111 protein-coding genes, 2 pseudogenes and 1 riboswitch (1 of these 114 only partly in view) are annotated in these 110,496 nt (G+C 72.6%); of the genes and pseudogenes, 53 read left to right on the top strand and 60 right to left on the bottom strand.

Annotation, left to right across the window (positions count from 1 at the left end):
• Positions 1–151 precede the first annotated feature (151 nt).
• The gene (locus ACFYUS_RS25625) at positions 152–1,081 is read right to left on the bottom strand and encodes a DUF3027 domain-containing protein (protein ID WP_388856490.1); all 930 of its coding nucleotides are present in this window, start codon (positions 1,079–1,081) and stop codon (positions 152–154) included.
• A 471-nt stretch (positions 1,082–1,552) separates the two neighbouring features.
• On the opposite strand from ACFYUS_RS25625, the gene ACFYUS_RS25630 reads away from it, so the two are divergent.
• From ACFYUS_RS25630 to ACFYUS_RS25645, 4 genes are all read left to right on the top strand, one after another.
• Positions 1,553–2,935 (top strand): MFS transporter, encoded by a 1,383-nt coding sequence (locus ACFYUS_RS25630; RefSeq protein ID WP_388856492.1) that lies wholly within the window; start codon positions 1,553–1,555, stop codon positions 2,933–2,935.
• A 150-nt stretch (positions 2,936–3,085) separates the two neighbouring features.
• A complete protein-coding gene (locus ACFYUS_RS25635) occupies positions 3,086–3,565 on the top strand; it encodes a DUF2771 domain-containing protein (protein ID WP_388856495.1) in 480 nt (159 codons plus the stop codon).
• Between the two features lie 7 nt (positions 3,566–3,572).
• Complete coding sequence (locus tag ACFYUS_RS25640) at positions 3,573–4,298, top strand: futalosine hydrolase (protein ID WP_388856498.1); 726 nt, start codon at positions 3,573–3,575, stop codon at positions 4,296–4,298.
• Entirely contained in the window at positions 4,295–5,146 is an 852-nt protein-coding gene (locus ACFYUS_RS25645; RefSeq protein ID WP_388856501.1) for a 1,4-dihydroxy-6-naphthoate synthase, read from the top strand. The genes ACFYUS_RS25640 and ACFYUS_RS25645 overlap by 4 nt, the downstream gene beginning before the upstream one ends.
• Before the next feature lie 67 nt (positions 5,147–5,213).
• On the opposite strand, the gene ACFYUS_RS25650 is transcribed toward ACFYUS_RS25645, so the two are convergent.
• Positions 5,214–5,597 (bottom strand): cold-shock protein, encoded by a 384-nt coding sequence (locus ACFYUS_RS25650; protein ID WP_041130566.1) that lies wholly within the window; start codon positions 5,595–5,597, stop codon positions 5,214–5,216.
• A gap of 339 nt (positions 5,598–5,936) precedes the next feature.
• Between ACFYUS_RS25650 and ACFYUS_RS25655 the strand changes: the two genes are divergently transcribed.
• On the top strand, positions 5,937–6,200 hold the full coding sequence (locus tag ACFYUS_RS25655) for a hypothetical protein (RefSeq protein ID WP_388856504.1): 264 nt from the start codon (positions 5,937–5,939) through the stop codon (positions 6,198–6,200).
• A gap of 33 nt (positions 6,201–6,233) precedes the next feature.
• Here the strand turns inward: ACFYUS_RS25655 and ACFYUS_RS25660 are convergent, their stop codons facing one another.
• Both ACFYUS_RS25660 and ACFYUS_RS25665 read right to left on the bottom strand, forming a co-directional pair.
• Positions 6,234–6,857 (bottom strand): HAD family hydrolase, encoded by a 624-nt coding sequence (locus tag ACFYUS_RS25660; protein ID WP_388856507.1) that lies wholly within the window; start codon positions 6,855–6,857, stop codon positions 6,234–6,236.
• A 68-nt stretch (positions 6,858–6,925) separates the two neighbouring features.
• Positions 6,926–7,897: a hypothetical protein gene (locus tag ACFYUS_RS25665; RefSeq protein WP_388856510.1), complete on the bottom strand. Its 972-nt coding sequence runs from the start codon at positions 7,895–7,897 to the stop codon at positions 6,926–6,928.
• 72 nt (positions 7,898–7,969) lie between these two features.
• Between ACFYUS_RS25665 and ACFYUS_RS25670 the strand changes: the two genes are divergently transcribed.
• From ACFYUS_RS25670 to ACFYUS_RS25680, 3 genes are all read left to right on the top strand, one after another.
• The gene (locus tag ACFYUS_RS25670; RefSeq protein ID WP_388856513.1) at positions 7,970–10,687 is read left to right on the top strand and encodes a helicase C-terminal domain-containing protein; all 2,718 of its coding nucleotides are present in this window, start codon (positions 7,970–7,972) and stop codon (positions 10,685–10,687) included.
• 84 nt (positions 10,688–10,771) lie between these two features.
• Entirely contained in the window at positions 10,772–10,939 is a 168-nt protein-coding gene (locus ACFYUS_RS25675; RefSeq protein WP_388856516.1) for a hypothetical protein, read from the top strand.
• A gap of 352 nt (positions 10,940–11,291) precedes the next feature.
• Positions 11,292–12,929, top strand: coding sequence for a DNA repair helicase XPB (locus ACFYUS_RS25680; RefSeq protein WP_388856519.1), 1,638 nt, complete (start codon positions 11,292–11,294; stop codon positions 12,927–12,929).
• 14 nt (positions 12,930–12,943) lie between these two features.
• On the opposite strand, the gene ACFYUS_RS25685 is transcribed toward ACFYUS_RS25680, so the two are convergent.
• Together ACFYUS_RS25685 and ACFYUS_RS25690 are read right to left on the bottom strand one after the other, a co-directional pair.
• Entirely contained in the window at positions 12,944–13,270 is a 327-nt protein-coding gene (locus ACFYUS_RS25685) for a hypothetical protein (protein WP_388856521.1), read from the bottom strand.
• A 48-nt stretch (positions 13,271–13,318) separates the two neighbouring features.
• The gene (locus ACFYUS_RS25690) at positions 13,319–13,501 is read right to left on the bottom strand and encodes a hypothetical protein (protein ID WP_388856524.1); all 183 of its coding nucleotides are present in this window, start codon (positions 13,499–13,501) and stop codon (positions 13,319–13,321) included.
• 270 nt (positions 13,502–13,771) lie between these two features.
• Here ACFYUS_RS25690 and ACFYUS_RS25695 point away from each other — a divergent pair, with 270 nt between their 5' ends.
• The 5 genes from ACFYUS_RS25695 (at position 13,772) to ACFYUS_RS25715 (ending at position 18,501) form a co-directional block, all read left to right on the top strand.
• On the top strand, positions 13,772–15,799 hold the full coding sequence (locus tag ACFYUS_RS25695) for a HelD family protein (protein WP_388857153.1): 2,028 nt from the start codon (positions 13,772–13,774) through the stop codon (positions 15,797–15,799).
• Between the two features lie 5 nt (positions 15,800–15,804).
• A complete protein-coding gene (locus ACFYUS_RS25700) occupies positions 15,805–16,206 on the top strand; it encodes a VOC family protein (RefSeq protein WP_388857156.1) in 402 nt (133 codons plus the stop codon).
• A 155-nt stretch (positions 16,207–16,361) separates the two neighbouring features.
• Positions 16,362–16,835: a hypothetical protein gene (locus ACFYUS_RS25705; RefSeq protein WP_388856527.1), complete on the top strand. Its 474-nt coding sequence runs from the start codon at positions 16,362–16,364 to the stop codon at positions 16,833–16,835.
• Positions 16,836–16,837: 2 nt separating this feature from the next.
• Positions 16,838–17,536 carry a hypothetical protein gene (locus ACFYUS_RS25710; protein WP_388856530.1) on the top strand — a complete coding sequence of 233 codons (699 nt, stop codon included), beginning with the start codon at positions 16,838–16,840 and terminating at the stop codon, positions 17,534–17,536.
• A gap of 98 nt (positions 17,537–17,634) precedes the next feature.
• Positions 17,635–18,501 carry a transporter substrate-binding domain-containing protein gene (locus ACFYUS_RS25715; RefSeq protein ID WP_388856533.1) on the top strand — a complete coding sequence of 289 codons (867 nt, stop codon included), beginning with the start codon at positions 17,635–17,637 and terminating at the stop codon, positions 18,499–18,501.
• A gap of 2 nt (positions 18,502–18,503) precedes the next feature.
• Here ACFYUS_RS25715 and ACFYUS_RS25720 read toward each other — a convergent pair whose 3' ends face one another.
• Together ACFYUS_RS25720 and ACFYUS_RS25725 are read right to left on the bottom strand one after the other, a co-directional pair.
• Entirely contained in the window at positions 18,504–19,379 is an 876-nt protein-coding gene (locus tag ACFYUS_RS25720; RefSeq protein WP_388856536.1) for an aminoglycoside phosphotransferase family protein, read from the bottom strand.
• A 17-nt stretch (positions 19,380–19,396) separates the two neighbouring features.
• On the bottom strand, positions 19,397–19,978 hold the full coding sequence (locus ACFYUS_RS25725) for a TetR/AcrR family transcriptional regulator (protein ID WP_388856539.1): 582 nt from the start codon (positions 19,976–19,978) through the stop codon (positions 19,397–19,399).
• 114 nt (positions 19,979–20,092) lie between these two features.
• Between ACFYUS_RS25725 and ACFYUS_RS25730 the strand changes: the two genes are divergently transcribed.
• Positions 20,093–20,686, top strand: a complete 594-nt coding sequence (locus tag ACFYUS_RS25730; RefSeq protein WP_388856542.1) for a DUF2867 domain-containing protein — start codon at positions 20,093–20,095, stop codon at positions 20,684–20,686.
• 52 nt (positions 20,687–20,738) lie between these two features.
• Positions 20,739–21,044 (top strand): hypothetical protein, encoded by a 306-nt coding sequence (locus ACFYUS_RS25735; RefSeq protein WP_388856545.1) that lies wholly within the window; start codon positions 20,739–20,741, stop codon positions 21,042–21,044.
• A gap of 67 nt (positions 21,045–21,111) precedes the next feature.
• On the opposite strand, the gene ACFYUS_RS25740 is transcribed toward ACFYUS_RS25735, so the two are convergent.
• On the bottom strand, positions 21,112–21,801 hold the full coding sequence (locus tag ACFYUS_RS25740) for a copper homeostasis protein CutC (RefSeq protein WP_388856547.1): 690 nt from the start codon (positions 21,799–21,801) through the stop codon (positions 21,112–21,114).
• Between the two features lie 51 nt (positions 21,802–21,852).
• Complete coding sequence (locus tag ACFYUS_RS25745) at positions 21,853–22,833, bottom strand: hypothetical protein (RefSeq protein ID WP_388856550.1); 981 nt, start codon at positions 22,831–22,833, stop codon at positions 21,853–21,855.
• A gap of 184 nt (positions 22,834–23,017) precedes the next feature.
• On the opposite strand from ACFYUS_RS25745, the gene ACFYUS_RS25750 reads away from it, so the two are divergent.
• From ACFYUS_RS25750 to ACFYUS_RS25795, 10 genes and pseudogenes are all read left to right on the top strand, one after another.
• The gene (locus ACFYUS_RS25750; protein ID WP_388856553.1) at positions 23,018–23,299 is read left to right on the top strand and encodes a heavy-metal-associated domain-containing protein; all 282 of its coding nucleotides are present in this window, start codon (positions 23,018–23,020) and stop codon (positions 23,297–23,299) included.
• Positions 23,300–23,494: 195 nt separating this feature from the next.
• Complete coding sequence (locus ACFYUS_RS25755) at positions 23,495–25,762, top strand: heavy metal translocating P-type ATPase (protein ID WP_388856556.1); 2,268 nt, start codon at positions 23,495–23,497, stop codon at positions 25,760–25,762.
• Between the two features lie 40 nt (positions 25,763–25,802).
• Complete coding sequence (locus tag ACFYUS_RS25760; RefSeq protein WP_189834861.1) at positions 25,803–26,084, top strand: metal-sensitive transcriptional regulator; 282 nt, start codon at positions 25,803–25,805, stop codon at positions 26,082–26,084.
• Positions 26,085–26,340: 256 nt separating this feature from the next.
• Positions 26,341–26,688 (top strand): annotated as a pseudogene (locus ACFYUS_RS25765) (BlaI/MecI/CopY family transcriptional regulator); the annotation flags it as partial.
• A gap of 293 nt (positions 26,689–26,981) precedes the next feature.
• Positions 26,982–27,893: a M56 family metallopeptidase gene (locus ACFYUS_RS25770; RefSeq protein ID WP_388856559.1), complete on the top strand. Its 912-nt coding sequence runs from the start codon at positions 26,982–26,984 to the stop codon at positions 27,891–27,893.
• 122 nt (positions 27,894–28,015) lie between these two features.
• A complete protein-coding gene (locus tag ACFYUS_RS25775) occupies positions 28,016–28,498 on the top strand; it encodes a GNAT family N-acetyltransferase (RefSeq protein WP_388856562.1) in 483 nt (160 codons plus the stop codon).
• 157 nt (positions 28,499–28,655) lie between these two features.
• A complete protein-coding gene (locus ACFYUS_RS25780) occupies positions 28,656–29,549 on the top strand; it encodes an SAM-dependent methyltransferase (RefSeq protein ID WP_388856565.1) in 894 nt (297 codons plus the stop codon).
• A gap of 91 nt (positions 29,550–29,640) precedes the next feature.
• On the top strand, positions 29,641–30,072 hold the full coding sequence (locus ACFYUS_RS25785) for a Fur family transcriptional regulator (RefSeq protein ID WP_388856568.1): 432 nt from the start codon (positions 29,641–29,643) through the stop codon (positions 30,070–30,072).
• A gap of 133 nt (positions 30,073–30,205) precedes the next feature.
• Positions 30,206–31,234, top strand: coding sequence for a LuxR C-terminal-related transcriptional regulator (locus ACFYUS_RS25790; RefSeq protein ID WP_388856571.1), 1,029 nt, complete (start codon positions 30,206–30,208; stop codon positions 31,232–31,234).
• A gap of 140 nt (positions 31,235–31,374) precedes the next feature.
• The gene (locus ACFYUS_RS25795; RefSeq protein ID WP_388856574.1) at positions 31,375–32,427 is read left to right on the top strand and encodes a LuxR C-terminal-related transcriptional regulator; all 1,053 of its coding nucleotides are present in this window, start codon (positions 31,375–31,377) and stop codon (positions 32,425–32,427) included.
• A gap of 103 nt (positions 32,428–32,530) precedes the next feature.
• Here the strand turns inward: ACFYUS_RS25795 and ACFYUS_RS25800 are convergent, their stop codons facing one another.
• The 6 genes from ACFYUS_RS25800 to asnB form a co-directional block, all read right to left on the bottom strand.
• Complete coding sequence (locus ACFYUS_RS25800) at positions 32,531–32,734, bottom strand: hypothetical protein (RefSeq protein WP_388856577.1); 204 nt, start codon at positions 32,732–32,734, stop codon at positions 32,531–32,533.
• Positions 32,735–32,951: 217 nt separating this feature from the next.
• Complete coding sequence (mshA, locus tag ACFYUS_RS25805; RefSeq protein ID WP_388856580.1) at positions 32,952–34,340, bottom strand: D-inositol-3-phosphate glycosyltransferase; 1,389 nt, start codon at positions 34,338–34,340, stop codon at positions 32,952–32,954.
• Positions 34,341–34,408: 68 nt separating this feature from the next.
• Complete coding sequence (locus tag ACFYUS_RS25810) at positions 34,409–35,974, bottom strand: class I tRNA ligase family protein (protein WP_388856583.1); 1,566 nt, start codon at positions 35,972–35,974, stop codon at positions 34,409–34,411.
• 39 nt (positions 35,975–36,013) lie between these two features.
• Positions 36,014–36,760 (bottom strand): SDR family oxidoreductase, encoded by a 747-nt coding sequence (locus ACFYUS_RS25815; RefSeq protein ID WP_388856586.1) that lies wholly within the window; start codon positions 36,758–36,760, stop codon positions 36,014–36,016.
• A 99-nt stretch (positions 36,761–36,859) separates the two neighbouring features.
• Positions 36,860–37,732 carry a hypothetical protein gene (locus tag ACFYUS_RS25820; protein WP_388856589.1) on the bottom strand — a complete coding sequence of 291 codons (873 nt, stop codon included), beginning with the start codon at positions 37,730–37,732 and terminating at the stop codon, positions 36,860–36,862.
• A complete protein-coding gene (asnB, locus tag ACFYUS_RS25825) occupies positions 37,722–39,527 on the bottom strand; it encodes an asparagine synthase (glutamine-hydrolyzing) (RefSeq protein WP_388856592.1) in 1,806 nt (601 codons plus the stop codon). The genes ACFYUS_RS25820 and asnB overlap by 11 nt, the downstream gene beginning before the upstream one ends.
• 141 nt (positions 39,528–39,668) lie before the next feature.
• On the opposite strand from asnB, the gene ACFYUS_RS25830 reads away from it, so the two are divergent.
• Positions 39,669–40,394, top strand: a complete 726-nt coding sequence (locus tag ACFYUS_RS25830; protein WP_388856594.1) for a PIG-L deacetylase family protein — start codon at positions 39,669–39,671, stop codon at positions 40,392–40,394.
• Positions 40,395–40,506: 112 nt separating this feature from the next.
• Positions 40,507–41,562, top strand: a complete 1,056-nt coding sequence (locus ACFYUS_RS25835) for a hypothetical protein (RefSeq protein WP_388856597.1) — start codon at positions 40,507–40,509, stop codon at positions 41,560–41,562.
• 55 nt (positions 41,563–41,617) lie between these two features.
• On the opposite strand, the gene ACFYUS_RS25840 is transcribed toward ACFYUS_RS25835, so the two are convergent.
• A complete protein-coding gene (locus ACFYUS_RS25840; protein ID WP_388856600.1) occupies positions 41,618–43,141 on the bottom strand; it encodes a chitinase in 1,524 nt (507 codons plus the stop codon).
• Between the two features lie 309 nt (positions 43,142–43,450).
• Here ACFYUS_RS25840 and ACFYUS_RS25845 point away from each other — a divergent pair, with 309 nt between their 5' ends.
• Together ACFYUS_RS25845 and ACFYUS_RS25850 are read left to right on the top strand one after the other, a co-directional pair.
• Positions 43,451–43,615, top strand: a complete 165-nt coding sequence (locus ACFYUS_RS25845; protein WP_388856603.1) for a hypothetical protein — start codon at positions 43,451–43,453, stop codon at positions 43,613–43,615.
• 26 nt (positions 43,616–43,641) lie between these two features.
• Positions 43,642–43,959: a hypothetical protein gene (locus ACFYUS_RS25850; RefSeq protein WP_388856606.1), complete on the top strand. Its 318-nt coding sequence runs from the start codon at positions 43,642–43,644 to the stop codon at positions 43,957–43,959.
• Between the two features lie 61 nt (positions 43,960–44,020).
• On the opposite strand, the gene ACFYUS_RS25855 is transcribed toward ACFYUS_RS25850, so the two are convergent.
• The 4 genes from ACFYUS_RS25855 to ACFYUS_RS25870 all read right to left on the bottom strand — a co-directional run bounded on the left by ACFYUS_RS25855 (position 44,021) and on the right by ACFYUS_RS25870 (position 45,888).
• Positions 44,021–44,155, bottom strand: coding sequence for a hypothetical protein (locus tag ACFYUS_RS25855; protein WP_388856609.1), 135 nt, complete (start codon positions 44,153–44,155; stop codon positions 44,021–44,023).
• A gap of 14 nt (positions 44,156–44,169) precedes the next feature.
• A complete protein-coding gene (locus ACFYUS_RS25860; protein WP_388856612.1) occupies positions 44,170–44,313 on the bottom strand; it encodes a hypothetical protein in 144 nt (47 codons plus the stop codon).
• A 76-nt stretch (positions 44,314–44,389) separates the two neighbouring features.
• Positions 44,390–45,313 (bottom strand): MBL fold metallo-hydrolase, encoded by a 924-nt coding sequence (locus ACFYUS_RS25865; RefSeq protein WP_388856614.1) that lies wholly within the window; start codon positions 45,311–45,313, stop codon positions 44,390–44,392.
• Positions 45,310–45,888: an NADPH-dependent FMN reductase gene (locus ACFYUS_RS25870; RefSeq protein WP_388856617.1), complete on the bottom strand. Its 579-nt coding sequence runs from the start codon at positions 45,886–45,888 to the stop codon at positions 45,310–45,312. The genes ACFYUS_RS25865 and ACFYUS_RS25870 overlap by 4 nt, the downstream gene beginning before the upstream one ends.
• 143 nt (positions 45,889–46,031) lie before the next feature.
• Here ACFYUS_RS25870 and ACFYUS_RS25875 point away from each other — a divergent pair, with 143 nt between their 5' ends.
• Genes ACFYUS_RS25875 through ACFYUS_RS25885 form a run of 3 tightly spaced genes read left to right on the top strand, consistent with a single transcriptional unit; the run spans position 46,032 to position 48,908 of the window.
• Positions 46,032–46,946, top strand: a complete 915-nt coding sequence (locus ACFYUS_RS25875; RefSeq protein ID WP_388856620.1) for a pirin family protein — start codon at positions 46,032–46,034, stop codon at positions 46,944–46,946.
• Entirely contained in the window at positions 46,943–48,187 is a 1,245-nt protein-coding gene (locus tag ACFYUS_RS25880) for an MFS transporter (RefSeq protein WP_388856623.1), read from the top strand. Before ACFYUS_RS25875 ends, ACFYUS_RS25880 begins: the two co-directional genes overlap by 4 nt.
• Positions 48,188–48,230: 43 nt before the next feature.
• Positions 48,231–48,908 carry a TetR/AcrR family transcriptional regulator gene (locus ACFYUS_RS25885; protein ID WP_388856626.1) on the top strand — a complete coding sequence of 226 codons (678 nt, stop codon included), beginning with the start codon at positions 48,231–48,233 and terminating at the stop codon, positions 48,906–48,908.
• Here ACFYUS_RS25885 and ACFYUS_RS25890 read toward each other — a convergent pair.
• Positions 48,862–50,148 carry an amino acid permease gene (locus ACFYUS_RS25890; RefSeq protein ID WP_388856629.1) on the bottom strand — a complete coding sequence of 429 codons (1,287 nt, stop codon included), beginning with the start codon at positions 50,146–50,148 and terminating at the stop codon, positions 48,862–48,864. The genes ACFYUS_RS25885 and ACFYUS_RS25890 overlap by 47 nt on opposite strands.
• A 248-nt stretch (positions 50,149–50,396) precedes the next feature.
• Here ACFYUS_RS25890 and ACFYUS_RS25895 point away from each other — a divergent pair, with 248 nt between their 5' ends.
• Both ACFYUS_RS25895 and ACFYUS_RS25900 read left to right on the top strand, forming a co-directional pair.
• Positions 50,397–50,615, top strand: a complete 219-nt coding sequence (locus tag ACFYUS_RS25895) for a type II toxin-antitoxin system VapB family antitoxin (protein ID WP_267259036.1) — start codon at positions 50,397–50,399, stop codon at positions 50,613–50,615.
• Positions 50,612–51,019: a PIN domain nuclease gene (locus ACFYUS_RS25900; protein WP_388856632.1), complete on the top strand. Its 408-nt coding sequence runs from the start codon at positions 50,612–50,614 to the stop codon at positions 51,017–51,019. Before ACFYUS_RS25895 ends, ACFYUS_RS25900 begins: the two co-directional genes overlap by 4 nt.
• Before the next feature lie 31 nt (positions 51,020–51,050).
• Here ACFYUS_RS25900 and ACFYUS_RS25905 read toward each other — a convergent pair whose 3' ends face one another.
• The 5 genes from ACFYUS_RS25905 to ACFYUS_RS25925 form a co-directional block, all read right to left on the bottom strand.
• Entirely contained in the window at positions 51,051–51,680 is a 630-nt protein-coding gene (locus ACFYUS_RS25905) for a LysE/ArgO family amino acid transporter (RefSeq protein WP_388856635.1), read from the bottom strand.
• On the bottom strand, positions 51,680–51,991 hold the full coding sequence (locus ACFYUS_RS25910) for a DUF2087 domain-containing protein (protein WP_388856637.1): 312 nt from the start codon (positions 51,989–51,991) through the stop codon (positions 51,680–51,682). Before ACFYUS_RS25910 ends, ACFYUS_RS25905 begins: the two co-directional genes overlap by 1 nt.
• Before the next feature lie 44 nt (positions 51,992–52,035).
• Positions 52,036–52,320, bottom strand: a complete 285-nt coding sequence (locus ACFYUS_RS25915; RefSeq protein ID WP_388856639.1) for a hypothetical protein — start codon at positions 52,318–52,320, stop codon at positions 52,036–52,038.
• A gap of 149 nt (positions 52,321–52,469) precedes the next feature.
• The gene (locus tag ACFYUS_RS25920; RefSeq protein ID WP_388856641.1) at positions 52,470–53,492 is read right to left on the bottom strand and encodes an LD-carboxypeptidase; all 1,023 of its coding nucleotides are present in this window, start codon (positions 53,490–53,492) and stop codon (positions 52,470–52,472) included.
• A gap of 105 nt (positions 53,493–53,597) precedes the next feature.
• Positions 53,598–55,400, bottom strand: coding sequence for an FG-GAP repeat domain-containing protein (locus ACFYUS_RS25925; protein ID WP_388856644.1), 1,803 nt, complete (start codon positions 55,398–55,400; stop codon positions 53,598–53,600).
• A 295-nt stretch (positions 55,401–55,695) separates the two neighbouring features.
• On the opposite strand from ACFYUS_RS25925, the gene ACFYUS_RS25930 reads away from it, so the two are divergent.
• The 3 genes from ACFYUS_RS25930 (at position 55,696) to ACFYUS_RS25940 (ending at position 57,273) form a co-directional block, all read left to right on the top strand.
• On the top strand, positions 55,696–56,136 hold the full coding sequence (locus ACFYUS_RS25930; RefSeq protein ID WP_388856647.1) for a hypothetical protein: 441 nt from the start codon (positions 55,696–55,698) through the stop codon (positions 56,134–56,136).
• Between the two features lie 147 nt (positions 56,137–56,283).
• Entirely contained in the window at positions 56,284–56,823 is a 540-nt protein-coding gene (locus ACFYUS_RS25935) for a hypothetical protein (protein WP_388856650.1), read from the top strand.
• 162 nt (positions 56,824–56,985) lie between these two features.
• Entirely contained in the window at positions 56,986–57,273 is a 288-nt protein-coding gene (locus tag ACFYUS_RS25940; RefSeq protein ID WP_388857159.1) for a pyridoxamine 5'-phosphate oxidase family protein, read from the top strand.
• On the opposite strand, the pseudogene ACFYUS_RS25945 reads toward ACFYUS_RS25940, so the two are convergent.
• A pseudogene (locus ACFYUS_RS25945) lies at positions 57,236–57,484 on the bottom strand (IS5/IS1182 family transposase); the annotation flags it as partial. The gene ACFYUS_RS25940 and the pseudogene ACFYUS_RS25945 overlap by 38 nt on opposite strands.
• A 1,626-nt stretch (positions 57,485–59,110) precedes the next feature.
• On the opposite strand from ACFYUS_RS25945, the gene ACFYUS_RS25950 reads away from it, so the two are divergent.
• Positions 59,111–59,524 (top strand): hypothetical protein, encoded by a 414-nt coding sequence (locus ACFYUS_RS25950; RefSeq protein ID WP_388856652.1) that lies wholly within the window; start codon positions 59,111–59,113, stop codon positions 59,522–59,524.
• A gap of 301 nt (positions 59,525–59,825) precedes the next feature.
• Here the strand turns inward: ACFYUS_RS25950 and ACFYUS_RS25955 are convergent, their stop codons facing one another.
• Positions 59,826–60,491, bottom strand: a complete 666-nt coding sequence (locus ACFYUS_RS25955) for a DUF4097 family beta strand repeat-containing protein (RefSeq protein WP_388856655.1) — start codon at positions 60,489–60,491, stop codon at positions 59,826–59,828.
• A gap of 253 nt (positions 60,492–60,744) precedes the next feature.
• On the opposite strand from ACFYUS_RS25955, the gene ACFYUS_RS25960 reads away from it, so the two are divergent.
• Positions 60,745–61,476 (top strand): helix-turn-helix domain-containing protein, encoded by a 732-nt coding sequence (locus ACFYUS_RS25960; RefSeq protein WP_388856658.1) that lies wholly within the window; start codon positions 60,745–60,747, stop codon positions 61,474–61,476.
• A 228-nt stretch (positions 61,477–61,704) separates the two neighbouring features.
• On the opposite strand, the gene ACFYUS_RS25965 is transcribed toward ACFYUS_RS25960, so the two are convergent.
• The 15 genes from ACFYUS_RS25965 to ACFYUS_RS26035 all read right to left on the bottom strand — a co-directional run bounded on the left by ACFYUS_RS25965 (position 61,705) and on the right by ACFYUS_RS26035 (position 78,093).
• Entirely contained in the window at positions 61,705–62,367 is a 663-nt protein-coding gene (locus tag ACFYUS_RS25965; RefSeq protein WP_388857162.1) for a maleylpyruvate isomerase family mycothiol-dependent enzyme, read from the bottom strand.
• Positions 62,368–62,369: 2 nt separating this feature from the next.
• Positions 62,370–63,764: an adenosylhomocysteinase gene (gene ahcY / locus ACFYUS_RS25970; RefSeq protein WP_388856661.1), complete on the bottom strand. Its 1,395-nt coding sequence runs from the start codon at positions 63,762–63,764 to the stop codon at positions 62,370–62,372.
• Entirely contained in the window at positions 63,757–64,620 is an 864-nt protein-coding gene (gene metF, locus ACFYUS_RS25975; RefSeq protein WP_388856664.1) for a methylenetetrahydrofolate reductase [NAD(P)H], read from the bottom strand. Before metF ends, ahcY begins: the two co-directional genes overlap by 8 nt.
• Positions 64,617–68,072 carry a methionine synthase gene (gene metH, locus ACFYUS_RS25980; RefSeq protein WP_388856667.1) on the bottom strand — a complete coding sequence of 1,152 codons (3,456 nt, stop codon included), beginning with the start codon at positions 68,070–68,072 and terminating at the stop codon, positions 64,617–64,619. Before metH ends, metF begins: the two co-directional genes overlap by 4 nt.
• Positions 68,069–69,052 carry a carbohydrate kinase family protein gene (locus ACFYUS_RS25985; protein WP_388856670.1) on the bottom strand — a complete coding sequence of 328 codons (984 nt, stop codon included), beginning with the start codon at positions 69,050–69,052 and terminating at the stop codon, positions 68,069–68,071. Before ACFYUS_RS25985 ends, metH begins: the two co-directional genes overlap by 4 nt.
• Positions 69,053–69,057: 5 nt before the next feature.
• Positions 69,058–70,266 carry a methionine adenosyltransferase gene (gene metK / locus ACFYUS_RS25990; protein WP_388856673.1) on the bottom strand — a complete coding sequence of 403 codons (1,209 nt, stop codon included), beginning with the start codon at positions 70,264–70,266 and terminating at the stop codon, positions 69,058–69,060.
• On the bottom strand, positions 70,263–70,514 hold the full coding sequence (locus tag ACFYUS_RS25995; RefSeq protein ID WP_388856676.1) for a phosphopantetheine-binding protein: 252 nt from the start codon (positions 70,512–70,514) through the stop codon (positions 70,263–70,265). The genes metK and ACFYUS_RS25995 overlap by 4 nt, the downstream gene beginning before the upstream one ends.
• Positions 70,515–70,528: 14 nt before the next feature.
• Entirely contained in the window at positions 70,529–70,972 is a 444-nt protein-coding gene (gene acpS, locus ACFYUS_RS26000; RefSeq protein WP_388856679.1) for a holo-ACP synthase, read from the bottom strand.
• Between the two features lies 1 nt (position 70,973).
• Positions 70,974–71,831 (bottom strand): hypothetical protein, encoded by an 858-nt coding sequence (locus ACFYUS_RS26005; RefSeq protein WP_388856682.1) that lies wholly within the window; start codon positions 71,829–71,831, stop codon positions 70,974–70,976.
• Between the two features lie 55 nt (positions 71,832–71,886).
• Positions 71,887–72,777: a diiron oxygenase gene (locus ACFYUS_RS26010; RefSeq protein ID WP_388856685.1), complete on the bottom strand. Its 891-nt coding sequence runs from the start codon at positions 72,775–72,777 to the stop codon at positions 71,887–71,889.
• Between the two features lie 22 nt (positions 72,778–72,799).
• Positions 72,800–73,843: a class I SAM-dependent methyltransferase gene (locus ACFYUS_RS26015; RefSeq protein WP_388856688.1), complete on the bottom strand. Its 1,044-nt coding sequence runs from the start codon at positions 73,841–73,843 to the stop codon at positions 72,800–72,802.
• Positions 73,840–74,682 carry a class I SAM-dependent methyltransferase gene (locus tag ACFYUS_RS26020; RefSeq protein WP_388856691.1) on the bottom strand — a complete coding sequence of 281 codons (843 nt, stop codon included), beginning with the start codon at positions 74,680–74,682 and terminating at the stop codon, positions 73,840–73,842. Before ACFYUS_RS26020 ends, ACFYUS_RS26015 begins: the two co-directional genes overlap by 4 nt.
• 74 nt (positions 74,683–74,756) lie before the next feature.
• Positions 74,757–75,296 (bottom strand): MaoC family dehydratase, encoded by a 540-nt coding sequence (locus tag ACFYUS_RS26025; protein ID WP_388856694.1) that lies wholly within the window; start codon positions 75,294–75,296, stop codon positions 74,757–74,759.
• Positions 75,297–75,385: 89 nt separating this feature from the next.
• Positions 75,386–76,555, bottom strand: coding sequence for a trans-sulfuration enzyme family protein (locus tag ACFYUS_RS26030; protein ID WP_388856697.1), 1,170 nt, complete (start codon positions 76,553–76,555; stop codon positions 75,386–75,388).
• A gap of 101 nt (positions 76,556–76,656) precedes the next feature.
• Positions 76,657–78,093 carry an MFS transporter gene (locus ACFYUS_RS26035; protein WP_388856700.1) on the bottom strand — a complete coding sequence of 479 codons (1,437 nt, stop codon included), beginning with the start codon at positions 78,091–78,093 and terminating at the stop codon, positions 76,657–76,659.
• A gap of 157 nt (positions 78,094–78,250) precedes the next feature.
• Here ACFYUS_RS26035 and ACFYUS_RS26040 point away from each other — a divergent pair, with 157 nt between their 5' ends.
• Positions 78,251–78,937 (top strand): hypothetical protein, encoded by a 687-nt coding sequence (locus ACFYUS_RS26040; protein WP_388856703.1) that lies wholly within the window; start codon positions 78,251–78,253, stop codon positions 78,935–78,937.
• A 25-nt stretch (positions 78,938–78,962) separates the two neighbouring features.
• Here the strand turns inward: ACFYUS_RS26040 and ACFYUS_RS26045 are convergent, their stop codons facing one another.
• The 6 genes from ACFYUS_RS26045 to ACFYUS_RS26070 all read right to left on the bottom strand — a co-directional run bounded on the left by ACFYUS_RS26045 (position 78,963) and on the right by ACFYUS_RS26070 (position 84,198).
• Entirely contained in the window at positions 78,963–79,148 is a 186-nt protein-coding gene (locus ACFYUS_RS26045) for a hypothetical protein (protein ID WP_388856705.1), read from the bottom strand.
• A gap of 49 nt (positions 79,149–79,197) precedes the next feature.
• Positions 79,198–80,427, bottom strand: a complete 1,230-nt coding sequence (locus ACFYUS_RS26050) for an ABC transporter permease (protein WP_388856708.1) — start codon at positions 80,425–80,427, stop codon at positions 79,198–79,200.
• Positions 80,417–81,097, bottom strand: coding sequence for an ABC transporter ATP-binding protein (locus tag ACFYUS_RS26055; RefSeq protein WP_388857165.1), 681 nt, complete (start codon positions 81,095–81,097; stop codon positions 80,417–80,419). The genes ACFYUS_RS26050 and ACFYUS_RS26055 overlap by 11 nt, the downstream gene beginning before the upstream one ends.
• A gap of 135 nt (positions 81,098–81,232) precedes the next feature.
• Positions 81,233–82,726: a peptidoglycan-binding protein gene (locus ACFYUS_RS26060; RefSeq protein WP_388856711.1), complete on the bottom strand. Its 1,494-nt coding sequence runs from the start codon at positions 82,724–82,726 to the stop codon at positions 81,233–81,235.
• A gap of 3 nt (positions 82,727–82,729) precedes the next feature.
• A complete protein-coding gene (locus ACFYUS_RS26065) occupies positions 82,730–83,659 on the bottom strand; it encodes a hypothetical protein (RefSeq protein WP_388856714.1) in 930 nt (309 codons plus the stop codon).
• Between the two features lie 155 nt (positions 83,660–83,814).
• On the bottom strand, positions 83,815–84,198 hold the full coding sequence (locus ACFYUS_RS26070) for a hypothetical protein (RefSeq protein ID WP_388856717.1): 384 nt from the start codon (positions 84,196–84,198) through the stop codon (positions 83,815–83,817).
• 475 nt (positions 84,199–84,673) lie between these two features.
• On the opposite strand from ACFYUS_RS26070, the gene ACFYUS_RS26075 reads away from it, so the two are divergent.
• The 3 genes from ACFYUS_RS26075 (at position 84,674) to cpt (ending at position 87,110) form a co-directional block, all read left to right on the top strand.
• Complete coding sequence (locus tag ACFYUS_RS26075) at positions 84,674–85,882, top strand: Cmx/CmrA family chloramphenicol efflux MFS transporter (RefSeq protein ID WP_388857168.1); 1,209 nt, start codon at positions 84,674–84,676, stop codon at positions 85,880–85,882.
• Between the two features lie 102 nt (positions 85,883–85,984).
• Positions 85,985–86,557: a dihydrofolate reductase family protein gene (locus ACFYUS_RS26080; protein WP_388856720.1), complete on the top strand. Its 573-nt coding sequence runs from the start codon at positions 85,985–85,987 to the stop codon at positions 86,555–86,557.
• Positions 86,558–86,576: 19 nt separating this feature from the next.
• Entirely contained in the window at positions 86,577–87,110 is a 534-nt protein-coding gene (gene cpt, locus ACFYUS_RS26085; protein ID WP_388856723.1) for a chloramphenicol phosphotransferase CPT, read from the top strand.
• 6 nt (positions 87,111–87,116) lie between these two features.
• On the opposite strand, the gene ACFYUS_RS26090 is transcribed toward cpt, so the two are convergent.
• Positions 87,117–87,386, bottom strand: coding sequence for a DUF4031 domain-containing protein (locus tag ACFYUS_RS26090; RefSeq protein WP_116159655.1), 270 nt, complete (start codon positions 87,384–87,386; stop codon positions 87,117–87,119).
• A 13-nt stretch (positions 87,387–87,399) separates the two neighbouring features.
• Complete coding sequence (locus tag ACFYUS_RS26095; RefSeq protein WP_388856726.1) at positions 87,400–87,756, bottom strand: hypothetical protein; 357 nt, start codon at positions 87,754–87,756, stop codon at positions 87,400–87,402.
• Between the two features lie 137 nt (positions 87,757–87,893).
• On the opposite strand from ACFYUS_RS26095, the gene ACFYUS_RS26100 reads away from it, so the two are divergent.
• Genes ACFYUS_RS26100 through ACFYUS_RS26110 form a run of 3 tightly spaced genes read left to right on the top strand, consistent with a single transcriptional unit; the run spans position 87,894 to position 91,337 of the window.
• Positions 87,894–88,811 carry a MurR/RpiR family transcriptional regulator gene (locus ACFYUS_RS26100; protein WP_388856729.1) on the top strand — a complete coding sequence of 306 codons (918 nt, stop codon included), beginning with the start codon at positions 87,894–87,896 and terminating at the stop codon, positions 88,809–88,811.
• Positions 88,812–88,864: 53 nt separating this feature from the next.
• Positions 88,865–89,800 carry an N-acetylmuramic acid 6-phosphate etherase gene (gene murQ, locus ACFYUS_RS26105; RefSeq protein WP_388856732.1) on the top strand — a complete coding sequence of 312 codons (936 nt, stop codon included), beginning with the start codon at positions 88,865–88,867 and terminating at the stop codon, positions 89,798–89,800.
• A 58-nt stretch (positions 89,801–89,858) separates the two neighbouring features.
• Positions 89,859–91,337, top strand: a complete 1,479-nt coding sequence (locus tag ACFYUS_RS26110) for a PTS transporter subunit EIIC (protein ID WP_388856735.1) — start codon at positions 89,859–89,861, stop codon at positions 91,335–91,337.
• An 85-nt stretch (positions 91,338–91,422) separates the two neighbouring features.
• On the opposite strand, the gene ACFYUS_RS26115 is transcribed toward ACFYUS_RS26110, so the two are convergent.
• Positions 91,423–92,904: an alpha/beta hydrolase gene (locus tag ACFYUS_RS26115; RefSeq protein ID WP_388856738.1), complete on the bottom strand. Its 1,482-nt coding sequence runs from the start codon at positions 92,902–92,904 to the stop codon at positions 91,423–91,425.
• Positions 92,905–93,005: 101 nt separating this feature from the next.
• On the opposite strand from ACFYUS_RS26115, the gene ACFYUS_RS26120 reads away from it, so the two are divergent.
• Together ACFYUS_RS26120 and ACFYUS_RS26125 are read left to right on the top strand one after the other, a co-directional pair.
• Entirely contained in the window at positions 93,006–93,476 is a 471-nt protein-coding gene (locus ACFYUS_RS26120) for a hypothetical protein (protein ID WP_388856741.1), read from the top strand.
• A complete protein-coding gene (locus ACFYUS_RS26125; protein WP_388856744.1) occupies positions 93,473–94,198 on the top strand; it encodes a transporter substrate-binding domain-containing protein in 726 nt (241 codons plus the stop codon). The genes ACFYUS_RS26120 and ACFYUS_RS26125 overlap by 4 nt, the downstream gene beginning before the upstream one ends.
• Here ACFYUS_RS26125 and ACFYUS_RS26130 read toward each other — a convergent pair whose 3' ends face one another.
• On the bottom strand, positions 94,199–95,605 hold the full coding sequence (locus tag ACFYUS_RS26130) for a serine/threonine-protein kinase (protein ID WP_388856746.1): 1,407 nt from the start codon (positions 95,603–95,605) through the stop codon (positions 94,199–94,201).
• 172 nt (positions 95,606–95,777) lie between these two features.
• On the bottom strand, positions 95,778–99,002 hold the full coding sequence (locus ACFYUS_RS26135; RefSeq protein WP_388856749.1) for an FG-GAP-like repeat-containing protein: 3,225 nt from the start codon (positions 99,000–99,002) through the stop codon (positions 95,778–95,780).
• A gap of 352 nt (positions 99,003–99,354) precedes the next feature.
• On the opposite strand from ACFYUS_RS26135, the gene ACFYUS_RS26140 reads away from it, so the two are divergent.
• Positions 99,355–100,092: a class I SAM-dependent methyltransferase gene (locus tag ACFYUS_RS26140; protein WP_388856753.1), complete on the top strand. Its 738-nt coding sequence runs from the start codon at positions 99,355–99,357 to the stop codon at positions 100,090–100,092.
• A gap of 30 nt (positions 100,093–100,122) precedes the next feature.
• Here the strand turns inward: ACFYUS_RS26140 and ACFYUS_RS26145 are convergent, their stop codons facing one another.
• On the bottom strand, positions 100,123–100,611 hold the full coding sequence (locus ACFYUS_RS26145; protein ID WP_388856756.1) for an SRPBCC domain-containing protein: 489 nt from the start codon (positions 100,609–100,611) through the stop codon (positions 100,123–100,125).
• A 167-nt stretch (positions 100,612–100,778) separates the two neighbouring features.
• On the opposite strand from ACFYUS_RS26145, the gene ACFYUS_RS26150 reads away from it, so the two are divergent.
• Both ACFYUS_RS26150 and ACFYUS_RS26155 read left to right on the top strand, forming a co-directional pair.
• Positions 100,779–102,449, top strand: a complete 1,671-nt coding sequence (locus ACFYUS_RS26150; RefSeq protein ID WP_388856759.1) for a hypothetical protein — start codon at positions 100,779–100,781, stop codon at positions 102,447–102,449.
• Positions 102,439–104,103, top strand: a complete 1,665-nt coding sequence (locus tag ACFYUS_RS26155) for a hypothetical protein (protein WP_388856761.1) — start codon at positions 102,439–102,441, stop codon at positions 104,101–104,103. Before ACFYUS_RS26150 ends, ACFYUS_RS26155 begins: the two co-directional genes overlap by 11 nt.
• A gap of 96 nt (positions 104,104–104,199) precedes the next feature.
• Here ACFYUS_RS26155 and groL read toward each other — a convergent pair whose 3' ends face one another.
• From groL to thrC, 4 genes are all read right to left on the bottom strand, one after another.
• Complete coding sequence (gene groL / locus ACFYUS_RS26160; RefSeq protein WP_388856762.1) at positions 104,200–105,828, bottom strand: chaperonin GroEL; 1,629 nt, start codon at positions 105,826–105,828, stop codon at positions 104,200–104,202.
• Positions 105,829–106,137: 309 nt separating this feature from the next.
• Entirely contained in the window at positions 106,138–106,341 is a 204-nt protein-coding gene (locus ACFYUS_RS26165) for a cold-shock protein (RefSeq protein ID WP_015035246.1), read from the bottom strand.
• Positions 106,342–106,770: 429 nt separating this feature from the next.
• Positions 106,771–107,046, bottom strand: coding sequence for a MoaD/ThiS family protein (locus tag ACFYUS_RS26170; protein WP_055642141.1), 276 nt, complete (start codon positions 107,044–107,046; stop codon positions 106,771–106,773).
• A 40-nt stretch (positions 107,047–107,086) separates the two neighbouring features.
• Positions 107,087–108,397 (bottom strand): threonine synthase, encoded by a 1,311-nt coding sequence (gene thrC / locus ACFYUS_RS26175; protein ID WP_388857171.1) that lies wholly within the window; start codon positions 108,395–108,397, stop codon positions 107,087–107,089.
• Positions 108,391–108,534: riboswitch (SAM riboswitch) on the bottom strand. Its footprint overlaps the gene before it by 7 nt.
• A 121-nt stretch (positions 108,535–108,655) precedes the next feature.
• On the opposite strand from thrC, the gene ACFYUS_RS26180 reads away from it, so the two are divergent.
• Both ACFYUS_RS26180 and ACFYUS_RS26185 read left to right on the top strand, forming a co-directional pair.
• A complete protein-coding gene (locus ACFYUS_RS26180) occupies positions 108,656–109,597 on the top strand; it encodes a glucosyl-3-phosphoglycerate synthase (RefSeq protein ID WP_388857174.1) in 942 nt (313 codons plus the stop codon).
• Between the two features lie 82 nt (positions 109,598–109,679).
• A protein-coding gene (locus ACFYUS_RS26185) for a trehalose-6-phosphate synthase (protein WP_388856765.1) crosses the window boundary here: on the top strand, positions 109,680–110,496 show its 5' portion. Its footprint extends 539 nt past the window's final position; the window shows 817 of its 1,356 coding nt (coding positions 1–817); its start codon is at positions 109,680–109,682; its stop codon lies beyond the right edge, outside the window.

Here is a 110,496-nt window from a genome sequence, read left to right on the forward strand (position 1 = left end):
GGGGGGCGGGCGGCGGGGGGGGGGGCGCCCCCCCCGGGGGGGGGGGGGGCGCCCGGCGCGCCCCCCCCCCCCCCCCCCCGGGGGGAGGAGGTGAGCGAAGCGCACCGCGGTGCGCGGGGGGGGCGCCGCCCCGGCGCGGGCGCCCCGGGGACTACGAGTGGCCCAGGTCCTCCGACGACGCGTCCGGTTCCGTCGTGGAGCCGGAGTCCTTGGCGGGGCGGAGGGGGAAGGCGTCGGTGGCCATGGAGTCGAGGACCGGAGGGGCCGGGCGCGGGGGCTTGGGCATGACGGCGGCTTCGGAGTGGCCGCCGCAGCCGTAGGCGAGGGAGACGACGCGGCCGTCCGCGGGGGAGAACTCGTTGGCGCAGATGCCGAAGGCCTGCTTGAGGGAGCCGGCCAGGGGGACCAGGAAGGCGCAGGACTCGCACGAGGCGGGGGCGGCCTGGGCCATGGGGGTCTTGGCGCCGAAGGCCTCGTCCCAGCGGTCGGCCGCCACGTGGAGGCCGTAGCGGGAGAGGACCCGCGCCCGGCGCATGCCGAGCTCCTCGGCGACCGCGGCGATCGCGCCGCGGGACGGGGTGCGCGAGGTGAGCTCGGCGTCCTCCTCGTCGAGGTGCTCCGACATCTCCTCCGAGACGGCGGAGTTCGGCGGGGGCGTGTCCTCGCCCGAGTAGCCGGGCTCCAGGCGCAGGTCGTCCTGCTCGGTGGGGAGGAGGTCGCCGGGGCCCATGTCGCCCGGCCGCAGCCGCTCGCTCCACGGCACCCACTCCGGGGCCATGAGGGCGTCCGCCCCGGGCAGCAGGACGGTTTCGTCAAGCGTGACGTTCTTGGCGCGGGAGGCGCGGGTGACGGTCACCGCCCAGCGCCAGCCCCGGTAGCCGGGCTCCTTGGACTCGAAGTAGTGCGTGACGACGCGGTCGCCCTCCGCGACCACCTCGACGTGCGCGCCGACGATGCCGGGCGCGGCCGCCTCCTCGGCGGCCTCTCGCGCGAGGTCTACGGCCTCCGCGCACAGGCGGTCGGGGGTACGCGTGGCTCGCGGGGTACGCGGGGTACCGCTTCGCGTCGTCGCAGCACTCACAGGTCTCGCTTCTCTCCTACGCCGTCTCACGGGTGCGCCGGCCGAGGGGCGGGAGCGAAGCCACGGGCGGCGGGCGGAGCGGACCAGAGGGCCGCATCGACGTCCGCACCCGACTTGTCTCGCGCGTCTCGGGCACACCTAACGCCATCCATTCTGCGGGATGCCGAAGAGGCGCGCGGCCGAGAGATTCCGCCGGTGACGCGCTACGCACGCTACCCCGTTCGCGGGCCTCAGCCCACCTGCCCGTCCCAAGTGACCCGGATCGCGGACACCCCGCACCCCGCGAAGTGCCTCGCGAAGGGCCCCGGACACGGCCCCGAGGCGCCCCGGACACGCCCCGGACGCACCCCGGACGCACCCCCGTGAAGCGGCCCCGCCGAGCCGCCCCTCCCGGACCTCCCCCCTCAGCTCCCCCGCCCTCCCCCGTCGTGCCACGGTTCGTCCGGCGCACGAGTGGGGCACTATGACGGAGTGGCAGCCGCACGGTCCCCCGTACGATCACACGATCCAGCCGGGCCGCTCCGCCGAGCGGGCCGAAAGGTCGGGCGTGCCCTGCACCTGCCGTTCACCGGGACCGCGAAGGGCATCCGGAAGGCCACGCACGCGCACGGGGCCGGTGAGTCGGGGCTCGGGAAGCTGATCGAGCTGCACGCCGTGAACGGCGCCGGGGACGTCATGATCACCGTCGCCCTCGCCTCCACCGTCTTCTTCTCCGTGCCGACCGACGAGGCCCGCGGCCGCGTCGCGCTCTACCTCGCCGTCACGATGGCCCCCTTCACCCTCCTCGCCCCCGTGATCGGTCCGCTCCTGGACCGGATCCCGCACGGGCGGCGGGCGGCGATGGCGGGCGCGATGCTGACCCGCGCGGTCCTCGCGATCATGATGTCGGGGGCGGTGGCGACCGGTGGTCTGGAGCTGTATCCGGCCGCGCTCGGGGTGCTGGTGGCCTCGAAGGCGTACGGGGTCGTCCGCAGCGCCGTCGTGCCCCGCCTCCTCCCGCCGAACTTCTCCCTCGTGAAGGCGAACTCCCGCGTCACCCTGGCCGGGCTCCTCGCCACCGGCATCGCCGCGCCCATCGGGGCGGGGCTCCAGCTGATCGGGCCGGGCTGGCCGCTGTACGGGGCGTGCGCGCTGTTCCTGCTCGGCACGTTCTGGGCGCTGCGGATGCCGCACAAGGTGGACTCCGCGAAGGGCGAGCGGCGGGCGCACCTGCTGACGCACGGTGAGAAGAAGCCGAGCCTGCGGACGGTGGGCCCGGCGGTGCTGCACGGCCTGGAGGCGAACGCGGCGCAGCGCATGCTGTCGGGTTTCCTGATCTTCTTCCTGGCGTTCCTGCTGCGCGAGCACCCGCTGTCCGGGCAGAGCGCCGCCGTCTCCCTCGGCATCGTGGGCGTGGCGGCGGGTACGGGCAACGCCTGCGGTACGGCGGCCGGCTCCCTGCTCCGGGACCGGGGCCACGGGCCCGAGGTGATCATCGCCACGATGATCAGCGTGGTCTGCGGTACGGCGGTCCTCGCCGCGATCTTCTTCGGCGGCCTCATGGTCGCCGTCCTCGTCGCGGTCGCCGGGCTCACCCAGGCCCTGTCGAAGCTGTCCCTGGACGCGCTGATCCAGCGCGACGTGCCGGAGCTGGTGCGGACCTCGGCCTTCGCCCGCTCCGAGACGGCGCTGCAGATGGCGTGGGTGGTGGGCGGCGGGATCGGCATCGCCCTGCCCCTGAACGGCACCCTCGGCCTGTCCGTGGCCGCCGGCATCCTGGCCCTCGGCGCGCTCCTCTCGGTCCGCGGCCTCCTGTCCGCGGCCCGCAGCCGGTCGGGCCCCCGGGGCGGCCGCTCCAAGGAGAAAGTGGCCTAGGCCGGGCCGATCCCGGGCCGGACCCGGGCCGATCCCAGGTCAGGACACTCCGCACGAACAGGTCAGGACACTCCGTACGAAGCGGTACGCCGTGGCGGCACGCCGTACCCCCGCGTGGCGCGGACGCGGGGGCCCGATAGCCTTCGGCTCATGACCGTTGCGTTCTTCTCCGGCTCGCGCCGCCGGGCCGCCGTCGCCCTCGGGGCCGTCTCCGCCGGGCTCCTCGTACTCTCCGCCTGCGACAAGCCGACTCCGCTCGCGACCCTGACGGTCGGGACCGACTCGGTGCACTCCGAGGCCGCCTGCTACAACAACGGCGACGCCATCAAGGAGTCGCAGATCCAGCAGTGCCTGAACAAGAAGGCCGAGAAGACCATCACGGTCTCCGCGGACGACAAGATCCGTTTCGGCGTGGACCCGGAGGTCGCGGACCACGGCTGGACGATCTTCCTCGGCGGCCAGCAGGCCGAGCCCGAGCCGTACAAGAAGACGTACCGGACCATCCCGGCCAGCGCCTTCTTCTCCAGCCAGATGGGCGAGGCCACCGACAAGACCCAGGTGACCATCGTCGAGAACACCGGCAAGAAGCTGACCGGCATCTGGCACTTCGAGCTGAAGAAGGACTCCTGATCCGCCGGTGGTCCACCGGATCCTGATCGTGACGGCCGTGGCGGCGGAGGCGGACTCCGTCTCCGCCGGTCTCGGCCCCGGCCTCGGCAGCCCCGAGCTCCTCCCGCTGCCGGGGGGCCTCACCCTGCGCCGTCACGCGGATCGCGTCGACGTCCTCGTCGGCGGGGTCGGCCCCGCGGCCGTCGCCGCCGCGACCGGGACGGCGCTCGCGCACGCCTCGCTGAAGGACGGCGGGTACGGGCTCGTCGTCTCCGCCGGCATCGCCGGCGGGTTCCAGCCCGCCGCGCCGGTCGGGTCCGTCGTCGTGTCCTCGGCGATCGTCGCCGCCGACCTCGGGGCCGAGACCCCGGACGGGTACCTCACCGTCGAGGAGCTCGGCTTCGGCCGCTCCGTCCACCCCGTGCCCGAGGCCCTCACGGGCCCGATCACCGCCGCGCTCGCGGCGGGATGCGCCCTCGCGCCCGTCCTCACCGTCTCCACCGTCACCGGCACCGCCCGCCGCGCCGCCGAGCTCGCGGAGCGGCATCCGACGGCCGCCGCCGAGGCGATGGAGGGCTTCGGCGTCGCCGAGGCCGCCGCCGCGCACGGCGTGCCCGTCGTCGAGATCCGGGCCGTGTCGAACGCCGTCGGGCCCCGCGACCGCGCCGCCTGGCGCATCGGCGAGGCCCTGGGCGCCCTCCGGCACACCTTCGAGCTGCTCAGCAGGACCGTCTTCGTGGAGCCGCACCCGTGAAACTCAAGATCGCCTACTCGCCCTGCCCGAACGACACCTTCGTCTTCGACGCCTGGGCGCACGGCCGGGTCCCGGGCGCGCCCCGGCTCGACGTGACGTTCGCGGACATCGACGTCACCAACGGCTGGGCGGAGAGCGGCACCGACACGCACGACGTCCTGAAGGTGTCGTACGCCGTGCTGCCGTGGATCCTCGACGAGTACGCCCTGCTGCCCTGCGGAGGCGCCCTGGGCCGGGGCTGCGGCCCGCTCGTGCTCACCCGGGACGCCGGGACCGGGGAGGACCTCTCCGGGAAGACCGTCGCCGTGCCGAGCGAGCGCTCGACCGCGTACCTGCTGTTCCGGCTGTGGGCCGCCGAGAAGGTGCCCGGCGGGGTCGGGGACGTCGTCGTGATGCCGTTCCACGAGATCATGCCCGCCGTGCGGGACGGGAAGGTCGACGCGGGGCTCGTCATCCACGAGGCCCGCTTCACGTACCGGAACTACGGGCTGCACTGCCTCGCCGACATGGGCGAGCACTGGGAGTCCACGACCGGCCTCCCGATCCCGCTCGGCGCGATCGTCGCCCGCCGCTCGCTGGGCGCGGAGACGCTGGAGCTGCTCGCCGAGGCGGCCCGCGCCTCGGTGCGGACGGCCTGGGACGATCCCGAGGCCTCCCGGCCGTACGTCCTGGAGCACGCCCAGGAGATGGACCCGAAGGTGGCCGACCAGCACATCGGCCTCTACGTCAACGAGTTCACGGCCGACCTCGGCGAGCACGGCTACGCGGCGGTCCGCGGCCTGCTCACGCGCGCCGCGGCCGAGGGACTCGTACCGCCCCTCGGCCCGGACGCGCTGCGATTCCCCTGAGGGGACGCCGGACGGGGTCCGGCAGCCGCCCGAAGCCTGCGGAGCAGTGCGAGGGCGGCCGGAGGACTCAGACGTCGAGCTGGTCGGCGACCGCGCGCAGCAGGCCCGCGATCTTCTTGCCCGCGGCCTTCTCCGGGTAGCGGCCGCGCTCCAGCATCGGCGTGATGTTCTCCAGGAGCGTCGTCAGGTCCTGCACGATGGACGCCAGTTCGTCGGGCTTACGGCGCTGCGCCGCGGCGACGGACGGGGTCGGTTCGAGGATCGTGACGGACAGCGCCTGGTCGCCGCGCTGACCGGCGACGACCCCGAACTCCACCCGCTGGCCGGGCTTCAGGGCGTCGACCCCGGCGGGGAGCACCGACGAGTGGACGAAGACGTCGCCGCCGTCGTCGCGGGAGAGGAAGCCGAAGCCCTTCTCGCTGTTGAACCACTTGACCTTGCCGGTAGGCAAAGCACGCACCCCATTCCACCAGTCAGCCGAACCACTGTCGTCGCAGGTCAGGCTATCTAGCGCTCGCTCGTGCCTGCCGTGTCGTCTGGAAGCCTCCCCAGCTCTGTACCCCCGGTCAAGCCGCTCCATCCATACCGGCCGGCACTCATGGCCGACATCGGTCGCGGCTCGCCCGGGACGGCGAGAAGGCACGCACATCACAGCACATGTCGGTGACGCCGGGGCGGCGAATACGCGCGGGACATCCGACAAACCCCCCACTTGTGCCGCATACGGGAGGGGGGTTTGTCAGGTCAGGGCCGGGGGTACCGGGGAGCCGCGGGGAACTACCCTGGCGGGATGCGCAACGAAAACCCCGCCGTGCCGGTGGACGACAGTGCCCCGGGTGACGGACTCGTCAAGGCCGGTGTGATCGTGTTCGCGGTCGGCGCGGTCGCGACGCTGGTCACCGTGGCCCCGCTGCTCCTCGGGACGGACCCGTTCCCCACCGTCGCGTACCTCGTGTCGATGCTGATGGGGGTCGGCTTCCTCATCGCCGCCGCCGGGCTGCTGCGGTCGATCGCGGCCCAGCGACGGCAGGCCCGTGCCGGCCGGACGGCCTGAGGCCCGGGCTTCTGGGCCCCTGAGCCCCTGGACTCAGACCAGGTACCCCTCCCACCAGGGGCGGAAGCCCGTCAGGTCCGGCAGGACCACGTCCGCGCCGGCCGCGCGCAGCTCCTCGGGGGCGCAGGGGCCGGTCGCGACGGCCACCGAGAGGGCGCCGGCCGTGGCCGCGCCCCGGACGTCGCCGACGTGGTCCCCGACGTACACCCCGGCGCCGTGCGCGCGCAGCGCCTCCGCCTTGCCCTCGGCCCACAGGCCGCCGGCGACCGCGTCGGGCTCCATGCCGAGGTGGGCGAGGTGCAGCTCGGCGTGCGGGCCGTTCTTCGCGGTGACGACGATCGTGCGGCCGCCCGCCTCGCGCACGGCCTCGATCGCGTCCCGGGCGCCCGGCATCGGCACGGTCGGCTCGATCGCGTACGAGGGGTAGAGGGCCCGGTAGCGGGCGGTCATCTCCGTGACGTGCTCCGCCGGGAACCAGTGCGCCATCTCCTGCTCCAGCGGCGGCCCGAGACGGCTCACGACGAGGTCGGCGTCGATGGGGACGCCCGTCTCGGCGGAGAAGGCGACGAAGGCCGCCTTGATCCCCGGGCGGGTGTCGAGCAGGGTCAGGTCGAGGTCGAAGCCGACGGTGGGCGGGTTCACGGGCGCGGTTGTCATGGGGCCATTGTCGGGGCCGCCGTCCGGGCCGTACCGGGGGCCTCCGGCCCGCCCCCCGCGTCCTGCGTTCAGTGCCTGCGCGAGCGCCACAGCAGGAACAGCGCCGAGGCGATCGCCGCGCCCCGGAGCACCCAGGGCCAGGTCTCGGAGATCGCCGCGCCCATCGCCTCGCCGCCCGGGGCCACCGCCTCGCCCCAGCGCCCCTGGACACGACCCCACAGCCAGGCGATCCCGGCCGCGGCGCTGAGCCCGGGGATCACCAGGACCGCGCCCTTGACCTCGCCCGGGGTCAGCCTGCGGGAGGCGTACGCGAGGAGCCAGCCCGCCGCGAGGGCGACCAGCGAACCGAAGACGGCGCCGCCGAGCAGGAGCAGCGCGGCGAGCAGCACGAAGGGGTTCGCGAGGCGGGCGCGGGACGGGGCCGCCCCCGCTTCCTCCGCGGCCTCCGGCTCGGGCTGCGCCGCCGGGGCCTCGCGGCGCCGGAGGACACGGGCCAGGCGGCGGCCCTTCCCCGGTGCGGGCTCCTCGGCCGCGTCCTTCCCGCCCTCCTCTTCCTCCTCCGGGGCGGGCGGCGTGAACAGGTCGGGGCGCTCGATGCCGCCGACGAAGCCGAAGAACCCGTCGTCGGCGTCCGTCTCGGCGTCGGTGCGCCACCAGTCCGCCGCGCGGTCGGGGCCCCGGTCGGCCTGGGCGGGGATCGCGGGGCCCGACGCGCCGGAGGCCGCACGCGGGTTTCCGGGGGCGTCGCGCCGGCCGGGGCGGGCGTCCCCGTCCTCCTCCCCCGTGCGCGGCTTCGGCAGCGGCTGCCCGTCCTGCGGGCCCGCGCGGTCCACGACCTCGTCCGGGGTGCCGAGGGAGCCGAGGATGCCGCGTACCGCCGCCGGGCTCTCCTCGCCGTGCGTGGCGCGGCGGCGGTCGATCTCGTCGCGGAGGCCGGACACCAGCTTCATGCGGTCGCTCGCCGGCAGCTGCCGCTGCTGTGCCAGATCGCCGACGCGGCTCAGATAGTCGTAGACCAGACGGTCGCTCTCGATCCCCACGCTGCCCCTCCACGGCCGGTTCGCCCGGTACGGCCCGACGTTAGCGCCTGGACAGCGGCTAACGTGGTCCGGATGGGGATCGGTGAGCTCGACCGGGAGGCGCACGTGCCCGAGGGAACTGGCGCCGCGGCGCCCCGCACGCTCGCGGAGGCGCTCCGCGCGCGGGGCGACGAGGGGCTCGCCGCACTGCTGCGCGCCCGCCCGGACCTGCTGAGCCCCGTACCGAACGACCTGACGCAGCTGGCGACCCGCGCCGGCACGCGGGGTTCGGTGGTGCGGGCCCTGGAGCGGCTCGACCGGTTCGCCCTGCAGACGGCCGAGGCGCTGGCCGTGGCCCCGGACCCCGCCCCGTACCCCGTCCTGCTCGCGCTGCTCACCGGCGACGAGGGCGATCCGGAGATCGAGGCGGCGCTGCCGGGCGCGGTGGCGCTGCTGCGCGAGCAGGCACTGGTGTGGGGCGAGGACGACCGGCTGCGGCTCGTACGGACCGCGCGGGAGCTCCTCGCGCCCTCGCCGCAGCACCCGTCGCCGACGGGGCTCGGGCCGACGGTCGCGGAGGCGACGGCGGGGATGTCGCCGGGCCGGGTGCAGGAGATCATCGCGACGGCCGGTCTGCCCGCGACGCACGACCCGGTGTCGGCGGTGGCGGCCCTCACGGAGCTGTTCACCGACCGGGCGCGGATGGGCGCGCTCCTCGACGAGGCGTCCCCGGAGGCCCTCTCCGTCCTGGACCGGCTGGTGTGGGGTCCGCCGTACGGCGAGGTGACGGCGAACCCGGCGCCGCCGGTGCGATGGCTGCGCGACCGGGGGCTGCTGCTTCCGGTGTCGGCGCGGACGATGGTGCTGCCGCGCGAGGTGGCGCTGCACCTGCGCGGCGGGCGGGCGCACCGGGCGCCGGAGCCGGTGGCGCCGGTGGTGGGGCCGGCGCGCGAGTACCGCCCCCAGGTGGTGGACGGCGCCGCCGCCGGGCAGGCGTACGCCTCGCTCGCGACGGTCGAGGAGCTCCTGAAGTCCTGGGACCAGGGCGGGCCGCAGGTCCTGCGGGCGGGCGGGATGTCCGTACGGGACCTCAAGCGGACCGCCTCGGCCCTGGACGTGTCGGAACCGCTCGCCGCGTTCTGGCTGGAGCTGTGCTTCGGGGCGGGGCTGCTCGCCTCCGACGGCGAGGCCGACGAGCGGTACGCCCCGACGCCCGCCTACGACGACTGGCTCGACCTCCCGCCCGCCGAGCGCTGGGCCCGGCTCGTCGCCCCCTGGCTCACCGCCACCCGCACGGCCGGCCTGGTCGGCGGCGCGGACGCCAAGGGCCGCACGCTGTCCGCCCTCGGCCCCGACCTGGACCGCGCCCCCGCGCCGGAGGTCCGCCACCGGGTCCTCGAACTCCTCGCGACCCTCCCGCCGGGCGCGGCGGCGGACCCGGAGACGGTGTACGCCCGGCTGCGGTGGGAGCGGCCGCTGCGGGGCGCGGGGCAGCCGGGGCAGTCGCGGGCGACACAGCCGACGGCGGGTGCGGGCGCGGCGGGCTACGGCCCGTCGGGCGGCGCGGGTACGGCGGCCGACGGCGCCGGTGCGACGGCCGACAGCGGCCACGGCCCGGCAGCCGGCACGGGGACGGGTACGGGTGCCCCCGGCTACGGCGCGGGCGCGACGGCCGGCACCGGCCTCGCCCCCGACCTCCACACCGACCTCCGCTCCCGCCTCGCCCGCTGGACGCTCGCCGAGGCCGAGCTGCTCGGGCTCACCGGCCGGGGCGCGCTGTCCGCCCCCGCCCGGGCCCTGCTCAATCTGCCGCTGGCCGAGGCGGCGACCCTCTCCGACCACGGCGGGCGGGTCGAGCTGTCGGTGGCGGCCGGGCGGGCGGCGACGCTGCTTGCGCCGCTGCTGCCCGAGGCCGTCGACCACGTCCTGCTGCAGGCCGACCTGACGGCCGTGGCGCCGGGGCCGCTGAGGCGACCGCTCGCCGACGCGCTCGCGGTCCTGGCGGACGTGGAATCGAAGGGTGGTGCGACGGTCTACCGGTTCACGCCCGGGTCCGTACGGCGCGCCCTGGACTCGGGGCGGTCGGCGTCCGACCTGCACGACTTCCTGACCGCGCACTCCCGCACGCCGGTGCCGCAGCCGCTCGCGTACCTGATCGACGACGTGGCCAGGAAGCACGGCCATCTGCGGATCGGGGCGGCCTCCGCGTACGTGCGCTGCGACGACGACACGGTCCTCGGCGAGATCCTGGCCGACCGCCGCTCCGCCGCCCTGGGCCTGCGGCGCCTCGCGCCGACGGTGCTGGCCGCGCAGGCGGACCCGGCGGCGCTGCTCGACGGGCTGCGGGCGATGGGGTACGCCCCGGCGGCCGAGTCCGCGGAGGGCGACGTCCTGATCACCCGCGCCGACGCGTACCGCACCCCGGCCCGTACGGCCCCCGTGCCCGTCCCCGACGGCCCCCCGGCCCCCGACACCACGCTCCTCGGCGCGGCGGTGAAGGCGATCCGGGCGGGCGACCGGGCGGCGACGGCGGTGCGGAAGGAGCCGGCGGCCCCCGTGGTGGCGGCGGGCGGTCTCCCCCGCACCTCGGCCGCCGAGACCCTGGCGACCGTCCAGGCCGCCGCGCTGACCGGCTCGGCCGTCTGGATCGGCTACGTCAACGCGGAGGGCGCGGCGAGCCAGCGCGTCATCGCCCCGGTCCGCGTGGAGGGCGGCTTCGTCACGGGCTACGACCACACGGCCGACGAGGTCCGCACGTATCCCCTGCACCGCATCACGGGCGTGGCGGAACTGGCGGACGACCAGGTCTAGCGCCCTCCGGCCTCACCGGAGAAAGACCGTTTCGGCCCAATGCCACCGCAGTTACCGGCCGCAGGGAATGATCGTTGATCAGGCATGAAGACCACCAAGCGAGTACTCGCCACCCTGATCGTCACCAGCGGACTCGTCCTGTCGGGCACGGCGGCCCACGCCGAGGGGTTCGCCCCGCCGCTGAAGGACGGCGGCCCGGACCTGTTCAGCCTGATCGGACACCTGACCTCCAGGCTGAGCTACATCCTCTAGGGGAGAGCAGCTTCCAGACCCCGGAGAGCCGTCCACACCCCGTGGGCGGCTCTCGTCATGCGGGACCCCGGCCGGACGCGGCACGCCCGGGTCGACGCGCGATGCCGCGACTGCGCTTCCTGATCGCCCGCGGGGACCCGGGCGCAGCGCACAGCGCCTCACAGGCCGCGCGCAGACGCTCCGCCGAGGTAGAGTTTTCTGTTTTCCGCGAAAGGCGGACATGGACGGCCGCGCGCCTTCCCGACGCGTCGGCCCGGACGCCCTTCGGGCGACGGGCACGGGGCATGGCCCTGGCCGCGACAGGCACGGAGGCGGCGTCTGCCGCAACGTGATCCTATCCCTGGAGGTATGTGTGTCCTGCCTGATCGTCCAGAGCGACAAGACGCTGCTCCTGGAGGTCGACCACGAGCTCGCCGAGGCCTGCCGGCGGGCCATCGCGCCGTTCGCGGAGCTGGAGCGGGCGCCGGAGCACATCCACACGTACCGGGTGACGCCGCTGGGGCTGTGGAACGCGCGGGCCGCCGGGCACGACGCCGAGCAGGTCGTCGACGCGCTCGTGGAGTACTCGCGGTACCCCGTGCCGCACGCGCTGCTCGTCGACATCGCCGAGACCATGGCCCGGTACGGCCGGCTCACGCTCTCCAAGCACCCCACGCACGGGCTCGTGCTGACCACGACCGACCGGCCGGTCCTGGAGGAGATCCTGCGGTCGAAGAAGGTGCAGCCGCTGGTCGGGGCGCGGATCGACCCGGACACCGTCGCCGTGCACCCCTCCGAGCGCGGGCAGATCAAGCAGACGCTGCTGAAGCTGGGCTGGCCGGCCGAGGACCTCGCCGGGTACGTGGACGGGGAGGCGCACCGGATCGACCTCGCCGAGGACGGCTGGTCGCTGCGCCCGTACCAGAAGCAGGCCGTCGACGGCTTCTGGCACGGCGGCTCCGGTGTCGTCGTCCTGCCCTGCGGCGCCGGCAAGACGCTGGTCGGCGCGGGGGCGATGGCCCAGGCGAAGGCGACGACGCTGATCCTCGTCACCAACACGGTGTCCGCGCGGCAGTGGAAGCACGAGCTGGTGAAGCGGACCTCGCTGACCGAGGACGAGATCGGCGAGTACTCCGGTACGCGCAAGGAGATCCGGCCGGTCACCATCGCCACCTACCAGGTGCTGACGACGAAGCGGAAGGGCGTCTACCCGCACCTGGAGCTCTTCGACTCCCGCGACTGGGGCCTCATCGTCTACGACGAGGTGCACCTGCTGCCCGCGCCGGTCTTCAAGTTCACCGCCGACCTCCAGGCGCGCCGGCGGCTCGGCCTGACGGCGACCCTCGTGCGCGAGGACGGGCGGGAGTCCGACGTCTTCTCGCTGATCGGGCCGAAGCGGTTCGACGCGCCGTGGAAGGAGATCGAGGCGCAGGGGTACATCGCGCCCGCCGACTGCGTCGAGGTCCGGGTGAACCTGACCGACTCCGAGCGGCTCGCGTACGCGACGGCCGAGGCGGAGGAGAAGTACCGCTTCTGCGCGACGACGGCGACGAAGCGGAAGGTGACCGAGGCCCTGGTGAAGAAGTTCGAGGGTCAGCAGATCCTCGTCATCGGGCAGTACATCGACCAGCTGGACGAGCTCGGCGCGCACCTCGACGCACCGGTCATCAAGGGCGAGACGTCGAACGCGCAGCGGGAGAAGCTCTTCGACGCCTTCCGCAACGGCGAGATCAACGTGCTCGTGGTGTCGAAGGTCGCGAACTTCTCGATCGACCTTCCGGAGGCCACGGTCGCCATCCAGGTCTCCGGCACCTTCGGCTCCCGCCAGGAGGAGGCCCAGCGTCTGGGCCGGGTCCTGCGCCCGAAGGCGGACGGCCACCAGGCGCACTTCTACTCGGTGGTCGCCCGGGACACCATCGACCAGGACTTCGCGGCGCACCGCCAGCGCTTCCTGGCGGAGCAGGGCTACGCGTACCGGATCATGGACGCGGACGAGCTGCTCGCGCCGTAGGGCCCGTCCGCGGGTCAGTCCATGAGCTGGAGGACGACCCCGGCGACCCCGAGGGCGTACTGGGCGGTCACGAGGGCCCGGCGGGGCGTGGCCGCCATCAGGTCCCGCGGGGTGGCGAGGGCGATCAGACCGGCCGCCGCGGCGGCGCGGAACATCCAGACGGCGGCGTCGGTGAAGGCTCCGGCACTGCCGTCGCCGTCGACGGCGTCGCCGAGCACCAGCACCATGGTGAGGACGAAGAGCACGAGGAGGACGGCGAAGCCGCCGAGGGCGGTGAAGCGCAGGATGCGGGTGGTGCGGGCGTGGTCGACGGTCGCGGGGGCGGTGGCTGTCGGCGTCATGGCTCGATCACATCAGGGCGCGCCGGGCCCGCCCAGGCGTCCTCGTACTCAGTCGGGGCCGGGGGCGTACTCAGGGCGGGGGTTCTTGATCCCCGCCTCGGCCGGGCCGTAGTCGCCCAGAAGGGCTACCGAGGCCGCCGCGCCGCCGAAGGCGCGGATCGCGCGGAGGGCGGTGGTGAGGCGGTGGGGTCGGGGGAGGGTGGTCACGAGGGTGAAGGTCGTCGCTGCCATGCCTCCATCATGGAATCCGGACATTGCGGATACATCGGCCTGGGGGTGGAACCAGGGTCCGTCTCGCGTCGGATCCTGCCCCCTAGGGGCTCCGGCCGGGCATATTCCGTTCGCCCCGCCGCCCGACCGGAGTTAGACTTTCCGGCTTCCCCGCCTCCCGTTCGTGGAGCGCCGCCGTCCGGTCGGAAACCGGCGGCCGCCTTGTCGTGTCCGCGTATCCACCTGCCCGGAGGCTTCACCGTGTCCGTGTCCGTGCCCGATTCCGTGCCCGTGCCCGTGTCCGACGATCCGCTCGCGCGCGAGCGCGCCCATCTGACCTCGTCCCGCGCGGCGCTGCGCGCGATGCGCGAGGACGTCGAGGCGCTCGACATCAAGGACGTCACGGCGAACTGGGTCAACTCGCTGGTGCTCGGGCGGCAGATCGAGGACCGGATCAAGGCGCTCGCGGACCTGGCGGACACGCCGCTGTTCTTCGGTCGGCTGGACTACCTGCACACCACGCAGGAGGGGCAGCGCTTCTACATCGGGCGGCGGCACGTGCACGACGCCGACGGCGATCCGATGGTGATCGACTGGCGTGCGCCGGTCTCGCAGCCGTACTACCAGGCGTCGAAGAAGGACCCGCAGGACGTCGGACTGCGGCGCCGCTTCGGGTACACGGGCGGCGACCTCACCGCGTACGAGGACGAGCACCTCTCCGACCCCCAGGAGCTGGAACACACCAGCCGGCTGCTCCAGGCGGAGATCGAGCGGCCGCGTGTCGGTCCGATGCGGGACATCGTGGCCACGATCCAGCCGGAGCAGGACGGGATCGTCCGCTCCGACCTGTCGGGGACGGTGTGCGTGCAGGGAGGCCCGGGGACCGGCAAGACGGCCGTGGGTCTGCACCGTGTCGCGTACCTGCTGTACGCGCACCGCGAGCGCCTCGCCCGTACCGGCACCCTGGTCATCGGGCCGAACCGTTCCTTCCTCCACTACATCGAGCAGGTCCTGCCCGCGCTCGGCGAGCTGGAGGTGCAGCAGGCGACGGTCGACGACCTCGTCGCGCACATCGAGGTGCGGGGCACGGACGAGGCGGCGACGGCGGTCGTGAAGGGCGACGCGCGGATGGCGGAGGTGCTGCGGCGGGCGGTCCGCTCGCACGTGTCGCTGCCGACGGAGTCCCTGATGGTGGTGCGCGGGTCCCGGCGCTGGCGGGTCCCGGCGTACGAACTGGAGCAGATGGTAAGGGAGTTGCTGGACCGCGACATCCGGTACGGCGCCGCCCGCGAGGCCCTCCCGCAGCGCATCGCGCACGCGGTGCTCGTCCGCATGGAGGAGGCCGGCGAGGCGCCCGACGACCGGGTGCAGAACGCGGTCGCGCGGAACACGGCGGTGAAGGCCGTCGTGAAGGAGTGCTGGCCGCTCGTCGAGCCCGCGAAGCTGGTCCTGCGGCTGCTGAGCGACGCCGAGTTCCTCGCCGAGCACGCCGAGGGGCTGCTCACCGAGGACGAGCAGAAGCTGCTGCTGTGGGCGAAGCCGGCCAGGAGCGTGCGGACGGCGAAGTGGTCGGCGGCGGACGCCGTCCTCATCGACGAGACGAAGGACCTGGTCGAGCGGACGCACTCGCTCGGGCACGTGGTCCTCGACGAGGCGCAGGACCTGTCCCCCATGCAGTACCGGGCGGTGGGCCGCCGCTGCACGACCGGCTCGGCGACGGTCCTGGGCGACCTGGCGCAGGGCACGACCCCCTGGGCGACGGAGAGCTGGGCCCAGGCGCTCGGGCACCTGGGGAAGCCGGAGGCGGTCGTGGAGGAGCTGACCGCCGGTTTCCGCGTGCCGCGCGAGGTCATCGCGTACGCCTCGCGGCTCCTTCCGCACATGTCGCCGGGGCTCGCGGCGGTGGAGTCCGTACGGGAGAACCCGGGGTCGCTTTCCGTGGTCCGGAGCGACGCGCTCGACGAGGACGTCGTCGCCGCCTGCGTCGAGGCCCTGACCCACGAGGGCTCCATCGGCCTGATCGCCGCCGACGCGCGGATCGCGCCGCTCGCGGAGGCGCTGACGGCGGCCGGTCTCGCACACCTCTCCCCCGGCGAGGAGACGACGGCCGAGTCGCGCCTCACGCTCGTCCCGGCCTCGCTCGCGAAGGGTCTGGAGTACGACTACGTGGTCCTGGACGAGCCGGCGGCCGTCGTCGACGGCGAACCGGACGAGCGGACGGGCCTGCGGCGGCTGTACGTGGCGCTGACGCGTGCCGTGTCGGGCCTGACGGTCGTCCATTCGGCGCCGGTTCCCGAGCAGTTGGGATCCCTGTCGTGAAGGGGATGCTGCACCACGTCGAGCTGTGGGTCGGCGACCTGGAGCGGGCCGAGCGCAGCCTCGGCTGGCTGCTCGGCGCGCTCGGCTACGCGCCCTTCCAGTCCTGGGAGGGCGGCCGGAGCTGGTCGCTCGGCTCCTGCTACCTCGTCGTCGAGCAGTCCCCCGCCCGCACGTCCGACGAGCACGACCGCCTCCGCCCGGGCCTCAACCACCTGGCCTTCCACGCCGGCGACCGCCGGGACGTCGACGCCCTCGCCGCCGAGGCGCCGGCGCACGGCTGGCGGCTGATGTTCGCCGACCGGCATCCGTACGCGGGCGGCGAGGGCCACTACGCGGCGTACCTGGAGGACGAGGACGGGTTCGAGGTGGAGCTGGTCGCCGCCCGGGAGGAGCCGGCAGGCCTCTGACCTGCGCCGACACCCGGCGGCGGCCCCACCCCCTCGGGCATGCCCAACTCGCTTGAAATCGTCAGCATTTGGGACTGCACGAGTGACGGTCCATCACTTACCATCGCGGTGTTCACCATGCTTTCAGTGCGCCACCTGAACCACTGGAGGACCCCGTGTCAGAACTGCTCACCGCCGCCGCCGGCGTCGCTCCCGTCTTCGCCGCCGCCGCCACGACCCTGGGGTCGGCGGTGGCGGGTGCCGCCGTCCAGCGGGTCGCGGACGGCACCGTGGCCACGGGCGAGGGATTCCTCCGCCGGCTCTTCCGACGGGACGACGGCACCGATCCCGTGCCCGGCCTGGCGGAGGGCGGCCCGGACGAGCAGCGGGCGGACGAGCTGCTGTCCCGTCTCGACCTGGCCGAACGACGGCTCCTGTCCCAGGCGCTGGCCACCTGGCTGGGCGAGGCCGGTGCCGGAGCGGGTGCCCTCGACCCCGAGCGGCTGAAGGAGCTCGTACGGGCGGCCGACGCGCGGTCCACGACCCACGTCGCCACCTACGGCCCCGACTCGATGGCCGTCGGCCGGATCGGCGACCACGCCACCTTCAACCTGGGTGGCGGCGGCGACCAGTCGAGACGCCGGCCCTGAGCATGAGCGAGGAGAAGCGGAACGGCAACGCCAAGACATACGGGAAGAACTCGGTCGCGGCGGGCAGCATCGGCGACTGGGCCACGTTCATCATCAAGTCCCTACGGCTGCTGGAGACCCTGCCGCTCCTCGTCGCCGTGGCCGTCGGCGTCTACTCGGTCCTGACCTGGCCCGGCGGCCCGCAGAGCCAGTACGTCCTGTTCTACGTGCTTCTCGGCGCGGGCTTCGTCCTCTCCGTCGTGTACGCCGCCCAGGGGAAGAACTACTGGACGCTGCTCGCCCTGGCGCTGGGCTGCAGCCTCCTCGGCCTCGGCTCGCTCGGGTACACGGCCCACAACGGCGAGGTGCCCGTCGAGATCGCCGTCCAGGGCGCGCAGCCGCTGAACGGCTCCCAGGCCGACGCCCTGACGCTCGTGATGTCCGCGCCGGCGGCCGAGGACGTGCGCGACCGGCTGCGGATCGCGCTGAAGATCTCCGACGACGACCCGAACACGGCCACCTGCCTCCACAAGACGACCGCGACGCTGAAGGCGATCACGCCGGGGATCGCCCCGAGCGAGTTCCGGATCGCCGCCGACTCCGTCGTCGACTTCGACCTCGGTGGACAGCGCGGCGCGGTCTCCGTCGCCTTCGTCCTGCACACCGAGCCGAACTGCGTGATGCGCCTCTCGCAGGTGAGGGGAACGCTCCACAACAGCTGACGGGCAACAAGGACCACAAGACCGGGGGAACGTACGTGTCACGAGGGATCCGACGCCGCGCCGGAAGACCGGCCGGAGCGTGGTTCGGGGTGTTCGGCGTGGTCGCCGCGCTGGCGGTGCTCGCCGCGGGCTGCGCCGGTCCCGAGCCGACGATGTTCGACGCGGGGAAGAAGGTCCGGGTCGGCGCGAAGGGCGACCAGCCCGGGACCAGCAACGAACCGCACGACGGGGAGTTCAACGGCTTCGACATCACGGTGGCGCGGGAGGTCCTCGCCCGGGTCGGCGTCGAGAACCCGCTGTTCAGCGGCGTCCTCTCCAAGAACCGGGCCGCCGCCCTGCGGAAGGGGGACATCGACCTGGTGGCCGCGACGTTCTCGATCACCGAGCAGCGGATGCGGCCGGTCGAGAAGGGGGGCGAGGGGCTCGACTTCGTGGGCCCGTACGCCTCCACGCCCCAGGGCATCCTGGTCCGGGCGGCGGACAAGGGACGCTATCGCGACCTCTCCGACCTCAACGGCAGACTCGTCTGCGTCTGGAAGGGCACGACCTCCGAGAAGGAGCTGAACAAACCCGCGTACAAGCAGATCAGGCTGCACGAGGAGGAGGACGCGGCGTACTGCGTGAAGGCCCTGGAGGCCGGAGAGGTGGACGCCGTCTCGACCGACCAGCTGATCCTCTACGGGTTCATGGAGGCGGAGCCCACGCTCGCCGTCGCACCGGGGATCGCGTTCGGGGCGAGCAACGACTACGGCATCGCCATGGCCCGGACCCCGGAGCACCGGAAGGACTGCGAGAAGCTGCGGGACGCGCTGAAGAAGTACGTGGCCGGGAACGAATGGGACCGCGACTTCCAGAACAACCTGCCCCGGGTGCCGCTGGCCGCGCGCAACGAGGCGAGGCCCACCGTGGCCGAGATCGACGCCGTGTCCTGCCGGGACCATCCCGCCAACGCGAGCGTGGACTGAGCTCAGCGGTCCGCGAGGGCCTCGGACCACGTGCGGTGGGCGACGGCCGCCAGGACCGGGTTCTTCTCCCGGTAGTAGTGCTCGGTCACGACGCCCCAGCACAGGGCCCAGCCCCGGCCGCGCGCCCAGGCGGCGTCGTCGACCCGGGCGGCCTCGCGGAAGGCGGGACGGGTGGCGGGGGTGAGGAGGGACCAGGCGGCCATCATGTCGCAGGCCGGGTCCCCCGTACCGAGACCGCCGAAGTCGATGACGGCGTGGAGGCGGCCGTCGCGGGTGAGGAGGTTGCCGGGGAGCAGGTCCCCGTGGATCCAGACGGGTTCGCCCTGCCAGGCCGGCAGGCGCAGCACCGCCTCCCAGGCCTCGGTGACGGCGCCGGCGTCGAGGGTGCCGTCCGCCCCGAGGGCGCGGACGGCGGGCATCATGGCGCCCTCCTCCCAGTCGGTGACCGAGCCGCCCCGGAAGGAGACGGGGCCGCCGCTCGCGTCGACTCCGCGCAGGGCCGCGGTGAAGCGGCCCAACTCGACGGCGGCGTGGGCGAGATCGGCGATCGGCGCGTGGTACGCGTCGTCGCCGTCGAGCCACGCGAAGACCGACCAGGCGTGCCCGTACCCCTCCCCCGGCACACCCCGTCCGACGGGTGCGGGGACGGGCAGCGGCAGGTGCGGAGCGATGTGCGGCAGCCAGCGCTGCTCCTTCTCCGCCTGCCCGACGGCCCAGTCGGCCTTCGGCAGCCGTACGGCGAACTCGTCGCCGAGCCGGAACATGGCGTTGTCGGTGCCGGCGGAGTCCACCTCCCGTACGGGAAGCCCGGCCCAGTCGGGGAACTGGGCGGCGATCAGCCGCTCGACGAGGGCGGTGTCGACGCGGGGAGAGGTCATGCGCGCGAGGCTAGCGATCAACCGTCCGACGGGCGAAGGGTTTTCGGCCCGTCCAGGATGAGGTCGCCGGCGCGGGCGAGGACCTCGGCGCGGGTGCGGCCGTCGTGGTCGGCGGCGAGGAAGTGGTGTCCGATGGCGACGCAGAAGGCGAGGAGGGAGCGGGCCTCGACCTCGTCGGGGTCGGTGCAGAAGGTGCCGATCATCTCGCGGAGCAGCTCCATGCGCCGGTTGTCGACCCGGCGCAGGCGGGCGGCGACGGTCTCGTCGCGGCGGGCCCAGTCGCGGACGGCGAGGTCGATGGGGCGGAGCCGGTCGCCGGAGAAGGTGAGCATGCCGGCGAGGGTGATGAGGGCCCTCGGGTCGCCGTCCGGGTCCTGCCGGACGCGGTCGACGACCTGGTCGGTGGCCTCGCGCTCCCAGGTGTCGAGCATGGCGGTGAGGAGGGCGTCGCGGTCGGCGAAGTGCCCGTAGAAGCCGCCCTTGGTGACGCCGAGCCGCTTCGCGAGGGCTTCGACGCGGACGGCGTCGGGCCCGCCGTCGGCGAGGACGGTCAGCCCTTCCTCGACCCATCGTTCGCGGGGTGTGCGTGCGGTGCCCACGGTGTGTCCCTCCTCACTCGACGCCCGAATATACGCATCCGTATATCCGATCTGGCATCGTTGGCCTCGTCGTTATACGCAAGCGTATGGAGAACTGGGAAGGCGGCAACGCCCATGAAGCTCCCCGTCACCGAACACACCGGCCGGCCCTGGCGGATCCACGCCCACACCCCCGACTTCACGGTCGAGGACGTCTGGTCCTTCCGCATGCCGGGCGCCGGTCCCGACGACTTCCCCCGCGCGCTCGCCGCGATCACGGCCGGCGCCGGCCTCGACCACCAGTCCGGCCCGACCCGCCTCCTCTTCGCGATCCGCTGGAAGCTCGGCGCCCTCCTCGGCTGGGACGAGCCCAAGGCCGGCCTCGGCCCCCGGGTCCACTCGCTCCGCGACCGCATGCCGGCGGACCTCACGGCGACGGCGCCCCGCACCCCGGGCCCCGGCCCGTTCGCCCCCCTGTACGAACTCCCCGACGAATGCGCCCGCGAACTGGCGAACAAGACCGTCCACGCCGTCATGCACCTGGGCTGGGTCCCCACCCCGACAGGCGACCACGAACTCCGCATGGCCGTCCTGGTCAAACCCAACGGCCGCTTCGGCCGCCTCTACATGGCCCTGATCGCGCCCTTCCGGTACCTGGTCGTCTACCCGGCGCTGACCCGCCAGTGGGAAGCCGCCTGGCGGGACCGGGAGCGCCTGCCGAAGCAGTGACCGGCCGCGCCCCGGGGACACCGTCCGGATCACCACGTGGTCTCCTGTCCGCATGAGCCACTTCATGTACGACGTCATGGGCGGGACGGTCGACGAACCGGACCCGGAGACGAGGGGACGCGTACTCGACGGGCTCGCGGACGCCGACGACGAGCACCCCGACGTGTCGCTCACCCACGAGAGCGGCTGGTCCGTGAGCGCCTTCCAGGACGGCCTGCTGATCTGGGAGAACCCCGACGACGACGCGACGCCCCCCGGGGAGATGCGCGAGGTCACCCGCGAGGACACCCTCCGGATCTTCGGGCTTCTCGCCTCGGGCGACGTCGCGGCGGTGGAGGCACTTCCCTGGCAGCGGTGACCCCCGGCCGTGACGCGACCGCTCCACGTGGCGGAGGGGCCGCAGCCGTCGGCGGCCCCCGTCGCACCTACGCGTCGACCGCCTCGCGCCACGTGCGGACCGCTTCCGCCGAGACCGGACGCGCCCAGCCCTGGGGGCGGGCGGCGCCGCCGATGTGGAAGGCGGTGAGGCCGGCGGCGCGGAGGGGCGGGAGGTGGTCGAGGCGGAGGCCGCCGCCGACGAGGATCTGGGGCTCGTAGCCCGGTTCGCCCGAGCGGGCGGCTTCGGCGCGGAGGGTCGGCAGGCCGTCGTCGACGCCGGTGGCGGCGCCGGCCGTCAGATAGGTGTCGAGGCCGGGAAGGTCGGCGAGGAGCTTGCGGAGGCCGTCGCGGTCGGCTGCGCGGTCGATCGCCCGGTGGAAGGTCCAGCGGCAGCCGTCCAGGACGGCGATCAGGCGCTCCACGGCGACGAGGTCGGGCTCGCCGTCCGGGGTGAGGAACCCGAGGACGAACTCGTTCGCGCCCGCCGAGCGGAGCTCCTCGGCCCGCCCGGCCAGGACGTCGACGTCGCCGGCCGCGAAGCCGTCCGCCAGGCGGAGCATCACCCGGAGCGGGATGTCGACCGCGCGGCGGATGGCGGTGAAGGTGGCCGTCGACGGCGTGAGCCCGTCCGCCGCCATGTCGGTGACGAGTTCGAGCCGGTCGGCACCACCGGTCTGGGCAGCGACCGCGTCTTCCTCGTCGAGGGCGATCACCTCAAGGACAGCACGGTTGCTCATCTCGCCCATTCCTCCATGAATGACGACTACAGGTCTAGTCCAATGTCCAGACTAGCCGTGTGCGTGACCTCCCGCATCGTGCCCCGCCTCACCCGTCCCGCTCGTCCCACCGGCCGCCGGGGCGGGGGACGTCCCCTTCGCTCCCGCCGTGACCGTGAAGGAGGCCGTGCGGACCTTCCCCTCGTGCTGGAAGTCGAGGAACAGGCGGTACGTGCCCGCGCTGGGGGCCTCCGCCGTGAAGGAGACGTCGGGGCCGGGGCCGCCCTCGTTGGGGTGGACGTGGAGGTAGGCGAGGTCGCCGTCGCGGAGGGCGACGAGGTGGCCGTACGCGCCGAGGTAGGGCTCCAGGTCGGTGACCGGCTTTCCGGCCTTGGTGACGGTGAGCTTGAGCTCGCCGGGCTTGCCGGGGTCGAGGACCCCGCCCAGGCGGACCTGGTAGCCGTCGACCGTCGCGGTCGGGGCGACGGCGGGCAGCGGCTTCGGGGCGTACGCGCCGGGGACCGAGAGGTCCGCGCCGAGCGTGATGCCCTTGGCTCCGGGGGCGGCGGGCTTGAAGTCGGCGAAGGCCTTGTAGCCGCCGGCCGCCGGGAGGTCCGCGTCCACCGACCAGGTGCCGTCGGCGGCGCGCACCGGGTGGAGGTGGCGGAAGGTGTCGAGGTCGCGCGAGGCGACGATGAAGTGCAGCTGCTTGCCGTGCTCGGTGGTGAAGGCGGTGACCTTCTTGCCGGCCGCGTCCTTGATGGAGAACTTCAGGGTGGTCCTGCCCCGGGCGGGGGTCGGGGTGTCCAGGGCCAGGGTGTAGCCGTCCTGGGAGACCTGGAGGCCGCCGGGGAGTGACGCGGCCGCCGGTGCCGCCTCCTCGCCGTGACCCTCGCGGCCCGGCTTCCCCTGCGGGTCCTGCGCCGCGTGGCCCGCGTGCTCCGCCTTCTTCGGCTCCTCGACGGGGCCGATCCCCTTGCCGACCCCGTACGCGGTCCCGAAGGTCGCGGCGAGCGCGGCGGCATAGGCAGTGATCTTCACTCCGGTGTTCATGACTGCTCTCCCGTACGTGTGGGTGGCGTGGGTAGCCGTTCCATGCACCTCACCATACCCCTGGGGGGTATCAAGTCAAGCCGGATCCACACTTGCGCCGGATACCACCGGGGGGTATACATGGACTCACAACCAGATACCCCCCGAGGGTATCGATCGAGAGTTCCGACCGAGGAGAGAAGCCATGGGCTCCTGCTGCACCCCCGACAACAGCTGCTCGACCACGGAGACCACCGCCGTCGCGGTCGCCGACAGCACCGCCACCGTCTACGCCGTCTCCGGCATGACCTGCGGCCACTGCCGCACCGCGATCACCCAGTCCGTCGGCGCCCTCGACGGCGTCATCTCCGTGGACGTCGACCTCGCCGGCGGCCTGGTGACCGTGACCACCGGCGGAGAGCCCGACGACGCCGCGATCACCGCGGCCGTCGACGACGCGGGCTACGAGCTGACCGGCCGGGCCTGATCCGCCGCCGGGCAGACCGACACCCACCGGCGTCCCCCGTCCCGGTGCCCGACGGTCCGCCCGGCAGGCGGACACCGCCCGCACCACCCGGCCGCCGGGGCCCGACCTCCCCCAAGCTCTCGGCTTCGCTCGAGCAGGGGGGACCCCCCTGCCCGGGCCCCGGCCCCCGAACCCCGCCACACCGAGGAGCAGGAAATGACCACGACCACTCCGGGCACCGCCCAGGTCGAGCTCGCCATCGGCGGCATGACCTGCGCCTCGTGCGCGGCCCGCATCGAGAAGAAGCTGAACCGGATGGACGGGGTCGAGGCCACCGTCAACTACGCCACCGAGAAGGCGAAGGTCACCTTCGACGCCGACATCGACGTCGCCGCCCTGATCGCCACCGTCGAGGCCACCGGTTACACCGCCAAGGAGCCGGAGCCCGAGCGCCCGGCCGCCGCCGGCACCCCCGAGGGCCCCTCCGACGAGGAGATCGCCGACGCCGAGCTCCGGCCGCTCAAGCAGCGTCTGATCACCGCCGTCGCGCTCGCCGTGCCGACCATCCTGATGGCGATGGTCCCGGCCTTCCAGTTCGAGTACTGGCAGTGGCTGAGCCTCACGCTCGCGGCGCCGGTCGTCGTCTACGCCGCCTGGCCCTTCCACAGGGCCGCCTGGACCAACGCCAGGCACGGCGCGGCCACGATGGACACGCTGATCTCGGTCGGCACGATCGCCGCGTTCCTGTGGTCGCTGTGGGCGCTGTTCTTCGGGACCGCCGGCACGCCGGGGATGACGCACCCCTTCGAGTTCACGATCGCCCGCACCGACGGCGCCGGGAACATCTACCTGGAGGCCGCGGCCGGCGTCACCGCCTTCATCCTGGCCGGCCGGTACTTCGAGGCCCGCTCGAAGCGCAAGGCGGGCGCCGCGCTCAAGGCGCTGATGCAGCTGGGCGCCAAGGAGGTGACCGTACTCAAGGACGGCCGCGAGGTCACCGTCCCCACCGCCGAACTCCAGGTCGGCGACCGCTTCCTGGTCCGGCCCGGCGAGAAGATCGCCACCGACGGCACCGTCGTCGAGGGTTCCTCCGCCGTCGACGCCTCCATGCTGACCGGTGAGTCCGTGCCCGTCGAGGTCTCCGTCGGCGACGCCGTCACCGGCGCCACCCTGAACGCCGGCGGCCGCCTAGTCGTCGAGGCCACCCGCGTCGGCTCCGACACCCAGCTCGCCCGGATGGCGAAGCTCGTCGAGGACGCGCAGAACGGCAAGGCCGCCGCCCAGCGCCTCGCCGACAAGATCTCCGCCGTCTTCGTGCCCGTCGTCATCGCCCTCGCGCTCGGCACCCTCGGCTTCTGGCTCGGCACGGGGCAGGGGCTGACCGCCGCCTTCACCGCCGCCGTCGCCGTCCTGATCATCGCCTGCCCCTGCGCCCTCGGCCTGGCCACCCCGACCGCCCTCATGGTCGGCACCGGCCGCGGCGCCCAGCTCGGCATCCTCATCAAGGGCCCCGAGGTCCTGGAGACCACCCGCAAGGTCGACACCATCGTCCTCGACAAGACCGGCACCGTCACCACCGGCCGCATGACCCTCATCAAGGTCCACACCGCCGCCGGCGTGGACGAGGCCGAGGTCCTGCGTCTGGCCGGCGCCCTGGAGCACTCCTCCGAGCACCCCATCGCGCAGGCCGTCGCCACCGGCGCCGCCGCCAAGGTCGGCACCCTGCCCACTCCCGAGGACTTCGCCAACGTCCCCGGACTCGGCGTCCAGGGCGTCGTCGACGGCCACGCCGTCCTCGTCGGCCGCGAGAAGCTGCTCCAGGAGTGGGCGATGGAGCTCACCCCGTCCCTCAAGGCCGCGAAGGACGCGGCCGAGACCGCCGGCAAGACCGCCATCGCGGTCGCCTGGGACGGCGAGGCCCGCGCGGTCCTGGAGGTCGCCGACGCCGTCAAGGAGACCAGCGCCGAGGCCATCAGGCGGCTCCGCGCCCTCGGTCTCACCCCGATCCTGCTCACCGGTGACAACAAGGCGGTCGCCGAGGCCGTCGCCGCCGAGGTCGGCATCGACGAGGTCATCGCCGAGGTCATGCCGCAGGACAAGGTCGACGTCGTCAAGCGCCTCCAGGGCGAGGGCCGTTCGGTCGCCATGGTCGGCGACGGCGTCAACGACGCCGCCGCGCTCGCCCAGGCCGACCTCGGTCTGGCGATGGGCACCGGCACGGACGCGGCCATCGAGGCCGGCGACCTGACCCTCGTACGGGGAGACCTGCGGGCGGCGGCCGACGCCATCCGGCTCTCCCGCAAGACCCTCGGCACCATCCGCTCGAACCTCTTCTGGGCCTTCGCCTACAACGTGGCCGCCCTGCCGCTCGCCGCGGCCGGACTGCTCAACCCGATGATCGCGGGCGCCGCCATGGCCTTCTCCTCGGTCTTCGTGGTCGGCAACAGCCTCCGCCTGCGCGGTTTCCAGGCCGCCGACCGCTGACCACACCCCCTGTGAACCACCGAACTCCGAGGAGCCCGTCGTGGCCGGTTACGGACAGCACAAGGAAGACATCATCAGACGCCTGAGGCGGATCGAGGGCCAGGTCCGGGGCGTGCAGCGGATGGTCGACGAGGACGTCTACTGCATCGACGTCCTCACCCAGGTCTCCGCCATCAACGCGGCCCTCCAGTCCTGCGCGGTGGCCCTCCTGGACGAGCACCTGAGCTGCTGCGTCACGGAGGCCATCGCCCAGGGCGGGGACCAGGCGAAGGAGAAGGTGGGCGAGGCGTCCAAGGCCATCGCCCGGCTGATCCGGACGTGACGGAGTGCCGAGCGGGATCAACCGCCCTTGCGTGAAGGGCAGTCGGCGGACAGCGTGAGACCCGGCCGGAGACGGAGGCCGAGCAGCCGGCGGAGGAGCACCGGCTCCCCCGATCCGGGCGGACCGGAGTCGCAGACCTTCGCGCGAGGGCGGTTCCTCATGAGGGTCGACATCCCGCCAGCCTTACCCCTCGGGGGTATACCTGAGGCGGGGAAGCGGCCCGTACGATGACAGGCCCTACGGGGAGGGGATGCACGTGCGCCGGCTGGGAGAGCTGGAGGCCGAGATCATGGACCGGCTGTGGGCCTGGCAGCGGCCCGCCACGGTCCGCGAGGTCGTCGACGACATCAATCGGGGACGACGGGTCGCCTACACGACGGTGATGACGGTCGCGGACATCCTGTACCGCAAGGGCTGGCTCCGCCGCGAGAAGTCCGGACGGGCCTGGCTGTACGAGCCGGTCCGCAGCCGCGAGGAGTACACCGCCGGCCTCATGCGGGACGCCCTCGGCGACAGCCAGGACCGCCCCGCCGCCCTCCTCCGCTTCGTCGAGGTCATCTCCGACGAGGACATGGCCGCCCTCGACGCGGCCCTCCGCGCCGCACGGGCGGACCAGGACCCGCGGCCGGGGGACGGGGCGCCTCCCGCGGGCGGGGCGCGCCCCGAGGACGGGGCCCACCTCGGGAACGGGGCCCACCTCGGGGACGAGGCCCACCTCGGGAGCGAGGCCCACCGCAAGAGCGGGACCCACCTCGGGAGCGGGGCCCACCTCGGGGACGAGGCCCACCTCGGGAGCGAGGCCCACCGCAAGAGCGGGACCCACCTCGGGAGCGGGGCCCACCTCGGAAACGGAGCCCGTCCCGCGGGCGGGGCGCGCCCCGAGGGCGGGGCCGGCGCGTGAACCATCACCTCCTTCTCCCGCTCGGGCTCGCGCTCCTCACCGGTTTCCTCGTGCCGTGGTTGGTGGCGCGGGCCCGTTGGGCGCAGCAGGTGCCTCGGCTGGCGCTCGGTGTGTGGGCCGCCTGTGGGGCCGGTTTCGCGGCCGCGGCCGCGTTGGTGCCGGCCCAGTTGGTGCTGTCGGGGGACAGCAGTCACCGGCTCGCGGACATGGTGTTCGCGCTCGAACCGCCCACGTTCGAAAGGCTTCTGCACCTCGACGGGCGTGAGTGGTTCGCGTTCTCCCTCTCGTCGCTCGTCCTCTCCGTGCCCGTCGTGGCGTTCGTGCGCCGGCTCGTCCGGGCCCGGCGGATGCGGGCCCGGCACGCGGGCGTGCTGCGGCTGGTCGGGCGGTACGACCCCGCGTTGCGGGCGACCGTCCTCGACGACGACCGGCCCGCCGTCTACTGCCTGCCGGGCCGCTCCCGCAGGGTCGTCGTCTCCTCGGGGGCGGTGCACGCCCTGACGCCCGCCCAGCTCGCGGCGGCCCTCGCGCACGAGCGGGCGCACATCGCGGGGCGGCACCACCTCCTGGTCGCCGCGGCGGAGGCCTTCGCGGCGGTCTTCCCGCGCCTCCCGCTCGCGCGCCACGGCGGGAGGGCCGTACCGCTGCTGCTCGAAATGGCGGCGGACGACCGGGCGTTGCGGCGGTGCACGCGGGACGCGCTCGCGACCGCGCTGTACGCGCTGGCCTCGGGGCGGGCGCCGCGGTCGGCGTTCGCGGCGGGCGGGCCCTCGGCCGCGCTGCGGATGCGGCGCATCCTCACCCCGCACAGCGCGGGACACCCCGCGCTGCGCGGGATGCTGACGATCGGGGCCGCGGCCCTCGCGCTCGCCCCCTTGGTCGTCGCCTGCTGCTCGTTCCCCCGGTAATCACGAACACCGTTATTTACTAAGCGAATTCGTAGATTTCGCATCGGTCACGGACCACGGAATGCGCCGCTATCGTGGGTACGTTGGGGCTCGGACTCGGCACGTCGAAGGGTGCACAACCAATGCAGCTCGCTGACGTTCGTACGGCAGCGGCCGGCGACGCGACGACGATATCCAGACTGCTTGCCGACATCATCCGGACCAGTTACGCCGGAATACTGGACGAAATCCCGATGCGCCGGCTGATCTCGGCCCAATGCGCACTCCCCCGCATACGAGCGGAAATTGAAATTCCGGGGGGCGCGCCGGGATGGCTCGGCTGGCTGGTCGCCACGGACGCGGAGGGCGCGGTCGTCGGCGTCGCCGCCGGCGGCGTCCCGGTGCCGGGCGAGGGCGAGGTGTACGCGCTCGCGGTGGAGCCCGGCTCGCGCCGCGCCGGGGTCGGTACGGCCCTGCTGGCCGCCGCGACCGAGCGGATGCGGGGGTACGGCGCCCGGGAGCAGCGGGTGGAGCTCCCGGCGGAGGCCGATCCGGCGCTTCCCTTCTACTCCCGGCTGGGCTTCGCCGCGCTCTCCCCGAGACGCTGGAGCAGACCGCTCTCCTGAGACGCACCGTGGCAGATCCACGCCATCGCGTGTTCACGCAGCCCGATCCGGTGGATCGGGGTTCGTTCCCCAGGTCAGGATGGGTTCAGCGGCGCGGGCCCGGCGGCACGGGTACCTCGTCCGGACGGCATGGACCGAGCGAGCCCCTGGAGGAGCGATGCACACACCGAGCGGCGTCTCCCTGCCCGTCGTGCCCGCAGCGCTCGCTCCGGTCCTGCCGTCCCGATACGGGCCCGGCCCGGAGCCCGCCCCCGGCTCCGGGGTCCGGGTCGCCTCCGACACCCTCCCGGGGCTCGAATCGGTCTCCCCCGCCGACGAGAACTCCGTCTGGCTGCACGACGCCCTGCTCGGCCCGCACAGCGCGGACATCGTCCGTTATCTCAGCCTCGCCCGCTCCACCGGCGGACCCGTCCTCGACCTCGGCTCCGGCGCCGGGCGGCTCGCCGTCCCGTTCGCCCGGCACGGCTTCGCCGTGGAAGCCGTGGACCGGGACGCCTCGGCCCTGGAGCGCCTCGAAGGCTGGGCCCGCCGGATCGGTCCGCAGGTGGCCGGGCTCGTCGTCACGCACCGCGCGGAGCTCACCGAGCTGCGTCTCGAAGGCCGTTACCGGCTCGCGCTGCTCGCGGGCGCCATGGTCGCCGCCGTCCCGCCGGCCCGCCGGCCGGAGCTCCTCCGGGAGGTCGCCGCCCATCTGGGGGCGGGCGGGGCGCTCGCCCTCGACTACACCGCGCACCTGCTGCCGGGGCTGATCGCGGAGCCGCAGCGGACCTGGGCGTTCCAGGTGCCCCGCTTCGACGGCATCGACGAGTGGGTGGTGGCCCGGCAGGTCTTCGACCTGCCGTCGATGAGCGAGCGGATCACGTACTACGCGGCCAGGACCGGCAAGCTGTCCTCGGAGCGGGTCGTGCTGAGCACCGACAAGTGGATCGTCGACCCCGAGCGGCTCGCGGCGGAGCTGCACGCGGCGGGGCTGCACATCGAGGGCCGGCGGCGGCACCGCATCGACGAGCGGACCGAGTCCGTCCTCCTCGTGTGCCGGACGGACGACTGACCGAGACGAACCTGCCGAGGTTGACGAGCAAGAGGTACGATGCCCACAAACGTTTGGGCCGACCAGATGGCGGGCGGAGAAGAGGGCAGTCGTGGAAGAGCTGACGGGCCGCGAGGCGGTGATCCAGCGCCTGCGCGATGTCGGCCTGCGGGTCACGGGCCCGCGCCTGGAGGTGCTCACGGTGCTCGCCGCCGGCGGTCATCTCGACGTCGAGGCGATCACCGCGACGGCCCGCGAGCGGCTCGGCACGCTGACCAGCCAGGCCGTGTACGAGATGCTGCGGCACTTCCAGGAGACGGGCCTGGTCGGCAAGTTCGACCGGCCCGGCCTGCCCGCGGTCTTCGAGATCTCCGGGCCGCCCCACCAGCACGCCCTGTGCACCTCGTGCGGCCGGGTGGAGAACGTCTCCGCGACCGCGCCCGCGCCGCCCCGGGGCGGTCTCCCGGAGTGGCGGGTGGACGACGCGGAGGTCGTCTTCAAGGGGCTGTGCCCCGACTGCCGGGCGGGCGTCCCGACCGCCTGAACCACGCCGTCCCGCCGCGTTCCCGCTGTTCCGGGCGCCGGGCAACTCCGTGCGTGTCGTTCGATTTTGTGGCAGGGTCTAGCGGGGCGATTTCAACGGGGTCCGGGTGGATCCGAGGGGAGTCAGCTGCGCCGTGTCCAGAAACGCCGCCGTGACCCGCGCGGGTAGCGATCAGGCTCTCGCCGTCTACCGGGAACTGCGCGCCCGCCCCGGGGCCGCCTTCGACGAGGTCGCGGACCGCTTCGGGCTCTCCGCCGACGAGCGGGAGCGATGTCGGGACGAACTCGTCTCCTTAGGCCTCGCCTCCCCGGAAGACCCCTCGGAACCGGGCGTCCACGCCGTCGTCGACCCCGACGTCGCCCTGCTGCGGCTGCTGCGCCGGGAGCGCGACCGGCTCCAGGACCGCCTCGCCGCGACCAGCCGCGCGCACACCGCCCTCGAAGCCCTCGCCGGCCCGTTCCTGCACGCCGGGGCCGTGCCCCGCTCCGAGGTCGAGGTGGAGATCGTCACCGACCCGCAGCGGGTGCTGCGCGAACTGGCGGACCTGACCGACTCCGTGCGCACCGCCGTCCACGTCATGCACACCGGCTCCGTACGGCGCGAGGACATGGCCGCGGAGCTGGAGCGGGACCGGTCCCGGGCCGCCCGCGGGGTGCGGGTGCGCGCCATGTACAGCCGCCGGGTCGGGACCGTGCCCGAGATGACCCAGCACCTGGAGGACCGGGCGGCGCTCGGCGTGGAGCTGCGCCTCTCCCCCGTCGTCCCGATGAACATGGTCCTCGCCGACGAGAACTTCGCCCTGCTGCCGACGGACCCGCACGACCCGGACTCGCCGACGATCCTCGCCCGCGGGCCCGGCCTGGTCCGCTCGTACCTCTCGCTGTACGAGTACTGCTGGCAGGCGGCCTCCCGCTACGGCGAGGAGCCCGGGGAGTCCGGCGGCGACGGCCTCTCGGACCAGCAGCGGGCCGCGCTGCGCATGCTCGCGTCGGGGATCAAGGACGAGCAGATCGCGCGCAGTCTCGGGGTCTCGCTGCGGACGGTCAGCCGGCTGCTGTCCGAGGTCATGCAGGAGCTGGGGGCGGCCAGTCGCTTCGAGGCCGGCGTGAAGGCGGCCCGGCTCGGGCTGCTCGACGGCGAGGGGCCGGAACCCGTGGCCTAGGACGAGGAGTTCGGATGTCATGGAGGAGGCGCACGGGCCGCGGGGTCCGTGCGGGGCGCAGGAAACGCACGTCGGACTCCCGCCGAGCCGGATGACAGGTGAGGGCGGGGCGACTCGGAGAATGAGGGGGTCACTTCGTCATGGTCACCGCGGGCGACGGCATCGGGGGCGGCAAGGCCGGCGTCCTGCACGCCGTGTACCAGGAGCTGCGCCGCCGGGGCATCTCGGACTTCGAGGAGGTCCGCAGGGAACTCGGGCTCGCGCCCGAGGAGTACGAGCGATGTCGCCGCGAGCTGCTCGACCTGGGCCTCATCGTGCCCACGGACCACGTGCACGCCACCATCAACGCGCTGCGGGACGGCAGTTGGCGGTCCGAGACGGACACGGTGGCGGCGATCGACCCGGACATCGCGCTGCTGCGGCTCCTGGAGCGGGAGCGGGAGCGGCTGCGGGAGCACCTGGCCGAGGCGGACGAGGCGTACAGCACGCTGGAGATCCTGGCGGGCTCCTATCTGCGGGCGGAGGCGCTGACCCGGGCGGAGACACACGTCGAGGCGCTGACGGACTACCGCAGGATCCAGCAGGTCATCGAGGACATCACCGATGTGATCCAGGAGAGTTCGGCGGCGCTGCACCCGGGGACCCCGGGGCGGCAGAACCCGGACCGGATGCTCGACCGGGACCGGCGGCAGATCGCCAACGGGGTGCGGGTGCGGGCCATCTACGGCCGGCAGGAGGCGACCGATCCGTACATGGAGGGGTTCCTCGGGCAGCGGGCGGAGCTGGGGGTGGAGATCCGGCTCGCCCCGGTCGTGCCGATGAACATGATCATCGCCGACCAGCAGTTCGCGCTGGTGCCGATCCGGCCCGAGGAGCCGGGCGAGGGCGCGATCCTGGCGCGGGGCAGTGCGCTGGTGCGGCCCTATCTGAGCCTGTACGAGCACTGCTGGCACACGGCGACGCCGTACGGGAACGAGGCGGCGGCGGAGGCGGGCGGCGACGGGCTCTCGGAGCAGCAGCGGGCCGCGCTGCACATGCTGGCCTCGGGGATGAAGGACGAGCGGATCGCGCGGACGCTCGGGGTGTCGCTGCGGACGGTCAGCCGGATGATCTCGGAGCTGATGCAGGAGCTGGGGGCGACGAGCCGTTTCGAGGCGGGCGCGCGGGCGGTGCGGCTCGGCTGGCTGGACTGAGCCTTTTCGGGAAATGCCTGTGCCCCGCGATCGTGGCAGCGAGCGCGGGGCACAAGGGGAAATGAATTCCGGAATTCCTGGGGGAATTACCCGGTGTACAGGGTCAGTTGGTGGGGGTCGGGTTCGGCGGAACGATCGGCCAGCCGTTGTCGTCCGCGACGCCGGCGACGGTGTGGGGGGTGACCGGGGCGGCGCTGTCGGGGGAGACGGCGAAGGCGGCACCGGCCGCGACCGCCGTACACGCCACCATGGCGACCACGAACTGACGGACGGCCTTGCGAATGCCGGAGCTCTGCTGAACGGACATGATTCCTCCAGGACTTGGCTTCTGAGTTCCGCCTTCCGGGGGCCCGTGCCGCCGGGCGCTCCCTGAAGACATCTCCATTCTGTCCGGGCCTCCGGGGCGAATCCAGGGATTGTCTCTGCGTGGACCCGCCATGGCGTGGATGCGTCAACATGCCATCACGGCAACGGAATTGAACGATCCGGGACTCGCCACACCTTTGGTCGAACCAAAAGAAATGCTAGACTTGTGCTACGGCCTTCTCGTTCCTCCAGGAGAGAGGGGCCGCCGGGGCAGGGGCGTGCCGCCGCCCCTGCCCCACCCCCCACCGCACCCCGTGCTCCAGGGCCCCCCGGTACACCTCGACGGTCCGCCCGGCCGACGCCCGCCAGCTCATCCCGCGCGCATGGCCCACCGCCGCCGCCCCCATCGCCTCCACCACCTCCGGGTGCTCCGCGAGCCACCGCAGCCGGCGCGCGTACTCCACCGGGTCGTGCCCCCGCACGAGCAGCCCCGTCACCCCGTCCCACACCGCCGTCGGCAGCCCGCCCACCGCCGCCGCGAGCACCGGCGTCCCGCACGCCTGCGCCTCCAGCGCCACCAGCCCGAAGGACTCGCTGCGCGAGGGCACCACCAGGACGTCGGTCGCCCGGTACCAGTCCGCGAGCCGCTCCTGCGGCACGGGCGGAAAGGACCGCAGCACATCGGTGACGCCCAGCTCCTCCGCCAGCCGCCACGCCGTCCCCTCCCGGGTCGCCCCCGAGTGTCCGCCCACCACCGGCACCAGCAGCCGCCGGCGCAGCCCCGGCGCCTCCCGCAGCAGCTCCGCCACCGCCCGTACGAGCACGTCCGGGCCCTTCAGGGGCTGGATGCGGCCCGCGTACAGCGGCACGAACGCGCCGGCCGGCAGCCCGAGCCGGGCCCGCGCCGCCGCCCGCCCTCCCCCCGGGTGGAAGGTGCGCAGGTCGACCCCGGGCCGTACGACCTCGGTCCGCGCCCCCTCCGCCCCGTACAGCGAGCGCAGGGCCTCCGCCTCGTCGGCCGTGTTGGCGATCAGCCGGTCCGCGCTGACCGCCACCTGGCGCTCGCCCCGGACGCGGAGCTCGGGCTCGGGGGCGTCGCCCTGGGCGAGCGCGGCGTTCTTCACCCGGGCCAGGGTGTGCGCGGTGTGCACGAGCGGGATCCGCCAGCCCACCGAGGCGATCCGGCCCGCCTGCCCGGAGAGCCAGTAGTGCGAGTGGACCAGGTCGTAGCGCCGCTCCTCCTTGAGCAGGGCCAGCGAGAACGGCACCACCAGATCGGGCATCGCCTCCTTGGGCAGCGCCCGGCGCGGCCCGGCGTGCAGGTGCCGGACCCGTACGCCCGGGGCGAGCTCGACGAGCGGGGGCGCGCCCTCGCCCCGGCAGCGGGTGAACAGGTCGACCTCCGCGCCCTGTTCGGCGAGGGCGCGGGACAGCTCGACCATGTAGACGTTCATGCCGCCGGCGTCCCCCGTCCCGGGCTGGTGGAGCGGGGAGGTGTGGACGCTGAGCATGGCGACGCGCAGGGACACGTGGGGCTCCTGAGGAGTGGGGGGCCACGTGCCCCTGCGCGTCGCTCGCGCGCGCAGGGGCACGCGGCAGGGGGACATTCCTATAGAGGTACTTAGTCGCTTAGTAGTACGGGTCGCGGTGGGGGCCACGGATCCACGGCGAGGACTCAGAACCCGAAGACCGGGCCCGACGGCGGCGCCAGCCTGGTCCCCGGCAGCGGGCCCGTCAGGGCCTGCCAGTCGACCGGGCGCCCCGGCTCCACCCGGAGCGCCGCCGCGAGCCGGTCGGCGCCCTCCGGCATCACCGGCCGCGCCCAGGCCGACAGCGCCGACGCCACCGCCAACTGGGCGGCGAGGGCCGGGAGATGACGGCAGTAGGCGCTGGGCCGGCACCGCTCGTGGGCGTTGACGTGGCCGAAGTCGGCCACCAGGCGGACCATCTCGTCCAGGACGGCGACCGCCCGGCGCGGGTCGAAGGCGTCGGGGCCGTACGCCTCGCGCAGGTCGTCCACGCCCCGGTGCAGCCGCCGCTCCAGGATCTGCAGGCCCGTGCCGCCGGGCAGCGCCTGCGGGGCGAGGCCGCCGCACTCCTCCCGTACGGCCGAGAAGAGCCGGGACAGCCAGCTGTTCCAGTTCTCGTCCAGCTCGCGCCGGGCGGCGGCGAGCCGCTCCCGCTGGAAGACCGTGCGGCGGCCCAGCGGGCGGGCCTGGAGGACATGGCGGCGCAGGGTGTCGGAGCCGTACTCGGTCAGCAGGTCGAGCGCCCAGACGTTGCCCTCCTGGACGCCCTCCTCGACGACGTACGACTCGTTGACGTTGAAGTCCTGCGGCAGCTTGATGTCCTGCGCGAGCAGCAGCACCGGCAGCAGCACGGCGTGGCAGAACGCGTGCCCGAAGCCGCAGAAGTGGATCGCGCGGCGCGGCAGCGGGCCGTTCACGTCATGGCCGAACAGGTGCATCGCGGCGGCCTCGAAGCAGCCGTCGATCCGCTGCCCGGCGAAGGCCTCGATCGGCACCTCCAGGCCCCACTCGCCGGGGTGGCCGACCGCGATGTCCGGCAGCCCGTCCTCGACGAGCGACTCGCACAGCGCGGCGAGGCGGGGCGGGAGCCCGGCCTGCGCCCAGTAGTCGGCGAGGGTGTCCCGGAAGGGCTCCAGGGGCACGTACGGGCGGCGGCAGCGGCGGGCGACCGCCGGGGTGCCGCAGAGCGCGCAGCGCGCCGAGATCAGGTCCCCGCCGTCGTTCGGGCGGGCGCACTCGTGGCACATCCCGCCGTCGCTGGCCGCGCCGCAGTGCGGGCAGGTGCCGGTGGCGTGCGCCCCGTACAGCCAGCGGTCGCACGGCTCGCAGTACGGGAGCAGACGGGTCCGGGGGGCGATCACGCCCTGCGCGTACAGCTTGGCGAAGAGGTCCTGCACCCAGCGGCCGTACCCCTTGTCGCGGCGCGGGCGCACGATGTGGTCGAACTCCACGCCCGAGCGCAGCCAGTCGGCGGTGATCGCGGCCCGGTACCCCTCCGCGACCTCCTCGGGCTTGCGGTGGTGGCGCAGCGCCCGGACCTCGACGGAACTGGCGTGGTCGGCGGTGCCGGTGGTGAACCGGACGTCCTCGCCGTCGGCGCGCAGATAGCGGGTGAGGACGTCGGCGGCGACGTACGGCCCGGCGAGGTGGCCGATGTGGAGTTCGCCGTGGGTGGCGGGAGGGGTCGCGGTGATCCATACGGGGGTGCTCATGGGACCTCCTTGACGTTTTTGCGACGGTCGGCGGGACGGTCAGCGGGGCTCGAAGTGGAAGGACCGGATGAAGCAGTCGCGGGGCTGCTCGACGGCGTACACGATGCATTCGAAAAGGGCCTGGGTGGTGAGTTTCTCGTCGGGTGCCATTCCGTCCGGATTCGATCCGTCCCATTCCGCGAAACGCGGGTCCGAGGTCGAGAAATCCGGCGGGAAGAGGGAGAACACCCGCACTCCGGAGGGCCGCAGCCGGCGCGACAGGATGTCGGCGAAACCGGCCTGCGCGCTCTTCGCCGCCCAGAAGGCCTCGTGGGCGGCGCCGGCGGTCGCGGCGGACGCGCCCTCGGCGTCCCGGACGGCCACCATGTTCACGATGTCGGGCCGCAGCGAGCCGCGCAGCAGCGGCAGGAAGTGCTTCACCATGAGGACCGTGCCGCCCGCCGTCGACTCGATCGTCTCCACGATCTCGGCGTCGCTGGCCGACTCCAGGTCCATCCCGTCGAGCCAGCGCGCGCCGTTGTTGACCAGCAGGTCCACCCGGTCCGTCCGCTCCCCGACCCGCGCCGCGAACTCCCGGATCTCGGCGGGCCTGCTCAGATCGCAGCCGAACGCGTGGATGCGGTCACGGGCCGAGCCCATGACCTCCGTACGGGTCCGCTCGGCGGCCTCGACCGTCCGCGCCGACACGTAGACCTCGGCGCCGAGATGCGCGAAACCGACGGCGAGCGCGCGACCGAAATAGCGGGACGCTCCGGTCACGACGACCCGCAGATTCTCGAATTTCATGTGCGCCTGCTCTCCCCATGTCCCCACGGATGCCGGTGGCCGGTCCATTTCAGCGTGGCAGACTCGAAGGGCCCCGAGCGCTCCGAAAGGCCTGCGCATTCACGCCGTTGCGTGGATGCGCCACGGCAGCTCCAGGGTTTCGAGGAGCTCGGCGCGCTTGTGGTGGACGCGGACGCGGTCGGCCGCGGTGGAGACCGTGACGGTGCCGGAAGGGGTGCGCACGGGCCCGCGCACGGCGGGCACGACGGTCCCGTCGATCGCCCCGGCGGCGGCGAGCGCGGCGGCACCGGTGAGCGCGAGCCGGGGATGCCAGCCGCCGACGGTGAGGGCCCGGACGAAGAGCCCCCCGGGGCCGTCGGCGAGGACGGCGATCTTGGGCAGCGCGGAGTGGGGCGGATACCCGAGGACGCGGGCGGCGGCGGCGCGAAGCGCGAGGAGCCGGTCCTGGAGGCCCCGTCCGGGCAGGTCCCGTTCGTCGACGAAGACGTACGGATTCCCGTACCGCACGAGCGAGGCGGGCACGCCGTCGAGGACGTCGACGGGGCGGCCGGTGGGGAGGGTGCCGGGTGCGGTGGGCGCGCGGAGGAAGCTGAGCGTGTACGTGTCGCCGTACGGCTCGCAGAGCACGGTGTCGCCGGTGGTCACGGCCCGCACGGTGACGGGCCCTTGCCGCCCGTCGGCGACGACACAGGCGAGGAGGGAGTGCCCGCAGCCGGCCCGGAAGTCGAACCGGCCGTCGGGGAGGGCCTGGACGAAGCGGTAGCGGAGGGAGGCGGGGTCGTAGAGGGCCATCTTGCGGAGACCGGCGTGGGGGGTCCCGGCGAGAGCGTGGCGCAGACGCGCCAGCTCACCGGCCGACGCGAGGGCGCCGGCCGGGAGCCGGTCGGCCCGCACGACGAGCGTGGGCCCGGGGGCGTCCTCGGCGCGGACGACGGCGACGGGAACCGTGGGGACCGGAGGTTCAGGCCGCACAGCCCACCGGGATCCGCATGCCCTGGACGACCTCCGTCCACAGTTCGTGGACGGCGAGGGACCAGAGGGTCAGGGCGGCCTGGGGCGTGGGGTGGTCCAGGTGCCGGGCCAGGAGCTTCGCCGCGCGGTCCGCGCGGATCTTCCCGCCGAGGACCAGCCGGGCCGGGGAGAGGAGTTCGCGGACCAGGTCGAGCAGCGGGCCCCCCGGCGCCAGCATCGCCGCGACCGGGAGGGTGAAGGGCTGCTTGGGCCTGTTCAGGACCGACGGGGGCAGGAGTTCGGCCCCGGCCTCGTACAGCGCCCGCTTGCCCGTCCGCGCCGCGGCGGGGAGGGAACGGGCGTGGGCGACGACCGACGGCTGGAGGAACGGCAGCCGTGCCTCCACCGCCCATGCCATGGAGAGGTGGTCGAGCCGCCGCAGGTGGTACGCGGGCAGCCGCCACCGCGTCTCGAAGGCGGTCATCGCGGTGATCCGGTCCGCGCCGACGGCCTCGGCCGAGCGCAGCTCCTGCTCGACGCGGTCGGCGGCGGAGCCCGTATCGGCGATGTACGCGCGGTAGCCGGCGGTGTAGAGGTGCTCGCGGAGCAGGCGGGGGGCGGCGGACAGGGCGTCCGTGTAGGCGGCGGCCCATGCGGGGCCCGCCGCGAGGGCGGCCCTCATCCGGTCGTACCCGCCGAAGAGTTCGTCGGCGCCGTCGCCGGTGAGGGCGACGGTGAAGCCGTTCTGGCGGACGGCGCGGAAGAGGGCGTAGGTGGAGAGGGTGATGGGGTCGGCGTTGGGCTGGCCGAGGTGGCGGACGGTCCGGGTGAGCAGGGAGCCGAGTTCGTCGGGGTCGACGGCGACCTCGTGGTGGACGGTCCGGGCGCGGCGGGCGACGGCGCGGGCGTAGGAGGCCTCGGAGTCGGGCCACCGGCCCCGGTAGGTGAGGTGGAAGGTGTGCAGCGGCGGCGCGTCGGTCTCGCGGGCGTGCTCGGCGGCGAGTGCGGTGACGAGCCCCGAGTCGAGTCCGCCGCTGGTGACGGCGCAGACGGGCACTTCGGCCCGGGCGAGCCGGCGGACCTCGTGGCGCAGGACGTCCTGGGTGTCGGCTTCGCCGAGGGGGGCGGTGCGGTGCGGGCCCCTCCGCCGCACCACGGGCGCGGCCCCCGGCCGTACGAGCGCGGTGGCTCCGGGCGGCAGGACGTCGATGCCGTCGAGGGCGGTGCGGGCGGAGAAGGAGGTGCGGGTGGCGAGGAGGGTGTCGAGGGCGTCCTCGCGCGGGGAGATCCGTACGCCTTCGAAGGCGAGGAGGGCGGGGATCTCGGAGGCGAAGCGGGTGGAGCCGTCGTGCGGGTCGTGGTGCAGGTGGAGCGGTTTCATGCCCATGTCGTCGACGGCCAGGACGAGTTGGCGGTACCCGGGCCGCAGGTCGAGGACCGCGACGGCGAACATCCCGTCGAGGTGCTCGGCGAAGGCGGGCCCGTACTCGGCGTAGAGCGCGGGGAGCACCGTGCCGTCGCAGCGGTCGGGGAAGCGGTGGCCGCGGGCGGCGAGGGTGCGGCGGAGCTCGGCGTGGTTGTAGATCTCGCCGTTGAGCACGGCGAGGATCCCGGGCAGATGGGGCAGCCGGTAGGGCTGCCGTCCGCCGCAGGGGTCGGTCACGGCGAGCCGGTCGCAGCCGAGCGACCAGCCGGGGCCGCCGAGCACCTGGTGCTCGTCGGGTCCGCCGTGGCGCTGGCGGGCGGAGACCGCCGCGAGCTGGGCCGGCTCGGGGCGGTCCGCCCCCGCGGCGAAGGAGCCGAGGATCCTGCACATACCGGTCACCCTCCAAGCACGTCACCCGTACAACCCAATGATTTGAATCTACCAAGTTTTTGAATGGCGCGTAAGTGCCATGTCCTGTTCACGCCACGGCTTGACCTTGCGACGCCCCCCGCACCCCAACAGGCTGGCCCCATGGAGGACTTCAACCGGACCACCCCCGAGTCCCTGCTCGTCGTCGCCGCGCACCCGGACGACATCGAGTTCTGCGTCAGCGGCACGGTGATGCAATGGGTCGAGCGCGGCACCCGCGTCACGTACTGCATCGTCACGGACGGCGGCGCCGGCGGTTACGACGAAGCGCTCCCCCGCCAGGCCATGGCGGACCTGCGCCGCGCCGAGCAGGTCCACTCCGCGAAGCTCAGCGGCGTCGCCGACGTCCGCTTCCTCGGCTACCCCGACAGCTTCGTCGAACCCTCCGTCGACCTCCGCCGCGACCTGTGCCGGATCATCCGCCAAGTCCGCCCCCAGCGGGCCGTCATCCCCTCCCCCGAGATCAACTGGGCCCGCGTCGCCGACCTCCACCCCGACCACCGCGCCGTCGGCGACGCCTCCCTCCGCGCCGTCTACCCCGAGGCCCGCAACCCCTTCGCCCACGCCTCCTTGCTGAAGGAAGAAGGCCTGGAGCCCTGGACCGTCCACGAGCTCTGGCTCATGACCGGCCCCACCCCCAACCAGTACGTCGACGTCACCTCCGTCTTCGACCGCAAGGTGGAGGCCCTCCGCCTCCACACCTCCCAGACCGCCCACTTCGACGACCTCGCCGGCCTCCTGCGCGACTGGCTCGGCGAACACGCGAGGGCGGGCGGGCTGCCGGCGGGGCGGATGGCGGAGGCGTTCCAGATCGTGCACATCGACTGAGCGCCGCCCGAAGGGCTTCGCCCTTGTGACCGCGCGGGGCGAGTGGGACCGTGAGCGGCACAGGTGAGCGCGCGTACCATCACCACGCGTGCGACGAGGGGGAGTTCAGGACATGACGACGTACGTTTCAGACCTCGAGGAAGCGGTCATCCAGCACTACCAGCTGCCCTGGCCGAAGGTCGACGAGAACGCCTACCCGGCGGTGGTGACCACGCTCAACACCTACGCCGACTTCGTCCTGGAGGACGGTTGGAACGCCAACGGACACATGCAGCGGCTGCTCAGCACCGGCCAGGGCGAGGCGCTGACCGCGCTCCGGGAGCACTGGGACCGTGTCCTGGGCAAGGACATCGCGCCCGTCGCCCAGTCGGCCAAAACCCTGGCAAACACCGTGTACGAGATCCCGCAGACGATCGCGACCCTCAAACAGGCGATCGCGATGGCGGCGCTCAACCTGGCCTCCAGTAACGGCATCACGAAGACCGCCGAGGGGCTCAGCTTCGTCGCGGACGCGGGCGCGGGGGCGGCGGTGATGGAGGAAGCGGCCGCGCGCAACGCCAATGTCGTCCGCCAAAAACTCACCGAGATGGTCCTGTCGGCCGAGTCGGACATCCGGCGGAGCCTCACGGCGCTGCTCGAAACCGAGGAGCTGATCGCCCTGGAGTCGGTCCCGTCCGACCTGTCGAACGGCGTCGGCGGCGCGGTCGCCCCCGGGGACGGGATCACGGGAGCGGTCGGAGGCGTCGCGGGCTGGACCACGGGCGGCGGCATGGCCGGAGGCGTCGCGGGCTGGACAACGGGAGACGCCCAGCACGCCGGAGGGAACGGCGGTGCGGGCGGCGACCTCGCCGGCGATACCGGTGTCCGCGTGGACCACGACGAACACAAGATCGCCGCGAGCCGGATCGCCTCGGTCTCCGACGACGTCCTCGGCCGGACGAGCGCCGAACTGGCCAACGCCGCCTCCCAGCACGCGACCGCCCGGGACAGCGGGGACTTCGCCAAGGCATTCGCCCCGGACATCGATCTGATCCTGGACCGTCTCGCGGCGGCGACGGCGGCCATCGGCGACCATCTGGCCGGCGCCCTGCCGGACGCGATCCTGCTGATCTCCAACGACCAGCAGGCCACCGACAACCGCAACCGGAAGAACTTCGGGGAGCTGTGACGAGCAGGGGGCCGGAGCCGTGAACGACTCCGGGCCCCTCTCCGTACGAAGAGGATCAGCAGGCCCCGAGGTCCTGCCACACCCCCCACTCACCGGTCGTCCCGGGCTCCTCGCCCAGCGTCCACCACTTGGCCTTCCAGGTGTGGCCCTTGTGGGAGGCCTGCTGGCCGCCGGTGTAGACGGTGGAGGAGGACCAGGGGGCCGCCGTGCACTGGGTGGCGCCGCCGGTGACGGTCAGGGAGAGGACCGCCGCGTGGCCGGCCGAGGGGCTCGCTCCGTTGACGGCGATCTGGTAGGTGCCGGAGACCGTGGCCGCCGTGGTGCTCAGGGTGAGGGTCGCGGAGCCGCCGGCCGTCACCGAGGAGGGGCTGAGGGTGGCGGTGACGCCGGCGGGCAGGCCGCTGACGGTGAGGTCGACCGTCTGGGCCGTACCGGCGGTGACGGCGGTCTGCACCGTCGCGGAGGTGGAGGCGCCGGCGGTGACGGTGGCGGCGGCCGGGGTGGTGGTCACCGAGAAGTCGTCGGTCGGGGCGGTCGTCCCGCTGGTGAAGGGGGCGAAGATGTGCGAGAAGTCCCAGGTGTTCTGCTGGATGCCGGAGCAGCCGTCGGCGGCCGCGCCGCCCGCGCAGCTGCCGTTGTCGCGCTGGAGCGCCCAGAAGGAGAGGGTGCTGATGCCCTTGGAGACCGCCCAGTCGTAGACCGTACGGGCGTTGGCGAGGCCGAACGTCTCGGCCGGGCCGAAGTCGTCGACGCCGATCATCTCGATGATGCCGACCATGCCCCAGAGCTGGGCGGGCGTCTTCGTCGGGTAGAGCTTGGCGAGCTGGTCGTACAGGCCCTGCGCGGCGGTCTTGGTGTCCGCGGCCATGTCGTGGGCGGCGTTGTCGTAGTAGTCGAAGGTCATGATGTTGACGACGTCGACCTTCGCGCCGTTCGTCACGGCGTTCTTGAGCACGGCGAGACCGCTGGCGGCGAGGCCGTGGGTGGTCGTCGGGAGGGTGTACGAGATCTGGAGCCGGCGGCCGTTGGCGGCGGCCCAGTCCTGGACGAGCTTGATGGCCTTGTTGCGGCGGTCGATCCCGGCGCTGTTGTCGAGGGAGTCGACCTCGATGTCCATGTCGAGCCGGGTGACGTCGTAGGTCGTGATGACCTTCTCGTACACCGCGGCGATCTGGTTGACGTCGGTGCAGCTGTCGGCGATCTCGGTGCCGGTGGTGTCGGCCGTGTAGCCGCCGAAGGAGGGGATGACGTCGCCGCCGCGGGACCGCATGGTCGCGATGTCGGCACCGAAGGAGGACTGGGCGATCGGCAGCCCCGTGTCGCCGTTCCAGTACGCCGTGCAGGAACCCTTGGCCGCGGTCTGGAGGAACGCCATCGTCAGGTGCTTGGCCCCCGACTGCGCGCTGAGGGCGGCCGGGCTCTCCCCGGTCCACGACTCGAAGTAGGGGGCGAAGACCCGGGCGGGGAGCGGGGTCGCGGCCTGGGCGGGAGTGGTGGCGACGGAGGCGAGGCCGAGGGCGGCCACGGCGGTCACGGCGGCGGTGAGGGCCGAGCGGAGCGAACGTACGCGTCGTCTCATGGCAATCCAATGACTGTGGGGGAGATGCGGGGATACCGGAGCGTGCTTCAACGTCCTTGTCGCGCACGACGGTTGAGATGTCGAAGTACGGAGTAACCCCGCGGCCATGGGCACGTCAATGGCCTGGACCAAACTTGGACTAGACCAATTGCGCGATTCGGTGCGTGGTGCATCCAGCCGGTGCGGGCGGGTCCTGGAGCGATGCGCGCGGGCGGCCCGATTGGTCCAGCGAGCCAGGGCCGGCGCCCCTCTCGCACCCCTCTCCCCCGGAAGCGGTTCCTCCGCCGGCCGACCGGGTAGCCGACGTACATGTCGAAGGGTTGGCGCTGGTTACTCCTGGCCGGGTTCGTCGTCTGGACCGTTCTCGCGCTCCAGTGGACGGACTTCGGCTGCAGCTACCCCGAGGCCTACCTCGCGGTGCTCCGCTTCGGCACACCGGAGGGCCTGGAGTTCCTGCCCGCCTGCGCGGGTTAGCGCGCCCCGCTGCCTAGGATCGCGCCATGACCCGTATGCCCCGCCACTCGCGCTCGTCCCTGTCGCTCTGGTCGCGGGACTCGTTCCTGTCCGTCGGCTCGGTCGGATCCACGCTGTCGATCGGCTCCGTCGGCTCGTTCCTGTCCGTCGGCTCGGTCGGATCCGCCCTCTCCGTCGCCTCGGTCGGCTCCTGGGCGAGCCTCGGCTCACTCCTCTCCGCCCGCTCCACCTGGTCGGTCCTCTCCTGGCGCTCCCACCGGGGAGTCCTCGCGGCGGGCGCGGTCGTGGCGGTGGCGGGGACGGTCGCGCTGACGGCCGCGGCCGGGGCACGGCGAGGCCGCTGACACGCGTCCGGCCTCCCCCGTACGGGACGGGGGAGGCCGGACGACGGTGCGGGCCCCGGTGTCAGGGGCAGTTGCTGACGTTGCCGGCCAGGACCAGGGTGTCACCGGACGACTGGAACACGACGGCCCCGGCAGCGAAGCCGAAGGCGGCGACGGCGGCCGCGCAGGCCACCGCGATGCGGGCCTTGACGCTCATGAATCTCCCTGACTTCACGGGCAGCTGAGGACGTTGCCGGCCAGGACGACGGAATCCGCGCCCTGGGCCTGGCCGGTGAGCGTGGCGGCGGTGAAAGCCAGGCCCGCCGTCGCGAAGGCGATCGCGACGAGGGCGGCGATCCGCTTCGGGATGCGCATGGTGGTACTCCCCCTTCAAATGTCGGCCTCCTGCCGACAGTTGAGGGAGATCATCGCATGTTTTCGGCCACCCCGATCAGAGGGTTTCGGGCACCCCCGGACGGAGCCGTCGCAGCCGCCCCGCCAGGTCCGGGGCCCCGAAGTCCTCGGCGATGCGGGCCGGGTCCTCGGCCAGGTGGTCCCAGGAGTCGAAGTGGAGCGGAACCACCGTGCGGGCGCCGAGGGTGCGGGCCAGGGCCGCGCCTTCCCGGGCGCTCATCGAGAAGGCGCGGTCGCCGGTGGACGGGAAGTGCGCGTCGCCGAGGTGGAGGAAGGCGGTGTCGATACGGAAGCGGGCGCCGATCTCGGCCAGCGCGTCGTGCCGGACGGTGTCGCCGGAGACGTACAGCGTGCCGCCCTCGTACGCGACGACGAAGCCGGTGACGGGCCCCGTGACGTGCTCGGTGCCCTCCGGGCCGTGCCGGGCGGGGGTGGCCGTGACCGTGACGGTCGTGGCCCCGGCGGTGACCGTCCGGCTCTCCCAGGAGGCGAGCCCCTCCGCCCGGCCGCCGAGGCGCTCGGCGGCCTCGGGGGTGGTGAGGACCGCCCCTGCCCGGGCGAGCACCTCCCGGCCGGTCACGTCCAGGTTGTCGGCGTGCTGGTCGTGCGAGAGCAGGACCAGGTCGACGGGCGGGAGTTCGGCGGCGGTCAGCGCCGGACCCGCCGTGCGGTGCAGCGGACGGGCGCCCGGATAGTCGGCGGGCGCCGGATCCAGCGCGGGATCCGTGAGGAGGGTGAGGTCCCCGATGCGGAGGAGGACGGTCGCGGTGCCGAGGTAGGTGGCGGTGACGGACGCCGTACCGAGACGGTCGGCAGTCACGGCCTCCGTACCGGGGCCGTCGGCGGTCACGGACTCCGTACCGAGGCCGTCGGCGGTGGCGGTCACCGCACCGGGGCCGTCGGCGGTCACGGGCGCCGCACCGAGATCGCCGCCGGTCACGGCTCTCGACAGGGAGGTCACACCGTGGCCTTCGACGCGTCGATCTTGGCCTGGAGGGCGGTCAGGAGGCCCTGGAGGAGCTCGATGGTGACCTCGTCCGTGAGGTTGCCCTCCTCGTCGAAGCGCTCGTACGAGCGGAAGACGTGGACCTCGGGCTTGACGACGACGTCGCTGTCGGTCCAGACGAAGACCTGGCGGAGGGCGAGCTGCGCGCGGACGGTGCCGAAGTTGGTGGGCGCGGCGCCGAGGATCGCGATGGGCTTGCGGTGCAGCGGGAGGCCCTCGGCCTTGGTCCAGTCGGTGGACAGCCAGTCGAGCGCGTTCTTGAGGACGCCGGGGATGGAGTAGTTGAACTCCGGGGTGGCGATGAGCAGTCCGTCCGCCTCCGCGACCCGGCGGCGCAGCTCCTCGACGATCGCCGGCCGCAGCTCGGGGGTGTCGAGGTCGAGGTCGTACGGCGGGATCTCGCGGAGGTCCTCGTAGATCTCGATCTCCTGGCCGCCGGGGTTGAACTTCTGGGCGGCGCGCAGCAGTTGCGTGTTGTGCGAGGCGGCGCGGAGCGAGCCGGAGATGGCGAGGACCGTGGAAGCGGACATGGGAATCCCCCGTTTCGTCGTGTCGTCGGGCGGCCCGGCGGGCGCCGGTCTCGACAACCACGAAGCTAAACCAGTCAGTTCAGTCCGTCAACCAAACAGTTCAGTCTTGACAGTGAACTGAATGGTGTAGTTCATTCGAAGGCATGACCACTCCCGCACTCGCCACGGCCACCGCGCCCACCACGCTCGCCACGCTCGCCGCGGAGCGGACCGTCGCCCGCGTCGCCCAGCCCTTCCACACCTACGAGGGCGCCGGATTCCCCGTGCGCCGCCCCTTCCCCACCGAGGAACTCCCGTTCTTCGACCCCTTCCTGATGGTCGATCAGGTCGGTCCGATCGAGCTCGCGCCCGGCGAGGCGAAGGGCGCGCCCCCGCACCCGCACCGGGGCTTCGAGACGATCCAGTACGTCCTCGACGGCGACATCGCGAACGCCGACTCGCGCGGCCACCACGCCGTCGTCCGCGCGGGCGGCGTCCAGTGGCTCACCGCCGGCTCCGGCATCGTCCACGAGGCCCTGCCCACACCGGAGTTCCTCGCCTCGGGCGGCCGGCAGCACATGCTCCAGATCTGGCTGAACCTCCCCGCCCGCCTCAAGAACGTCCCGCCGCGGAGCCAGAACGCCGAGTCCTCCGACCTGCCCGTGGCCCTCACCCCCGAGGGCGCCGAACTGACCGTCCTCGCCGGCACCAGCCACGGCGTGACCGGCCCCTTCGCCACCCGTACGCCGGTCCTCGTCGCCCACGGACGCCTCGCGCCCGGCACCCGCGCCGAGTTCACCGTCCCTGCCGGGCACAACGCGATGGTGTACGTCATGCAGGGCGAGGCCACCGTCTCCGGCACGCACCTCCCCGACGGCCACCTCGCGGTCCTCGCCCAGGACGGAGACCGCTTCTCCGTCGAGGCCCCCGACACCGCCGCCGAGGTCCTCGTCCTCACCGGCGAACCGATCGGCGAACCGGTCGCCCGCAGCGGCCCCTTCGTCATGAACACCCCCGCCGAACTCCGCCAGGCGGAAAGGGACTACAGGCAGGGCCTGATGGGCCGGATGCCGGTATGACGGCCGTACAGGCGGGTCCTGACGGGTCCGAAGCGAGCACGCCCCAGGCCCCGGACGCCCCCGGCGCGGGAAAGCTCCAGACCCCGGCCGCCCCCCGCGCGAGAAAGCTCCAGACCCCCGCCGCCCCCGGCGCGGGACATCAGCGGGCCGCCGCCCGAACCGGCCTCCTCCTCGCCGCCCTCGCCGCGCCCGCCGCCATGGGCGTCTCCGGACCGAGTCTCGCGCTCCCGGAAGCCGCTCGCGCCCTCGCCGTCGACGCGCCGGCCGCGGCATGGCTGATGACGGCGTTCGGGCTCGGCATGGCGGTCGGCACCCCGCTCCTCTCGGCCACCGCCGGACGCCGGCACGGGCCCGCCGGAGTCATCAGGGCCGCCGCCGTCCTCGTCTCCCTCGGCGCGCTCCTCGTCCTCCTCGCGCCGAACCTGCCCCTGGCGGTCGCCGGGCGCGCCCTGGAGGCGGTCGGCGCGGCGGGGCTGAACGTCGCCGCCTTCCAGCTCGCCGGCCGGGACCGCTCGGGCCGGATCCCGGGCCTGGTCGCGATCGGCAGCGCGGCGGGCGGCACCATCGGCCTGTTCGCGGGGGCGGCGGTGGCCGGGGCGCTCGGCTGGCGCGGCGCCCTGGTCCTCCCGCTCCTCAGCCTGTTGTCCCTGCGCCCGGCGCTCCGCATGGCGGGCGCGGAGGGAACGGAGACCGCCGGCACCTCCCGTACCCCCGCATCCACCCCCGCTCCTGCCCCTGCCCCCGCCCTTCCCCTCGACATCCTCCGCAACCGCCGCTTCCTCGCCGCCGCCGGACTGATGCTGGCGCTCTCGACCGTCAACTTCGGCCTGCTGTACGCCGCTCCGCGCCGCGTCGCCGCGCTCACCGGCTGGGGTGCGGTGGAGACCGGGGCCGTCGCGTCCGTCGCCGCGCTCGCCGGGGCGCTGCTGTCCTGGCTGCTGGTCCGCGCGGCCCCGGCGCTGGGCCCCGTACGGCTCAAGGCCGCCCTCGCGCTCGGTTCGGCCGTGGGGCTGGTGCTCGCCGTGGCCGCGCCGTGGCCGGTGGCCGTCCTGATCGGCTCGGGGGCCAGCGCGCTGGTCACGGCCGGCGGTCAGGGGCTGCTGACGGGTGCCGCGACCGGGGGTCTGCCGGCGGCCCGGCACGGTCTGGCGATCGGCCTGTTCAACCTGGCGTTCCTGATCGGCGTCGCGGCGGGTCCCGCCCTGGCGGCCTTTGCAGACCAAACCGTTCAGTTCATATAGTGAGACCTCTCGCCGCCACAGAACCGAAGGACCGTCCATGGGCATGGGAGCCGACGCACAGCACGCCGAAGCGATCGACGAGTACGGCATCCCGATCATCCCGGATCCCGCCGACGCCGCCTCGCGCAAGCGCCAGGCGATCATCGACGCGGCGCTCGCGGAGTTCCTCGCGGAGGGGTACTCGGCGGCCTCCATGGACGCGATCACGCGCGGTTCCGGGGTCTCGAAGGCGACGATCTACAAGCACTTCGGCAGCAAGGAGCGCCTGTTCCTCGCCGTCATCGGCGGCGTCCTGCCGAAGACGTACGCCGATCTGGAGCCGTCCAACTCGACGATCGCCGACGCCCCCGACCTGCGGGCCGCGCTCGTCCGGCTCACCACCGACTGGGCCCGGATCCTGCTGCGCCCCGACATCATGTCGCTGCGCCGCCTGGTCATCGGCGAGATCGACCGCTTCCCGCAGCTGGGCCAGCTCTGGTACCGGGTCAGCTACGACATGAACAACGGCCCGCTGATCGAGGCCTTCACCGAGCTGAACGCGCGCGGCGTCCTCGACGCGCCCGACCCGGCGCTCGCCGTGCAGCAGCTGGTGGCGGCCACGCTGGGCGTGCCGCAGCTCGTCCGCACCTTCTCCCCGGACGCGGAGATCGACGACGCGGAGCTGACGCGGGTGATCAGCTCGGGAGTGGATCTGTTCCTGGCCCGGTACGCGCGTTCCTGACGCTGCGGACCCACGCGAGGACCAGCAGGACCACGGCCCACCCCCCGGTGGTGAACAGCTGCGTACGGCTCCCGGCGTCGCCGAGCATGAACACCAGCACCCCGCCGATCCCGGCGAGGGCGACGACGGCCCGCGCCGACGGGCCGTGCAGCCGCAGGTGGGAGGCGGCGATCAGGGCCCAGACGAGCAGGATCGCGGCGCCGATCGAGTTGAGCAGGAACGGGAAGACCGTACGGGGCCAGAGCAGGCTGAGCACGACCGAGGCGAACCCGAACGCGGCGGAGGCGAGGACGGCGGCGTACGGGACGCCCGACCGTCCCAGCCTGCCGAGGGCGCGGGGCGCGTCGCCGCGCCCGACGAGGGCGTACAGCATGCGGGAGGACCCGTAGATGTTGGCGTTCATGGCGGACAGCAGCGCCACGAGGACGACGGCCTTCATCAGCTCACCGGCACCGGGGACGCCGATCCGGCCCATCACGGCGGCGTACGGCCCGTCGGCGACGCCCGGGGCGTCCCACGGCACGAGCGTCACGATGACGGCCATCGAGCCGAGGTAGCAGACCCCGACCCGCCACATCACGGCCCGGACGCCCGCCCGCACGGCGCGGACCGGGTCCTCGCACTCGGCGGCGGCGATCGTCACGGTCTCCAGCCCGCCGAAGGCGAAGACGGCGGCGACGACACCGACGGCGACGCCGTGCCAGCCGTGCGGCAGGAAACCCCCGTCGTGGAGGAGGTGCCCGTCCCCGGGCGAGGCCACCCCGGGCATGAGCCCGACGAGCACGACGGCCCCGAGCAGCAGGAACACCCCGATCGCGGCGATCTTCAGCCCGGCGAACCAGAACTCCAGCTCACCGAAGTTCCGCACGCCGGCGAGGTTGCTCACGGTGAACACGCTCATGAACACCGCCACCCACGCCCAGCCGGGCACCGCGGGCAGCCAGCCCCCGACGATGTGCGCCGCCGCGACGGCCTCGGCGGCGACGCTCACGACGAGCAGCGCCCAGTACATCCACCCGGCCAGCAGCCCGGCCCACGGCCCGAACGCCCTCCGCGCGTGCTCCGCGAACGAGCCCGTCACCGGCCGGGCCGCCGACATCTCCCCGAGCATCCGCATCACCAGCACGGTCAGCACCCCGGCCAGCGCGTACGCCACCAGAATCCCCGGCCCCGCGGCCGCGATCCCGACCCCGGACCCCACGAACAGCCCGGCCCCGATGGCCCCACCCAACGCGATCATGGCCAGGTGCCGCTGCCGCAGCCCTGCCCCCAGTCCCCGCCCCGCCACGCTTCCCCCCGAATTTCAGCCATCCAGCGCGCAGGATCCTGACGCCCGGCTCCACGGGACGGCAAGCCGGTCCCGGCCGCTGAGACGTCCCGAGACGCGGGAGGAGGGAGACGGGACGGGGAGCAGGACACAGGTCTCGCAGCGCAGGCGTGATATATACTTCACGCATCGAGATATACGACCTGCTGCCGGAGGCTCTCGTGTCCAAGACCCTGGTCGACATCGACGACGACATGCTCGCCTTCGCACAGCAGCAGCTCGGCACCAAGACCAAACGGGACACCATCAACCGCGCGCTGACCATAGCGGCATCGATCAGCGCGGACGACCGCGCCCGGGCACTGCGGTGGCTCCAGGAGAACGCCGAGGACTTCCTCGACTTCGACTACCTGGAAGAGCAGGAGCGGTCCGGCCGGTGAGCTACCTCGCCGACACGTCGGCCGTATGGCGGCTCCTGCGCCGACAGGTAGGCGAGCCCTGGCCCACCCGGGTCGCACACGGCCAGGTCTCCATCTGCCCGCCCGTCGAAGCGGAGCTGATGCGGGCACTGCGCTCCGACCGCGACAACGAGCCGTTCACCACCATGCTGAGCCAGACCTTCACCTGGGTACCGGCACCGGAAGACCCCTGGCCCAAGGTCATCGCCGTACAGCGGGATCTGCTCGGCATCGGCCATCACCGCGGGCCGTCCCCGATGGACATCCTGATCGCCCTCACGGCCGAACAACACCGCCTGACCCTGCTGCACGTGGACGACGACTTCGCGGCCATCGCCAAGGTACGCCCCGGCATCGAGATGATCCGGCTCCTGCCCGACGCCTGAACGCCCCCTGCGGGACGGCCCCGCCCCACCCCTACCCCTCCACGACCAGCCTCACCGCGAGGACGACGATCAACGTGCTCGACACGAGCGCCGTACCGAGCCTCCCCCGCGCACTCGTCAGGGTCCGCCCGAGAAGCGTTCCGCCCAGCGCGAGGAACAACTGCCAGCTGGCCGAGGCGACGAGCGCACCGACGACGAAGGCGGTGCGGTCGACGGGAGTGGCCGGAGCGGAGGGCCCCGTGGCCAGGACGAGGGCGGCGAAGTAGATCACCGTCATGGGGTTGAGGATCGTGATCCCCAGGAACGTGAGGTACGCGCGCCCAGGAGCGAGATCGCCCCCGTCGTCCCGCGAGACGAGCCCGCCCTTCCGGTACGCGGCGAACGCCCCCCATCCGGCCCGCACGCCGAGCACCACGAGCACGACCGCCGAGACCCACCGCAGCGGGGTCATCACCGGGGCCAGTACGGGAACGAGCGCGGAACCCCCCGCCACGGCGAGCAGGGCGTACACCCCGTCGGCCGTGGCCACGCCGAGGGCCGCACCGGCGCCCGTGCGCCAGCCGGCACGAGCCGTGACGGCCACCAGATAGGCCCCGACCGCGCCGACCGGAATCGCGATGCCGTACCCGGCCAACAGGCCGGCCACCGCCGCGCCGCCCATCACGCGACGGCGGGGATCGCGCCTCCGGGACCGCCGGGCTGCTGCTGTCGGCGGTAGTCCGCCCCGTCCTTCGTACGCGTCAGGAACCCGCCGATCACCAGATACCGGCGCAACGCCGAGAAGTCCTCGTGCACGCCGAGCAGCGCCTCGTTCACCTCGCGCTCCCGATACGTCCGATCGGCCTCGAACAGCGTCTCGGCGAGGTGCGCGAGGAGCGCCTCCCGGCGGGCGGGCTTGCGCGGGATCGCCTTGAGGCGCCCGTCGGCGGAGAACAGGTCCGCGACGGGGCGGACGGCGGGATGACTGGTCATGCCCGAGAGCGTGGCCCGCCGCTCCCCCACCCCGCAAAGGATTTTCAGCGCGTCATCATGCTCACGACCGGCTGGAATCTCGGCATGACCGGCGGCGTCCCGGTCTGCTCGAAGAACGGCCGCGCCTTCTCCACGAACGCGAGGAAGTTCTCCTCCGAGTCGAAGAAGTCCGTGATCCGCCACCCCCCGCTCCCGTCCGGCCCGGCCGCGTGCGCGATGAACCCCTCCGGCGGAAACCACTCCGCGGCCTGGATCAGCCGCGTCGTCTCCTCGTACTGCTCCTGCGTCCCACCGGGAATCTCGACGGTGACGACGACGCCCTTCTCCATGGCCTTGCTCCTGTACCTCGGGGGGAGAGTCCCGACCAGCAGACCAGCCACCCCCCACCCCCGCACCGCGACGGACCCCGAACGAGCGACATCGAAACGCAGCGGAGGAGCCGCGCCACCGGAGGCTTCGGTACCGACCCGACAGCCGCTCAGCCGGCCGGCCCGGTCGCCACGAGCGGCCGTACCGCCGGTTCGAGCAGCGACAGACTCCGCCGCCGCGCATCGAGGGCGACACGGATGCCGACCGGCATCGGCAGATTCGGGCCGGCGTGCCCGAACTCGACATTGCCCAGGACCGGGATGTCACGGTCACCGAGGACGTCGAGCACGATCTCGGCCAAGCTCGGGGACCCGTCCGACGAGTCGAGCCCACCGATCTCCCGCGGAATGCCCACGACCATGCCAGAGATCCGATCGAGAACGCCGCCGTGCCTCAGCACCTGCAGATAGCTCCACACATGCGACACGTGTCCCCCCATCTCCTCCCAGAACAGCACCGCACCGTCGAACCATTCGAGCGGCAGCGCAAAACGCGTCGCCTGCGCCAACACGATCCGATTGATCACCCCACCGATCAGCCGGCCTTCCGCACGACCGGGACGCCAGCACTCCCAGGACGAGGCGGCCGGGAGCACACCGATCGCCTCGGTACCGGTCAGCAACTTCGCGTAGAGCGCCGCGAGTTCCGCCTGGCGCGGCGTGGGAGCGGCCTGCCAGTGCCCCCCGAGTCCAGGCGTGGCCATGTCGGCATGGAACCCGACCAGCCCCGTACGCGCATAGAGCACCAGATGCAGCAGCGAGATGTCGCTGTACCCGAGGATCGGCTTGGGATCGGCCACGATCGCCTCGACGTCGATCAGGTCGAGGTACCCGAGTACCGTCTGACCACCGTCATGCGCGATGATCGCGCGCACTTCCGGATCACGCAGCAGCGCGTTGAACTCCCCGGCGATCTCCGCCGGCGCGGCCGCGCTCCACCAACGGTGCCGCCCCGCTTCGAGCAACGGCGCCCGGCGCACACGGAATCCCATCCGCTCCAGCACCACCACCGCCTGTTCGAGGTCCCGCTCGTAGACGGCATGGAGCGGACCGGACAGCGACGCGATGACGACGAGATCCCCGGGCCTCAGAGCACGAGGCCGAAGCAGTTGCGGCAGTACGGAACCGGTCACCACCGCAGTATCCCGACACCCGCTTCACCGCACGACACGTTTACCGACCGGAAGCCCGACACGATCCACGCGAGCCGAACGCCGGAACGTCCCCGTCCGGGGCGATCAGGCGATGTGGTTGTACGTGGACCCCGAGTGGAGGTCCGTGAGGGTCCTCTTGGCGAAGGGCCTGCGCCAGTCGCCGGTGCCGGTGTAGAGGTAGACGCGCTTGGCGACCGGGTCGTGGGCGAGGAGGTCGGCCTTGCCGTCGTGGTTCACGTCCCCGGCCCCGGTGATCTGGTCGTAGACCTGCCAGCCGCCCCCGATGAGCTTGCGGGCGGCGTAGGTGCCGTCGCCCTTGCCGAGGTAGAGCCAGAGACGGCCGTCCTTGTCGCGGGCGACGAGGTCGCCGCCCGTGGCGCCGCCGACGTCGCCGACGGCCGTGAGCTGGTGGTAGACGCCCCAGCCGGTGCCGATCTTCTTGCGGGGCTCGTAGAGGCCGGAGTACGGATGGGCCTTGGTCTCGTAGAGGTAGAGCCCGCCGGCTTTGTCGATGGCGACGAGGTCGGCGCGGCCGTCGCCGGTGAGGTCGCTGCCGCCGGCGATCTTGTTGTAGGCCTGCCAGCCGCCGCCGATCCGCGTGCGGGGGTAGAAGCCGCCCTTGCCGTTGCCCTGGTGCAGCCACAGGACACCGGCCGCGTCCCGCGCGACGACGTCCGCCGCGTAGTTGTCTTCGCCGCCCTTGACGACGGCGTCGCCGACGACCTCGATCTTGTCGTAGCCCTTCCAGCCAGTGCCGGCCGAGGCCCGGGAGCGCCCGTCCGCGGCGCTGTCCCGCCACAGCGTCCCCGTGGCGTCCCGGCCCAGAAGGTCGGGGTAGCCGTCCGCGTCGATGTCGTGGGCGAGGCCGCCCGGGGTGGTGCTCCGGGCCACGAACGTCACCACGGGCCTGCCGTCACCGCCGAGCGTGACACGGTGGATGCCGGTGTTTCCGCCCCGGGTGCCCAGGACGACGGCGGCCGTGCCGTCGGTGGCGGTGGACAGCGCGTCGACCCGGTCGAAGAGGGTGACCGTCGTCCCGTCCCCCAGGTGCCGGGCCTGGCCCCCGAACAGGAGCCAGTCGCCGAGCAGTCCGACGCCGAGGGCGCCCGTGCCCGCCGCCGGGACGGCGACGTCCTTGCCGGTGGCCCGCTCACGGACCACCACATGGCGCCCGGCGGTCGCGGTCGCCGGCTCGGTCCACGCGACCCGCGTCGCCGACACCGCCTCCACCCTCGGGTACGTCTCCGAGACGGTGGCGGTGGCCAGGTCGACGAGGCCCACCCGCTGCTCGCCCCCGGCGGTGCGGAAATCGAGCAGGCCGACCGTGGCACTGGCCGGACGCACCTTCAGGTAGGTGACCCCCTCGGGCAGCCCCCGGATCTCACGGGGCGCGGCGTCCTTCGTGTCCAGCCAGATGGGGCCCTGCTGGGACCCCCCCAGGGCGATGGCCGAACCGGCAACACCCATGTAGAGGGCGTCCACCACGCCGGGCAACTGCTCGGTGCGGAAGCTCTCGCCGGTCACCATGTCGAGGCCCGTGCCGTCGTAGCCTTCCCCCGACTCTGCCAGCATCTCCCCGGAGACCTCGCGTCTTGCACCCCAGGTGAAGGGGCCGGTGTTGACATCGCGGGACGGGCCGCCCGCGTAGGGGACCCATCGGTACGTGTGGAAGTCCGCGCTCCCGGTGGGGACGAACAGAACGTAGCCCTGCGCCCCCGCGCTGAGCAGCCTGGTCCCGGGCAGGAGCGAAGGGAAGGGAACAGCGGACGCGTCGGCGGTGGAAGCCGCCGACGCAGGCGCACCGAGCGCGCCCGCGCCGATGGTCAGCGCCAGGACGGCCGCGACACAGGCGGCGAGACGGGTGGAGCCGGCGGTGCGGAACTGCAAGGGATCCCCCACGAAAGATCAGGCACGGACGGTACCGCGCCCGGTCAGACTCACGAGCAGTGCGCCAGGTTGTACGGACACCCCCAAGCCGACCGCGGACCGAGGGCGCGGACAAGACGGCCGGGTGCGGTGCGTCGAGCCACCCGCGCCCAGACCGGTGACCCGAGCGCGAGGCAGTCACGCGCCCCACCGGACACCACCTAGATCATTTACGGGTCACCCCCTAGCATGGCCAGCCGCCTGGCGGTGATCATCACCGCCGGTCTCTTCAGTGCTCCATCCACAGGGAGGGCAAATGTCCAAGCGGACCACGGCCGCACGCATCGCAGGCGTTCTCGCCTCCGGCATCGCGGTGTCTTTTCTCGCCGTCGCCCCGGCCCACGCGGGAACGGCCTCAGTGAGCCGGACCGTATGGCTCGGAAAGTTCCCCAGCGTGTACAACGACCCGGCCAGCGTCTCCCGCGACATCTACCTGGCAGCGAACACCTACACCTGGCAGGTGTCGGCCACGCGCGACTCCACCGGCTCGATCCACGGCTACGCCTCGCGGAGCATCTACCTCGCGGCGGGCACGTACCACTGGGTCTGCACCATATCCGTGCCCGTCGAGTACGACTACAAGAACTCGTGCTCCCTCAGTTCGGGCAACGGGGCGACGGCGTACCTGAACTCCGTGAACTACGAGGTCCCCGCGTCCGAGAACTACACGATCAACGGCTACCTGATCGGCCAGTGACAACCCGGCGGGTGGTCCCGGCCGAAGGCCCCCTGCGGGGGCGGGCCGGGACGACTCGCCCAGGGCCCGCCCCTCCGCTGCGGCGACAAGCGACACAGTCCGGAAACTTTAGTTTACAAAGACGGCTCCGTAAACTACGGTTGTCGCATGACGGCCTCTGAGATCACCCCCGAAGAGCAGACGGAGCTCGACAAGGCCCTGTACGACGCCTTGAACCCCCTGGCCTCGGCCATCCGCTCCCGGGAGACCGGGTTGTCCGCCGACCGCATGTGGAACGCGAGTCCCGTCGAAGTGGCGCTGTCCGTCCTGGCCGCGTGGAAGGTGATGGACGGCGAGGTCAAGCGGCTCACGGAGCAGGCGGCAGCGACCGCCGGTTCCTACGGCGCGAGTTATGAGCAGTTGGGAGCCGTCTGGGGCATCACCCGGCAGGGCGCCCGCAAGAAATGGCCCGATGCCGTCAGCCGTCCAGCATCCGGGACAGCGGGCAAAAGCACGCTTGCGCTGTTCGGGGGGACCGCCGAGCTGGCGCAGTCGCCTTCCGGCGGTTGGGGCTGGACCGGCCGAGGCGCTGATGGAGCATCCGGCACGGCCGACGACGGGGCGCCGTACGCGACCGCCGAAGAAGCAGCGGCCCACGCGGGCGCGTTCCTCAAAGAACACGCCCTCGACATCGGCGATCAGCCCTAGGCAGTGCCCGGCGGACCACGTGACCGCCTCGCGCGCGGGTCACCGATCCGGGCGCGGGCGGGGTGGCCCGACGGCCGTACCTGAGCGATCCGGCACGACGGGAATGCATTCCGGTGCGCCGCACCAGAGAGCCCGATCACCCTCCCCGGCATGCCCATTGAGATGAACGACACCGCACGCAGCCTGCTTGACGCACCGCACCCGGCCGTCCTGTCCACCCTCAACCCTGAGGGCAGCCCGCAGAGTTCGGTGGTCTGGGTGAGCCGTGACGGCGGCGAGCTGCTGATCTCCACCGAACAGGGCCGGCGCAAGGAACGGAACATACTCCGCGACCCACGCGTCGGCCGTCCGCATCACCCCGACCAAGATCCTCGGCAACGCCACCAAGACCGCCTAGATACCGTCCGGCGAGTCATGGGCCGAGCCATGAGCGGATCGCCGCGACCGTGACGGCACCGCGGAAGACGTAGACCCTCTTGCCGTAGCGGGTGGCGACGGCCCGGGCGTTCTTGAGCCGGTCGATCGTGCACTCGACCTCGTTGCGGCGCTTACAGATCCCACTGTCGAAGCCGGTGGTCCGGCCGCCCTTGCTGCCGCACCGTTTGCGGTTGACCCACTGGCCCTTCGGCCCGGCCTGGCGCCCCCTTTCCTGGCACCGGCGGCATGCTGACGGGCTCGCCGGAGGTGCCGTCACCTTGCCCCTCGGGGTGGGCCTGCTTCGCGGGTCTCGGGTGGGACCGCCCTCTCTCCGAGAGTCGCACCTTCCACCACCGCCTCAAGGGCGCTCCTCCGTCGCGTCGGCTGCGCCGATTCCGCTTCGCTCCACCCTTGACCCGGCGGCTCCAGGCACGAAAGACCTCTCGGAGGGCGGTCCGGGGGCCGGGGTCCCCGCCCAGCCCCGGGCAGCATCCGGGGCCGATACGCGCCTGACGGGCCGGTGGGTGGGGGCTGGGTTCGCGGCGGGGGCGGGTGGGGCCGTTTCCGTCGGCTCGGGGTGCGCGGTCGTTGTATGGGGCGGCCCGGCAGCGCTCAGCGGCTGACCACTGTCGGTCGGCTGGGGCTCAGGCCCCGCTGGTCATTCCCGGCGGGTGGTTTCCTGCAGTAACTCAGGCCGGTTGGGCGATATGCCCCTTCTGGGGCCCCGATCCGGGGGTGTTACTGACGGTAGCGCGGAGTTATTCGCACCCACCACCCACCGGGAGCGACCAGCGGGGCCTGAGTCCCAGCCATCCGACGGCCGCCATCCGCTAAGCCCGGCCGGGCCGCCCCATGCAACGACCGCGCGACCCCACCCAGCGAACCGAACCCACCCACCCCCGCCACTGACCCAGCCCCCACCCACCGACCCGCACAGCCGACACCCGCACAGCCGATGCCCGGCCTCGCCACCACCCCCGGGCCCGTCACCCGCCCACGGCGGGACGCGCCCCCGGCGCCCCCGCGTGGACCCGTCCCCCGGGCCGCCCTCCGAGTGTGAAAAGGCGGCCTCCGCCGCCGGGTCAAGGGTGGAGCGAAGCGGAATCGGCGCAGCCGACGCGACGAAGGAGCGCCCTTGAGGCGGTGGTGGAGGACGCCACACTCGGAAAGAGGGCGGCCGCACCAGAAGCCCACGGAGCCGGGGCACCCCGACCAACCCATGCTTGTGCTCGCGGTGTTGGCGCCTCGCCAGACCAGAAGGTCACCCACACGAGCGATCTTCGTTCACCGCGCCCGTTTGGGTGCGTTCGGTGCGTTACGTTCACGCAAAACGGCCCTCGTCGATGGTTCGCAGCCATCGGCGAGGGCCTCAACCACTAGTGGATCGGACCTCCACGCCGTGATCTATCGGCACTTTAACGCGCCCTCGCGCGGCTTCACCCAGTTCTCGCACGAGATCATCCGGCACCCCCGCCTCTCCTCCGACGCCGTACGGCTCCTGACCTGGCAGCTCTCCCTCCCCCACGGCGCCCGCGAATCACTCTCCCGCACAGCTGAACGTGCCCGGATCGGAGCATGCGCCTTCACACGCGCCAAGCGACAGCTCAAGGAAGAAGGCTTCGTACACGAGCGACGGGTCCAGGGCCCCGGCGGCCGCTGGTGCACCCAACAGCTCCTCTCCAGCACCCCGTTGACCGCTGCCCAAGCCGCCAAACTCCTCGCACGAGAACCCGCACCCGTACCCGCAGCATCCCCGCAGGTCGTACCGAGTCCCCGGAAACCGGCCGCCGGTCAACCGACACCCCCGCCCACCGACCGTCATCCAAAGAAAGACCCTGGCGAAGACACCTCCCACCTTCCCCCGGCGCCTGTGGAAAAGGAGCCACCCCGGCTCGAAGAAGGCCGCGCCCTCATCGGCACCCTCCCGGTCCTCTCCCCCGCCCTCCGCCACATCCCACCCGGCATGCGCGACGAACTCGCCCGCCTCGCCACCCGCTGGCTCGACGCCGGCCACACCCCCACCACCGTCCACGAACACATCCTGCGCAGCCTCCCCGGCACCAGCACCCCCGTACACCGACCCGGCGGACTCATCCGCTACCTCCTGCGCCACGTACCAGCCCGACCCTTGCCGCCCCAGCCCGCACCCGCACACACGCACCAGCTCTCACCACGCCTCCAAGGCACCCGCGAATGCGCCGGAGACCACACCCAGCCCATGCTGTTCCGGCCCGTCGGCGACGAGACGCACTGCGCCGAGTGCGTACCGCAAGCCGCCCCGTAGGCGCGTTCACCCAGGCGTCTGCCCCCCCTTGTCCTCAAGTAGGGCGGAGTCCAGTACGACGTGCAGGTTCCTGCCAATCCCCGGTCCGCGTCAGTCGCGGTCGTCGCCGCGCTGGAGGCACGGGCACGGGGGACGGACCGTGGGACGGCCCGCCGAGTCGGCCGTACGGCCCTCTCGACACCGTCACCGCCACCGCCACCGCCACCGCCCTCGTCGCCGCCCTCGTCGCCCACCGCACGAAGGCCCGTCGCCGACCGCCCGGTTGGGCGGCGGCGACGGGCCTTCGGAAGAGGCGCGGGCCTCAGATGCTGCGGGCGGCGATGTCGCCGTACGCCGTGGTGGCACGGATGTTCAGTGCAGAACTGCCGTCGTTCTTGAGGGAGTTGTTGATGCGGCCGTAGGCCGTACCGGCCTCCAGGGAGGCCGAGACGCCGGCGGCGGCGGCGATCGAGATGTCGCCCATCTGGGTGGTCAGGGTGACCGTGCCGCCGAGGGCCTCGGCGATGCGGATGTCGCCCCGGGCGGTGGTGATCTCGGCGGGGCCGGTGACGCGGGCGACGTCGATGTCGCCGTCGGTGGCGGTGAGGCGGAGGTTCGCGGCCTCGTCGATCTTGATCTCGCGGTAGGCGCCTTCGAAGGCGAAGTCGCCGAAGCGGCCGGTGGCACGGAGTTCGGCGGCGGCCGCATGCCCCTCGACGCGGGAGCCGGAGGGCAGGTGGACGGTCACCTCGATGGAGCCGGTGCCGCCGAAGACGCCGTCCTTCGCCTTCGGGACCTCGATCCGCAGGACGCCGTCGGCGTAGGTGACTTCGGTGCGCTCGGCCGTCTTCACGTCGCGGCTCTTGGAGGGGTCGGCGGGGAGGACCTCGACGGTGGTGTCGGCGCGGTCGGCGGCGATGAGGCGGATGCGGCCGGCGGGGACGGAGAGGGTGGCGACGACGGCGGCGGGGGTGGCGAAGTTCTGCATGATGCTTCTCCTTCTCATGGAGCGGGGCGAGGGTTCGTCCCGCCGTTTCCGATGAAGGAAAAGCTACGTTGCGTTCGACGATCGGGCAACAAGCATGTTGCGCGAGATTGGCGTTATTGCAGGTCAGTTGAAGGATTTCATTGCAATGGTCCTGGGTGTAACGCAACGACTGCGACGCCGTTCGTTGCAATGGAATGTGAGTGAACGCTATGCTCGCCGCATCACGCGCCCACGGCCCACGAAGGAGACCGCGATGCCCGGAGGCAGACTCACCCAGCCGGAACGTCAGCAGATCGCGCTGGGGCTGGCCGACGGTCTCGCGTACGCGGAGATCGCACGGCGCCTCGACCGGCCGACCTCCACCATCACGCGCGAGGTCATGCGCAACGGCGGCCCCACCGCCTACCGTGCCGACCTCGCGCACCGTGCCACCGAGCACCGAGCCCACCGCCGCAAGCCGGCCGCGCCACGCGGAACTTCCGTCGCCCCGCAGGCCCATGGGCGTGACGCCGAGGCCGTCGCCGCGTTCGAGGAGACGCTGACGACCGTGATGATGGGCTCGGGCATGCCCAAGATGATGGCCCGCGTCATGGCCAGCCTCACCCTCGCCGACACGGGCAGCCTCACCGCGTCCGAACTCGCCGCCCGGCTCCAGGTCAGCCCGGCGTCCGTCTCCAAGGCGGTCGCGTTCCTCGACGGGCAGGGGCTCATCCGGCGGGAACGCGACGAGCGCCGCCGCGAGCGGTACACCGTCGACGACGACGTCTGGTACCAGGCGATGACGGCCTCCGCCCGGTCGATCGCGCAGATCGTCGAGACGGCGCGGGAGGGCGTCACCGTCCTCGGCTCCGCCACCCCGGCCGGGAATCGCCTGGAGAACGTGGCGCGCTTCCTCGACTTCGTGTCGGAGAGCACGGCGAAGGCCGCCGAGCAGGCCCGGGCGATCCTGCACACGAAGCCGCCGGCTGCGGGCGGTACCGACTGACCAGTCACGGGCGCCCGCACCGACCCGCTACGGGGGCACCACACCGACCCGTCACGGGCGCCACATCGCCCCGCTACAGGGGCACCACACCGACCCGTCACGGGCGCCACATCGCCCCGCTACAGGGGCACCACACCGACCCGTCACGGGCGCCACATCGCCCCGCTACAGGGGCACCACACCGACCCGTCACGGGCGCCACGCCGGCTCGCGCGGCGCCCGTGACGGTCAGCGGTAGATGAGCAGTTCGTGCTCCGTCGCGCCCGTCAGCTCGTAACGCGTCCTGACCAGCGGGCGGCCCGAATAGATCCGGATCAGGGTCGCCGCGTCGCCGTGGAAGCGCGCCTCCGGGCGGCCCTCGATCTCGTTGCCGAGGGCCACCGGGTGGTCCTCCCGGCCTTCCAGGACGCCGACGAGGCGGGGGGTCTCGCGGCGGCGGCTGGTCACCGACAGGAGCGGGAGGGCGAGGTCCAGGGCGGCGCCGCAGTAGGCGCCCGGTTCCCCGAGGGCTTCGCGGACGTCGCCGGCGTGGACCCATTCGCCGAGGGCGACGGCGTCGAGGCGGCCGTCCTCGCGGGAGGCGATGACGGGGCCGGCCTCGGTCAGGCCGCGTTCGAGTTCGTCGAGGATGCGGGCGACGGGCCAGTCCTCGCGTTCGGCGACGTCGCAGGCGTTGGCCTCCGGGAGGAAGACGCCTTCCTCCAGGCGGTCCTCGACGATCCGGACGAGCGCCGCCCCGCAGTGGGCGAGGACCTGCCGGGCGGTCCAGCCGGGGCAGGCGGTGCGGAGCTCGTAGGCCTCCTCCGGGGTGCGCCGGAGGAGGGGCATCAGCAGGTCCCGTTCCGTGCGGAGGAGACGGTCGGGGAGCCAGGGGTCACGTTCGGTACACATCATCAGTAGCGGTAGTGGTCGGGCTTGTACGGGCCCTCCACCGGGACCCCGATGTACGACGCCTGCTCGGGGCGGAGCGTCGTCAGGCGGACGCCGAGCGCGTCGAGGTGGAGGCGGGCGACCTTCTCGTCCAGGTGCTTGGGGAGCGTGTACACGCCCACCGGGTACTCCTCCGTCTTCGTGAACAGTTCGATCTGCGCCAGCGTCTGGTCCGCGAAGGAGTTCGACATCACGAAGGAGGGGTGGCCGGTCGCGTTGCCGAGGTTCAGGAGCCGGCCCTCGGACAGGACGATGACGACCTTGCCGTCGGGGAACGTCCAGGTGTGGACCTGCGGCTTGACCTCGTCCTTCACGATCCCGGGGATCCGCGCGAGACCCGCCATGTCGATCTCGTTGTCGAAGTGGCCGATGTTGCCGACGATCGCCTGGTGCTTCATGCGGGCGATGTCGGACGCCATGATGATGTCCTTGTTGCCCGTCGTGGTGATGAAGATGTCGGCCGTCTCCACGACGTCCTCCAGGGTGGCGACCTGGTAGCCGTCCATCGCCGCCTGGAGGGCGCAGATCGGGTCGATCTCCGTGACGATGACGCGGGCGCCCTGGCCGCGGAGGGACTCCGCCGAACCCTTGCCGACGTCACCGTAGCCGCAGATCACGGCCGTCTTCCCGCCGATCAGCACGTCCGTCGCCCGGTTGATGCCGTCGACGAGCGAGTGGCGGCAGCCGTACTTGTTGTCGAACTTCGACTTCGTCACGGCGTCGTTCACGTTGATCGCCGGGAAGAGGAGCTCGCCCTCGCGGTGCATCTCGTACAGGCGGTGGACGCCCGTCGTGGTCTCCTCCGTCACGCCCCGGATGCCGGCGGCGATCGCCGACCAGTCCAGGGCGGTCTTCTCCAGGAGGGCGCGGACGACCGCCAGCTCCTCGTTGGAGGCCTCCGGCAGAGAGCCCGTCTTCTGGTGCTCCACACCCTTGTGGACGAGGAGGGTCGCGTCGCCGCCGTCGTCCAGGATCATGTTGGGGCCGTCGGCGCCCGGCCAGGTCAGGGCCTGCTCGGTGCACCACCAGTACTCCTCCAGGGTCTCGCCCTTCCAGGCGAAGACCGGGATCCCGGCGGCGGCGATCGCGGCGGCCGCGTGGTCCTGGGTCGAGTAGATGTTGCAGGACACCCAGCGGACCTCGGCGCCGAGCGCCACGAGGGTCTCGATGAGGACGGCCGTCTGCACCGTCATGTGCAGCGAGCCGGTGATACGGGCTCCCGCCAGCGGCTGCGCCTCCGCGTACTCGCGGCGGATCGCCATCAGGCCCGGCATCTCGTGCTCGGCGAGGGTGATCTCCTTGCGGCCGAACGCGGCCAGCGAGATGTCGGCGACCTTGAAGTCGGTGAAATCAGACATGCGCTGCAACTCTCCTTGCACTCAGGATGGTTCGGTGGATTTCCAGGGCCGCCGTCGACTTGTTGAGCGTGATGTAGTGCAGGCCCGGCGCGCCTTCGTCGAGCAGCCGCAGGCCCATCTGCGTGGCGTGCTCGACCCCGATGCGGTAGGAGGCCGCCGGGTCGTCCTTCGCCGCCTCCAGGCGGTGCGCGAGGTCCTCGGGGAAGGCGGCGTCCGACAGCTCGGCGAAGCGCCGGATCTGGCGCACGTCGGTGGCCGGCATGATCTCCGGGATGATCGGGGTGTCGCAGCCGGCGGCGGCGACGCGGTCCCGCAGCCGCAGGTAGTCCTCGGGGTCGAAGAACATCTGCGTGATGGCGTAGTCGGCGCCCGCACGGCACTTGGCGACGAAGTGCGCGAGGTCGGTCGCGGAGTCGAAGGACCTCGGATGCCCTTCCGGGAACGCCGCCACGCCGATCCGGAACTCGCCCAGGGAGCGGACCAGTTCGACGAGTTCGTACGCGTACGTGAAGCCCTGCGGGTGCGGGGTCCACGCGCCGCGCGGATCGCCCGGCGGGTCGCCGCGCAGCACGAGCACGTCCCGTACGCCGGCGTCCGCGTACGCGCCGATGATGGCCCGCAGCTCGGCGACCGAGTGCCCGACGGCCGTCAGGTGCGCGACCGGCCGCAGCGTCGTCTCCGTCACGATCCGCTTCGTGACGTCGATGGTCCGGTCGCGGGACGAGCCGCCCGCGCCGTACGTGACCGACACGAAGTCCGGCCCGAGTGCCTCGACGCGGCGGATCGCGTCCCAGAGGGTCTGCTCGCCCTTGTCGGTCTTCGGCGGGAAGAACTCGAAGGAGAAGGTGGGGGTCAACGTCTTCCTCCCGCGTTGAAGTAGCTCGCCTCCGGGTGGTGGACGACGATCGCGTCCGTCGACTGCTCGGGGTGCAGTTGGTACTCCTCCGACAGCTCGACCCCGATCCGCTCCGGCCGCAGCAGCGCGGCGATCTTCGCGCGGTCCTCCAGGTCGGGGCAGGCCGGATAGCCGAGGGAGTAGCGGCAGCCCTGGTACTCGGTGCGGAACATGCCCTCCATGCCGGACGGGTCACCCCCGGAGATTCCCCACTCCTCCCGCACCCGCGCGTGCCAGTACTCGGCCAGCGCCTCCGCCAACTGCACCGACAAGCCGTGGAGTTCGAGGTAGTCGCGGTAGGAGTCGGCGGCGAAGAGCCGGGCCGTCTCCTCCCCGATCCTCGATCCGACGGTGACGACCTGGAGGGCGACCGCGTCGACCTCGCCGGAGTCCTCGGCGCGGTGGAAGTCGGCCAGGCAGAGGCGGCGGCCCCGCTGCTGGCGGGGGAAGGAGAAGCGGGTCCGCTCGCCTCCGTCCTCGTCCAGGACGATCAGGTCGTCGCCCTTGGACACACAGGGGAACCAGCCGTAGACGACGGCCGCTTCGACCAGGCCCTCGCGTTCGATCCGGTCGAGCAGCGCCCGCAGGCGCGGCCGGCCTTCCGCCTCGACGGTCCCGGCGTCCTTGAGGCCCCACTGGCCCTTGAAGAGGGCGGTCTCGTCGAGCCAGGGGGCGTAGTCGGCGAGCGGGATGCCGGTGACGACCTTCGTCCCGAGGAAGGGGGGCTCGGGTACGGGGTTGTCGGCGGCGACGTCGGAGCGGCCGGCCCGCTCCGGCTCCCGTACCTCCGGAAGCACCACCGGCCGCCGGGCCACCCGCCGCTTCTTCAGTTCCGGCAGTACGGCTCCGGGGACGCCCCGCTTCACTCCCATCAGCGCGTCCATGAGGCGCAGGCCCTCGAAGGCGTCGCGGGCGTAGCGGACCTCGCCCTCGTACAGCTCGTGGAGGTCCTGCTCGACGTACGCCCTGGTCAGGGCGGCGCCACCCAGGATCACGGGAAAGCGAGACGCGAGTCCGCGGCCGTTCAGCTCCTCCAGGTTCTCCTTCATGATCACGGTGGACTTCACCAGGAGGCCCGACATGCCGATGACGTCGGCCACGTGCTCCTCGGCGGCCTCCAGGATCGCGGAGACCGGCTGCTTGATGCCGATGTTGACGACGTTGTAGCCGTTGTTGGAGAGGATGATGTCGACGAGGTTCTTGCCGATGTCGTGGACGTCGCCGCGGACGGTGGCGAGGACGATCGTGCCCTTGCCCTCGGCGTCGGACTTCTCCATGTGCGGTTCGAGGTGGGCGACGGCCGCCTTCATGACCTCGGCGGACTGGAGCACGAACGGCAGCTGCATCTGACCGGAGCCGAACAGCTCGCCGACCGTCTTCATGCCGTCGAGGAGGGTCTCGTTGACGATGTCGAGGGCCGGGCGGGTCTCCAGGGCCTCGTCGAGATCCGGCTCCAGGCCGTTCTTCTCGCCGTCGACGATCCGGCGCTTGAGGCGCTCCTCCAGCGGCAGGGCGAGGAGCTCCTCCGCCTTCCCCGCCTTCAGGGACTTCGCCGTCGCCCCCTCGAAGAGCTCAAGCAGCCGCTGGAGCGGGTCGTAGCCCTCCCGGCGCCGGTCGTAGATCAGGTCGAGTGCCACCTCGACCTGCTCCGGCTCCAGGCGGGCGATCGGGAGGATCTTCGAGGCGTGGACGATCGCCGAGTCCAGGCCCGCCTTGACGCACTCGTCGAGGAAGACCGAGTTGAGGACGATGCGGGCGGCCGGGTTGAGGCCGAAGGAGATGTTGGACAGGCCCAGCGTCGTCTGGACGTCCGGGTGGCGGCGCTTCAGCTCGCGGATCGCCTCGATCGTGGCGATGCCGTCCTTCCGCGACTCCTCCTGCCCCGTGCAGATCGTGAAGGTCAGGGCGTCGATGAGGATGTCCGACTCGTGGATGCCCCACTTTCCCGTCAGGTCGGCGATGAGCCGCTCGGCGATCGCGACCTTGTGCCCGGCCGTCCGGGCCTGCCCCTCCTCGTCGATGGTCAGCGCCATCAGCGCCGCGCCGTGCTCCTTCGCGAGCGCTGTGACCTGCGCGAACCGTGATTCGGGTCCGTCGCCGTCCTCGTAGTTGACCGAGTTGATGACGGCCCGGCCGCCGAGCTTCTCCAGGCCGGCCCGCAGGACGTCCACCTCGGTGGAGTCGAGGACGATCGGCAGGGTGGAGGCGGTCGCGAAACGGCCGGCGAGCTCCTCCATGTCGGCGACGCCGTCGCGGCCCACGTAGTCCACGCACAGGTCGAGCATGTGCGCGCCCTCGCGGATCTGGTCGCGGGCCATCTCCACGCAGTCGTCCCAGCGGCCTTCGAGCATGGCCTCGCGGAACTTCTTCGAGCCGTTGGCGTTGGTCCGCTCGCCGATCGCCAGGTACGCGGTGTCCTGCCGGAAGGGGACGTGGCTGTAGAGGGAGGACGCGCCCGGTTCCGGCGCCGGGTGCCGGTCGAGTACGGCGGCGCCCCGCACCCGCTCCACGATCTCCCGCAGGTGCTCCGGGGTCGTACCGCAGCAGCCTCCCACCAGAGAGGGGCCGTAATCGCGTACGAACTGTTCGTGCGCGTCGGCCAGTTCGGAGGGGGAGAGGGGGTAGTGGGCGCCCTCCGAGGTCAGGACCGGAAGGCCCGCGTTGGGCATGACGGAGATCGGGACGCGGGCGTGCCTCGACAGATGGCGGAGGTGCTCGGTCATCTCCGCCGGGCCGGTGGCGCAGTTGAGGCCGATCATGTCGATGCCGAGCGGCTCCAGGGCGGTGAGCGCGGCGCCGATCTCGGAGCCGAGCAGCATGGTGCCGGTGGTCTCCACCGTGACCTGCACGATGACCGGGAGGTCCACGCCGACCCAGTCCAGGGCCCGGCGGGCGCCGATGACGGCCGCCTTCGTCTGGAGGAGGTCCTGCGAGGTCTCGATGAGCAGGGCGTCGGCGCCGCCCCGGATGAGGCCCTCGGCGTTCTGCCGGAAGGCCTCACGGAGGGGCTCGTACGTGACGTGGCCCAGGGTCGGCAGTTTCGTACCGGGTCCCATGGAGCCGAGGACCCAGCGGGGGCGGCCGTCGAGGGCCGTGTGGGCGTCGGCGGAGGCGCGGGCGATCCGGGCGCCGGCCTCGGACAGCTCGTACACCCGGTCCTCGATGCCGTACTCGGCGAGCGCGGCGAGGTTCGCCCCGAAGGTGTTGGTCTCGACGCAGTCGACGCCGACCGAGAAGTAGGCGTCGTGGACGGAGGCGACGATGTCGGGGCGGGTGAGGTTGAGGATCTCGTTGCAGCCTTCGAGGCCGGTGAAGTCGTCCATCGACGGGTCGGCGGCCTGGAGCATGGTGCCCATCGCGCCGTCGGCCACCACCACCCGCGTCGCGAACTCGTCCCGTAGGGAACGCCTCATGTCAGCCCCCTCAGGTGGGTGACGAGGGTGGCCGTGCAGCCCACCCCGTACGTCGTCCTGATCCGGTCCAGGAGGGAGTCCCGGTGCAGCCGGTACTCCTGCGTCCCCACGTAGTCGAGGACGGTCGCCGCGACCGCGCAGCCCAGCTGCGCCGCGCACCGCTCCGGCACGCCCCACAGGGTCGCCGCGAGGAATCCGGCCCGGAAGGCGTCGCCGACGCCGGTCGGGTCGACGACCCCGGCGGCCTCCACCGCGGGCACGGCGAGCGTGGCCCGGTCCTCGCCGTGGATGCGGACGCCGGCCTCGCCGTGGGTGGTGACCCAGGTGCCGACGCGGCGGAGGACCTCCGCCTCCGGCCAGCCGGTCCTCTCCAGGAGGAGGGCGGTCTCGTACTCGTTGGTGAACAGGAACCGGGCCCCGTCTACCAGCTCCCGCACCTCTCCCCCGTCGAGCCGCGCCAGCTGCTGCGACGGATCGGCGGCGAAGGGGATCCCCAGGTCACGGCAGGTGCGGGTGTGCCGGAGCATGGCCTCGGGGTCGTCCGGGGAGACCAGGACCAGTTCCAGGCGGCCGGTGCGCGCGGCGACCTCGCGGAGGTCGATCTCGCGCGCCTCGGCCATCGCCCCCGCGTAGAAGGTGGCGATCTGGTTCTGGGCCCGGTCGGTGGTACAGACGAAGCGGGCGGTGTGCCGTTCCGCGGAGACGTGCACGGAGTCGGTGTCCACGCCGTGGTCCTTGAGCCAGACCCGGTACGGCTCGAAGTCGGCGCCGACCGCGCCCACGAGGACGGGCCGCAGGCCGAGGACGCCGAGTCCGAAGGCGATGTTCGCTGCCACTCCGCCGCGCCTGACCTCCAGGTTGTCGGCGAGGAACGACAGGGAGACCCGGTCGAGCCGGTCGGCGAGCAGCTGCTCGCTGAACCAGCCGGGGAAGGTCATCAGATGGTCGGTCGCGATGGATCCCGTGACAGCGATGCGCATCTCCCTCAGACCCCCGCCGCCGTCTTGAGGGCCTCCACCCGGTCGGTGCGCTCCCAGGTGAACTCGGGGAGTTCGCGGCCGAAGTGGCCGTACGCCGCCGTGGCCGCGTAGATGGGCCGCTTGAGGTCCAGGTCGCGGATGATCGCGGCCGGGCGCAGGTCGAAGACCGCGCCGACGGCCTCCTGGATCCTCTCGTCCGGGAGCGTGCCCGTGCCGAAGGTCTCGACGAAGAGGCCGACGGGCTCGGCCTTGCCGATGGCGTACGCGACCTGCACCTCGCAGCGCTTGGCCAGACCGGCCGCGACGACGTTCTTCGCGACCCAGCGCATGGCGTAGGCCGCCGAGCGGTCCACCTTCGAGGGGTCCTTGCCGGAGAAGGCGCCGCCGCCGTGGCGGGCCATGCCGCCGTACGTGTCGATGATGATCTTCCGGCCGGTGAGTCCGGCGTCGCCCATCGGGCCGCCGACCTCGAAGCGGCCGGTCGGGTTGACCAGGAGCCGGTAGCCGTCGGACTCCAGGCTGACGCCCTCCTCGACGAGCTGCTTGAGGACGTGCTCGACGACGTACTCGCGGATGTCCGGCGTGAGCAGGCCCTCGACGGAGATGTCGGCGGCGTGCTGGGAGGAGACGACGACCGTGTCGAGGCGGACGGGCCTGTCGCCGTCGTACTCGATGGTGACCTGCGTCTTGCCGTCCGGCCGCAGGTACGGCACGGTGCCGTCCTTGCGGACCTCGGTGAGCCGCCGGGAGAGGCGGTGGGCGAGCGCGATCGGCAGCGGCATCAGCTCGGCCGTGTCGTCGCAGGCGTAGCCGAACATCAGGCCCTGGTCGCCGGCGCCCTGGGAGGCGAGCTCGTCCTCCGCGCCCTCGACGCGGGCTTCGTGGGCGGTGTCGACGCCCTGCGCGATGTCCGGCGACTGGGCGCCGATCGACACCGACACGCCGCAGGAGGCGCCGTCGAAGCCCTTCCCGGAGGAGTCGTAGCCGATGTCGAGGACGGCCTCGCGGACCAGCTGGGCTATCGGCGCGTACGCGGTGGTGGTGACCTCGCCGGCGATGTGGACCTGGCCGGTGGTGATCAGGGTCTCCACGGCCACGCGGGAGGCCGGGTCCTCGGCGAGGAGCGCGTCGAGGACGGTGTCGCTGATCCGGTCGGCGATCTTGTCGGGGTGTCCCTCGGTCACGGACTCCGAGGTGAAGAGGCGACGGCTCATGCCTGGACCTCCGCCGGGGCCTTGAAGAAGTGCCGCTCGATGGCGGCGAGGGAGCGGATGGAGTCGACCTCCAGGGTCTCCATCTGGATGGCGGTGCCGCTCTCCTGCTCCAGGAGGAAGACGAACTCGACGAAGGACAGCGAGTCGATGAGCCGGTTCTCGATCAGGTCGAGGTCGGCGGCGATGTCCTCGCGCTCGGGGTGACGCTCCAGGATCCAGTTCTTCACCGTCTGCAGGCCGTCGGCCATGGTTGTTCTCCTTGTCAGCTGTTCGATGAGGAAGGGGTGGGGGCGATGATCGGGGCGGCGACCGCGACCGCGTAGTCCACGTCGTGGCTGATGGACACGGTGATCTCGGTGATGCCGGACGCGGCGGCCATCTCGGCGGCCGACCGGTGCAGCTCCACGAGCGGCCAGCCGCCCTCGGAGCGCCGCACGACGATGTCCGGCCACGGCAGGAACCTGCCTCGGACCCGTAAGGTCTTGAACGCCGCTTCCTTGGCGGCGATCCGCCCGCACAGGCTCAGGACGTCGAGCCCCGAGGAGGTGCGGCAGTCGGCGAGCTCGCCGGGAGTGAGCATCCGCTCGAAGAACCGCTCCCCGTACTGGGCGAGGAGCCTGCGGACACGGTTGACGGACACGATGTCCATGCCGAGGTTCGCCCACCCCAGGCCGCCCGCCGGCGGGGCGGCGGGACGGGCCGGCACGTCAGATCACCGGCCCGACCACGTTCAGGACCGCCCGGGTCGCCGCCTCCCAGCCGCCGTGGCGGCGGGTCAGCGCCGACAGCCACCGCTCCAGGCCGAAGGCGACACAGCTGGTGAAGGCCGGTCCTCCGGTCGACTCCAGGGCGATGTCGCAGCGGTCGCCGAAGAAGTTGCGGTGCGTGTTGACCGAGGCGATCGCCAGGTCCTCGTACAGGAACTCGTGCTTCACCGGCGTGAGCCGCTGGAGGACCGCCTTGGAGCTGCCCTTGTCGAAGAAGGGGTCGCAGGCGGCCTCCCTGCGCAGCGGGAGGTCGAGCGCCGCCGCGAAGGACTGGATGCGGGTGGTGAACTCGGCGAGGTGGTTCTCGGCGTGCTCGCGGCTGCCGAGGGCGACGATCTCCCGCATGCGGAAGCCGAGCTGTCGCCGCATGCCCTCGTAGTGGGTCTCCTTGCGGAAGCACCAGGAGCAGATCGTGACGAGGGTGTCGTCGGCGACCCGGGTGCCCTGGTGGGTCAGGTAGACGGCGTAGCAGGACGCCGAGGGCAGGCCGAGCGCGGCGGGTTCGAGCGCTTCGCTCGGGAAGCGGCCGGCGCGGGGGTCGAAGGGCGTGGTCGCGCGGCGCTCCAGGTCGAGCGGGGCGGCGACGACGGCCTGGTGGGGGAAGTTGTCGTAGTAGTCGAGCTTGGCCAGGTCGGCGGCGGGGAGGAGCGGGGGCATGGTCATGGACCGGGCGCCCGCGGCCACCCCCCAGCCCTCGAAGGTGTCGTCGAGGAGCCGCAGCAGGCGGGTCCCCTCCGGGCCGAGGGAGGGCAGGCCCGTGGCGGACCCGACGCCTTTCTCGGGAGTCGTCAAGGTCATGGTCGGTGCACCTCTCGGGTGAGGGTGTCGTACGGACGGACGGACGGGCGGTCGTTCAGAGGACGGGCAGCGTGTCGTCGGAGAAGATCCCGGTCTTCAGGAAGAAGGCGAGCGGCTTGCGGATCGCCTTGCGCTCGTGGGCGCGGCGGGACTCGTCGGCGATCAGCGCGTTGCGCAGGGCGAGCGGGTCGGCGATGCCGGCGTCCTTGTACACGTGCGGGTTGTAGAGGGAGTTGACGCTGTAGACGACGTACCGCTTCAGGTACGCCTCGACCTCGCGGACCCGCTCGGCGCCCACGGCCTGGCACATCCGCTGGTACAGCAGGGAGACCAGCTCGCGTCCGAAGGCGATGTGGCGGGACTCGTCCTGGTGGTGGATGCGGTTGACCTCGCGGATGGTGTGGCAGAGGGAGGCGTCCTTCGCCATCCGGGAGTTGTAGTGGTCGACGAGCTCCTCGAAGAAGAGGATGCGGGTGAAGACGAGGAAGTTCTCGACCTCGGGCTCCCAGGCGGCGTCGGCGCGCATGGCGGTGGAGCCGTAGATCTTGTGGCCGTAGCGCCGGCAGAACTCGGAGAAGAACCACATGTGTTCGTTCTCCTCGCCGATGAAGTGGTGGAAGAAGTCCGAGGGGACTTCGAAGCCCGGCATGTGGATGCGACCGACGACCTCGATGAGGAGTTCGCGGATGCCGTGCACGTTGAGGCTGTAGAAGTTGATCGACTCCCACTTCGACAGGCGCCGAAGCGTTTCCTCACCGAGGGTGTCGTAGTGCTCGGTGCCGTGGACGGTGAGCAGCTCCGGCGTCATCCAGAAGCGGTCCTCCTCCAGCGTCTCGGGCCACTGGAAGGTCTGGTACGGGTTGTAGTAGTCCTCGACCGAGCGCTCGCTGAGGCGGCTGAGGACCTCCATGAAGCGGTCGGTGACGGGCAGGGCGGCGACGCCCATGATGCGGCTCCTCGGGGTGGGGTTACGGCCGGACCTCGTACACGGCGTTCACGGGGGTCTCGGTGGCGCGCCGCCAGCGGGTGAAGCCGGCCTCCTCGGCGATGGCGCGGAAGGCCTTCTCGCCGGAGTGGTTGCCGAGGGCGTGCGGGCCGCGCTGGGCGACGGCGACGGGCAGGCACATCACGGCGGACAGGGCCATGAACATGCGGGCGGCGGGGGTCTGGGTGTCGATGTCCTGCGGGGAGACGTTGGACTCGACGAGCATCCAGGTGCCGTCCGCGTCCAGGGACTTGTGGACGTGCTGGGCGGCGGCGACCGGGTCGCCCATGTCGTGCAGGGCGTTGAAGAAGCACACCAGGTCGTAGCCGGAGCCGGGGTAGTCGTCGGCGGAGGCGACCTCGAAGACGACGCGGTCGGAGAGGCCGGCCTCCTCGGCGAGCCCGCGGGCGATCGAGATGGCCTCCTCGGAGTAGTCGAAGCCGTGGACGGTGGCGTTCGGGAAGGCCTTCGCGATGAGGAGGGTGGTGTGGCCGACGCCGCAGCCGACGTCGGCGACGGTGCCGCCGTTCGCCAGCTTGCCGGTGACCTCGTGGAGGGCGGGCAGCCAGTCCGGGACGAGCTTGTGCTCGTACGTGGGCTGGAAGAAGGAGCCCATGCCGGTGTCGAGGGCCGCGTCGTGCTCGGCCCAGCCGACGCCGTCGCCGGTGCGGTACGCGTCGACGAGCAGGTCCTCGGTGGCGTACAGCGCCTTGAGGGCGGTGAAGAACCCGGCGGCGTAGGTGACGGCCTTCGGGTCGGCGAGGACCTCGACGTGGTCGGCGGGGAGCGCGTACGTGAGGGAGCTGGGGTGCCGCTCGACGTATCCGGCGGAGAGCTGGGCGTGCAGCCACTCCTCGACGTAGCGCTCGTTCGTGCCGGTCGCTGACGCCAACTGGGCGGCGGTCAGGGGGCCTTCGGCGGCGAGGGCCTTGTAGAGGCCGAGGCGTTCGCCGAGGGCGACGGTCAGGCCGCGGACGGCCGCGCCGGCGTCGGTGATGACCTTCTGGTGGAAGTCGTGGGCGCTCATGCGGCCTTCTCCTCCTCGTACGTCGGCGTGTCGCAGGTGAAGAGGAAGGAGCGGGGGACGCGCGGCACGGAGCGGGCCGGTACGGGGTAGGGCCAGCGGTCGAAGGCGGCGCCGTCCTCGCCGGGCTGCTTGACCTCCCGTACGGCCCAGCCGCAGTCGGCGAGCAGTGCCTCGGGCTCCTCGGTGCCGAAGAGCCACGGGTTGCCGTCCTCCTCCAGGGCCTTCATGAAGCTCCGGGCGAGCGGGTTCTCCAGGGCGGACTTCGAGATGACGTCGCCGAGCAGGACGGAACCGGGCGCGGCGTGCGCGGCGAGCAGTGAGATGAGGGTCCGTACGGCCTGCTCGGGCAGGAAGAACAGCAGGCCCTCGACCACCCACAGGACGGGCTCGTCGCTCTTCCAGCCGGCCTCCTTGAGGGGGCCGGTCCAGTCCTGGGTGAGGTCGACGGGGACGGTGATCCTGGTGCGTCCGGCGGGCTGCGGCTCGTCCTTGAGCATCTCGGCCTTGGCCTCCAGGAGGGCCGGGCGGTCGAGCTCGTAGACGGTGACGCCGTCGGGCCAGGGCAGCCGGAAGAAGCGGGTGTCCATGCCGGCGGCGAGGAGGACGACCTGGCGGATGCCGCGCTCCTCCACCGCCTTGACGACGGCCCGGTCGAGGTAGGTGGTGCGGATGGCGAGGAACGGCACGATGCCGCCGCCGTCGTAGCGCGCGAGCAGTTCGAAGCCGGTCTCGTCGGCGACGGTGCGCGCGTAGGGATCGGCGAACAGCCGGTCCTCGCGCTCGGTCTCCAGGGCGCGCGCGGCGGCGGTCCACTGGGCGGTGCGGGATACGGCCTCCACAGGAGGTCCCCCCTTCGGTCGGGTTTCGGGAAGTACGGACGGCCGTGTTCAGGGGCCTGGCGAAGGGCGGTTCGTCAGGCGCTCATGACCGGGACACAGGTCTTGGCCGGTCGCACACAGGCGACGGGGTCCTCGGCCGCCGGCATCGACGACGGATGGCCGGCCTCGGATCCGGCGGGGCGCCGGCGGAAGATGCTGTGCAGGATCATGCTGAACACGGCCGTCCCGTCGGGGGCCACGAGCGTGCACCGCGGCTTGACGGTGCCGGTGGCGGGGTTGAACGGCGACGGGGTCGCGCCGAGGATCTCGACGCGGGCGGTGAGGACGTCGCCCGGGCGGACGGGCCGCAGATAGCGGACCTCGTCGATGCCGGGCGAGCCCGTACAGGCGCTGTAGGCGAGCAGTCCGTCGACGTAGCGCCGCATGAACATCGACTGCGTGTGGAACCCGCTGGCGATCAGCCCCCCGAACGGGGAGTCCTTCGCGAGCTCGGGGTCCGTGTGGAAGGGCTGCGGGTCGAAGCGCCTGCCGAACTCCAGCACCTCTTCCGCCGTGACGGTGACGGTGCCCAGCTCGTGGACGTCGCCGGGCCGGAAGTCCTCGAAGTAGCGCATCGCGCGCCCCCCTTGACCTAGGAGTCAACGTTTCCTGGCATCACCCAATCTACGAATCGACCATTTATTTTGTCAACCCAAAAGAAGGCTCACGACATCGCCTGTTCGATGTCGGACCAGAGGTCCTCGACGTCCTCGATGCCCACCGACATCCGCACGAGACCGGGCGCGATCCCCGCGGCGGCCAACTCGCCCTCGCCCAGCTCGCGGTGGGAGGTGGACGCCGGATGGGCCACCAGCGTCTCCACGCCGCCGAGCGAGAGCGCGAGCTTCGCGAGCCGTACGCGCTCGATGAAGGCCCGGCCCGCCTCCCGGCCCCCGGCGAGCTCGAAGGAGAGCAGCCCGCCGCCGCCCGCGAGGACCTTGCGGGCGGTGTCGTACGAGGGGTGGCCGGGACGCCGGGGGTAGTGGACGGCCGTGACGCCGGGGCGGGCCGCCAGGAGTTCGGCGAGGGCCGCGGCGTTGGCGCAGTGCTCGCGCATCCGCAGCGGCAGCGTGGGGATCCCGCGCAGGGTGAGCCAGGCCGCGAACGGGTCCGCGCAGGCGCCGAGTTCGACCGTGCGGGGCCACACCCGGCGACGCAGCGCGCCGTCCGCGAAGACGGCGGCGCCGCCGAGGACGTCGGAGTGGCCGGAGAGGTACTTGGTGGTGGAGTGCACGACGACGTCGGCGCCGAGCTCCAGGGGGCGGCACAGCACGGGCGAGGCGAGCGAGTTGTCGACCAGGCTCGTCACCCCGAGGGTGCGGGCGGCGGCGAGGAGGCCGGGGAGGTCGGGGACCTGGCCGGTGGGGTTGGCGATCGTCTCCAGGACGAGGAGCCGGGTGGCGGGGTGCGCGGCGGCGGTCTCGAACTCGGCCGGGTCGTCGCCGGATATCCGTACGACCTCGACCCCGTACCGCCCGGCCAGGTCCGACAGGACCGCGTGCGTCCCCCCGTACAGGCAGCGCTGGGCGACCACCCGGTCGCCGGGCCGCAGGAGGGCGAGGAGCACCCCGCTGATGGCGCCCATGCCGGAGGCGAAGGCGATGGCCCCCTCCCCTCCCTCCAGGCCGGCGAGGGTCTGCTCCAGGGCCCGGACGGTCGGGTTGCCGCGACGGCTGTAGACGTACCGGCCGTCGGGGTCGGCCATCGCCCCGGCGAGCTCGGCGGCGGAGTCGAAGGCGAAGGCGGAGGACTGGACGAGGGGCACGGACAGCGGCCAGCTGCCGCCCGGAAAAGGCTCGTTGACGATGTGCACGGCACGGGTGTGGAGCTCCACGACGTTCCTTCCTGGGTACGGGAAAGGGGCCGCCCGACGTCCGGTGGAACGGACATCGGGCGGCCCCTCTGGTCTTCGGTTCGGGCGGAGACCTCTTCGGTTCAGGCGGAGACCTTCTCGCCCTGCGGGGCGGGGGCGGCGGCCTCGGCCGCGACCGCCTTGTCGCCCTTCATGACGAGGAGGGTGACGACACCGCCGACGGCGGCGATGACCGCGGCGCCGACGAAGGCGGAGGAGAAGCCGTCGGTCAGCTTCGGCAGGTTGCCGAGCTGGTCGGCGCCCTGGGACATGGCGACGGCGGTGAGCGCGGCGAGGCCGAGCGCGGAGCCGACGTTGTAGGTGGTGTTGACGATGCCGGAGGCGAGACCGGCCTGCTCCTGCGGGGCGTTGGCCATCGCGCTCATCATCGTCGGGATGTAGGCGAGGGACATGCCGAGCGCGGCGACCAGCGAGGCCGGCAGGACGTCGACGAGGAAGGTGCCGGTGGGCTCGACGGCGGCGAGCCAGACCAGACCGGCGGCGAGGACGAGCAGACCGCCCGCGATGAGCGGCTTGGCGCCGACCTTCATCATGAGCCGGGCCGTGATGGCCGTCATGAAGATCATGAGGAGCACGGTCATCGGGAGGAGCGCGGCACCGGACTCGAAGGCGCCGTAGCCGAGGACCTGCTGCAGGTACAGGTTGAGGAAGTACCACATCGGGATCCACGCGGCGCCGAGCAGCGTCATGGCCAGGTTGGCCGAGCCGAGGCGCGGGACCCGCCAGACGCTGAGCGGCATGAGGGGCTCGCGGATGCTCTTCTGGACGACGAGGAAGAGGATCAGGAGGACGGCGGCGCCGGCCAGCTCCAGGATCGTGGCGGTGGCGCCCCAGCCGACCTCGGGGGCACGGACGACGGCGAAGACGGCGAGCGCGAGGCCGGCGGTGACGGCGACGGCGCCGAGGATGTCGACGGAGCCGCGGCGGGACTCGACGTCCGGGAGGAGCTTGGTGGCGGCGAGGGTCGCGAGGCCGATCGGGATGTAGATGATGAAGACCCACTGCCAGCTCACCCATTCGGTGAAGACACCACCGAGGAAGACGCCCGCGGTGCCGCCGGCGGGGGCCGCGGCGCCGTAGAGCGCCATCGCCTTGCCGAGCTCCTTCGGGTCGTGCATGAAGAGCATCATGAGCAGGGTCATGGCGGAGGGCGCGATGAGCGCGCCGCCGACGCCCTGGACGGCGCGGCCGACGATCTCGACCCAGGCGGTCTGCGCGGCCGCGGCCACGACCGAGCCGGCGATCATGACGACCCAGCCGGAGACGAAGATCCTGCGGGCTCCGACGAGGTCGGAGAGGCGCCCTCCGAGGAGCAGCAGGCCGCCGAAGACGATCACGTACGCGTTGAAGATCCACTGGAGCTCGCTCTGCGAGAAGCCCAGGTCCTTCTGCATCTCGGGGAGCGCGACCCCGATGATCGAGGTGTCCATGATGACCATGAACTGAGCGGCGGCGAGCACGACAAGTGCCCACCAGCGCCGGGGATTGACGGTTGACATTGCCCTGACCCTTCACTCGCTGCCACATACCCCTAGGGGGTACCTGTGCGGAGCACCGTAGCATACCCATGGGGGGTATGTAAGAGTGAGAGGAAGGCGCGGACGGGGACGCGTGGGAAGCACGCCCTCCGCACCCCGGGCCGGGCAGAATGCCCGTATGACCGCAGAGGAAGAGCGCGAGCGCGACCGGGACCTGCTCAGGCGCTGGAACACCACCCTGCTCGCCGCCCGCGCCGGCCGCGAGGGCCCCGACCCCGCCCCGTACGGCCGGAACCTGCTGTCCCGCTGGGCCGAACCGCAGCGCCGCTACCACACGGTCGACCACCTCAAGGCGGTCCTGGACCGCATCGACGAGCTCGCCGACCAGGGCGGGGAGGGCGGCGAGCTGGAGCTCGTACGGCTCGCCGCCTGGTTCCACGACGCCGTCTACCGCCCGGACCGCTCGGAGAACGAGGAACGCTCGGCGGCCCTGGCCGAGAAGGCCCTCGCCGAAGCGGGCCTCACCGCGCACGAGGTCACCGAGGTGGCCCGCCTGGTCCGCCTCACGACCACGCACGACCCGGCCGCGGGCGACCTCAACGGCGAGACCCTCTGCGATGCGGACCTGGCGATCCTGGCCACGCCCCCGCATACGTACGGGGGGTATGCGGCGGCGGTCCGCGAGGAGTACGCCTTCGTCCCGGAACCCGCCTTCCGCGAAGGCCGCGCCGCCGTCCTCCGCCAGCTCCTCGCCCTCCCCCGCCTCTTCCGCACCCCCTACGGGGCGGCGGTCTGGGAGGAACGGGCCCGGGAGAACCTGGAGAGGGAACTGGCGCAACTGACGGGCCCGGCCGCCGAAGGCTGACCGGGCCCGTCGCGTGCCTGTGGACCTACGGCTTCGGGGCCGGGGTGCCGGTGGTGCTGGGGCCGCCGCCGGGTTCGGCGGTGCCGGAGAGGGAGGGGGCGGGGGCGCGGTCGTCGTCGTCCTCGCAGCCGGTCAGCAGCAGCGCGGCCGTCACGGCGAGCGCGGTGGCCAGCAGGGCGGCGGCCCGGCGCCGGGCGCGGTCGTTCCTCATGCAGGGGGCTCCTTCGGGTCGTTCGGTACGTGGCCGGGAAGAGGGGGCTTCAGCGTCTGAGCGCCTCCGCGGGCTCGATCCTCGCCGCCCGCCACGCCGGGTAGATCCCCGCGAGCAGGCCCGTCGCCAGACCGGCCGCCGGCGCCGCGGCGACCGTCGCCGGATGGATCACCGCCGTCCAGTCCCGGGCCAGCGCGACCCCGAGCACGGTGAGCACCCCGAGGGCCGTGCCCACCAGGCCGCCGATCGTGCCGAGCGCCGCCGACTCCGCCAGGAACTGGAGCGTGATGTGCCGGCCGCGCGCGCCGAGCGCCCGGCGCAGCCCGATCTCCCCGGTCCTCTCCAGGACGGCCACGAGCGTGGTGTTGGCGATGCCCACCGCACCGATGACCAGCGAGATGCCCGCGAGCAGCAGGAAGAGCCGGCCCAGGTCCGAGGTGACCTCGCCGCGCAGCGCCTTCGGATCCGGCGGCGGCAGGGAACGGAAGTACTCGGGGTGGTCCGCGCGCAGCGCGAGCGGGACGCTCGCCGCCACCTGGCGGGCCGCGCCCAGGCGGGTCGCGACGAGCATGCGCGCCCGGCTGTCCGGCGGCCCCCAGATCCGCTCGGCCGCCGTGCGCGGCACCACGACCGAGAGGAGCAGGTCCGCCTTGCGCCCCACGTCGTCGATGATCCCGATCACGGTGAACGGCTGCTCCCCGATGAAGACGGCGGGCGCGGTCTCCAGCGTGGTGATGCCCAGACGGGCGGCGAGCGCCGAACCGATGACGGCGACCTGCCGGCCCGAGCGCTCGTGGTACGCGTCGTAGAGCCTGCCCTGGGCCAGGGTCGGCATCGCGGCCTCCAGCGCGCCCGGGGTGGCGGCGACCACCGGCACGCGTTCGGCGCCGCCCCGGGCGTCGTGCACCGGCGCGCCCCGTACGGCCTCGCCCGCGCGCAGCGGGACCGTCCAGTACACCCCCGCGTGCTCCACGCCGTGCAGCCGCTCGACCCGGCGGTCCGCGTCGGCCGGGAAGGCCAGCGGGACCACGTCCGCGTCGTCGCCGCCCGTGTCCTCCACGGTCACCTCGGTCGCGCTGAGCACGCTGAACCGCGCGTCGATCTGCGCGGAGGCGGTCGCGGTCAGCCCGAGGATCGCCACGAAGGAGCCCACCCCGAGGATCGTGCCGAGCGCGGTCAGCGCGGAACGGGCCGGGCGCTGGAGCATGCCCGCCGACGCCTCGGCGAGGAGGTCCCGCCAGGAGAGCCGGGAGGGTACGACGTCCCGCTCACGCGCCATCGGGCACCGCCGCCCGCTCGCTCAGCACGCCGTCGCGGATCGCGACGGTCCGCATGCCGCGGGCCGCGACCGCGGGGTCGTGGGTGATCACGACCATGGTGATCCCGTCGGCGTGCAGTTCGTCGAGGAGGGCGAGCACGGAACCCGCGGTCGCCGAGTCCAGGTTGCCGGTCGGCTCGTCGCACAGCAGCAGCGACGGGCGGGCCACCAGGGCGCGGGCGATCGCGACGCGCTGCCGCTCACCGCCGGAGAGCCGGGTGGGCAGGGCGTTCGCCCGGTGGCCGAGCCCGACCCGGTCCAGGGCCTCCCGGGCGCGGGGGCGCCGCTCGCCCCGGGCGATCCGGTTGTAGACCATCGCGAGCATCACGTTCTCCAGGGCGCTGCGGTGCGGGAGCAGATGGAAGGCCTGGAACACGAAGCCGATCCGGCTGCCCCGCAGCGCGGTCCGGCCGGAGTCCCCGAGGGCCCCGGTGTCGGTGCCGTCCAGGAGGTACGTGCCCCCGGTCGGCCTGTCGAGCAGGCCGGCGATGTTGAGGAAGGTGGACTTCCCGGAGCCGGAGGGCCCCACGACGGTGACGTACTCGCCGCGGCGCACCAGCAGGTCGCAGGGGTGCAGTGCCGTGACCGGGGGCGGTCCGGGATAGGTCAGGGACACGTCCCGGAACTCGATGACGGGTGCGCCGGTCTCGTCGTGCCCGTCCGCCGTGCCGCCCCGTGCGGCGGGCGTCCCGGGCGTGTCCGGCACGTCCGGTGCCGCGGTCCTCACGGTCCCGTCCCCTCTCCCCCGGTCGGCGCGCCCCATCGGTCAGTTCGCCGTCGTCTCGGAGCCGGACCCGGCCGTCGACCCGGCCGACGCCCCTGACCCCGGCCCGCTCCCGGACCCGGCCGCCGGACCGCCGCCGGCGGCCCCCGTCCGCACTCCGATCACCACCCGGTCGCCCGCCCGCAGGCCCGGCCCCCCGCCCACCGGGGTCACCTGCACGTATCCGTCGCCGGACGTTCCGGTACGGACCTCGATGCGGGTCCTGCGGTCCGCGGGGCCGAGGACCGTGACCGTGGTGCGGCCGTCCGCTCCCGCGGACACCGCCGAGTCCGGTACGACGAGGACCGGCCCCGCCGAGGACGCGGCCTCCACCGTCAGCCGTACGTCCTGGCCGGCGAGCGCCGTCGGCAGGGCCTTGTCGGGCCGGACCACCATGCGGTGCTTGCCGACGGCCTCGCCCGCCTCGGAGCCCGAGCCGTCGTCGCCGCCCGCGCCCCCGCCCGTCTGGACCGCGGTGTCGGAGACCGAGGCGACCGTCGCGGAGGCCTCGGCACCGGTCGCCTCGGCGAGGATCCGCACCTTCTGCCCGGCCCGTATCAGACCCTTCTGGGCCGGGTCGAGCAGTCCGGTGACCACGAGCTCGCCGGCGGAGACCGTCATCAGCTTCGCGGTGGGCTGGGAGCCCACCGCGACGTCCAGGGCGTCGACCCGCCCGGGGAAGCCCCGGAGGTAGACCACCTCGGCGGCGGGCAGCATCGGCCCCGACGCGATCCGCGCCTCCGCGAGCCGCTCCTTCGCCAGGTCCAGGTCCTCCTGGGCACGGTCGCGCTGCCAGGCCGCGTCCGGGCCCTCGGCACGCCGGGCGTCCTCCCGGGCGCGGCGGGCGGCCCGGACCGCGTCCTCGGCCGCGGTGAGCGCGGCGCCCCCGTCCGCGGTCGCGGGCGGCGCGTCGTACCCGATGGAGGTGTAGAAGGAGCTGAGCGCCTCCTGGGTGCCCGGTCCGAACGTGCCTGCCTCGTCGCCGCCCGTGGCGTGGCCGAGGCCGGCCAGCGCCCGCTGGAGCTGGCGCACGTCCTGCCCCTCGGATCCCGGCTTGAGGTCCCGGTAGACGGGCAGCGCCCCCGGCAGGGCGAACACCGGCCGCCCGGACACCTCCAGGAGCACCTTCCCGGCGCCGAAGGCGCGGCCGACGGCCAGCGGGGTCTTGGTGACGACCGCCCGCGCCGTGTCGGCGCCGCCGGCGAGCGCGGTGACGTCGACCGACTGGGCGGCGGCCACGGTCCCGCGCAGCACCACCGAGTCCTTCAGGACCCGGCGCTCGACCGTCGCGGTCAGTACGTCGGGGGCGGGCGGGCCGGCCGAAGCGGCCACCTCCTGGGGCGACTTCACCAGGGTGGCGGCGCCGACTCCGGCCGCCGACAGCAGGACGGCGCCCGCCACGACGGCCATGAGCACGCGGCGGCGCCGCCGTAACCCGGTGTCGCCCACATCGGCGGGGGAGGCGGTCTCTTCGGAGTCCCGCGCGGGTGCGGTCAAGGATCAGTCGCCCTTCTCGATGACCCGGGCGGAGTTCCGCAGGATGACGTCCATGCTCTTCTTCACGTCCGCCAGGTGCTCGGCGTTGTTCTCGACGTACCGCCGTTCGTACGCCTCCGTCAGCGCCCACCAGGTGCCGACCACGTTGGTCCGCCGCTTGCACGCGACGTCGGCCTTGGCGGTGGCGATCTCGTCGGGGCGGCGCGGCCCGGCATGGTGCCACTTCTCGTCGTCCACGGCCTGTTTGGGGGTGGCGTAGTCGTAGCCGGCCTTCTTCATGCAGGCGCTCCAGTCGGCGTGGACCTTCTTCATCCGGTCGTCGACGAGGGCCCGTTCGTGGGCGTCGATGCGCTCGTTGCCGGTGGCGAGGATGTTGATGCCGTCGACGGCGCCGGTCTGGACGGCGACGCCGGACTCCTTGGCGCAGCCGCCTTCGGGGACGGTCTCCCCGCCGACCTGCTGGTTCGCCGCCTTGCCGGTGTAGACGGCCTGTTCGGCCTCGGTGGTGTTCGCCCCGCCGGTCGGGCGCTTGTTCATGCCGGGCGGCAGATCGGGCGACTGGTAGCCGAAGCGGGCGGCGCGGTCCTCGTCGATGATGCCGAAGTAGCTGGGCTTCTCCGGCTGGAGCGGCGGCGCCTTGGCCGGGTCGATGGTGGAGTCGAGCGCCTTGTAGTCGAAGCCGAAGCGGGCCATGCAGGTGCGGGCCGCGATCCGCTGCGCGGCCATGAAGGTGATGAACTGGTCCTTGGTGAGGGTGTACGCGTCCATGGGGAGGCCGGGGATGTCGGCACTCCGGTTGATCCTCGGTACGTCCCCGAGGGCGGGGGGCCCGCCGTCCGCGCCGTCACCACCGCCGCCGGAGCAGGACGCCAGCAGGGACACGGCGATCACCGAAGAGGCGGTCACCGCACCGAGGTTGCGCACGCGGGCCACGGGGCCTCCTTGTCGTCGGGTTCGGCGGACCGGCAGGAGAGGGCCGGTCGGACGGACGGTTCCCGCCCGGGAGGGACGGGAACCGCCGTACGGACTCGATCAGCGGAATCCGGTCAGCGGGCTTCGGTCGGTGGACGTCGCCCGGCGGACGTCGCTCAGTGGAAGGTGATCGAGCTCGCCCGGTCGTTCATGGCGTCGCCGACGTAGCTGGACGACGTGTAGATGCCGTACGTCGCACCGCCGAAGCCGCCGTGCTCGTAGAGCGTCTCGCCGCAGTTCGAGTAGCCGCGGAACGAGGAGATCCCGTCGTTCCACGCGCTGGCGACCTGGGACAGGGAGTAGTCCGTGTCCAACGAGTCGTCGCAGGTGCCGCTGGTGGTGACGGTGTAGGTCGAACCGCCGTAACCGGAGTCCCAGTACTGGATTCCGCCCACGTAGGTGGCGGTGGTCCCCGCCTCGCCCGCCTGCGCGGGAGCGACTCCGGCGAAGAGCGCCGCGCCCGACAGGGCGAGCGCCGCGATGATCGACTTTCTGCGCACGTTGTTCCCTTTCACTTGACGGATCGGAAACGTTCATGCGGCCGGGGGACGCCTCCGGCGACACGGCCCGCCGCCGACCACGCGACGGCGCCGACACCGCAGGACCCCCCTGGCGACACGGTCCGGGAGTCTGCCCCGCGGACCGCGCCACGGGCAACGTGCAGCAGCCCGTTCCGGACCGTGCCGGAACGGGCGGTTCGCCCCATCCGCTGCGGGTCTGAGTGCCGGAACCGGGAGGTACGGGGTGTCCGCGCGCCCACGGGAACGTGGCCGGTTCCACCCGGGCCGCCCGCCCCCGGGCCACGGCCGGTTCGCGGGTGCGCCGCCCGCCCCGGCCCGGCATCCCGTATCGCGAGATGTTCGCCCTCGGAGGAATGACAGTCCCGAACCCCGGGTTGCCCATGTCATGCCGTCTTCGTCGTCCGCGTCCGCCGCCGCGCCTCCCACGACCCCGCCCGCCTCTCCCACCGCCCGCATGCCCCTGGCCGTCTACATCCTCGGCCTGTCCGTCTTCGCACTCGGCACCAGCGAGTTCATGCTCTCCGGGCTCCTGCCGCCCATCGCGGAGGACATGAACGTCTCCATCCCGCGTGCCGGACTGCTCATCTCCGCGTTCGCGATCGGCATGGTCGTCGGGGCGCCGCTCCTGGCCGTGGCGACGCTCCGCCTCCCCCGCAAGACGACGCTGGTCGCGCTCATCACCGTCTTCGGCCTCGGGCAGATCGCGGGCGCGCTGGCCCCGAACTACACGGTCCTCTTCGCGTCCCGGATCGTCAGCGCGTTCGCCTGCGCGGGCTTCTGGGCGGTCGGCGCGGCCGTCGCCATCGCGATGGTGCCGGTCGGCTCGCGCGCGAAGGCGATGGCGGTCATGATCGGCGGCCTGTCGATCGCCAACGTCCTCGGCGTCCCGGCCGGCGCGTTCCTCGGCGAGCACCTCGGCTGGCGCTCGGCGTTCTGGGCGGTCGGCGCGGCCTCCGCGATCGCCCTCGTGGGCGTGGTGACCCGCATCCCGCACATCCCGCTCCCGGAGACCAAGCCCCGCCTCAAGCGCGAGCTCACCATCTACCGCGACCGGCAGGTCCTCCTGGCCGTCGTGATCACCGCCCTCGCCGCCGGCGGCGTCTTCTGCGCCTTCTCCTACCTCGCCCCGCTCCTCACCGACGTCTCCGGCCTCGACGAGAGCTGGGTCTCGGCGGTCCTCGGCCTCTTCGGCGTCGGCGCCCTGGTCGGCACGACGATCGGCGGCCGGGTCGCGGACGCCCACCTCTTCGGAGTACTGCTCAGCGGCATCGCCGCGTCCACGGTCTTCCTGGTGGCCCTGGCCCTCCTCGCCCCGAACCCGGTCGCGACGGTCCTCCTGACCTTCCTCCTCGGCGTCTCGGCCTTCTACACCGCCCCGGCCCTCAACGCCCGCATGTTCAACGTCGCCGGCGCCGCCCCCACCCTCGCCGGCGCCACCACCACCGCCGCCTTCAACCTCGGCAACACCGGCGGCCCCTGGCTCGGCGGCACCGTCATCGACGCCGACCTCGGCTACGCCTCCACCGCCTGGGCCGGCGCCGCGATGACGGCCGTGGGCCTGGCGACGGCCGCGGTGGCCCTCAAACTGCACAGGTCCACCTCCCGCGTGGTCGCGTCGGGCACGCCCCAGCAGCAGGAGCAGAGGGCCGACGCGCCCTGCTGACCGGCCGTTCGAAGAAAATCCCGCCACGGGCGATGAGTTCCACCATGATCGACAGTCAGAGCTCATGAACCGACCGGGACACGAGAAGCAGAGGAACCGACCATGCGCACCCTGATCAGCACCGCCTTCATCTCGCTCGACGGCGTCGTGGAGGCCCCGGGCGGCGAGCCCGGCTACCGGAACTCCGGGTGGACCTTCAAGGACGTCGAGTTCCTCCCCGAGGCGTTCGAGATCAAGGGCCGCGAGCAGAAGGAAGCGGCCGCGATGCTCATGGGCCGGACCAGCTACGAGGCGTTCAGCGCCGTGTGGCCCGACATGGAGGAGTTCGCCGACTACAAGGCCATGCCGAAGTACGTCGTCTCCACGACCCTCACGGAGGACGACCTCGTCGACAACTGGGGCGAGACGACGATCCTGCGCTCCCTCGACGAGGTCGCCGCCCTGAAGGAGACCGAGGGCGGCCCGATCATCGTCCACGGCAGCGCCTCCCTGAACCAGGCCCTGTCGGACGCGGGCCTGATCGACCGCTACCACCTGCTCGTCTTCCCGCTCCTGCTCGGCGCGGGCAAGCGCCTCTTCAGCACCACCGACAAGGACACGCAGAAGCTGAAGCTCGTCGAGCACGAGGCCTACGCCAACGGCCTGCAGAAGAACGTGTTCGACGTCGTCCGCTGACCCGCCTAGGGTGACGCCCGTGACGACACGGATGATCATCCTCAACGGTGGTTCCAGCTCGGGGAAGTCCGGCATCGTGCGGTGCCTGCAGGCCGTACTGCCGGACCCCTGGCTGGCGTTCGGCGTCGACTCCTTCATCGACTCCCTGCCGGCGAAGATGCAGGACGACGACGCCGGGATCTCCTTCGGCGCCGACGGCGGCGTCAGCGTCGGCGACGGCTTCCGGGCCCTCGAGGCCGCCTGGGCCGGCGGGCTCGTGGCGATGGCCCGGGCAGGCGCGCGGATCGTCGTCGACGACGTCTTCCTCGGCGGCGCCGCCTCTCAGCAGCGCTGGCGCGAGGCCCTCGGCGACCTGCCCGTGCTGTGGGTCGGCGTCCGGTGCGAGAGCACGGTCGCCGAAGGCCGGGAGATCGCCCGCGGGGACCGGACCACCGGAATGGCCGCACAGCAGGCCCTCAGCGTGCACGAGGGCGTGACGTACGACGTCGAGGTCGACACGACCCGCGCCGAGTCCCTGGAATGCGCCCGCGCCATCGCCGCCCGGCTGGGCTGACGCGCCTCAGGCGACCGGGCGGCCCTTCGGGCGCCGCAGGCCCGCCCGGGTGAGGTGACCGAGCAGCTCCTTCGAGCCGACCTCGATCGCGCCCGCCGCCACCGCGTCCGCGTACCGGTCGGAGGGGATGTCGTAGTGGTCCCGCTCGAAGGCGCGCGGCGGCGCGCCGATCGACGCGGCGAAGGCGTGCAGCTCCTCGAAGGAGACGTCGCTGACCAGGTGCGACCACATGCGGCCGTGGCCCGGCCAGGTCGGCGGGTCGATGTACAGGCTCACCCGAGGTCTCCGCTCACTTCAGGCCGCCCACCGGGGCCACCACCACGCCCTGCTTGCCGCAGACCCAGTGCGGGTCGGGCCCGAGCTCCGGCTCCACGTCGAGGGCGTGCGGGTCCCCCGAGGCGCAGACCGGGCAGAGCGGCCAGCGTCCGTACCGTTCGAGCAGCGCGTCCTGCACGTCCTGGGCGACGAGCCCGGCGACGTACGACACCCCCTCGGGCCACTGCTCGACCCACCAGCGCCGGTGGGTCACCGCGTCCTCCACCATCGACACGACCTCTGCGGCGGCGACCTCCCGGGCCACCAGGTCGGCCAGAACCAGCGCACGGGCGGCATGCAGCGCCTGCTCCACGGGGTCGATGTCGTCCATGGACTCATTGTCACCCGAGCAGGGGAAAGGGCGAAGGTCCCCTCCGGATCCGGCGCCGGAGGGGACCGCGCGGATCCGGCTCCGAAGAGGACCGACGGGGTCTTGTCGCCCCCCGCGGCCGAAAGTATCTTTCACATGTGACCAATGACGTGAAGGAAAGTTTCACCAGCGACGCGCCGCCCGCCCCCGCCGCCCTCGCGGCCAAGGTGCGCACCCTCGCACCGTCCATGACCCGCTCCATGCAGCGGGTCGCCGAGGCCGTCGCCGGAGACCCGGCCGGCTGCGCCGCGCTCACGGTCACCGGTCTCGCCGAGCTCACCGGCACCAGCGAGGCGACCGTCGTCCGCACCGCCCGGCTCCTCGGCTACCCCGGCTACCGCGACCTGCGGCTCGCCCTCGCCGGCCTCGCCGCCCAGCAGCAGTCCGGCCGCGCCCCGGCCGTCACCGCCGACATCGCCGTCGACGACCCCGTGGCCGACGTCGTCGCCAAGCTGGCCTACGACGAGCAGCAGACCCTCGCCGACACCGCCGCCGCACTCGACACCGTCCAGCTCGGCGCCGCCGTCGCCGCCCTCGCCGCCGCCCGCCGCATCGACATCTACGGCATCGGCGCCTCCGGCCTCGTCGCCCAGGACCTCGGCCAGAAGCTGCTCCGGATCGGCCTGATCGCGCACGCCCACAGCGACCCGCACCTCGCCGTCACCAACGCCGTGCAGCTCCGCTCCGGCGACGTCGCCATCGCCATCACCCACTCCGGCTCCACCGGCGACGTCATAGAACCGCTCCGCGTCGCCTTCGACCACGGCGCCACCACGGTCGCCATCACCGGCCGCCCGGACGGGCCCGTCACCCAGTACGCCGACCACGTCCTCACCACCTCCACCGCCCGCGAGAGCGAACTGCGCCCCGCGGCCATGTCGTCCCGCACCAGCCAACTCCTGGTCGTGGACTGCCTGTTCACCTGCGTCACGCAGCGCACGTACGAGACGGCGGCCCCGGCCCTCGCCGCCTCGTACGAGGCCCTCGCCCACCGCCACTCCCCCCGAACCCGCTGACCGAACCCGCCGAGAACCGGCGCCGACGACGCCGCCGTACCGAAAGAGTCCCCGTGTCCACCTCGTACTCCGAACTCCGCGCCCAGCTGGCCACCCTCACCACCGAGGCCTTCCGCCCCGAGCTCGCCGAGATCGACCGGCTCCCCACCCTGGACATCGCCCGCACCATGAACGGCGAGGACCGGACCGTCCCCGAGGCCGTCGCCCGGCAGCTCCCCGCGATCGCCGCCGCGATCGACGCCACCGCCGAGCGGATGGCCCGCGGCGGACGCCTCGTCTACATGGGCGCCGGCACCGCGGGCCGCCTCGGCGTCCTCGACGCCAGCGAATGCCCGCCCACCTTCAACACCGACCCCTCGCAGGTCGTCGGCCTCATCGCGGGCGGCCCGACCGCCATGGTCAAGGCCGTCGAAGGCGCCGAGGACTCGCGCGAGCTGGCCGCCGCCGACCTGGACGCCCTCGGCCTCACCGCCGACGACACCGTCGTCGGCATCTCCGCCTCCGGCCGCACCCCGTACGCCGTCGGCGCCGTCGAGCACGCCCGCGCCCGCGGCGCCCTCACCATCGGCCTCTCCTGCAACGCGGACAGCGCGCTCGCCGCCGCCGCCGAGCACGGCATCGAGGTCGTCCCCGGGCCCGAGCTCCTCACCGGCTCCACCCGCCTCAAGGCCGGCACCGCGCAGAAGCTCGTCCTCAACATGATCTCGACCATCACGATGATCCGTCTCGGCAAGACCTACGGAAACCTGATGGTCGACGTCCGCGCCTCCAACGACAAGCTCCAGGCCCGCTCCCGGCGCATCGTCGCCCTGGCCACCGGCGCACCGGACGAACAGATCGAGACCGCGCTCGCCGCCGCCGACGGCGAGGTGAAGAACGCCATCCTCATGCTCCTCGCCGACGTCGACGCCCCCACCGCCGCCGCGCGGCTGACCGCGTCCCGGGGCCATCTGCGTGCGGCGCTGCACGCGACCGGGCCCACCGAGTAACCCGGCCGCACGCGACCGGGCCACCGCGCACCCCCTCACAGCAAGGCGCCACCGCACCATGAGCACAGACGACAAGAACCGCGCCACCGCCGCCGCGATCCTCCCCCTCGTCGGCGGCGCCGGGAACATCAGCTCCGTCGCCCACTGCATGACCCGCCTCCGCCTGGGCCTGCGCGACCGCTCGCTCGTCCAGGACGAAGCCCTCAGGGCCCTGCCGTCCGTCATGGGAGTGGTGGAGGACGACACGTACCAGATCGTCCTCGGGCCGGGGGCGGTCGCCCGCGTGACACCGGAGTTCGAGGCCCTCGTCGCCGAAGCGGCCCCGCACCGCACCGCCGAGGACCTGGCGGACCGGGGCGCGGCCCTCAGGGCGGCCCGGAAGGCGAGGAACGCGACCCCGTTCAAACTGTTCCTCCGCCGGATCGCGAACGTCTTCGTCCCGCTGATCCCCGCCCTCATCGGCTGCGGCATCATCGCCGGCCTCAACGGCCTCCTCGTCAACCTGGGCTGGCTGCCCGGCGTCACCCCCGCCCTCGCCGCCGTCGCCAGCGGCTTCATGGCCCTCATCGCGGTCTTCGTCGGCTACAACACGGCCAAGGAGTTCGGCGGTACGGCGATCCTCGGCGGCGCGGTCGCCGCGATCATCGTCTTCCCCGGCGTCGCGAAGGTCGACGCGTTCGGCCGGACGCTCTCCCCCGGCCAGGGCGGTGTCCTCGGCGCACTGGGCGCGGCCGTCCTCGCCGTGTACGTGGAGAAGTGGTGCCGCCGCCGGGTGCCGGAGTCCCTCGACGTCCTCGTCACCCCGACCCTGACCGTCCTGGTCTCGGGCCTCGTCACGGTCTTCGGCCTGATGTACGTGGCCGGTGAGATCTCGCGGGCCATCGGCGAGGCCGCCGACCGGCTCCTCGCGAACGCCGGCGCCGGCGCCGGCCTCCTCCTCGGCGGGCTCTTCCTCCCCCTCGTCATGCTGGGCCTGCACCAGGCGCTCATCCCGATCCACACCACCCTCATCGAGCAGCAGGGGTACACGGTCCTCCTCCCCATCCTCGCGATGGCGGGCGCCGGCCAGGTCGGCGCGGCCATGGCCGTCTACCTGAAGCTCCCCCGCAACGGCTCCCTCCGCCGCACCATCCGCTCCGCCCTCCCGGCCGGCTTCCTGGGCGTCGGCGAACCCCTGATCTACGGCGTCTCGCTGCCCCTGGGCCGCCCGTTCGTCACGGCCTGCGTGGGCGGCGCGTTCGGCGGCGGCTTCGTCGGCCTCCTCAACATGCTGGGCGACAAGGTCGGCTCGACCGCGATCGGCCCCTCCGGCTGGGCCCTCTTCCCGCTGCTCGACGGCAACAAGGGCCTCGGCGCGACGATCGCGATCTACGCGGGCGGGCTCGTCGTCGGCTATCTGGCCGGCTTCGTGGCGACGTACTTCTGGGGCTTCAGCAAGGAACTCCTGGCGGAGTTCGACGTGGAGACGGAAGCCGAGGTACGACCGGAGTCCACGGACACGGACACGGACCCGGCCCCGTCTCCGGTGAAGGTCTGAGAGGTACGGGAGAGGGCCCGGCCGGAGAGATCCGACCGGGCCCTTCCTCGTCCCCACCGACAGAGAACGTCACCGGCAGAGAACGTCACCGGCAGAGAACGTCCGCCTCCGGCCGCACCCCCTCCGTCAGGAAGCGGGTCACCGCCCGGTCGCCGCACGCGTTCCCGTTGCCGAGGTAGACCGCGTGGCCGCCCTTGTCGACCGAGACGAGGCGCGCCCGGTCGCCGAAGGCCTCCCGCATCTTGAGGCCGGCGGAGTGCGGGGTCGACGGGTCGCGCAGGTTCTGGATCATGAGGACGTTGGACGGGCCGCGGTCGGTGATGCGGGTCGGCTTCTCCACGGCGCCGCCCTTCCAGAAGGCGCAGGGCGTGATGTTCGCGGGCATGCCGGCGGTCAGCGGGTGGCGCGCGCGGTCGGCGGCGACGGCCCGCTCGTACGCCGGGACGGACGCGGGCCAGTCCACGTCGTTGCAGATCACGGCCACGCTGACGGTCGCCGCCTCGTCGGGCATCGGCCCGGCCAGCTCCGGCGGCAGGACGGGCACGCCGGCCGGGTCGAGGGCCTGGGACATGAGGCGGGCGAAGGCCGGGAAGGAGGCGTCGGAGTACAGCGCCTGCTGGAGCGCCTGCCGCAGGACCGTGCCCGTCAGCGGCACACCGGGGGTCGTCGTCGCGCGCGGCGCGCGGTCGAGGCGGGCGGCGAGGTCGAGGAACAACGGCCGTACGTCCTCGGGGCGTTCGGCGAGCTGCCCGTCGCGGGCGGCCCAGGCCGCGAAGTCCGGGAAGCGGTCCTCGGCGCCGCGCGCCATGCCCGCGAGCCAGCCCTGCGCGACGTGCTTCGGGTCGGGGTCGGCGCTGCTGTCGAGGACCCAGCGGTCGGTGCGCTCCGGGAACTTCTGGGCGTAGACGGCGGCCACGTACGTCCCGTACGAGACGGCCCACGCCGACAGCTTCCGCTCGCCGAGCGCCTGCCGCAGCCGGTCGAGGTCCCGTGCCTGGTTGGCGGTCGTGAGGCTCCGCACCATCGCGCCACCGTTCCGGGCGCAGTCCTCGGCCATCCGGCGGGAGCGGGCGGCGTTCTCGCCGATGCCGCCGTCGGCGGCGGGCCAGGACCGCAGGGTCACCAGGCGCCGGTCGTCCGCGTCGAAGCCGCACCGGGCCTTCGCGGAGCCGCCGACCCCGCGCGGGTCGAAGGCGACGAGGTCGTACGCGCCGTTCGTCTCCTTCGCCAGCGCGGCCCCCTTCTGCCCGAGCCGCTGCACCCCGGAGCTCCCCGGGCCGCCCGGGATCACCATGAGCGTCCCGCGCCGCGCCTCGGGCCGGGTGCTGCGCAGCCGGGCGACCGCGAGCCCGATCCGCTCGCCCTCCGGGTCGGCGTAGTCGAGGGGTACGGAGAGCGTGGCGCACTGCTGCCCCGGCAGCGGCTTCACGGCGGGGTCGCAGTCGCCCCACACCAGCCCGGTCGCGGCGGTGGCGGGGGCGGCCCCGCCTCCGACGAGTCCGACGCCCGCCACGGCGGCGACGGAGAGGGCGAGCATCAGGGCCTTGCGTCCACGGTTCGTTGTCATGCGCACAGCCTCTCGGACCTGGCCTCCCGCCCCCATCCGGCAGACAGGCGGGTCCGGGGTGGGGCCAACCCCCGGACTTCCGCGGGTGCTTGACTCACCCCATGAGCGCACGTGACGCACGCGAGTCGTACGGGACCCACCCGGAGTACATCTCCGCCGTCCTGGACCTCCTGGGCGGGGACGCGCTGCTCCTCTCGTACGAGGAGCAGCGCACGTACGCCGAGGCGAGCCTGAACCGGTTCGAGGCCATCGGCTCGGCCCGGGTGGACTGGCGGGGTGCCGAAGTCGTCGAGCGGAAAGAGGAGTTCGACGGAGAGGCGCTGGCCGCCCTCCTCCACACGCACGCGGGCCCCGACGAGCTGGTGATCGTCTTCTGGGACAACCTCGCGGTCCCCTCGATCGCCCTCACGGCCGCCCGGGCCTCCCGGCACGCCGCCGCGCTCCTCGACCAGGGCCCCACCTGCTGGTTCTTCCTCACGGACAGCGGAATCCTGATCGAGTTCCAGGACGGCGAGGGCTTCACGACGGGAAGACCACCGGCACCACACCCTGTGCCTAGACTCCGCCCATGACCACCACAGCGCTCACCGCCGTCGCCGCCGACCTCGCCCCCACCGGGGTCCTCCGCGCCTCCATCAACCTCGGGAACCCCGTGCTCGCGCAGGGCACGCCCGAGGCCCCGGCCGGGATCACCGTGGACCTCGCGCGAGAGATCGCGGCCCGGCTCGGCGTCGGCGTCGAACTCCTCTGCTTCGACGCGGCCCGGAAGTCCTTCGACGCGATGGCGGACGGCCGCGCCGACCTCTGCTTCCTCGCCGTGGACCCCGCGCGCGAGACGGAGGTCGCCTTCACCGCCCCGTACGTCGTCATCGAGGGCGTCTACGCCGTACCGCGCGACTCGGCGCTCCGCACCGTCGAGGACGTGGACGCGCCGGGCGTCCGGATCGGGGTCAAGAAGGGCTCCGCGTACGACCTGTTCCTGTCGCGGAACCTCGCCCACGCGACCGTGGTGCAGGGCGAGGAGGGCGTCGACGTCTTCCGGGCCGAGGGTCTCGAGGTGGGCGCGGGCATCCGGCAGCCGCTCACCGCGTACGCCGCCGCGCACCCGGACGTGCGGCTGATCGAGGGCCGGTTCATGGAGATCCGGCAGGCGGTCGGGACGACGATCGGGCGCCGCCCCGAGACCGTCGCGTTCCTCCGCGACACGGTCGAGGAGCTGAAGGCGAACGGGTTCGTCGCGGAGTCGCTGCGGCGGTCGGGGCAGGAGGAGGGGCTGGTGGCGCCGGGGGCGTGATCAGGCGGTGGGTTCGGGGGCGTCGTACAGGGGGCCGGCGAAGGTGCGCAGGGGCTCGTGGAAGCTGCGCAGGGGTATGCACCGGGCTCCAGCTCTGTACTCGACGTACACCGCGTAGCTTCCATCCTCCCGTTCCCTGATCCCGTGCTTGTTCAGCCACGTCTCGGCCGGGGCTCCGCCCTCGCGGAACCAGACCCGCACCTCGGTCGGCCGGACATCGGTACGGCCCGCGTCCGGTCCGCCCAGGGTGACGCGCTCGACCGCGGGCCATCCAAGGGTGAAGGTCTTCTCCATGCCTCCCTCGGGGTGGGTCACCGAGAGCCCGTCGTGGTCCATGGTCACGACGGGTGATTTCGCGTACAACCCGCGCACCACTCTGCTCAGCAGCCCGCAGGCCAGCACCACGCCGAACACGATGAACCCGATGCCGGTGACGGAGCGATACTCGTACCAGGCAACGCCCCCCAGGAGCAGCCCAAGAAGCGCGGGCTCCCAGAGGTCGCCCCACACGATCCCGGCCACGATCTGCCCCCGCGTGGCCGTGAGCGTCACCCTGTCCTTCCCCCCGCCCCCCTCACCGTTCCGCATCGGGCCCTTCGGCCCGCCCGGCTCCACCGTCAGCATCGCCAACGCCTCCGTCGCCGTCGGCCGAGCCGCCGGGTCCCTCTCCAGCAGGGCGGCCAGCAGCGGGGCCAGACCGCCGGCGCGCTGGGCGGGCTTCGGTGTCTCGGTCAGCGCGGCGACCGGGTTCTCGCGGGGGAAGGGCAGGTCGCCCTCGACGGCCTCGTAGAGCGTCACGCCCAGCGAGTAGAGGTCCGAGGCACCGCTGGGCGGGACGCCCTGCCACCGCTCGGGAGCGGTGTAGCCGGGTGTGCCGATGACGAGGTTGGTCGGCGTCAGACGGGTGTCGGCGTGGCCCACCGCGATGCCGAAGTCGGTGAGGAGGACGTCGCCGTGGGGCGTGAGCATGACGTTCGCGGGCTTGACGTCACGGTGGAAGATCCCGGCCTCCTGCGCGGAGCCGAGTGCCCGCAGGAGGGCGGTGGCGACGGTGCGTGCGGTGCCCTCGGGAAGGGGGCCGTTCTTCTTGATCTCGTCGGCGAGGGAGTGCCCTTCCACCAGCTGCATGACGATCCAGGGCGCGCCGTCCACCTCGATGACGTCGTGCACCGTGACGATGTGCGGGTGGTCGCGCAGCCGGGCGGCGTGCCGGGCCTCCCGTATGGCGCGGACCAGGAGATCCGCGCGTTCCTCCGGTGAGGCCTGCACCAGGCGGACCTGCTTGATCGCCACGTCGACGCCGAGCGCGGTGTCCTCGGCGGCCCAGACCTGGCCGAACCCCCCGGAGCCGAGAAGACGGTTCAGCCGATAGCGGTCGCCGATCAGTCGTCCAGCCTCTGCACTCACTGCCCACTCCCCGTTCCCCTGCCGCATCCCCAGCGGCAGCGGTCGCCCCACTCTGGCCCATTCCCCCGAACAGCCGCTACTACAGCTGTAATTGACGCCACGAAGAGCCACAAAGACCCGAGGGTCCGGCCGCACTGCGCGGCCGGACCCTCGGGGTCACCTGCGGGTCGGGTCAGTAAAGGCCCTTGAAGCCGTTCCACCCGCTGGCGCCGATCATCACCCTGGCCCCGTACGCCCCGGTCCCGGTGCCGCTGTACCGCCACAGCTTCCCGGCGGTGTCGCGGGCCAGGAGGTCGGCGCGTCCGTCGCCGGACAGGTCGCCGACGCCGACGAGGGAGGAGTACACGCCCCAGCCGCCGCCGACCTTCACGCGCGCGGTGACACCGCCGGTCGCGGTGCCGTAGTAGCGCCACAGGACACCGGAGGCGTCCATGCCGAGGAGGTCGCCGCGGCCGTCGCCGTTGAGGTCGCCGGCACCGACGATCTTCTTGTACAGCTTCCAGTCGGTGCCGATCCGGACCCGGGCCTTGAGCCGGTGGTCGGCGGTGCCGCCGTAGAAGTACACGTCACCGGTCGACGCCTGACGAACGACCAGGTCGGCGTACCCGTCGCCGTTCACGTCACCGGGGGACGTGAGGACGTCGTACTGCCCCCAGCCCGAGCCGACGAGGGTGTACGGCGAGGAGGCCGAGACCACCTTCCCGCAGCCCGGCCGGTAGGCCCGCAGCTGGTCGCCCACGCGGGCGTAGACGTCGGCGCAGCGGTCGCCGTCGAGGTCGCCGGTCGGCACGAACACGGAGGCCGTGGGGAACGTGGTCCCCGTCCCGGCGATCCGCGCCGACACCGCGCCCGTACCGGTCCCCCGGTACATCGACACGAGCCCGGCGGTGTCCGTCACGAGGAGGTCGCCGAAGCCGTCGTCGCCGGCGAGGTCGCGCCACACGGCGGCGCCGCCGGAGACCGACAGCGTCCCGGAGGAGGACAGGTCCGCCTGGACGCCGTCGGCGGCCTTCGCGGTCAGGGTCCAGGTGTAGGCGCCGTTCACGGCGAGGCGGCCCGCCGTGTCCTTCCCGTCCCAGGCGGGGGTGACGATGCCGCGCGCCTCGCCCCCGGTCAGGGTGCGGACGACCTTGCCGGTCGCCTTGTGCTTGAGCGTCAGCGTCCAGGAGGCGGCGGGCTTGGAGAGCCACCAGCGGGGCTTCCAGGTACCGGCCCTCAGGTTGACGGAAGCGGCCGCGTCCGTGTCGATGACGGCGATCCGGGAGGCCGGGACGCCGGACGGGACGATCCGCACGTGGCGGTCGTCGCCGGTGTAGGCGACGTGTCCGCCGAAGCGGTCGACGGTCCAGCCGGCCCGGCGGGTGGTGTTCTTGCCGAGGTCGGCGGGGGTGGCGACGACGCGGTGGGGCGCGTCGACGGGGTTTCCGCTCGCCGGGAGGCCGTTGTGGACGTCGTAGAGGGTGAGGCCGTCGGTGTCCGAGCGGGAGACGAAGTAGCCGTCGCCGAGGAGGACGTCGTCCTTGCCGAGGCGCAGGACGCGCCCGTCGGCCTGGTCGTACAGGCCCGCGCCCTTGAAGTCGTCGCCCCAGAAGTTCGTGCACTTCCAGTACACGAGGCGGCCCACGGCCTGGAGCTCGCCGGGGACGCAGCCCGCGTCGAAGGACCCAACGGTGGAGGTCCCCGCCGGGAGGGTCTTGGCGACCACGGTGGTCGGCACGCTGCCGCTGCCGTCCGCGCGGCCGAGGGCGCTCCACAGCGTGTTGCCCCAGACGGCCGAGGCGACCGGGGTGCGCTTCTGGAGCACGGCGCCGGAGTCGGTGCCGCGGAACTCGACGACGGCCTGATTGCCGTCCGAGGCCTGGTCGACGACGCCGAAGCGGCCGGACAGGTCGACGAGCTGCGGGCTGCTGACCCCGGTCGTCAGCCTCGGACCCCACGCGTCGGAGCCGTTCCGGAAGAGCATGGTCAGGTCCTGCTCGGTGCCCGCCTTGCGGCCGTGGTGGCCGTCGCCGCTCGCGAACATGGTGACGCAGTAGAACTCGCCGGAGTTTCCGCAGTCGTCGTCCCGGCCGTTCGTGAGGCCGTCGACCGTCGAGCGCAGTTCCTCGGGCCGTCCGGAGGTCTTCAGCCAGGTGCTCCGGTAGCCGCCGATGTAGGTGCCGGGCATGTAGAGGTTGGAGTCGTCGGCCGTGGTGAGGATGCCGCTGCCGAGGGAGATGCCGGCGGGCTCGGCCTCCATGTCCGCGATGTCCGCGACCCGCTTGCGGGTGACGGTGCCGTCCGCGGCCCGGCTGAAGAGGTAGTACCCCCAGTCGAGGGCCCCGCGGTCCGTGCGCTTCTCGGCGCCCGCGACGAGCAGCGAGCCGTCGGGGGTGCGGTGGAGGGAAGTGGAGGAGACGTCGAGCAGGGACGCGGTGTAGCCGGTGCCGGCGTCGAACTGCCGGAGCGCGTTGCCCCGGTACTCGTTGTTGCCGGGGTTGGGCGGGGTCACGGTGAGCAGGTGGTCGCCGAGCTTGCGCACGACGTCGTCGTACGCGATGTCCCGCACGTCGAGGCGGGTCGGGGCCGCGTCGAGGTCGTTCCGGTCGTACACCTCGGCGACGCCGTACTCGGCCCCCTGCTGGAGGACGGTGTCCTTGTCGAAGGAGACGCTCTCGCCCTGGGCGGAAAGCGTCTTGACCTTCCCGGTCGCGAGGTCGACGACCCACCACCCCTGGCTCATCGTGGAGCCGCTCCAGGCGATGCCGCGGACGGCGACCGACCGCGCGTCGCCCTCGCTGACGGTGAGGCTCCCGCCCTCGGGCAGGCCCTCCACCTGCTGGTCCCGCACACCGCCGTCGGACGGGTGCAGGAGGTGCAGGCCCGTCACCTCGCGCTCGGTGCCCGTGCGGGTGATGACGGTGTCGCCGTACGTCGCGACGTACGTCTGGCCCTCCGGGATCGGGACCGTGACCGTCTCCCCGCCGCCGGCCCGCTGCTGGAGCGTCACGTGCGGGGCCGGGGTCTCCGCATAGACGGCCACGGTGTCGGAGCCGTGCCCGAAGTCGGCCGGGTACTCGCCGAAGCGGAAGTCGTCGACGTCGTACGAGAGCGGCTTCGGCAGGCGGTGGTCGAGGACCGTCGTCGCGCCGGTCGCGTAGTCGGTCCAGCGGAGCCGGTCGTCGCCCTCCTGCGCGGTGAGGAAACCGGTCTCGCCGGCGTTCAGGACGATGGTGGCGCGGGGCACGTAGCGGGCTCCCGCGCTGACGACGACGGCTTCGCCGGCCGTCGCCGTGGGCGTGCCGGCCGCCACCGCCCCCACGGTGGCGCCGGCACCGGCCGTCACCGCGAGGGTGACGGTGAGTGCGATGCGGCCGAGCGCACGTCGGCGCGGCCGTCTGTCCAACGGATCGTTCACGCGGAAATCCCTCCCCAGGGCATACGGCGCGGGAAAGGGGCCGAAGGCCTCGCCTTCCCCGCGAGCAGCCAGACAGTAACAGAGGACGGAGCAGCCTCGGGAGGATTTTCGAACCCGTTCAACTTCTCTTCCGGGACTCGGCAGAAAAACCCTTCCGGCGACTGCCGGGAACACCCCTTCCCCGGCCCTGGAGAGCCCCTCCCGGCCACTGGCACCCCCTCGCCCCACCCCGGCCCCACGGGCCGCCCACGAGCCCGCCCACGCCCCGCCCAGCGGATCACCGCACCGCCCCTGACCTGGGCTTTTACCCTCAACTCCCCTAATCTTGAGGGGACTCGGAGGGGAGATCCACATGGACGCCACGAACCGCAGCATCCGCACGATCGACGACGTACTCACCCTGCTCGACGGCCTGTTCTCACCCGGCGCCGACCGCTGGACGAAGGGCGGCGCCGACTGGTGGGACGGGTTCTACGCGGACCGGGACAAGCCCGTGCCGTTCTTCGTCGCGAAGCCCGACGAGAACCTCGTCTCGTACGTCGAGCAGGGCCTGCTCCCGGCCGGCGGCAAGGTCCTCGACCTCGGCTGCGGGCCCGGCCGGAACGCCCTGTACCTCGCGTCGGCCGGTTACGAGGTGACCGGCGTCGACCTCTCGCCCACGGCCGTCGCCTGGGCGGAGGAGCGCGCCCGCGAAAAGGGCGCGGAGAACGTCCGGTTCCTGTGCGGCGACGCCTTCACGGCCGCGCTCGACGGGCCGTACGACCTGGTCTACGACTCCGGCTGCTTCCACCACCTGCCCCCGCACCGCCGGATCAGCTACCTCGCGCTCCTCGACCGCGTCCTCGCCCCCGGCGGCCACTTCGCCCTCACCTCGTTCGCGGCCGGCGAGGGCGGCATGGGCTCCGAGCTCCCGGACGCCGACTTCTACCGGGAGGGCAAGCTGCACGGCGGGCTCGCGTACACGGACACCTCGTTCCGCGCGATCTTCGCCGACCTGACGGAGATCGAGCTCCGCCGCATGCACGACCAGTCCGCCGACTCGCCCACCTTCGGCGAGTCCTTCCTCTGGACGGGCCTCTTCCGCCGCTGACGCCACGCCACCGGCTCAAGGCATGCCCCCTCAGGGCATGCCTTCTCGGCGCATGCCGTCCAGATGCTCCGCCAGCCGGTCGTACTGCTCCCTCACCCCCGCCTCCATGCCCGCCGCCAGCGCCTGGTCCCTCACCTCGTTCGAAGGCCAGAGGGAAGTGCTGGTCAGGGCCGTGCCACCGTCGGGGGTCGCGTCGAAGGTGAGGGTCACGCGGACCGGCTCGGCGTCCGGCATCTGCTCGAAGACCTCCGTGTAGTCGAGCCGTTCCACCGGGACGACGTCCTCGTACCTCCCGGAGAAGACGATCTGCTGGCCGTCGGGCCCGGTCTGGCCCCAGCGCCAGACCCCGCCCGCCCGCAGGTCGATGTCGACGACGGAGGTCGTCAGCCCGTCCGACCCGTACCACTCCCGCACGTGCTCGGGTCGCGTCCAGGCCTCCCAGACGCGGTCCGGCGGGGCGTCGAAGGTGCGGGTGATGACCAGTTCGCGGTCGGCCGGCGTCGTCAGAAGGGTGACCATCGCTCCGAATCCCTTCACGAAGGGGCCATTCCAGGATCACCCCGGCACCCCGCTCCGGCATCCCCGTAAAGCGAATGAACATGTTCAACAGGTGAGCGCTAAAGTTCTGCCCACGCGGCCGCCCGGCTGAGGGCGTGGCCGCGATCTCAGACCTGTGGGGGGTCCCTTTGCCGCGCTCAACGCGCAGGCTTCCGCACGCCTTCGTCCGTGCGGCCGCCGTCTTCGCTCTCTCCGCGGGCGTCCTCACGCCCGCCGTCATCCACGCCCCGGCCGCGCACGCGGACGTGACGAACACCGCCGACACCACGCTCGACGACGGGCGCTACCGCGTCGGGCTGCTCGGCGACGCGTTCTGGGTCAAGGTCAGCGTGCTGGCCTCCACCGCCCCGGACGCCCCGGTGCTCGCCTCCACGGAGGAACTGACCCTGCTCAACGGGTACTGGACCACCGACGCGCGCCTCACCCTCCCCGAGGGGACCGCCCTCGGGGACTACCCGGTCCGCATCGACTACCGGCGGCCCGGCGGCACCACCACGTACCGGGCGGGCGCCGCCTACAGCCACAAGCCGCACGTCGGCGTCGGCAGGATCACCGCCGACCGCGCGACCACCAGCTACGAGCATCCCCAGGTCGTCCTCTCCGGCACCACGACCAGCTGGAACCCGGCCACCGGCGAGCGCTCCACCGCGCCCGAGGGCACCCGGGTGCAGTTCTGGTTCCAGACCTACGGCACCTCCGGATACGTCGACCGCACGGGCACCGCGACCGTCCGCGCCGACGGCACCTTCTCCGTGGCGGTCACGCCCCAGGGCCGGCTCACCGGCGGCTCGGCGACCATCGCCCCGAGCCCCGGCATCGACCCGGACGAGCCGAACCGCGACGTGCCGGACGTGCCCATCGAGCAGACGCGGTACCGGATCACCGCCGACGGCGACAAGTACCGCGTCCGCGCCGGCACGGACCTCCGCGTCACCGGACTCGTCGAACGGCTCACGGCCGACGGCTGGAAGCCCTTCGCCGATGCGCCCGTCGTCGCCACCGGGACCCAGCCCGGGTGGTACGAGACGGGCGCGGTCAACGTGCTCGGCTCGGGCACCTCCTCGGCGACCGGCACCTTCTCGCTCCCCGCGCGGGTCCAGTACGCGACCGACTACGTCTACGCCTCGCTGCGGCCCTCCCCGTACTTCGCGGACGACCCCCGGCCCTACGACAAGATCGACGTCGTCGTCCCGCAGCAGTTCACCTTCTCGCCGTACACCGCCACCCTCGACGAGTACGGCAAGCTCGTCGTCGCGGGCGGCCTCAGCAGCAGCCTGGCCTGCTACGAGACCCAGCCCGTGACGCTCCAGGCGTCCCTGGACGGCGGACGCAGCTGGTCCACCCTCCGCTCCGGGCGGACCGACACGAGCTGCCAGTACAACTTCACGCTCCGGGGCTACGAGTCCGCGCTCTACCGGGTGCAGCACCCGGAGACGAACCAGCTCGTCGCCAAGACCGGCCCGAGCCTGAAGCGGGGCCGCACGCCCACCCGCTTCTCCGCCTTCACCATCAGCCCCACCCGGCCCGTGGTGAACGGCAAGATGACCGTCTCCGGCACCGTCCAGCGCAAGATCGGCGGCGTCTGGAAGCCGCTCGGCGGAGTCAAGCTGACCCTGGTCTACAAGCCCAAGGGCGAGAACCAGTGGTACTGGGTGACCCAGAGCATCACCACCAACACCAGCGGCAACTTCAGCTACCGCGCCACCGCCTACGGCGACGGCTCCTGGGCGCTCTACCTCAACACCACGGGCAGCTACTTCTACAGCGAGACGAATGCGAAGTACATCGATGCGCGCTGACCTCCGCCTCTCCCTGACAGCCGCCGTCGCGGCCGTGGCCCTGGCCGCGTCGACCGCCCCCGCCCTCGCCGAGGAGACCCCGGCGGGCAGCCCGCTCGTCGGCATCGGCCGCGCCGTCACCGACGACGCCCAGCGCGGCACCTTCCAGGTGACCGCCTGGACCGACGCCCCGCAGGCCGAGGTCACCACCGTCTCGGCCCGGATCCGGCAGGGCGACACCGTCCTCGCCGACATCCCGGCGCTCGTCCCCGGAGACTCCGGGGACCCCGGGCTCGCCCACACCTTCCGGCTGCCCGCCGAGGCGACGCTGAAGCTGGTCGAGGACGGCGGCACCCTCCCGTCCCTCGGGACGTACGCCATCGACGTCACCGCCACCGACTCGCTCGGCAACAAGCTCACCCGCGCCGACGCGGGCCGGCTCGACTTCCGGCTGCGGCCGGAGCTCGTCTCCTTCGGCGTGGGCGTCCCCGCCTGGGACGACCGCAACGCCCGCCCCCAGGGCAACCTGAGCGGCGTCCAGCCCGGCTCCGGCGACATCGTGCCGCTCCCGGACCGCACGGTCACCGTCCGGCACGGCGACGCGACCGACGAGACCCCCCGGACCCTCGTCACCTCCGCCACCGGCGACTTCACCGGCGAGCCGTACGCCGTCGCCGGCCCCGGCGACACCTTCACGGCCTCGTTCACCGAGGACAGCGCCGAGGTGCACGGCAGCGCGAGCGCCTCACGCGAGGTCCGGGAGACCTACAAGCCGCTCCGCGCGACGGCCACCGCCACCGCCGACAGGAAGCGGGCGCTCAACGGCGAGACCGTCACCATCGGCGGACGGCTGACCGACCCGGCCGCCGCGGGCGCGCCGCTCGCCGACCAGCCCGTCCGCGTGGCCTTCGGCCCGCAGGTCGCGAACGTGCGCACGGACGCGGACGGCCGGTTCACCGCGAAGCTCCCCGCCTACGCCGGCTCCGGCCAGTACGAGTGGGAGGTCACCTCCGGGGACCCGTTCCTGAGCTTCGACCGGCTCTCGGGCCCGCTCGCCGTCCCCCTGGAGTCCCGCCTCGACCTCCTCGGCGCCTCGCTGTCCGCCTACGGCACCCTCACGGTGTCCGTCCACCTCCGCGCGCTGTACATGCCGGACGCGTACATGTCGGATCAGAACGTGCAGCTGGAGCAGTCCGTCGACGGCGGCTGGAAGCGCGTCCCCCTCCGGGAGGCCTCCTTCTCCTGGGACAGCATCACGCTCGTGGCGGGCAGCCGGGGCGGCTGGTTCCGGGTCCGTCACCTGACGACCGACCAGCTCGCCGGGGCCACCTCGTCCTCCTTCCGGCTCGTCCGCAACGACGCCCGGATCGTCTCCCTGAACGCCGGCCCCGAGCCGGTCGCCAAGGGCGGGTACGTGACCACGACCGGCACGCTCCAGCACTACTGGGACGGCGCCTGGCGGGCGTACGGGAACGCCCCGGTGGTCCTGCAGTTCCAGGCCAGGGGCTCGACGACCTGGAAGACCGTGGTGTCCGGCCGCTCCAGCTCCACCGGCAAGGTCTCCCTGAAGGCGAGGGCGAGCGCCGACGGCAGCTGGCGGATCTACTGCTACGGCGACTACCGGCACTTCAACTCCCCGCCGTCGGCCGGCGGGGACTACGTCGACGTGCGCTGATCACCTCTGCCGAGGCAGGAACGCCCGAGGGCGGCACCCCCACCAGGGGGTGCCGCCCTCGTTCGCGTTCAGCGATGAACCACCGATCCGTCAGGATCAGAAGTCCATGTCACCGCCCGGCATGCCGCCGCCGGCCGGCGCGGCGGCCTTCTCCGGCTTGTCGGCGATGACGGCCTCGGTGGTGAGGAACAGCGCGGCGATCGACGCGGCGTTCTGCAGCGCGGAGCGCGTGACCTTGGCCGGGTCGATGATGCCCTCGGCGATGAGGTCGACGTACTCGTTGGTCGCGGCGTTCAGGCCGTGGCCGACGGGCAGGTTGCGGACCTTCTCCGCCACGACGCCGCCCTCGAGACCGGCGTTGACGGCGATCTGCTTCAGCGGGGCCTCAAGGGCCAGCTTGACGATGTTGGCACCGGTGGCCTCGTCGCCCGTCAGGTCGCCCTCGAGCTTCTCGAAGACGTTGGAGGCCTGGAGCAGGGCCACGCCACCGCCGGCGACGATGCCCTCCTCGACGGCCGCCTTCGCGTTGCGAACGGCGTCCTCGATGCGGTGCTTGCGCTCCTTGAGCTCGACCTCGGTCGCGGCACCGGCCTTGATGACGGCCACGCCGCCGGCCAGCTTCGCGAGGCGCTCCTGGAGCTTCTCGCGGTCGTAGTCCGAGTCGGAGTTCTCGATCTCGGCGCGGATCTGGTTCACGCGACCGGCGACCTGGTCGCTGTCACCGGCACCGTCGACGATGGTGGTCTCGTCCTTGGTGATGACGACCTTGCGGGCGCGGCCGAGCAGGTCCAGGCCCGCGTTCTCGAGCTTGAGGCCGACCTCCTCGGAGATGACCGTGCCGCCCGTGAGGATGGCGATGTCGTTCAGCATGGCCTTGCGGCGGTCGCCGAAGCCCGGGGCCTTGACGGCAACGGACTTGAAGGTGCCGCGGATCTTGTTGACGACCAGGGTCGACAGGGCCTCGCCCTCGACGTCCTCGGCGATGATCAGCAGCGGCTTGCCCGACTGCATGACCTTCTCCAGGAGCGGAAGGAGGTCCTTCACGGAGGAGATCTTCGAGTTGACGATCAGGAGGTACGGGTCGTCGAGCGACGCCTCCATGCGCTCCATGTCGGTGGCGAAGTACGCCGAGATGTAGCCCTTGTCGAAGCGCATGCCCTCGGTGAGCTCGAGCTCCAGACCGAAGGTCTGCGACTCCTCGACGGTGATGACGCCTTCCTTGCCGACCTTGTCCATCGCCTCGGCGATGAGCTCGCCGATCTGGGTGTCGGCGGCGGAGATGGAGGCCGTGGAAGCGATCTGCTCCTTGGTCTCGACATCCTTCGCCTGCTCGAGGAGGGCGCCGGAGACGGCCTCGACGGCCTTCTCGATGCCGCGCTTGAGGGCCATCGGGTTGGCACCGGCGGCGACGTTGCGGAGACCCTCGCGGACGAGCGCCTGGGCGAGGACGGTGGCGGTGGTCGTACCGTCGCCGGCGACGTCGTCCGTCTTCTTGGCGACTTCCTTGACCAGCTCGGCGCCGATCTTCTCGTACGGGTCCTCGAGCTCGATCTCCTTGGCGATGGAGACACCATCGTTGGTGATCGTGGGGGCGCCCCACTTCTTCTCGAGGACGACGTTGCGGCCCTTGGGGCCGAGGGTGACCTTGACGGCGTCAGCGAGCTGGTTCATGCCGCGCTCGAGACCGCGCCGGGCCTCCTCGTCGAACGCGATGATCTTGGCCATGTGAAGTGGTCCTCCCGGACATGGGGTGGATAACGCTCCAGGACCGCGCCGACGCCCGCGACGGACGGCCTGCGTGCCCGGTGGTTCCTTGCCCCACCTGCCCGCGGGCCTCGTCTGCCCGATCCTCGTAAGCACTCTCACCTTCCGAGTGCTAACGCCAATGATTAGCACTCGCCCTAGGAGAGTGCAAGCGACTCTCGTGTTTCGGGAGGCGGATCAAGACGGCCCCGAGGAACGCACGAGGGGTCCGCATCCCCTCAGGGATGCGGACCCCTCGACGGCGTGCGTCGGTGGCCGATCGCGCCGCGCTCAGACGGCGAGCTTGACCATGTCCGCCTGCGGACCCTTCTGGCCCTGCGAGATCTCGAACTCGACTCGCTGTCCCTCTTCGAGGCTGCGGTAGCCATCCATCTGGATCGCGCTGTAGTGGACGAAAACATCCGCACCACCGTCGACCGCGATGAAGCCGTAGCCCTTCTCCGCGTTGAACCACTTGACGGTGCCCTGAGCCATGCCTAACTCCCCTATTACTGGCCCTTGCGCGGGACCGCACCTCGCGGACCCGGGTCAGACCCTGCGCCGGAACGCGTCGACCGCCGCTGAATGTATCTGCCCAACTGCCCTCTGCAACAGGTCATTCGACCGAGAATTCTGGGCGTCCCGGAAAGGGGAATTGGGGAGAATCCCCTGGATGACGGGGCAAGTCGGGCCCGGCAAAGCGCGCAGAACGTACACAACGCACCGGCACTTTGGCTGCTTCTTGTCAGGTGCGGACGCATTCTCATATGCGTTTGGCACGAGCAGCGGAGGGGACTTCCCCAACTCTATCGCGCTCAACCATGCAGAATTGCCCCTTCCGCTTATAGCGCGGAAGGGGCAACTCGTACTGACCGGTAAGGATCGGTAAAGAATCAGCAGCAGCCGGCACTCCGTGCCGAATGGTCAGCCTCCGGCGACGGCCGGGATGATCGAGACGCCCGCGCCCGCCGGGGTGGCGGTCTCCAGGCCCTGCTCGAAGCGCACGTCGTCGTCGTTGACGTACACGTTGACGAAGCGGCGCAGCTTGCCCTGGTCGTCCAGGACGCGGGCGGCGATGCCCGTGTGGTTCTTCTCCAGGTCCGCGATGACCTCGGCGAGGGTCGCGCCCTCGGCCTGGACCTCGGACTGCCCGCCCGTGTAGGTGCGGAGGATGGTGGGGATGCGGACGTTCACGGCCATGTCTTCGTAACCTTTCAGTGGGCCAGGAGGGCGGGCCGGCTCAGAGCGCCAGGCCGGCGTCGCGGAACGCGTCCAGGCTCGGGCGGATGGTGGCGGTCGCCTGAGAGGTGTCGGCCACCGCGTCCAGGGTCTTGAGTCCGTCGCCGGTGTTGAGGACGACGGTGGTGAGGTTCGGGTCGATGAGACCGGCCTCGACGAGCTTCTTGGTGACGCCGACGGTCACGCCGCCCGCGGTCTCGGCGAAGACGCCCTCGGTCCGCGCGAGGAGCTTGATGGCGTCGACGACCTGCTCGTCGTTCACGTCCTCCACGGCGCCGCCGGTGCGGCGGGCGATGTCGAGGACGTACGGGCCGTCGGCCGGGTTGCCGATGGCGAGCGACTTGGCGATGGTGTTCGGCTTCTGGGGCCGTACGACGTCGTGGCCGGCCTTGAAGGCCGCCGACACCGGGGAGCAGCCCTCGGCCTGGGCGCCGAAGATCTTGTACGGCTTGTCCTCGACGAGGCCGAGCTTGATGAGCTCCTGGAGACCCTTGTCGATCTTCGTGAGCTGGGAGCCGGAGGCGATCGGGATGACGAGCTGGTCGGGGAGGACCCAGCCGAGCTGCTCGCAGATCTCGTACGCGAGCGTCTTGGAGCCCTCGCCGTAGTACGGACGGAGGTTGACGTTCACGAAGCCCCAGCCCTCGCCGAGCGGGTCGCCGATGAGCTCCGAGCAGAAGCGGTTGACGTCGTCGTAGTTGCCCTCGATGGCGACGAGGTCACCGCCGTAGACACCGGCCATGACGACCTTGCCCTGCTCCAGGTCGTGCGGGATGAACACGCAGGAGCGGAAGCCGGCGCGGGCGGCGGCGGCGCCGACGGCTCCGGCCAGGTTGCCGGTGGAGGAGCAGGAGAGGGTGGTGAAGCCGAAGGCGCGGGCGGCTTCGAGCGCCTGGGCGACGACCCGGTCCTTGAAGGAGTGGGTCGGGTTGCCGGAGTCGTCCTTGACGAAGAGCTTGCCGGGGGCGACGCCGAGCTCGCGGGCCAGGTTGTCGGCCTTGACGAGCGGGGTCCAGCCGGGGTTCAGGTTCGGCTTCTCGGCGACGTCGGCGGGGACGGGCAGCAGCGGGGCGTAGCGCCAGATGTTGGCGGGGCCGGCCTCGATCCGCTTGCGCAGCGCCTCGGGGTCGCCGGTGGGAAGGTCGTACGCGACTTCGAGCGGTCCGAAACAGAGTTCGCAGGCGAAGATCGGGCCGAGGGGGAAGACTTCACCGCATTCGCGACAGGAGAGCCCGGAAGCGGGACCGAGGTCGACGGAGGTTGCGGGGGTAGCGGTCTGTACAGCCATGGAGGCGAGGCCCTTTCTCCTCATCTTTCCCATGACGAATTTTTCGCCATGAGACGGATTTGGCACCTTCCCTAGCCGGGGACCTCGCTGTGCGAGACAAACCGACTGGAGGGTTGCCGGGGCTTCAACGGGCCGTTTCCCTCTGCCCCTCTGGATGAGCGGTATTCGATTGTGAGACGCGGGCGGCACCCCGACATGCATCGGGCATCCGCGTTGTTCAAGACTGTAACCGAAGGCCTCGAAGGTGGAGACCGACGTCCGATCCGCGAGATGGAGATCACGTTGCTGGAGGAAGTGGAGCGCTGGCTGGCCCGGCGGTCCTGGTCCGTGTCCGACCGCCCGCTGGACCGGGTGCTCGCCGCCAAACGGGGGACGACGGTCAGCGTCGTCCTGCCCGCCCTGAACGAGGAGGCGACGGTCGGGGACATCGTCTCCGTGATCCGCCGCGATCTGATGACCGAGTCCGTCCCCCTCGTCGACGAACTGGTGGTGATCGACTCGGGCTCCACCGACCGTACGGCGGAGGTGGCGGCGGCGGCCGGCGCGCGGGTCGTCGCGCGGGACGCGATCCTCCCCCGCATACCGGCGGTCCCCGGCAAGGGCGAGGTGCTCTGGCGGTCACTGATGGTGACGAACGGGGACGTGGTCTGCTTCGTGGACGCGGACCTGCGGGACTTCTCGGCGGACTTCGTGACGGGAATCGTGGGCCCGCTGCTCACGGACCCGGACGTGGACTTCGTGAAGGCGATGTACGACCGCCCCTTCGGAGACACCCCCGGTCAGGGCGGCCGGGTGACGGAGCTGGTGGCCCGCCCGCTCCTGAACCTCCACTGGCCGCAGCTGGCCGGCTTCGTGCAGCCGCTGGGCGGCGAGTACGCGGCCCGCCGCTCCCTCCTCGAACGGCTCCCCTTCCCCGTCGGTTACGGAGTGGAGCTGGGCCTGCTCGTGGACGCCCTGCACACGGTGGGTCTGGACGCGCTCGCGCAGGTGGACGTGGGCGTGCGCAAGCACCGCCACCAGGACGGGCAGGCGCTGGGCCGGATGGCGGCCGCGATCTACCGGACGGCGCAGCTGCGGCTGTCCCGGGGCCATCTCGTACGGCCCCGGCTGACGCAGTTCGAGCGGGGCGAGCAGGGCTTCGAGCCCCGGACGTACGCGGTGGACACGGAGGAGCGGCCCCCGATCGCCGAGATCGCGGAGTACGCGCGACGCCGCGTGGCGTGACGCTCGACGACGCCGCGTGGCCGGATCGGCTCGTCTCGTATACGTACGTTTGAGCATTTACGGGACGGGCTAGGTTCGCCACATGGCTACTGTGCTCGTGGCATCCAACCGGGGCCCGGTCTCGTACGTGCTCGCCGAGGACGGCTCGCTCGACACCAGACGGGGCGGCGGCGGCCTGGTCTCGGCCCTGAGCACCATCGACGCCCGGGAGGGCCTCTGGGTGTGCGCGGCGCTCGGCGAGGGCGACAGGGAAGCGGTCCGGCGGGGCGTCGCCGAGCAGGGCGTACGGATGCTGGACATCGCCCCGGACGTGTACGCCGACGCGTACAACGGCATCGCGAACTCGGTGCTGTGGTTCCTCCACCACCACCTGTACGACATCCCGCGGGAGCCGGTCTTCGACACGGGGTTCCGCCGCCGCTGGGAGTCGTACCGCACGTACAACCGCGCCTTCGCGGAGGCGCTGGCGGCGGAGGCGGCGGAGGGGGCGGCGGTCCTGGTGCAGGACTACCACCTGGCGCTGGTGCCCGGGCAGCTCCGCGACCTCCGCCCCGACCTGCGCATCGCCCACTTCACGCACACGCCGTGGGCGTCCCCGGAGTACCTCGGCATGCTCCCGGCGGACATCCGCGGGGAACTCCTCCGGGGCATGCTGGGCGCGGACCGGCTGGGCTTCCACACCCGGGCCTGGGCGAAGGCGTTCGAGGAGGGCGCGGGCGACCTGGGGCGCACGGAGGTCGCGGCGCACCCGCTGGGCGTGGACGGCGAGGAACTGCGGGCACTGGCGTACCGCCCGGAGGTGGACGAGAGGCTGGCGCGGCTCCGCTCGGAGATCGGCGACCGCAGGACGATCGTCCGGGTGGACCGCACGGAACTCTCGAAGAACATCCTGCGAGGCC

The organism is Streptomyces sp. NPDC004284, assembly GCF_042874035.1.
Classification (GTDB): Bacteria; Actinomycetota; Actinomycetes; order Streptomycetales; family Streptomycetaceae; genus Streptomyces.

What these genes read in the sequence shown, in the direction of transcription:
- ACFYUS_RS25875 (WP_388856620.1), top strand. Translation starts at nt 46,032, where the DNA reads ATGACCACTCCCGCACTCGCCACGGCCACCGCGCCCACCACGCTCGCC.
- ACFYUS_RS26115 (WP_388856738.1), bottom strand. Translation starts at nt 92,904, where the DNA reads ATGACAACGAACCGTGGACGCAAGGCCCTGATGCTCGCCCTCTCCGTC.
- ACFYUS_RS26045 (WP_388856705.1), bottom strand. Translation starts at nt 79,148, where the DNA reads ATGAGGAACGACCGCGCCCGGCGCCGGGCCGCCGCCCTGCTGGCCACC.
- ACFYUS_RS25675 (WP_388856516.1), top strand. Translation starts at nt 10,772, where the DNA reads ATGAAGACCACCAAGCGAGTACTCGCCACCCTGATCGTCACCAGCGGA.
- ACFYUS_RS25685 (WP_388856521.1), bottom strand. Translation starts at nt 13,270, where the DNA reads ATGACGCCGACAGCCACCGCCCCCGCGACCGTCGACCACGCCCGCACC.
- ACFYUS_RS25870 (WP_388856617.1), bottom strand. Translation starts at nt 45,888, where the DNA reads ATGTCCGCTTCCACGGTCCTCGCCATCTCCGGCTCGCTCCGCGCCGCC.
- ACFYUS_RS25845 (WP_388856603.1), top strand. Translation starts at nt 43,451, where the DNA reads ATGTCGAAGGGTTGGCGCTGGTTACTCCTGGCCGGGTTCGTCGTCTGG.
- ACFYUS_RS25830 (WP_388856594.1), top strand. Translation starts at nt 39,669, where the DNA reads ATGGAGGACTTCAACCGGACCACCCCCGAGTCCCTGCTCGTCGTCGCC.
- metH (WP_388856667.1), bottom strand. Translation starts at nt 68,072, where the DNA reads ATGAGGCGTTCCCTACGGGACGAGTTCGCGACGCGGGTGGTGGTGGCC.
- ACFYUS_RS25930 (WP_388856647.1), top strand. Translation starts at nt 55,696, where the DNA reads ATGTCCAAGCGGACCACGGCCGCACGCATCGCAGGCGTTCTCGCCTCC.
- ACFYUS_RS25960 (WP_388856658.1), top strand. Translation starts at nt 60,745, where the DNA reads ATGCCCGGAGGCAGACTCACCCAGCCGGAACGTCAGCAGATCGCGCTG.
- ACFYUS_RS26050 (WP_388856708.1), bottom strand. Translation starts at nt 80,427, where the DNA reads ATGGCGCGTGAGCGGGACGTCGTACCCTCCCGGCTCTCCTGGCGGGAC.
- ACFYUS_RS25800 (WP_388856577.1), bottom strand. Translation starts at nt 32,734, where the DNA reads ATGTCCGTTCAGCAGAGCTCCGGCATTCGCAAGGCCGTCCGTCAGTTC.
- ACFYUS_RS26015 (WP_388856688.1), bottom strand. Translation starts at nt 73,843, where the DNA reads ATGAGCGCCCACGACTTCCACCAGAAGGTCATCACCGACGCCGGCGCG.
- ACFYUS_RS25965 (WP_388857162.1), bottom strand. Translation starts at nt 62,367, where the DNA reads ATGTGTACCGAACGTGACCCCTGGCTCCCCGACCGTCTCCTCCGCACG.
- ACFYUS_RS25670 (WP_388856513.1), top strand. Translation starts at nt 7,970, where the DNA reads ATGGGGATCGGTGAGCTCGACCGGGAGGCGCACGTGCCCGAGGGAACT.
- ACFYUS_RS26095 (WP_388856726.1), bottom strand. Translation starts at nt 87,756, where the DNA reads ATGGACGACATCGACCCCGTGGAGCAGGCGCTGCATGCCGCCCGTGCG.
- ACFYUS_RS25730 (WP_388856542.1), top strand. Translation starts at nt 20,093, where the DNA reads ATGAAGCTCCCCGTCACCGAACACACCGGCCGGCCCTGGCGGATCCAC.
- ACFYUS_RS26140 (WP_388856753.1), top strand. Translation starts at nt 99,355, where the DNA reads ATGGACGCCACGAACCGCAGCATCCGCACGATCGACGACGTACTCACC.
- ACFYUS_RS26155 (WP_388856761.1), top strand. Translation starts at nt 102,439, where the DNA reads ATGCGCGCTGACCTCCGCCTCTCCCTGACAGCCGCCGTCGCGGCCGTG.
- ACFYUS_RS26035 (WP_388856700.1), bottom strand. Translation starts at nt 78,093, where the DNA reads ATGTCAACCGTCAATCCCCGGCGCTGGTGGGCACTTGTCGTGCTCGCC.
- ACFYUS_RS26170 (WP_055642141.1), bottom strand. Translation starts at nt 107,046, where the DNA reads ATGGCCGTGAACGTCCGCATCCCCACCATCCTCCGCACCTACACGGGC.
- ACFYUS_RS25750 (WP_388856553.1), top strand. Translation starts at nt 23,018, where the DNA reads ATGGGCTCCTGCTGCACCCCCGACAACAGCTGCTCGACCACGGAGACC.
- ACFYUS_RS25795 (WP_388856574.1), top strand. Translation starts at nt 31,375, where the DNA reads ATGGTCACCGCGGGCGACGGCATCGGGGGCGGCAAGGCCGGCGTCCTG.
- ACFYUS_RS25855 (WP_388856609.1), bottom strand. Translation starts at nt 44,155, where the DNA reads ATGAGCGTCAAGGCCCGCATCGCGGTGGCCTGCGCGGCCGCCGTCGCC.
- ACFYUS_RS25835 (WP_388856597.1), top strand. Translation starts at nt 40,507, where the DNA reads ATGACGACGTACGTTTCAGACCTCGAGGAAGCGGTCATCCAGCACTAC.
- ACFYUS_RS26025 (WP_388856694.1), bottom strand. Translation starts at nt 75,296, where the DNA reads ATGCGCTACTTCGAGGACTTCCGGCCCGGCGACGTCCACGAGCTGGGC.
- ACFYUS_RS26125 (WP_388856744.1), top strand. Translation starts at nt 93,473, where the DNA reads ATGACCACCACAGCGCTCACCGCCGTCGCCGCCGACCTCGCCCCCACC.
- ACFYUS_RS26010 (WP_388856685.1), bottom strand. Translation starts at nt 72,777, where the DNA reads ATGGGCGTCGCCGCCCTGCCCGTCACCGACCGCTTCATGGAGGTCCTC.
- ACFYUS_RS25915 (WP_388856639.1), bottom strand. Translation starts at nt 52,320, where the DNA reads ATGGAGAAGGGCGTCGTCGTCACCGTCGAGATTCCCGGTGGGACGCAG.
- ACFYUS_RS26075 (WP_388857168.1), top strand. Translation starts at nt 84,674, where the DNA reads ATGCCCCTGGCCGTCTACATCCTCGGCCTGTCCGTCTTCGCACTCGGC.
- ACFYUS_RS25655 (WP_388856504.1), top strand. Translation starts at nt 5,937, where the DNA reads ATGCGCAACGAAAACCCCGCCGTGCCGGTGGACGACAGTGCCCCGGGT.
- ACFYUS_RS25880 (WP_388856623.1), top strand. Translation starts at nt 46,943, where the DNA reads ATGACGGCCGTACAGGCGGGTCCTGACGGGTCCGAAGCGAGCACGCCC.
- ACFYUS_RS25995 (WP_388856676.1), bottom strand. Translation starts at nt 70,514, where the DNA reads ATGGCCGACGGCCTGCAGACGGTGAAGAACTGGATCCTGGAGCGTCAC.
- ACFYUS_RS26080 (WP_388856720.1), top strand. Translation starts at nt 85,985, where the DNA reads ATGCGCACCCTGATCAGCACCGCCTTCATCTCGCTCGACGGCGTCGTG.
- ACFYUS_RS25780 (WP_388856565.1), top strand. Translation starts at nt 28,656, where the DNA reads ATGCACACACCGAGCGGCGTCTCCCTGCCCGTCGTGCCCGCAGCGCTC.
- ACFYUS_RS25905 (WP_388856635.1), bottom strand. Translation starts at nt 51,680, where the DNA reads ATGGGCGGCGCGGCGGTGGCCGGCCTGTTGGCCGGGTACGGCATCGCG.
- ACFYUS_RS25735 (WP_388856545.1), top strand. Translation starts at nt 20,739, where the DNA reads ATGAGCCACTTCATGTACGACGTCATGGGCGGGACGGTCGACGAACCG.
- ACFYUS_RS25745 (WP_388856550.1), bottom strand. Translation starts at nt 22,833, where the DNA reads ATGAACACCGGAGTGAAGATCACTGCCTATGCCGCCGCGCTCGCCGCG.
- ACFYUS_RS26145 (WP_388856756.1), bottom strand. Translation starts at nt 100,611, where the DNA reads ATGGTCACCCTTCTGACGACGCCGGCCGACCGCGAACTGGTCATCACC.
- ACFYUS_RS25955 (WP_388856655.1), bottom strand. Translation starts at nt 60,491, where the DNA reads ATGCAGAACTTCGCCACCCCCGCCGCCGTCGTCGCCACCCTCTCCGTC.
- ACFYUS_RS25940 (WP_388857159.1), top strand. Translation starts at nt 56,986, where the DNA reads ATGAACGACACCGCACGCAGCCTGCTTGACGCACCGCACCCGGCCGTC.
- ACFYUS_RS25740 (WP_388856547.1), bottom strand. Translation starts at nt 21,801, where the DNA reads ATGAGCAACCGTGCTGTCCTTGAGGTGATCGCCCTCGACGAGGAAGAC.
- ACFYUS_RS25810 (WP_388856583.1), bottom strand. Translation starts at nt 35,974, where the DNA reads ATGAGCACCCCCGTATGGATCACCGCGACCCCTCCCGCCACCCACGGC.
- ACFYUS_RS25815 (WP_388856586.1), bottom strand. Translation starts at nt 36,760, where the DNA reads ATGAAATTCGAGAATCTGCGGGTCGTCGTGACCGGAGCGTCCCGCTAT.
- ACFYUS_RS25910 (WP_388856637.1), bottom strand. Translation starts at nt 51,991, where the DNA reads ATGACCAGTCATCCCGCCGTCCGCCCCGTCGCGGACCTGTTCTCCGCC.
- ACFYUS_RS25985 (WP_388856670.1), bottom strand. Translation starts at nt 69,052, where the DNA reads ATGCGCATCGCTGTCACGGGATCCATCGCGACCGACCATCTGATGACC.
- ACFYUS_RS25775 (WP_388856562.1), top strand. Translation starts at nt 28,016, where the DNA reads ATGCAGCTCGCTGACGTTCGTACGGCAGCGGCCGGCGACGCGACGACG.
- ACFYUS_RS25850 (WP_388856606.1), top strand. Translation starts at nt 43,642, where the DNA reads ATGACCCGTATGCCCCGCCACTCGCGCTCGTCCCTGTCGCTCTGGTCG.
- ACFYUS_RS25860 (WP_388856612.1), bottom strand. Translation starts at nt 44,313, where the DNA reads ATGCGCATCCCGAAGCGGATCGCCGCCCTCGTCGCGATCGCCTTCGCG.
- ACFYUS_RS25720 (WP_388856536.1), bottom strand. Translation starts at nt 19,379, where the DNA reads ATGACCTCTCCCCGCGTCGACACCGCCCTCGTCGAGCGGCTGATCGCC.
- ACFYUS_RS25840 (WP_388856600.1), bottom strand. Translation starts at nt 43,141, where the DNA reads ATGAGACGACGCGTACGTTCGCTCCGCTCGGCCCTCACCGCCGCCGTG.
- ACFYUS_RS25710 (WP_388856530.1), top strand. Translation starts at nt 16,838, where the DNA reads ATGAGCGAGGAGAAGCGGAACGGCAACGCCAAGACATACGGGAAGAAC.
- ACFYUS_RS25700 (WP_388857156.1), top strand. Translation starts at nt 15,805, where the DNA reads ATGCTGCACCACGTCGAGCTGTGGGTCGGCGACCTGGAGCGGGCCGAG.
- ACFYUS_RS25690 (WP_388856524.1), bottom strand. Translation starts at nt 13,501, where the DNA reads ATGGCAGCGACGACCTTCACCCTCGTGACCACCCTCCCCCGACCCCAC.
- ACFYUS_RS25755 (WP_388856556.1), top strand. Translation starts at nt 23,495, where the DNA reads ATGACCACGACCACTCCGGGCACCGCCCAGGTCGAGCTCGCCATCGGC.
- ahcY (WP_388856661.1), bottom strand. Translation starts at nt 63,764, where the DNA reads ATGTCTGATTTCACCGACTTCAAGGTCGCCGACATCTCGCTGGCCGCG.
- ACFYUS_RS26120 (WP_388856741.1), top strand. Translation starts at nt 93,006, where the DNA reads ATGAGCGCACGTGACGCACGCGAGTCGTACGGGACCCACCCGGAGTAC.
- metK (WP_388856673.1), bottom strand. Translation starts at nt 70,266, where the DNA reads ATGAGCCGTCGCCTCTTCACCTCGGAGTCCGTGACCGAGGGACACCCC.
- ACFYUS_RS25635 (WP_388856495.1), top strand. Translation starts at nt 3,086, where the DNA reads ATGACCGTTGCGTTCTTCTCCGGCTCGCGCCGCCGGGCCGCCGTCGCC.
- ACFYUS_RS26005 (WP_388856682.1), bottom strand. Translation starts at nt 71,831, where the DNA reads ATGACCTTGACGACTCCCGAGAAAGGCGTCGGGTCCGCCACGGGCCTG.
- ACFYUS_RS25885 (WP_388856626.1), top strand. Translation starts at nt 48,231, where the DNA reads ATGGGAGCCGACGCACAGCACGCCGAAGCGATCGACGAGTACGGCATC.
- ACFYUS_RS26110 (WP_388856735.1), top strand. Translation starts at nt 89,859, where the DNA reads ATGAGCACAGACGACAAGAACCGCGCCACCGCCGCCGCGATCCTCCCC.
- mshA (WP_388856580.1), bottom strand. Translation starts at nt 34,340, where the DNA reads ATGTCCCCCTGCCGCGTGCCCCTGCGCGCGCGAGCGACGCGCAGGGGC.
- thrC (WP_388857171.1), bottom strand. Translation starts at nt 108,397, where the DNA reads ATGAGGAGAAAGGGCCTCGCCTCCATGGCTGTACAGACCGCTACCCCC.
- ACFYUS_RS25660 (WP_388856507.1), bottom strand. Translation starts at nt 6,857, where the DNA reads ATGACAACCGCGCCCGTGAACCCGCCCACCGTCGGCTTCGACCTCGAC.
- ACFYUS_RS26165 (WP_015035246.1), bottom strand. Translation starts at nt 106,341, where the DNA reads ATGGCTCAGGGCACCGTCAAGTGGTTCAACGCGGAGAAGGGCTACGGC.
- groL (WP_388856762.1), bottom strand. Translation starts at nt 105,828, where the DNA reads ATGGCCAAGATCATCGCGTTCGACGAGGAGGCCCGGCGCGGTCTCGAG.
- ACFYUS_RS26040 (WP_388856703.1), top strand. Translation starts at nt 78,251, where the DNA reads ATGACCGCAGAGGAAGAGCGCGAGCGCGACCGGGACCTGCTCAGGCGC.
- asnB (WP_388856592.1), bottom strand. Translation starts at nt 39,527, where the DNA reads ATGTGCAGGATCCTCGGCTCCTTCGCCGCGGGGGCGGACCGCCCCGAG.
- ACFYUS_RS25890 (WP_388856629.1), bottom strand. Translation starts at nt 50,148, where the DNA reads ATGATCGCGTTGGGTGGGGCCATCGGGGCCGGGCTGTTCGTGGGGTCC.
- ACFYUS_RS25935 (WP_388856650.1), top strand. Translation starts at nt 56,284, where the DNA reads ATGACGGCCTCTGAGATCACCCCCGAAGAGCAGACGGAGCTCGACAAG.